Consider the following 111631-nt stretch of genomic DNA (forward strand, 5'->3'; position numbering starts at 1 on the left):
AGCCGCCGAGCTCGGCCATGCCGCCCACGCGGATGCGGTTGTCGAAGCGGGTGACGGCCACCTTGTAGGTCTCGTCGAGCACGGTCGATTGCGGCGCGAGCGATTCGTCGACGAGCGGCACCGTCAGCGAGTAGCCCTTGACCGGGTACACCGGGATGTCCAGGCCCAGCGAGGCGATGGCGGCGCGCGAGTAGCTGCCGAAGGCCATCACGTAGCGGTCGGCCGTGAGGATCTTGCCGGAGGTGGTGCGCACGCCGGTGATGCGGCCGCCGTCGGTCTCGAGCGCGGCGATGGTCTGGCCGAAGCGGAAGTCGACGCCCATGCCACGTGCGATCTCGGCGAGGTCGCGGGTAAAGAGGTGGCAGTCGCCCGTTTCGTCGTTGGGCAGGCGCAGGCCGCCGGTGAGGCGGTCGCGCGCGCCGGCCAGCGCGGGCTCGATGCGGGCGAGGCCGTCGCGGTCGAGCAGTTCATAAGGGACGCCGCATTCCTCGAGAACGGCGATGTCGCGTTCCACCGCGTCCAGCTGGGCCTGCGTACGGAAGAGCTGCAGCGTGCCGCCGGTGCGCTGCTCGTACTGCAGGCCGGTGTCGGCGCGCAGCTGTTGCAGGCAGCCGCGGCTGTATTCGGCCACACGCATCATGCGCTCCTTGTTCACCGCATAGGCCTCGGGCGAGCAGTTGCGCAGCATGGCGGCCATCCAGCGCAGCTGGAACAGCGTGCCGTCGGGGCGGATCGACAGCGGCGCGTGCTTCTTGAACATCCACTTGATCGCCTTCAGCGGGATGCCCGGTGCGGCCCAGGGCGTGGAGTAGCCGGGCGACACCTGGCCGGCGTTGCCGAAGCTGGTTTCCTCGGCGGGGCCCGCCTGCCGGTCGAGCAGGGTGACCTCGGCGCCCGAACGGGCGAGATAGTAGGCCGTGGTGGTGCCGATCACGCCGCCGCCGAGAACGATGACTTTCATGGTGTATTCGCCGATTCAAATGGAATGAATGGAATCTAAGGTCCTCAAGGCAGTGGATTCCACTGATTTATTCGATTCGGCAGTGGAATACACTGCCAAAAACCTTCCCATGCCGCCGCCGGAGTGAAATGCCCGAACTCGACCGCATAGACCGCAAGATCCTCGACGTCCTGCAGCGCCAGGGCCGCATGTCCATGACCGAACTGGCCGAGCACATCGGCCTGTCGGCCTCGCCGTGCGCCGAGCGCGTCAAGCGCATGGAGCGCGACGGCGTCATCACCGGCTACCACGCCCACGTCTCGCCCGAGGCGCTGGGCCGCACGCTGCTGGTGTTCGTGGAAATCAAGCTCTCGGCCAAGTCGGGCGACGTGTTCGACAAGGTCCGCAAGGAGCTGCTGCACATGCCCGAGGTGCTCGAATGCCATCTGGTGTCGGGCAGCTTCGACTACCTCGTGAAGGCGCGGCTGAGCGGCATGAGCGAATACCGGCACCTGCTGGGCGACATCCTCAAGAAGCTGCCGGTGGCGGCAGAGTCGCACAGCTACGTGGTGATGGAGGAAATCAAGGAAACGCTGATGCTGGCCGTGGACCGCTGAACCGATGAGCACCAACAACGACGTTCCCGACGTCACGATCCGGCCGTGGCGCCTCGAAGACTTCGACGCGGTGAAGGCCATCCTCGACGACACCTTCGCCGGCACCTGGCTGCCGCAGCTCACGCCGGATGCCGCAAAGGCCTACCGGGAGAGCGGCGCCCCCGTCGGCTACATCGACGAGAAGGGCCCGGACTTCTTCGTGGCCGAGATCGACGGCGAGGTGGTCGGCATGGTGCACTGGGAGCACGACTTCGTGCACGCCCTGCACGTACCGGCCAGACACCAGCGCAAGGGCATCGCGAGGGCGCTGATGGCCTTCGCGGAAGACGGCATGCGCGCCGATGGCGTGCAGCTCGCGCGGCTCGAGACCGACACCTTCAACATGCAGAGCCAGGGCTTCTACCTCGCGCTCGGCTACCGCGAGGCCGGCCGCTACCCCGACCTCGAATGGCACAGCGGCTTCACCACCATCCTTTACGTGAAGACGCTTTCTCCCCTCACCGCAACCACCTCCGCGAGGAAACACGCATGAGCATCACGATCCGCCGCGACGGCATCACCGGCACCCGCCACATCCTGAAGATCCGCAACCACGAGATCCCGGTCGATGCCTCGCCCGCCGGCGGCGGCAGCGACGCCGGTCCCGAGCCGCACGACCTGTACGACGCGTCGCTCGCAGCCTGCAAGGCGCTCACCGTGCTGATCTACGCGCGCCGCAAGGGCATCCCGGTGGAAGACATCGAGGTGGTGGTCGACCGTGACGACAGCGAGGAGCGCAAGGGCGTCTACCGCCTCAAGTCGGGCCTGCGCGTGAGCGGCAACCTGAGCGAGGCGCAGCGCGACGAACTTCTTCGCGTGGCCGGCAAGTGCCCGGTGCACAAGCTCATGACCGAGGTGAAGACCGAGATCGAGACCGGCTGGGCGGAGTGAGCCGGCTTCGGCCGGCCCATTACTTTGCGGACCCTGTCCGCGTGCGCGCGGCCTCCACGCGCTTCGCATGGCGGTCGCCCCAGTCGGCCAGCGGCGCGAGCGACGCACTGAGCGTGGCGCCCAGCTTCGTTTCCGAGTACTCCACGCGCGGCGGCACCTCGTGGAACACCTCGCGGTGGACGATGCCGTCGGTCTCCATCTCGCGCAGCTGCTGGATCAGCATCTTCTCGCTGATGTCGGGCAGCGCCCGCTTCAGCTCGCCGAAGCGCAGCGGCTGCACGTGCAGCTCCCAAAGGATGACGGCTTTCCACTTGCCGCCGATCACGTCGAAGGCGGCGCAGATGCCGCTTCCGTTGGTCTTCTTCGATTTCATCTCGATTCGCTGGTGAATGCTTTTGTTCGGGCAGGCGGGTGGCCGCGCGCCCGCCATCGATCACGGCTCAGGCCCATGTCATGAACTGGATGGCGCGAAGCACCTCGGCTTCGCGTTCCATGAGGAAGTCGCCGTGGCTGGCGTGGTCCAGGGTCAGGCGGTTCGGCGTGTCGAGCGCCGCCACGAGCTGGTTCGAATTCGTGATGGCCACGCGGCGGAAGATGCGCAGGTAGTCGGCAGCGTCTTTCTGTGTCTTCGCGTCGAGCGGCAGCTCCAGCCACGGGAACATGTCGCGGTTGTCGGCGGGCAGGGCGGTCACGACCAGCGATGGCGCGCGCACGGCCTTGTAGTCGGGTGAGAACGAATGTGCGGCTGTATCCACGGCGGTCTCCACTTCATCGGGGGTATTGAGGCGCACGCTCCCGTCGGTGCGTATGTCGATGGCGTCGCGCAGGTTCGCTTCCAGCGCAGGCCACCAGTTCTTCGAGTTGCGCCGGAAGAAGGCGATGGCGGCCTGCAGGGACCGGCCGTCGTCCGGCGTCGGCCTGGGTTCCTGGAGCAGGCGGTTGTCCGGCACGGTCTCGCCTTCGCTGTCGCCTTCGACGGTGTAGTCGAAGGTGGTGTCCAGGTAGACGAGGCCCTGCGTCCGTTCCGGATGCAGTCCCGCGAATCTGGTGAGCTCGTTGCCCGCGATCGAATGACCGGCCAGCACCGCGCGCTGCACTCCCAGCGCATCGAGCACCGCCTTCAGGTCCGCGACCAGCGTGTCGACCTCGTAGTACTGCGTGGCGGTCTTCACTGGCAGTGGCTTGTCCGAAAGCCCGTAGCCGCGCCGGCTGATGGCGACCACGCGTGATCTCGCCGCCAGTGCGGGCGCGAGGCTGTCGAAGTAGCGTGCATTGCCGCCCAGCCCGGCCAGCAGCACGATGACGGGACCGGTGCTCCCGGGCGGCTGCCAGTCGCGCACCTGCAGCGAGACCTCGGGCGAGGCAGAGACCTTGACCCGGCGATCGATGACGATGGGCGGGCCGCCGCCGTTGCCCGCCCCACCGACTTCGCCGGCCCGGACGCCGCCACGGTTGCCGCCGCCGCAGGCCGCAAGGCCCGCGGCGCCGGTCAGTGCCATGGCATGGAGGACGTCGCGTCGGCGCAGGCCGTAGTGATTGGTTCGGGCAGTACGTGCGTCGAGCGAGGGCAGGCCATTCACCGGGTTGTTCCGTTTCCGTTTGCAGGGATGGCGCCAGTGTCCCGGCCGCACCTGAAGACCTGCTTCGGTGTTCATGAAGATTTCCTGAAGTGCGCCCTGCGCGCTTGGCAGATACTTCCGCCACATTCCGGGGACGGAGTGTTCAGTTCACGTGGAGGCTCATGAATCTCTTGCTTGTTGAGGACGACCTTGACCTCGGCAACGGCGTGCGCATCGCGCTGGCCAATCAAGGCATGGACGTGGTGTGGGTGCGCAGGCTCGAGGACGCGCTGCGCACGCTCGAAGGCGGCACCTTCGACATGGTGCTGCTCGATCTCGGCCTGCCCGACGGCGACGGGCTCGACCTGCTGTTCCGCCTGCGCCGCGACCGCCAGATGCTGCCGGTGCTGGTGCTCAGCGCGCGCGATGCGCTCAACGACAGGCTGCGCAGCCTGGACGACGGGGCCGACGACTACCTGGTGAAGCCCTTCGCGCTGGCCGAGCTGCTGTCGCGTGTGCGTGCGCTCGCGCGCCGCAGCTACGGCTTCAACGACGAGACCATCCGCATGCGCGGCCTGGCGCTGCACGAGCCCACGCGCGGCGTGATCGTCGACGGCGAGCCCGTCGAGCTCTCGCGCTGCGAGTTCGACCTGCTCGCGCTCCTGCTCAAGCGCACCGGCCGCGTGGTCACGCGCCGCGTGATGGAAGAGCAGGTGCTGCCCGGCGGGCAGGCCAACGGCAGCAACTCGCTCGAGGTGCACATCTCCAACCTGCGCAAGAAGATCGGCCAGGGCTACATCCGCACGGTGCGCGGCATCGGCTACGTGATCGACGTGCAATCGCTGGCGCGGAGCACGCAGAAATGATCGAGGCGCTGGCGCGGCGCTGGAAGAACTGGAAACAACCTTCCCTGATGCGGCGCCTGCTGCTTGCGCAGATGGGCGTGGTCGCGCTGCTGTGGACCATGGCCATCGCGCTGCTGCTGTACGACTCCTACGAAGACCCCGAGCTGCTGAAGTTCGACAAGATCTTCCAGACGGTGATGGCCATCGCGAAGAACACGGCCGATCGGCCCGACAAGCAGCAGGAGACCATCGCGGCCTTCGATGCCGCGCTGCTGGAGGCCATCGGCGACGGCGACGGGAGCTCCGACGGTTCGCCGGTCCTGCAGGTCTGGCAGGCCGACAGGCTGGTCTATCGCTCGACGGCCGGTACGCCCGTCATCCTCAATACCCAGCCGAATCGCATCGAAACCGTGAAGGCAGGAGGCCGCGAATGGCGCGCACGCACGCTGGCCTCGCCTGAAGGCGATATCCGCGTCATGCTGGCCGAGCCCAGCGTCTGGCGGCTCACCGTGACGGTGGTGTCCCGCGGCTACTACCTGCTGCCGCTGGTCATCAGCCTGCCGTTCCTGGTGTTTCCGGCCTGGCTTTCGGTGCGTCTCGCGCTGCGGCCATGGCGGCGGGTAAGCCAGGAGACCGCCGAGCGCGGGCCGGCCGACCTCACGCCGCTGTCGTACATGCCGCCGCACAAGGAGCTGCAGCCGCTGGTGCAGAGCATCAACAGCCTGCTGCAGCGCGTGCGCGACAGCACCTCGCGCGAGCGCAGCCTGATCGCCGATGCCGCGCACGAGCTGCGCACGCCGCTGGCCGCGATGCGGGTGAACGTGGAGGCGCTGAAGGAGCAGAGCACCGACGAGCGCCAGCGCGAGCTCATGGGCAACCTGCTGCGCAGCAACGACCGCGCGGCGCGGCTGGTCGGGCAGCTGCTGCAGCTGATGCGCAGCGACGCGGTGTCCGACAGCGCGCTGCCCATCATGCTGTCGCTCGACGGACTGGTGCAGGACCGGCTGGCCATGATCGAGAGCCTGGCCAGTGCCCGCGGGATCGAGCTGGAACTCGAGTGCGAGGACCGCGTGCCGGTGCTCGGCGAGCGCGAGAGCCTGGTCTCGATGATTGACAACCTCATCAACAACGCGATCAAGTACAGCCCGCCCGGCGGCACGGTGGCCGTGCACGTGTCGCGCGACGGCACGCACGCCGTGCTGACCGTGGCGGACCAGGGCCCCGGCGTGCCGGCGGCGCTGCGCGAGCGGGTGTTCGACCGCTTCTTCCGCAACCCCGACCAGAGCCAGAGCGGCAGCGGGCTGGGGCTGGCCATCGTCAAGTCCGTGGTCGACCGGCATGGCGGGGAGGTGAGGCTCGGCGCGACCGCGAGCGGCGGCCTGCTGGCCACCGTGCGCCTGCCGCTGGCCGTGGCCGATGTGCCGCAGCCGATGCTGTGCAGCTGAGGAAACCTCGTCGGGCGCACGGCCAAAGGGCGAAATGGCCTGGTCAGGTCCGGATCGGGGCTACGAATTACACTATCCGGCGCTGTTTACAGGACTCTTTCCCATGAAGTGGGTCATTCTTGCCATCTTCGCGCTCAGCGCGCTCTACGTTCATTTCCGCGGCCAGGTTCGGCACCGTTTCTTCAGGCAGCTCTCGGATCACTCGACCTTCCTGGCGCCGCTGAACGTCTTCATGTACCTCTTCTCGAAGGTACCGAGCACGCCCTACCTGTCGCCTGCCGAGTTCCCCGAGATGCGCGTGCTCGAGGAAAACTGGGAAGTGATCCGCGAGGAAGCCCTGGCCATGCGCAACGGCGGCAGCATCAAGGCCTCCAGCCAGTTCAACGACGTGGGCTTCAACTCCTTCTTCAAGAGCGGCTGGAAGCGCTTCTACCTGAAGTGGTACGACGATGCGCATCCCTCGGCCGCCGTGCTGTGCCCGCGCACCACCGAGCTGCTGAAGGGCATCGGCACCATCAAGGCCGCGATGTTCGCCGAGCTGCCGCCGGGCAGCCGCCTCGTGCGCCACCGCGACCCCTTCGCCGGTTCGCTGCGCTACCACCTGGGTCTGTGGACGCCGGGCGTCGAGGGCTGCTACATCGACGTGGACGGCCAGCGCTACCACTGGCGCGACGGCGAGGCCGTGGTGTTCGACGAGACCTACATCCACTACGCCGAGAACACGACCGACCACGACCGCGTGATCCTGTTCTGCGACATCGAGCGCCCGCTGAAGTACCGCTGGGCCAGCGCTGTGAACCGCTGGTTCGCGAAGAACCTGCTGGCCGCGGCCGCATCGCCCAACGATGCCGGCGACAAGACCGGTGGCATCAACCGCGCCTTCAAGTACATCTACCAGATCCGCGTGGTCGGCAAGCGCCTCAAGGCCTGGGACAAGCGGGTGTACTACCTCGTGAAGTGGGCCATCTTCGGCGGCCTGGCGCTCTGGATCTTCTGGTAGCCGCCCGAAGAGCGGCGCGCCACGCCGCTGCCTTCAGCGCAGGCGCCCGGCGCTGTCGCCGACCATCTCCGCCAGCGCGTCGGCCACGGCCCTGACGCGCGGCGAGCGCCTCACGTCGGGGTGCACCACGCTCCACACCTCTCGCATCACGGGCCGGCCTTCGCCGGGCACTTCGACGAGCGCGGCGTCGCCGCGCGCCATGAAGTCCGGCAGCATCGCGAGGCCCAGCCCTCCACGGCAGGCGTTGTGCAAGGCAGCCAGGTCGTTGCTGCGCAGCACGAAGGGGCGTGCGCCGGCGATGTCCGCAAGCAGCTGCTGGTGCGGCACGTTGCCAGGCGGATCGCTGTAGCCGAGAAACCGCCAGTCGTCTTGGTGGCGTGCGAGCCACGCCGGCGCGGCATAGAGGCGAAAGGCCAGTTCGCCGAGCTTGCGGGCAGCAAGGCCCGGCTCGGTGGGGCGCATGAAGCGGATGGCGATGTCCGCGTCGCGCCTTTGCAGGTTGGCGCTGCGCAGTTCGCCGACGATGTTCAGCTCGATACCGGGCCATCGATGTGCGTTCGCAGTCCACAGCGGCACGATGAAGTGGCTCGCGAAGGCCGGTGGCGCCGATACGCGGACCGTTCCCTGGCTCGCGGTGTTCGCGGCGGCGGCGCGCGCGAAGGCCAGCACCTCCTGCTCCATCCGTTCGGCGGGCACGAGCAGCGCCTCGCCTTCGGGTGTCAGCGTCCAGCTTCGCGGCAGGCGGTCGAAAAGACGCACGCCGATGTGCGACTCCAGCGCGCCCACCCGTCTTGCGACCGTCGAGTGCTCCACGCGCAGCTGCCGCGCCGCACCCGAGAGACTGCCCTCGCGCGCGACGGCTACGAAGAAGCGGACGTCGTCCCAGGAGAGGGAAGCGTGCCCGCCGGGGCAGGGAGCTGGCGATTCATGCACAACGGATGCGAATTTCTGGGGAATGGGCAGGCATTCTGCCCGCCACTATCGTCCGGTGCATCGTTCATCACTTCAAGGAATTCGCACCATGAGCACCCCGTCGATCCCGCAGCAGCAACCCGTCATCGCCTACGGGCCACCCGTCTCGCTCGAAGTCGCGCGCCGCGTGGCGGCCGCCGCCGAGGCCGAGGCCCGGGCCCACGGCTGGCCGATGGTCATCGCGGTGATGGACAGCGCGGCCAACCTCGTGGTGCTGCACAAGATGGATGACGCGCAGACCGGCAGCGTCGAGATCGCGCAGGCCAAGGCGCGCAGCACCGTGCGCTTCAAGCGGCCGACACGCGTGTTCGAGGAAGCGCTGGCCGCGGGCGGCCTGAACCTGCGCCTGCTGGCCACCGAAGGCGCATGCCCGCTCGAGGGGGGCCTGCCGTTGATGCACGAGGGCCGCCTGGTCGGCGCCATCGGCGTATCGGGCATGCAGTCGACGCAGGACGCCCAGGTGGCTGCCGCTGGCGCGCAAGCCGCCTGACTCGACCCGTTGCCTCTCAGGCCTCGGCCAGCACCAGCCGTTCGCGCGTGCTGCGGGCCCAGCAGACGAGCGCCGCGAGCAGCGTGCCGCCGGCCACGTCGATCAGCACATGCTGTCGCGTGGCCAGCGTCGAATAGACGATGCCGAAGGCCCACAGCAGGTTGAGCATGCGCACCCATGCCGGGGCGCGCACCTCGCGCAACTGGCGCTCCATCAGCACGGCGGTGAAGACGGCGAACGCGACGTGCAGCGAGGGGAAGGCATTGCCGCCCGCGTCGGCGGTCTTCAGGAACTGCAGCGACGGGTACTGGCTCCAGTCGACCGCGAACGCGGGCACCGTCGTCGGGAAGAGCCAGAACACGGCGAGGCCTGCGCCTGCAATCAGAGCAGCATCGCGAGCGCAGGTCCACAGCTGCGCCTTGTCCTTCGCGAGGGCCGGCGCGAGCGAGATGTAGAACCACAGCGAGCCATAGAGCAGCATCGCGTCGTCGCTGACGCCCACCCAGTGGTCGAGCATCGTGAGCGGCATCACGGTCGGCTCCGAAGACGGGTTGTGCATCACCCAGAAGTAGATGGCGAAGAAGCCCGAGATGCCGACGGTGGTGCCGATCATCTTCACCACCCAGAGCGTGGCGATGCGCCGGCCCAAAGCCTGATACCAGGGAATGCAAGTTGCGGGGGAGGTAGTCGCCGTGCGGGAGTTCATTGGCGTCCCAGCTTATGCAACTGCATTGCGTGAACATTGCGACGCCCGCGAGGGGGCCTCTCCTAGAATGGCCGGCCTTGCTTTCCTCCGCACCCCCATGAGAATCCTGCTCGTCGAAGACGAAGTCGACCTCGCGCAAGCCCTGGCCTCGGCGCTGCGGCAGAACCAGGCGGTGGTCGACGTGGCGGGCTCGCTGCGCGAGGCCGAGGACGCGGCGCTGTCGGCGCAGCACGACGTGATCGTGCTCGACCGTGGCCTGCCCGACGGCGACGGCCTTTCGCTGGTGGCCTTCCTGCGCCAGAACGACATTCCCGCCGCGGTGCTGGTGCTCACCGCGATGACCGACGTGGCCGAGCGCGTGCTGAGCCTGGACGGCGGCGCGGACGACTATCTCGCCAAGCCCTTCTCCATGGACGAGCTCATGGCACGCGTGCGTGCGCTGGCACGGCGTCCCGCGGTGCGCGCGAACCTCGTCATGACGCTGGGGCAGCTGCGCTTCGACCATCACACGCGGCAGGTCCACGTGGGCGACGAGTGCCTCACGCTGCCGCGCCGCGAACTGCTGGTGCTGGAGACATTGCTCGAGCATCGCGGCCGCACCGTGCTGCGCGAGGCCATGCAGGACCGCGTCTACGGCCACGCGGACGACATCCAGTCGAACGCGCTCGACACGCACATCTCGCGGCTGCGCTCCAAGCTCGACAGGGCCGGCGCGCAGGTCGAAATCCACGCCATCCGCGGCGTGGGCTACCTGATCTGCGCGGCGCGTCCGGCAGCATGACGACCGCATGAAACAGGGCCGTCTCTCGCTGCTCTCGCTGCGCTGGCAACTGATCTGGAGCCTGATCCTGCTGCAGGTGGTGGTCGGTGCGCTGGTGATGGGCGGTTTTCTGGGCCTCGCCTGGGTGCTGGGGCGCGTGGTCGACGAGACCGGGCAGGAGACCATCAAGGCCATCCAGCGCGCACTGGTGCATGCGCCCGACGGCAAGCTGGCGATAGAGCCCACGCCGGAAGTGCAGCGCCTGCGCGAGGCCGACCCGCCGTTCTGGTTCGTCGCGCGTGACGCGAAGGGCTCCGAGGTGCGCAACGGCGAGGTGCCGGCCATCTACGCCAGGCTCTTCGATTCTCTCGACGGCATGGAGCGCATGGCCGTCGACCCCGAGAGCGACAACACGCGCCCCAAGGCCCGCTTCGAGCGCGTGGAGACGCGCGCGGGCATGGTGGCCGTGATGACGCAGACCGGCAGCCCGCTGACCGTGAAGAACACGCTCAAGGGTACCGCCATCGCCTTCCTGTTCCTGGTGGCGCCGATGGCGCTGGTGACCTGCCTCGGCGTGATCCTGGCCACGCCTTTCGTCGTCAAGCGCGGCCTCAAGGGCGTGGTGGCCACCGCCGAGCATGCCGAGAGCATCGACGTGCACGAGCGCACCACGCGGCTGCCGCTGGCCAACGTGGCCAGCGAGATCCGTCCGCTGGTCAACGCGGTGAACCGCGCCTTCGACCGGCTCAACGAAGGCTACGACCGGCAGGAGCGCTTCCTGGCCGATGCTGCGCACGAGCTGCGCACGCCCATCACCACGCTGCAGATCCATCTCGAGGGCCTGCAGGAGGGGCCGCTCAAGGTCAAGCTCATGCAGGCCTCGGCGCGCCTGGCCACGCTGGCCGAGCAGCTGCTCGACCTGCAGCGGCTGGACCACGTCGCGGTGCACGACCGGCAGCAGGTCGACCTGAAGGCGCTGTGCGAACGCGTGGCAGGCGACATCGCGCCGCTGGCCATCATGAACCGCTGCACGCTGTCGGTGGAGGCGCCCAAGCCGCTGTGGGTGCGCGGCGATGCGCCCTCGCTGGAGCGCGCGCTGAGCAACCTGATCCAGAACGCCATCGAGCACGGCGGGCAGGGCTGCGACATCCAGGTGCGGCTGTGGGAGCCGTCGGGCTTCGAGGTGCTCGACTCCGGCCCCGGCATTCCCGAGGCCGACCGCGAGCGCGTGGTGGCGCCGTTCCACCGGCTGGTGCCGCGCGGGCGCGGCGCTGGGCTGGGCCTGCATCTGGTGGCCGAAGTGGCGCGCCTGCATGGCGGCCAGCTCACCATCGGGTCGAGCGAGTCGGGCGGGGCGAAGATGCGGCTCGAACTGAACCTGCTGGCCTGACGACCTCTGCACCATGAACCCCATCGACCAGCTCCCGGAACCCTCCAACCTCGCCGGCGCGCAGGCGCTGATCGTGCGTGTGCAGGCCCTGCTCGACGCCCAAGGCCTCACGCTGCGCCGACCTCCGCCCGAGCCCACCACCTGCTGCGGCCGCGGCTGCAATGGCTGCGTGTGGGAGGGGTGGCTGGCGGCGGTGAACTACTGGCGCGACGAAGCGTCCCTGTTGCTCGACGACGGCGTGCCCGAAGCCGAGGCACGCCGCGCCGACTTGCGGTGAGCGAGCTCCGCCGCCTGAGCTCCGATCAGCCGCGCTCTTTCGTGCATCTGCGCCACGACGGTCTCGACCCGCGCATCGGGCAGGCGCTCGGTGATGGTCGCGATGGCCAACCCGGCCACGGTGCGGCCGTCGGCAAGGCGGACAGGCACCGCCACAGCGCGCGAGCCGGGCACCACGCCCACGGGCGCATAGGCATAACCGTCGCGGCTCACGCGTACGGCCCGCGCCAGCAGTTCCCCGGGGTCGATGCGCAGCGCTTCGAGTCGCCGCACGTTGCGTTCCACCACCTCGGCGGCCTCGGCGGGCGGCAGCGACGCGAGCAGCACGAGGCCACTCACACCCACGCCCAGCGGGCGCCGGGCGCCGATCTCGATCGACAGCACCTTCACCGGAAAGCTGCCTGCCCGCCGGTCGATGCACACCGAGTCGGTGCCGTTGCGGATGGTGAGGAAGGCCGTGTCGCCCAGGCTTTCGCTCAGGTGGCGAAGGTGTGGCTCGGCGATCGCGCGGATGGGAAAGCGGCTCGAGCGCGCCAGCCCCAGCAGCGAGACCTCGCCGCCGACCAGGTAGCGGCGCGTGGCGGGGTCCTGCTCGACCGCGCCTTCTTCCACCAGCACGCGCAGGATGCGGTGCACTGTCGGCCGGTTGAGGCCGGTGTGCGCCACCACGTCGGTCAGGCGCACGCCGCGCTCCTGGCCGGTAGCCAGCACGCGCAGCACCGCGAGCGCGCGGCGCACGCTCTGCGCGCCGGCCGTGCCGGCGTCGGTGCCGTCGATCAAGCTAGACGGTGCCGCCATCCATGACCGCCTTGGGCGTCTGCTGCATGCCGCGCAGCGTGACGATCTCGCCCAGCGTGGCGTAGTTCGGGCCGCCGATGCGGCACACCGGGTCGAGGGCGCGGGTGTCGACCTTGCCGTCGTGCAGCAGGCCGTCGCGGATGTGGAAGGCCGTGACCTCGCCGACGATGAACTCCGCGCCGGTCCGGCCGAAGGAGATCACCTGCTCCAGCCGGCATTCCATGCTGATGGGCGCATCGGCCAGGCGCGGCACCCGCACCGTGGCGCACGGCAGCGTGCCTAGGCCGAGCAGTTCGGTTTCGCTCACGTCGGGCGCGTGCTCCGCGCTGCTCTCGTGGATGGCGACCATCTGCGAGGCGTCTCCGATGTTCACCACGAACTCGCCCAGCGCGTGGATGTTGGCGCCGGTGTCCTTGCGTCGGCCGGCCTTGCGGCCGACGTTCACGCCCAGCATCGGCGGCTTGTTCGACACGAAGGTGAAGCATGAGAACGGTGCGAGGTTGACCACGCCGGCGTCCGACAGCGTGGTGATCCAGGCGATGGGACGCGGCACGACGATGCCGCTCATCAGGCGGTAGGTGGCTTCGGGCGACAGGTCGCCGGCATCGAGAAACATGAGGGAGGCCTTCCTTGGTGGCTGAGGCTGCATTGTCCGCAGCGCGTCGAAGCCGGCGGGCGCGGACTTCTCGAAAACGTCCATCATATGGAACAACGAGGACATATTGCATTGCAGCATCCGCACCCGGATTCTTAGAGTGCATGGGTGGCCGGTGCACAGCGCAACACACTTGCGGGGCCGGCACGCAAGCAGGAGACAAGACCTTGAAAGAACTCATCGCCACCGCAGCCGTGGCCGTGTGCGCGGCCTTCGCGCCCGCAATCGCATCGGCTCAGGCCGGCTGGCCCGACAAACCCGTGAAGCTGGTGTTGCCCTACCCGCCGGGAGGCAACGTCGATGGCGCCGCGCGCATCATCAGCGAGCAGCTGCAGGCTGCGTTCAAGCAGCCTTTCATCGTGGACAACCGCCCGGGTGCGGGCGGCATGATCGCCGCCGAGTACGTGGCCAAGTCCGCGCCCGACGGCTACACCTTCTTCATGGGCGCGAACGGCCCGATCCTGTTCTCGCCGACCATCTTCAAGCGCAACGCCTACGACTGGAAGAAGGATTTCACGCCGGTCAGCTCTGTGTCGTTCACGCCGCTGGTGCTGCAGGTGCATCCCTCGACCCCCTACAAGACGGTGGCCGATCTGGTCGCGGAAGGGAAGAAGCCCGGCAACACGCTGACCATGGCTTCGCCCGGCGCCGGCACGCAGAACCATCTGGTGAGCGAGTACCTGCAGCGCGAAAGCGGCGCGCACTGGACCACCGTGCACTACAAGGGCAATGCGCCCGCCACCACCGACCTGCTGGGTGGGCAGGTGCAGTTCAACTTCGACCAGATCTCGGTGGCCGGCCCGTTCATCCAGCAGGGCCGCACGCGCGCGCTCGCGGTGACGTCGCCCAAGCGGCTGCCGCAGCTGCCCGACGTGCCGACGCTGCAGGAGGCCGGCTTCAAGGACTTCAGCACCGAAACTTTTACCGGCGTTCTCGCGCCGCAGGGCACGCCGAAGGAGATCGTCGCGCGGCTGTCGGCCGCGCTGCAGAAGATCCTGGCCGACGAGGCCGTGCGCGCGCGCTTCCAGACGCTGGGCTCCGAGGCTCGCGGCAGTTCGCCCGAGCAGTTCGCGCGCTTCCTGGCCAAGGAAGACGCGCGCTGGATGCCGGTCATCAAGCAATCCAACATTTCCGCCGAATGAGCACGCCCAACTCACCCACTGCCGCCCTCGGGCGCGCCGCCCCCGCCGCGCGCACCAGCGTGTATGTCGACGGCTTCGGCCACAAGAACCCGATTCCCGCGGCCTGCCGCGTGGGGCCGCTGCTCGAGAGCGGCAGCATCCAGGGCAACGACCCGGCCACCGGCAAGCCCGCCGAGACCATCGAGGCGCAGTGCCGCTTCATGCTCGACAACGTGCGCCGCATCGTGGAGGCGGCCGGCGGCGGCACGCAGGACATCGTCAAGCTCACCGTGTGGATGAAGGACCGCAGCCAGCGGCCCGCACTCAACGTGCCCTGGCTCGAGATGTTCCCCGATGCCGCCTCGCGGCCGGCGCGCCACGCCATCGTCGCGCCCGAGCTCGACATGGGCAAGCTCATCGAATGCAGCTTCACCGCCTGGATCGCCTGAGCGCCTGCCTCTCCTGTTTCCACGCCCCGAAGAACCATGCCCGACTACCTCCCTTTCGACCCCCATCCACGCGCGCCCGTGCCGCTGCCGCCGCCGCTGGCATGCGACAGCCAGTTCCACGTCTTCGGCCCGCGCGAGCAATATCCGGTGCGGCCCAATGCCGCCTATGAAATGCCCACCGCCACCTGGCAGGTGGCGCAGCGGCTGCACGCCACGCTCGGCATCGCACGTGGCGTGATCGTGCAGGCCACCACCTATGGCGCCGACCACACGGTGGTGCTCGATGCGCTCGAGGGCCTCAACGCCGGCGGCCCGCGCCGCTACATGGGCTGTGCCAACGCGGCAGTGCTGACCGAGCGCGACGACGCCTACCTGCAGAAGCTGCACGACACCGGCGTGCGCGGCGCGCGCTTCACCCGCGGCGGCCTCGGCATCAGCCTGAGCGCGGCCGAGCAGGCGCGTGCCTTCGCCCGAGTCAAGGAGCTCGGCTGGTATGTCAAGGTGCAGCCCGAGCCCGACGGCATCGCGGCACAGCTCGCGACCTTCGAGGCGCTCGACGTGCCGGTGCTGCTCGACCACATGGGCCGCGCCGACCCTTCGCGCGGCGACGGCGACCCGAGCCTCGCGCGCATGCTCGAGCTTTTCGAGCGCGGCAACTTCTGGGTGATGCTGTCGCTGTCCGAGAAGATCTCCAAGACCGGCGCGCCCTGGGACGACGTGGTGCCGCTGGCGCGCCGCCTGATCGAGGCCGCGCCCGATCGCTGCGTCTGGGGCAGCGACTGGCCGCACCCCGTGTCGATGAAGCAGCCGCCCAACGAGGGCGCGCTGCTCGAGCTGCTCTACCGCTTCACGCCCGACGCCGCCACGCGGCAGAAGGTTCTTGTCGACAACCCCGCCCGCTTCTTCGGATTCGAGACCGCATGAAACTCATCAGCTATCTGCACGGCGGCTCTTCCCGCTGGGGCTGCGTCGTCGGCGACGGCGTGATCGACCTGGGCCGGCGCCTGCCGGCCTTCGCGTCGGTATCCGCGCTGCTGGCCGGCGGCGAAGCCGCGCTGGCCCAGGCCCGCGCCGCGGTCGAAGGAGCCATGGCCGACCACGCGCTGGCCGACGTGCGCTTCGAACTGCCCATCGCCCGGCCGCGCCGCGTGTTCTGCATCGGCGTGAACTACGCGCACCGCAACGCCGAATACAAGGACGGCAGCGACTTGCCGAAGTACCCCAGCATCTTCATGCGCGTGGCCGAATCCTTCGCGGGCCACGGCGAGCCGCTGCTGCAGCCGCTCGAATCGACGCAGCTCGACTACGAGGGCGAGATCGCCATCGTCATCGGCCGCCGCGCGCGCCGCGTGAACGGCGACGAGGCCCTCGCCTGCATCGCCGGTGTGACCTGCATGAACGAAGGCACCATCCGCGACTGGGTGCACCACGCCAAGTTCAACGTGACGCAAGGCAAGAACTTCAACGCCTCCGGCAGCATCGGCCCCTGGATCGTCACCGCCGACGAATTCCCGCAGGGCTTCGGCGCGCTGCGCGTGAGCACACGCGTCAACGGCGAGCAGCGCCAGGACGACACCACCGAGAACCTGATGTTCGACTTCGCCTACCTGGTGCACTACCTGTCGACCTTCACCACCCTGGAGCCCGGCGACATCATCGCCACCGGCACGCCGACCGGTGCGGGCATCCGCTTCGACCCACCCCGGTTCCTCAAGCCGGGCGACGTGGTCGAGGTCGAAGTCAGCGGCGTGGGCGTGCTGCGCAACGTGGTGCGCGCAGAGGAGGCGGTGCAATGAGCCTCGATGCCACCACCCTGTCTCAGGCCGCCGAGCGGCTGGAGCAGGCGCAACTCTCGCGCCGGGCTTGCCGCCAGTTCTCGCTCGACCACCCAGACATGACCATCGACGACGCCTACGCCATCCAGCACGCATGGATGCAGCTCAAGCTGCGCAATGGCCGCACGCTCAAGGGCCACAAGATCGGACTCACCTCCAAGGCCATGCAGCGCGCGGTGAACATCGCCGAGCCCGACTACGGCGCGCTGCTCGACGACATGTTCTACCGCGACGGCGCGGTGATCCCGACCGAGCGCTTCCTGCAGCTGAAGATCGAGGCCGAGCTGGCCTTCGTGCTGGCGCGTCCGCTGACGGGGCCCGACTGCACGCTGTTCGACGTGCTCGACGCCACGGCCTACGTGACGCCCGCCCTGGAGATCCTCGACGCGCGCATCCAGCGCGTCGACCCCGACACCGGGCGCACGCGCAACGTGCTCGACACCATTTCCGACAACGCCGCCAATGCCGCGCTGGTGCTGGGCGGGCGGCCGTTCAAGCCCGCGCTGGTCGATGCCGACATGCGGCGCATCGGCGCCATCGTGAGCCGCAATGGCGAGGTGGAGGAGACCGGCCTGGCCGCCGGCGTGCTCAACCATCCAGCCCACGGCGTCGCATGGCTGGCCAATCGGCTGCATCGCTTCGGCGTGTCGCTGGAAGCGGGCCAGGTGATCCTGGCGGGCTCTTTCATCCGGCCGATCGAGGTCGGCAAGGGCGATACGGTGGTGGCCGACTATGGCGAATTCGGCACCGTGTCGTGCCACTTCGGATGAACGCCATGCCGGTGCTTCCCAATCACTTCAAGCGCGCGCTCGCGGCCGGCGTGCCGCAGATCGGGCTGTGGTCCACGCTGCCCGACCCGTACGTATCGGAGATCGTCGCGGGCGCGGGCTTCGACTGGGTGCTGCTCGACACCGAGCACACGCCCACCGACGTGCCCCACATGCTGCACCAGCTGCAGGCGGTGAGCGCCGCGGTGCCGGCCGACGCCGCGCGGCGCACGTCGGCGGTGGTGCGGCCCGACTGGAACGACACCGTGCTCATCAAGCGCTACCTCGACATCGGCGCGCAGAGCCTGCTGCTGCCCTTCGTGCAGGACGCGGAGCAGGCGCGCTCGGCGGTGCGCGCCACGCGCTATGCCCCGGGCGGCGTGCGCGGCATGGGCGGCTCGACGCGGGCGTCGAACTTCGGGCGCATCGGCGACTATGTGAAGACCGCGCAGGACGAACTGTGCGTGCTGGTGCAGGTGGAAACCGGCGAGGCGCTCGATCAGTTGGACGCGATCCTCGAGGTCGAAGGCATCGACGGCGTCTTCATCGGGCCGGCCGACCTGTCGGCGAGCCTGGGCCACCCAGGCGACCCCGGCCATCCGACGGTGAAGCGCGCCATCGACGACGCGATCCGCCGCATCCGTGCCGCCGGCAAGGCGCCCGGCATCCTGATGCTCGACGACGCGCGGGCGCGCGAGTGCCTGGACCTGGGCGCGCTCTTCGTGGCGGTGGCTATGGACCTGCAGATCCTGGCGCGCGGCGCCGAAGCGGCGGCCGCGCGTTTCCGCGACGGCGCGCAGGCGGCACGCGCGGCGCGGCCGGCATACTGAAGGCGCGGCAGCACGGGGCCGCCCGCCGCTCACTGGTTCTGCGACCCGCGGTGCGCCCAGCCGGTGGTGTGCTTCTCGACCACGCTGAAGAGTTCATACATCAGCATCGCCATCGCGCCCACCACCATCAGGCCCGCGAAGGCCAGGCCCATCTGCATGGCCGAGCCGGCCGAGATCAGCAGGTAGCCGATGCCTTCGTTGGCCGCCGTCATCTCGCTGACCGTGGTGCCCACGAAGGCCAGCGTGATCGCCACCTTCAGCGAGCCGAAGAAGTAGGGCATGGAGCGCGGCAGGCCGATCTTCATGAGCACGTCCCAGCGCTTCGCGCCGAGCACGCGCAGCACGTCTTCGAGCTCGGGCTCGAGCGTGGCGAGGCCGGTCGCGATGTTGACCATGATCGGGAAGAAGCTGATCAGGAAGGCCGTGAGGATCGCCGGCCCGATGCCGATGCCGAACCAGACGACCAGGATCGGCACGAAGGCCGCCTTGGGCAGCGCGTTGAAGGCCGTCATCAGCGGGTAGATCGCCGCGTACGCGATGCGCGAGCTGCCGATCACGAAGCCCAGCAGCACACCCACCACGATCGCGAGGCCGAAGCCCGCCATGGTGACCCAGAAGGTGCGCCACGCGTGGCCCGCGATGACTTCCTTGAATTCCCAGAACTGGTTCCAGATGCGCCACGGGCTCGGGAAGATGAAGTCCGAGACCTCGAAGGCCGAGCAGATGATCTGCCACAGCAGGATCACCGCCACGAGCAGCAGCCAGGGCGACCAGCGTTCGATTTGCTTGGTGTTTCTCATGTGGTCCCGTGCGCCCTCAGTGGGAAGCAGCCGCGGCCGACTGGGCGGCGCTCGCGCCGGTGTTCCGGATCGCGCCGATGTGCCCGCGCAGCTCCAGCACGATGTCGGTGAACTCCTTCGTGTAGGTGAGTTCGAGCTCGCGCGGGCGCGGCAGGTCGATCTCGCGCTTGACCACGAAGCGACCCGGGCTCTTGCTCATCACGTACACCGTGTCGGCCAGGAAAACCGATTCGCGCAGGTCGTGCGTGACCAGGATCACGTTGAACTGCTGCTCGGTCCAGAGGTCGCGCAGGATGCACCACAGCTCCTCGCGCGTGAAGGCGTCGAGCGCGCCGAAGGGCTCGTCGAGCAGCAGCATCTTGGGCTCGTGGATGAGCGCGCGGCAGATGCTCGCGCGCTGCTGCATGCCGCCCGAGAGCTGCCACGGGAACTTGTCCTCGTAGCCGCCCAGGCCCACCTTCTGCAGCAGGCGGCGGGCGCGCTCCTCGTATTCCTTGCGCCTGGCCTTGAAGCTGGAACGGTAGGGCTCGACGATCTCCAGCGGCAGCAGCACGTTGTCGACCGTGGTGCGCCACGGCAGCAGCGAGGGCGCCTGGAAGGCCATGCCCGAGATCTTCAGCGGCCCCGTCACCGGCTGGCCATCGATGCGGATCTTGCCCATCGACGGCATCTTCAGCCCGGTGGTGAGCTTCATGAAGGTCGACTTGCCGCAGCCCGAAGGCCCGACGATGGCGATGAATTCGCCGCGCTTCACCTTGAGGTCGATGGCCTCGACCGCGAAGTGGTTGGCGCGCAGCAGCTCCTCGTTGTAGGCGAGCCAGACGTCCTGGAAGTCGACGAAGGGTGCGACGAAGGGAGCTGCGGCCGCGTCCTGCGATGCGGCTGCCATCACTTCTTCAGGATGTTCAGTTCGGCCGCGGGCGGCAGCAGCGCGGCGGTCCACACCGCGTCGGGGCTCACGCGCGTCTTGGTGTTGAAGGCGTCCGACACCTGCGAGGCCATCAGCGACATGCGGCCCGCGTTGACCGCGCCGAAGCCCTCGGCGCGCGCGTCGGCGCTGTTGATGACGGTGTCGATGGCAAGCTGCAGGCGGCGCGTCTCGAGCTTGCTGTCGATGATGCCGTCGCGCGCCTTCACCGACTCGATGGCCACCGCGGGGTTGGCGATGACTTCCTTCGCGCCCTTGGCGAAGGCCGAGAGGAATTTCTTCACCGCCTCGGGGTTCTCCTTGATGAGCTTGGGCGAGGCGATGATGACGTTGCCGTACAGCTTCACGCCGTAGTCGGGGTAGGGGAGGATCACCACGTCGGCCGTCTTGGCGCCGCGTGCTTCCAGGTTGAGCAGCGAGGTGAAGGTGAAGCCGGTGATGGCGTCGATGTCGCCGCGCATCAGCATGGTCTCGCGCAGCGTCGGGTCCATGGCGGTCCAGTTGACGGCGCCGATGTTGTTGGCCTTGGCGAAGATCGGGAAGGCGCGGCGGCCCGCGTCGAACACCGGCGCGCCGAGCTTCTTGCCGGTGAGGTCGGAAGGCTTGGTGATGCCGCTCTTCTTGAGCGTCATGACCGAGGCCGGCGTGTTGTTGTAGACCATCATCACCGCGACCGGCTTGTTGGGGCTGTCGGGGTTGTTGGCGTGGAACTCCATCAGCGCCGCGAGGTCGGCGAAGCCCATGTCGTAGGCGCCCGAGGCCACGCGCGTGACCGTGCCGCCCGAGCCGTTGCCCGCGTCGATGGTCACGTCGAGGCCCGCGGCCTTGAAGTAGCCCTTGGCGGCGGGATGCAGGAACAGCGCCGCCGGTCCCTCGAAGCGCCAGTCGAGCTGGAACTTGATCGGCGTCGGGCTCTGTGCAAAGGCCGGTGCGAGGCCGAAGCTGATGGCCGAGGCGGCGAGGAAGGACTGGAGCAGTTGGCGCTTGTTCATGCGGAGATCGATCCGTTGGATGAAAGGGGATTGAATGCTTCTGCATTCAAGCAAAAACGGTGCCCGCACGTGATTGGTGCGAACCCTTCCTCGTGGATCGAAGTAGTGCGCGGGCGGCGCGATCTGCACCCGCTCAATGCAAAAACGCGGCCTAGGCCGCGTTTTGAAGCACCGAAAGTGGGATTTCCTCCCGCTGGACTGCCTTCCTGCTTACTTGTCGACCGTCACCTTCGCCACCGCCAGCGCCGTCATGTTGATGATGCGGCGCACCGTCGACGAAGGCGTGAGCACGTGGGCCGAGCTCGCGGCGCCCAGCAGCACCGGGCCGACCGTGATGCCGTTGGCGCCGGTCATCTTCAGCACGTTGTAGAGGATGTGGGCCGAGTCGAGGTTCGGGCACACGAGCAGGTTGGCCTCGCCGCTGAGCGTGGTCTCGGGCAGGGCGGTGCGGCGGATTTCCTCCGACAGCGCCGCGTCGCCGTGCATCTCGCCGTCGCATTCGATGTCGGGCGCCATCTGCGCGAACAGGTCGCGCGCCAGCCGCATCTTGCGGGCCGACGAGCGGCTCGACGTGCCGTAGTTCGAGTGCGACAGGAAGGCCACCTTCGGCGGCAGGCCGAAGCGGCGCACTTCCTCGGCGGCCATCATCGCGATGCTGGCGAGCAGCTCGGCGCTGGGGTCTTCGTTGACGTTGGTGTCGGTGATGAACACCGTGCGCTTGTCGAGCGTGAGGGCGTTCAGCGTCGCGAAGCCCGGCGCGCCGCGCTTCAGGCCGATCAGGTTGCGGATGTGCTCCAGGTGCACGTCGAAGCGTCCGACCAGGCCGCAGATCATGGCGTCGGCGTCGCCCAGGTGCATCATGAGCGCGGCGATGGTGGTGTTCGAGCGGCGCACCATGGTCTTGGCGGCCTCCGGCGTCACGCCGCGGCGGCCCATGATCTTGTGGAAGCTCTCCCAGTAGGTGCGGAAGCGCGGATCGTCCTCGGGGTTGACGATCTCGAAGTCGACGCCTGCGCGGATGTGCAGGCCGGCCTTCTTGATGCGCGCCTCGATGACGGCGGGGCGGCCCACCAGGATCGGCTTGGCCAGGCCTTCGTCGACTGCCCATTGGGCGGCGCGCAGCACGCGCTCGTCCTCGCCCTCGGCGTACGCCACGCGCTTGGCGGTGGCGATCTTGGCGGCGCTGAACACCGGGCGCATGAACATGCCGGTCTGGTAGACGAAGCGCGTCAGGTGCTGGCGGTAGGCGTCCATGTCCTCGATCGGGCGCGTGGCCACGCCCGAGGCTGCGGCCGCCTTGGCCACGGCCGGCGCGATGCGCAGGATCAGGCGCGAGTCGAAGGGCTTGGGAATGATGTAGTCGGGGCCGAAGGCCAGCTCCTGGCCGGCGTAGGCGGTGGCAACCTCCTCGCTGATGTCGGCCTTGGTGAGCTCGGCGATCTCGCGCACGCAGGCCAGCTTCATTTCTTCGGTGATCTTGCTCGCGCCGCAGTCGAGCGCGCCGCGGAAGATGTACGGGAAGCACAGGACGTTGTTGACCTGGTTCGGGTAGTCCGAACGGCCGGTGGCGATGATGCAGTCGGGCCGCACGGCCTTGGCCAGCTCGGGGCGGATCTCGGGCTCGGGGTTGGCCAGCGCCAGGATGATGGGCTGGGCGGCCATGGTCTTGACCATCTCGGCGGTCATCACGCCCGGGGCCGAGCAGCCCAGGAACACATCGGCGTCCTTCACCACGTCGGCCAGGGTGCGGGCGCCGGTGTCTTTCTGGGCGTAGCGTGCCTTGGATTCGTCGAAACCGCCCGCGCGGCCCATGTAGATCAGGCCCTTGGAGTCGCAGGCGTGGATGTTGGCGGGCTTGGCGCCCAGGCCGACCATCACGTCGAGGCAGGCGATGGCTGCGGCACCCGCGCCCGAGACGGCGATCTTCACTTCCTCGATCTTCTTGCCCACCAGCTCCAGGCCGTTGATGAGCGCGGCGGCCGAGATGATGGCCGTGCCGTGCTGGTCGTCGTGGAACACGGGGATGTTCATGCGCTCGCGCAGCTTCTTCTCGATGTAGAAGCACTCGGGCGCCTTGATGTCCTCGAGGTTGATGCCGCCCAGCGTGGGCTCCAGCGCCGCGATGATGTCGACCAGCTTGTCGGGGTCGCGCTCTGCCAGCTCGATGTCGAACACGTCGATGCCGGCGAATTTCTTGAACAGGCAGCCCTTGCCTTCCATCACCGGCTTGGCGGCCAGCGGACCGATGTCGCCCAGGCCGAGCACGGCGGTGCCGTTGGTGACGACGCCCACGAGGTTGCCGCGGGCGGTGTATTCGGAGGCCGTCGCCGGGTCGGCGGCGATGTCGAGACAGGGATAGGCCACGCCGGGCGAGTAGGCCAGCGACAGGTCGCGCTGGTTCAGCAGGGGCTTGGTCGGGGTGATCGAGATCTTGCCCTTGACGGGCGATCGGTGGTATTCGCGCGCTGCCTCGCGAAGTGCTTCTTCTGCGGGGGAAAGGGGTGCAGCCATGAAGGTCTCCTTGTTTCTGACGGGCAATGAGGCTACCGCAAAAGCAGTGCCTCTTCTTACTGGGGAAATGCCGAAAACGCCTGAATCCATAGCTTCTGGCGGATATGGCGGGGTTCGGGCGGATGGGAGCGGGCTGGCGGGTTCGCTAAACTGCCGTTCGTTACCAACTGGTTAACAGGCCGGCCGTCCAGCCGGAATCCCGCCGGGGTAGCGCCGACAACGACAACACCGCGAAAAGAGGGGCAACACGCATGGCATCCGGACCTTTCAACAGCAACGAACCCGACGTCGTCGTCATCGGAGGCGGCCCCTCGGGCTCCACGGTGGCCGCGCTGCTCGCGGACAAGGGGCACGACGTGGTGCTGATCGAGAAGGCGCAGCACCCGCGCTTCCACATCGGGGAATCGCTGCTGCCGATGAACATGCCGCTGTTCGACCGCCTGGGCGTGCGCACCGAGGTCGAGGCCATCGGCATCCGCAAGCACGGGGCCGAGTTCGTCTCGCCCTGGCACGACCACTCCAGCCAGTTCCACTTCGCCGAGGCGATGGACAAGAGCTTTCCCTACGCGGTGCACGTGCGCCGCTCCGAATTCGACGAACTGCTCTTCCGCCATGCCGGCAAGCGCGGCGCGCGCACCTTCGAGGGGCAGCGCGTCACCGGCGTGGACATGGACGCCGGCAAGGGCACGCCCGACAACCGTCCGGCGGTGAAGGTCAAGGGCGACGACGGCACCGAGACCATCTGGCGTCCGCGCTTCGTGATCGACGCCAGCGGGCGCGACACCCTGCTGTCGAACCAGTTCGACGCCAAGCGCCGCAACCGCAAGCACGCCAGCGCGGCGCTGTTCGGCCACTTCGCCAACGCCGAGCGCAAGCCGGGCCGCTTCGAGGGCAACATCACGCTGTTCTGGTTCGACCACGGCTGGTTCTGGTACATCCCGCTGAAGGACGGCACGGTGAGCGTCGGCGCGGTGGCGTCCCCGGCCTACTTCAAGCGTCGCAAGGGTTCTCTGGAGGAGTTCCTCATGGAGACCATCGCGCTCGCGCCCAAGCTGGCCGCGCGGCTGAAGAACGCCACGCTGATGGAGGGCGCCACCTCCACCGGCAACTACGCCTACGACTCCAAGTTCTGCCGCGGCGACCGCTTCATGATGGTGGGCGACGCCTACGCCTTCGTCGACCCGATGTTCTCCTCTGGCGTGTACCTGGCGATGAACAGCGGCTTCGAGGCCGCCACCGCGGCCGACTTCTGGCTCAAGGGCGAGGCGAAGGAAGCCGAGAAGGCCTTCCGCCACTACGAGAAGGTGATGAAGCACGGGCCGAAGATGTTCTCGTGGTTCATCTACCGCATCACCTCGCCGGCCATCCGGCGCCTGTTCATGGCGCCGCGCAACATCTGGCGCATGCAGGAGGCGCTGCTGTCCATCCTGGCCGGCGACCTGTTCCGCAACACGCCCATCGGTCCGCGCTTCTGGGGCTTCAAGGTGACCTACTACGCCTCGTGCCTGGGCATCCTGCCGCAGGCCGTGAAGACCTGGGCCTGGCGCCGACGCAACCTGAAGGAATCGCTCGAGTCTGCGCAGTGAAGCGGGGGTGCAGGGGCGGGAACGAGAAGTCGGACGCAAAGTACGCGGAAGGCGCGAAGATTTCGCGCAGAGCGCAAGAGAACGGCCAGCAGGAATCTCCTGGCCCTTCTTTCGCGTCCTACGCGGAACCTGCGCGCCCTCAGCGTCCGGGAATCCGCCTTCGACGAACCTCAATCAGGCGTCACGGTGTGCTGCGCCAGCGCCTCCAGCGCGCGGACCAGCGCCGAGTGGTCGAGCTGGCCGTAGCCCAGCGCCGCGCAGGCGTTCATGAGCTGCGCCGCGCCGGCCGTCTGCGGCAGCGAGACGCCCAATGAGCGGGCGCTCTGCATCGCGAGGTTCAGGTCCTTCTGGTGCAGCCCGATGCGGAAGCCCGGCGCGAAGGTGCGCTTGATCATCCGCTCGCCGTGCACTTCGAGGATGCGCGAACTCGCGAAGCCGCCCATCAGCGCCTGGCGCACCTTGGCCGGATCGGCGCCGGCCTTCGATGCGAACACCAGCGCCTCGCCCACGGCCGCGATGTTCAGCGCCACGATGATCTGGTTGGCCACCTTGCAGACTTGGCCGTCGCCGGCGCCGCCCACGAGCGTGACGTTCTTGCCCATCCTGTCGAGCAGCGGCTTCACGCGCTCGAAGGTGCCTTCGTCGCCGCCGCACATGATCGTGAGGCTCGCGGCCTTGGCACCCACCTCGCCGCCGGAGACCGGCGCGTCGATGTAGCCGGCGCCCAGCGCGGTGATGCGGCGCGCGAAGTCCTTGGTGGCGATCGGGTCGATGGAGCTGCAGTCGACCACGATCTTGCCGCTGGAGCCCTTCAGGCCCGATGCCACGCCTTCGGCACCGGGCGCGCCGAAGAGCACCTTCTCCACGTCGGGCGTGTCCGGCACCATGATGAAGACCACGTCGGACTGGCGCGTCACTTCAGCCGCCGAGGCGCAGATGGTGGCCTTCGACAAGAAGGGCTCGGGCGTGTTGCCGTGCGTGTTCACGAAGAGCTGGTGGCCCGCTTCGAGCAGGTGGCCCGCCATGGGCGCGCCCATGATGCCGAGGCCGATGAATCCGATCTTTTGTTGGGTTGTCATGAGAAGTTCCTTGTTATCGATGAGTTGGCCGTGCGTTGCCGGCGAGCGCCGCGGAGTCGGCTTTGCCGGACCGCAGGCGGTGCCCCCTGCAAGGGGGTGATCGGCCACGCGAAGTGGGCAAGCCCGGGGGCTGGCCTATGGTCTCCATCCGAGGCCTTCGGCGGTCGTGGTGCGGGGCTTGTACTCGCAGCCGATCCAGCCGTCGTAGCCCAGCGAGTCGATGTGCCTGAAGAGCCAGGGGTAGTTGATCTCGCCTGTGCCCGGCTCGCCGCGCCCCGGGTTGTCGGCCAGCTGGATGTGGCCGATCTGCGCGAAGTGCTTCGTGAGCGTGTTGCCCAGCTCGCCTTCCATGCGCTGCGCGTGATAGATGTCGTACTGCACGCGCAGGTTGGACGAGCCGACCTCGTCGATCAGCGCCAGCGCCTGGTCCGTGCGCGTGAGGAAGAAGCCCGGGATGTCGAAGGTATTGATGGGCTCGATCAGCAGGCGCAGGCCCGCGGCCTCCAGTTCGCGCGCGGCCAGGCGCAGGTTGGCGACCACGGTCTTGTGGGCCGCATCCCTGTCGACGCCCGCGGGCACCTTGCCCACGAGGCAGTTGACCTGCGGGCAGCCGAGAGCCGTTGCGTAGTCGATCGCCATGCCGATGCCTTCGGCGAACTCGCCGGTGCGGTCGGGATGGCAGGCGATGCCGCGCTCGCCCTTGTCCCAGTCGCCGGCCGGCAGGTTGTGCAGCACCTGCTGCAGGCCGTTGGCGCGCAGCGCGGCAGCGAGCTCCTTCTTCTCGAAGGGGTAGGGGAAGAGGTATTCCACAGCCTCGAAGCCGGCCTTGGCGGCGGCCTCGAAGCGTTGCATGAAGGGCAGCTCGGTGAAGAGCATCGTGAGGTTGGCTGCGAACTTGGGCATGTCTTTTCTCTTCCTTCTTCTCAGTCGAGCAGGGCTGCCACGGCCGTGGGCGCGTCGGCCGGCGTCTCGGCCAGCGGTTCGAACTCGGTGATGTTGTCGATCTCGGTGCCCATCGCGATGTTGGTCACGCGCTCCAGCATCACCTCGATCACCACCGGCACGCTGAACTCGGCCATCAGGGCCTCGGCGCGGCGGATGGCCGGTGCGATCTCTTCCTGGCGGTTGACGCGCAGTGCCTTGCAGCCCAGGCCCTCGACCACCTTCATGTGGTCCACGCCGTAGCTGCTCTCGATGCCTGCGTCGGGCGCCGCGTTGATGTTGTCGAACGCGAGCTGCACGCAGTAGTCCATCTCGAAGCCGCGCTGCGCCTGGCGGATCAGGCCGAGGTAGGAGTTGTTGACCACGATGTGGATGTACGGCAGCTTGAACTGCGCGCCCACGGCCAGCTCCTCGATCATGAACTGGAAGTCGTAGTCGCCAGAGAGCGCGACGATCTTGCGCGCAGGGTCTGCGGCGCGCACGCCCAGGGCCGCGGGAATGGTCCAGCCCAGCGGCCCGGCCTGGCCGCAGTTGATCCAGTGGCGCGGGTTGTACACGTGCAGGAACTGCGCGGCCGCGATCTGCGAGAGGCCGATGGTGCTCACGTAGCAGGTGTCGTTGCCGAAGTTGTTGTTCATGCACTGGTACACGCGCTGCGGCTTCATCGGCACTTCGTCGAAGTTGGTCTTGCGCAGCATCGTCTTCTTGCGCTCGATGCAGGCCTTGGCCCAGTCGCGGCGATCGGGCAGGCGGCCCGCGGCCTTCATCTCCTCGGCCACCTCGACGAAGAGCTGCAACGCGGCCTTGGCGTCCGACACGATGCCGAAGTCGGGCGTGAACACGCGGCCGATCTGCGTGGGCTCGATGTCGACGTGCACGAAGGTGCGGCCCTTGGTGTAGACGTCGATGGAGCCCGTGTGGCGGTTGGCCCAGCGGTTGCCGATGCCCAGCACGAAGTCGCTCGCGAGCATCGTGGCGTTGCCGTAGCGGTGGCTGGTCTGCAGGCCGCACATGCCGGCCATCAGCGGATGGTTGTCGGGAATGGCGCCCCAGCCCATGAGCGTGGGAATCACCGGCACGCCGGTGGCTTCGGCAAAGCGCACCAGCAGCTCGGAGGCATCGGCGTTGATGATGCCGCCGCCGGCCACGATCAACGGGCGCTCGGCCGCGTTGAGCATGGCGATGGCCTTCTCGATCTGGGCGCGCGTGGCGGCCGGCTTGTAGGGCTTGAGCGGCTCGTAGCTGTCGATGTCGAACTCGATCTGCGCCATCTGCACGTCGAAGGGCAGGTCGATCAGCACCGGCCCCGGGCGGCCCGAGCGCATCAGGTGGAAGGCCTGCTGGAACACCTGCGGCACCTGGCCCGGCTCGCGCACCGTGACCGACCACTTGGTGACGGGCTTGGAGATCGACTCGATGTCCACCGCCTGGAAGTCTTCCTTGTAGAGCCGCGCGCGAGGTGCCTGGCCGGTGATGCAGAGGATCGGGATCGAATCGGCCCAGGCCGAGTAAAGGCCCGTGATCATGTCGGTGCCCGCCGGGCCCGAGGTGCCGATGCACACGCCGATGTTGCCGGCCACCGCGCGGGTGTAGCCCTCGGCCATGTGCGAGGCGCCTTCCACGTGCCGCGCGAGGATGTGCGCGATGCTGCCGCGCTGGCGCAGCGCCGAGTACATCGGGTTGATCGCCGCACCAGGCACGCCGAAGGCCTGCGTCACGCCTTCCTTCTCCATCACCAGAACCGCGGCCTGGACCGCTGTCATCTTTGCCATCTGAGTCTCCAGAAATGAATAAACCCCCAGGCTTCGCGCACTTCGTGTGGCTTCGCCAGCCCCCCTTGACGGGGGCGACACCAGAGGCCCGGCGGGGCCGGTTCCTCGGTGTTCTCGGATCGGTAGGCTGAATGTAGGAAGCGGGTCTGTTTCCAAGAAGACGGCTGCGGACCATAAAACCTATTCCGGGCTGGAATAAGTGACTACCATCCGGCCCATGGACAGATTGCTGGCAATGGAAATGTTCGTGCGCGTGGTCGAGACGGGCAGCTTCTCGAAGGCCGCGCGCGAGTTCAACACCACGCAGCCCACGGTGACCAAGCAGATCGCCGCCACCGAGGAGCGGCTGAAGGTGCGCCTGCTCAACCGCAACACGCGCGGCGTGAGCCTCACCGAGCCGGGCGCTCTCTACTACGAGAAGTGCAAGACCATCGTGCGCGAGGCCGAGGAGGCCGACAGCATCGTGCAGTTGCGGCAGAACCAGGCGCAGGGGCTGCTGCGCGTGGGCACATCGGTGGCCTTCGGGCGGCGCGTGGTGGTGCCGCTGGCGCTCGAGTACATGCGCAGGCATCCGCAGGTGCAGCTCGACCTGAGCTTCGAGGACCGCTACGTCGATCTCATCGCGCAGGGCATCGACGTGGCCATCCGCATGGGCAAGCTGGCCGATTCGTCACTGGGCGCGCGCTACCTGGGCGCCAACCCATGGGTCATGGTCGCCTCGCCCGCCTACCTGAAGAAGCACGGCACGCCGAAGCGCGCGCAGGACCTGAGCGCGCACGTGGCGCTGATCTACAGCAGCGTGGTGGGCGACGAGTTCTGGCGCATGCACACGCCGCGCGGCGAGCCGGTCACGGTGCCTGTGTCGGGCCGCTTCCGCTCGAACAACCTCTCGGCCGTGCTGGCGGCCGCGCGCGACGGCCTGGGCATCGCGCTCATGCCGCGATACGTGGCCAGCGACTCGCTGGCGGCCGGCAAGGTGCGCGAGGTGCTCGGCGACCACGCGCTGCCCGAGCAGGAGATCCACGCCGTCTTCCCGTCGCCCAAGCTGGTGCCGGGCAAGGTGTCGGGCTTCGTGGCCTTCCTGCAGGGGCGTTTCGACGAAGGCTGGTGGGAGGCCTGAACACGGCCCCCCGCCACGGCCTCAGGCCGGCACGAAGGCGCCGTGAAGGCCCAGCGGCAGGGCGTAGGGCAGCGTGGCCTGCGCGACCGGCCCCGCCGCGAGGTTGTCGGCCGCGAAGCACGTGAGCAGCGTCTTCTGCCGCCCGAAGTCCAGCACCGTGCCCAGCACCCATCCGGGCTTCGCGCCGTCGGGCACGAAGACGTGCTCCTCCACCATCGTCTGCTGGCCGTAGACGAAGCGCTGGCTGCGGCCGGTCTCGACGTCGGTGCGTGCGACCGCGCCGAAGCCCGGCAGGTCGCGCCGGATCTGCGTGGCGTGCACCACCTGCCGATGACGCATGCCCACGCGGCGCGGATCGATGCGCGGAAACTCCGCCTCCTGGGCGAGCGCAGTCTGCGTGGCCCGGCCGGAAGCGAGGTTCAGCGTGGCGACCGTCAGGTGCGGCTCGGTGGTCTTCACGCGGCGGGCACGCATCACTTCGCGGTTGCTGATGAACACCGAGTCGGCGTTGTCCGAGCGCACGTAGTCGATGTGGATCTGCGTGCCGCGCGGCGTGTCTTCCTCCCAGGCGTTGCCGACGTGGAACAGGAAGCCGGCCGGCAGCGCGAGCATCTGGCGCCGCTCCCAGTTCTGCTTGTCGATGACCAGCGCACGCATGCCGAGCTCGGGCCGCCAGACGTGCGCGTCGAGAAAGCTCTCTCCGGTGCCCTTGCGCCTGCCGTCGTAGACCAGCGGCGGCAGCAGGAACACCAGGTGCCGCTCGGTCACTGCGAAGTCGTGGACCATCGGCATGTCGGCCACCGGCACCACGCCCGCGCGCCGCAGCGTGCCTTCGGGTGCGATCTCGTACAGCGCGAGCAGCCCCTGGGTGGAGCCCACGCCGAAGTTCCACACCGTGCCGTCCGGGTCCACCTTGGGGTGGGCCGAGAAGGGCATGCCCGCGAGATCGGCTCGCCAGGTCTTCAGGCCCAGCGTGTCCAGCGTGCCCGCGTCGATGCGCGTGGCCGAGCCGCCTTCCCACAGCGCCAGCACCTCGCCCTGCAGCGGCAGCACGCTGGTGTTGGCGACATTGATGCTGTCGGCCGAAGTCGGCGGTTCGGCGCCCGGCGGCGTGGTCGCGAAGGTCTCGAAGAGGCGGCGGCCGGCCCTGGCCTCGGCCGTGCGCTTCGAGGTGGCCACATAGCGGCCCTGGTGCCGCACGTCGGCGCCTTCGATCACGAAGCGGTGCACCATGCCGTCGCCGTCGAACCAGTGGTGGTAGCGCTCGCCGCCCAGGTCGTGGCCGGCCGGGCCGATGCGGAACAGCGTGCCGGCCACCGCATCGGGAAAGCGTCCGCGCACCGCGGCGCGGGTCAGCGGGAAGTCGCCCGGCGGCGTGGCGAAGCCGATCTTCCAGGGGGCGCTCGAAGCCTCGAACTGGGCTTGCCAGTCGTCAGCCGTGCCGCCCGCCTGTGCCAGCGACGCCAGCGGTGCCAGCAGCGGCAGCGCGCCGGCCGAAGCCAGCAGGCGCAGGAGTTCGCGTCGTTCCATGGCGTCCTGCTCCTCAGCGCAAGTGGATGACGGTCTGCATGTCGGCTTCGAGGGTGATGGCCGCGGCCTCGAAGTCGGGTGCGGCGCGATTGCCCTTGGCGTCGTTGGAGAAGCCGTAGCGCTCGGTGGGCATGCCCATGAGGTTGGTGTCGAGCTTGCCGTTGCCGTTCTCGTCGGCGAACACGCGCAGCGCGTAGCGCCCGGGTGCCAGACCGGCGAACAGCAGGCGGGCCTTGCCCTCGCGCATCGGCGCGGTCTGCGAGGCCACGGGCTTGCCGCCGGCGTAGCTGGCGGCGTCGCCGTACACCGCGACGTAGAGGGTGGCGTCCGCAGCCGGGCCGTCGGCGACGCTCAGGCTCAGGTCGGCGGCGAGGGCGCCCAGCGGCGCGAGGATCGCTGCCGCGCACAGGGCGCGCACGGCCGGGCGGAACGGAAGAAGGCGGAGTTGCATGACGGGCCTCGTTGGTGATTGGAGGCCCGACGATCCCGCAGCCCGGGCGCGGCGCCCAGTGTCATGCGACGGAATGCAGGATTGCGCGCGCGAAATGCGCGCGCGGGGGTGCGGATGGCGTCGGTCTCAGGCCTTGTCTTCCGGGGCTCCGTGCTTGCCTTGCTGCGCGCCGTCGGCCCGGTCGTGCCCGGGGCCCACGTGGCCGGAGTCGGCAAAAAGGCTCCAGGCCGCCATGAACAGCGCCGCGATCACCGGCCCGATCACGAAGCCGTTGATGCCGAAGATCGCCATGCCGCCGATGGTCGACATCAGCACGATGTAGTCGGGCATCTGCGTGTCCTTGCCCACCAGCACGGGGCGCAGGATGTTGTCGACCAGGCCGATCACGAACACGCCCACGAAGATCAGCGTGCCGCCCTGCCAGAAATGCCCCGTGGCGAGGAAGTAGATGGCCACCGGCCCCCAGATCAGCGCCGCGCCCACGGCCGGCAGCAGCGACAGGAAGGCCATCAGCACCGCCCACAGCAGCGCGCCCTGCACGCCGAGGAACCAGAAGGCGAGCCCGCCGATCGAGCCCTGTGCGACCGCCACGGCCACGTTGCCCTTGACGGTGGCGCGGATCACGGTGGTGAACTTGTTCAGCAGGTAGTGGGTGTGCGGCTTGGCCAGCGGCAACGCGTCGCGCACCTTCTTCGAGAGATCGGAGCCGTCGCGCACCAGGAAGTAAAGCAGGTACAGCATCACGAAGAAGCTGACGATGAAATCGAAGGTGTTCTGCCCGATGGTCAGCGCCTGGCTCGCGATGATCTGGCTGGCCTGCCCGGCGGCGGCCGAGATGCGCGCCTGCCAGGCCGCCATGTCGCCGAGGTTGAAGCGCTCGACCAGGTTCAGCAGCCACTGCGGCGAGGCATCGAGGATCTGCTGGAAGTAGGCCGCGAAGTTGATCTGCCCCGACCGGATGTTCTGCGTGACCAGCGCGACTTCCTGCACCAGCGAAACCCCCACCATGGCCAGCGGCAGGATCACGATGAACAGGCAGATCGCCAGCGTGGACAGCGCCGCCGCATTGGGCTTGCCGCGCATCCTCCTCAGCAGCTTCTTGTAGAGCGGCGTGAACAGGATCGCCAGCGCCACGCCCCACAGCACCGCGCCGAAGAACGGCATCAGCACCCAGAGGAAGGCGGCAGTCACGGCGGCGAGAAGGGCGAGGAACACGCCGCGCTGGAGTTGGGGTGAGTTCATAAGTGTCTCGGACTGTAGCCGAGCGCGGCGACGGCAGGCCCCATCGGCCGGCTGCAATTCACGCGATCGATCCGGGGGCTGCTTTCTTGCATTGCGAATATCGAGATAAATCGCACCAAAGCCCGCTCGTTATTCCAGGGTGGCCGTATTTGCGCCGGCTCGCTTCCTAGAATTATTTGCAACAAACAAAAAGAGGGAGGTGGGCGTGAGCTCAATTTGCAATTGTTATTCGTGCGCGGCCATTGCTTGGCTGGCCGTGGATGTTTTGTGGTGCTTGCACGCATCGGTACATCACACGATCCGACGCACCCGAATTCGGGTCACGTCGGCAGAGGCGCCGTAATTCCGCAGGTCGGCAGCCCGGTTACATAGCCATAGCCACTTTCGCCGCCGGTACCGCAGCCGGTTCGGTGCGGCAGGCGCTGCCACGCCTCTTTCTTTCCCAATTCATTTTCGCCACGCAAACAGACGCAGTCAGGGAGACTGGACAATGGGAACAGGCACGCCCCAGCGGCCACCATCGGGCATACCTCAAGGCCATCCCGCATCGACATCGAATGCCGAGCGAGAACCTCAGACGGCCGTCGCCCCGCTGAACACCATCGCCAAGGAAGACATCGCCGCCGCGAGCAAGGTGGTGGACGGATGGCTGCGGTCCTTCACCGGCGGCTATGTCACGCTCGAGCGGCTGACCACGGTGCTGGGCAGCATCCCCATCGTGGGCAACATCATGGCGCTGGTGGATGTTTTTCTCGACATCGTCACCATCCTCGAGAAGAAGTCGACCGATGCCGCCACCAGGTTCCTGAACTGGGCCAGCCTGGGCATCAATCTCATCGGACTGATTCCCGCACCACCCACCATGGCCGCAGCGCGCATGAGCCTGCGACCCACGCTGCATCTGGTCAAGCAGGAGCTCCTGCATGGGGCCAGGAACCTCGGCGGGACCATCGTCACCATGCTCGTGGGGCACCTGAATGCATCCATCGTCGGTGAGCTGGAAACCTTCATCGATGGAGCCATCGCAAGGCTCTCGGGCATTCTGGAAGATTGCGCGAGGCTCTCAGACAGCATCCTGGACAACCTGATCGGCATCCTTCAGCGCGTGCTCGGCGGCCAGGACCTCTTCACCGTCGCCAGGCCGGGCGCGGCGGAAGCCAACGACTACGACCCCAAGACCCAAAGCACGTGGAGCGGCATGTGGCGCCGGGCGGTGAAGTATTCCGAAGGCACGGCCAAGCGCGCCGCCAACTACGCCGCCAGGAAGGCCGCCGCCTATCTGCCCGAAAGCGTCAGGGCCAGGGTCAACGAGGTGATCGATAGCCTGGGTGCCCTGAAGGCGGACTTCCGCAGGCAACTGGCGGACCTAGCCAACCAGGAACTGCAGGGCAGCATCATGTGGCTGCTGCGCCAGCTGCTGTCGGCCATGGCGCAGAAGAAGAGCCTGCGTGCGGCCATGGTGCCGCCCGGTGCAGGTGCCGAAGCAAGAAGAAGCAGGCCCGACACCCAGGTCGAGCACCTCCGCGTGCAGGCGCCCGTCAAGGGTGATCCTGGTTGCAAGAACTGTCCGCTTTCCGGCGCACAGGTTCCCTCTTCAAGCAAGTTCGCCATCAGCCTTGCGACCGGCTGCGAAAGCTTCACCCATGTCGACTTCGCGCTGGTTGCGCCGTTGCCCATCACCTGGGCGCGCACCTACCGCAGCAATCTTGGCGCTTTCGACGAGGGCAGCCTCGGCGCAAGATGGCTCACGCCCTACAGCACTCGCGTGGACATCGCCACGCCGGCTCAAGGTCTGCGGGCCGGCGAGCTCAGCCTGATCTACCACGGCGCAGACGGCCGCAGCCATGCCTACCCGCTGCTGGCCGTGGGTCAGAGCTACCGCGATGCCATCGAAGAAGCGACGCTCACGCGGCTGAGCGAGACACTGTTGAGCGTTGATTTCGGCAAGGCCGCACCGGCGGGGGAGGCCGGCGACTGGCGCGAGATCTACGAGTACGTCGACAGCAGGCAGCCTCACTTCAGGCTCGTCGCGCAGCAGGCCAAAGACGGCATGACCATCGGCCTGCGCTACGACCATGTGATCGCATCCACCGGCGAACAGGTCTTGAGCGACATCGTCAGCAAGCAGGGCGACGTCACGATGGCCCATGTGGGCACTCGTCCCGATGCGCGAAGCGGGTTGATCACCAGCCTGTGGGAGATCAAGGGCGGTCAGGTCGTGCGCCAGCTCGCCGCCTATGTGCACGACGCCGAAGGCGACCTCGTCTCGGCTCAGGACGAAAACGGCGAGACCTGGGACTACCGCTACAGCCATCACCTCGTGACCCGATACACCGACCGCACGGGCCGGGGCATGAACCTCGAATACGACGGCACCGGCGTCGATGCCAGGGCGGTGCGCGAACGGAGCGATGACGGGAGCTTCGCCCTCAGGCTGGAGTGGGACAGGAACATCCGCTTGACCTATGCGACCGACGCGCTCGGCGCAGAGACCTGGTACTACTACGACATCCTTGGCTACACCTACCGGATCATCCATCCCGACAAGCGCCAGGAGTGGCTCTTTCGCGATGAAGCGAAGAACATCACGCGGCATGTCCGTACCGACGGCAGCACCGACGACTTCAGCTACGACGCCGACGGCAACCTGCGGACACACACGCGGGCCGACGGCAGCCAGGTGCACTTTGCGCACGACAGTCGCGGACGCATGACGGGCCTGCGCGACGCCGAGGGTGGCGTCTGGACGCGCGACTACGACGCCGGCGGCAACCTCGTCGAAGAGATCGACCCGCTGGGACACAAGACCGCGTACGCCTACGACAAGGCCGGCCGGCCCGTGCGAATCACCGATGCGAAGGGCGGCATCAAGACGCTGACCTACAACCCTGCGGGCCAACTTGCCAGCCACACCGATTGCTCGGGCAAGACCACGCGGTGGGAATACGACGAGCAGGGACGCCTGGTCAAGGCGACCGATGCCATGGGCCACAGCACGCGCTATCGCTATACGAGCGCGAACGAGCAGGGGAAGGCGGCTGCCGCAGCGGACGCCAACCGTCCGGGTCGATTCGAGGAAATCATCCTGCCGGACAACAGCAGCGAGCATTTCGTGCACGATGCCGAAGGGCGCCTGCTCGCGCACACTGATGCGCTGGGGCGCAGGACGCGCTATGGCTACACGCGGTCCGGCCTCGTGTCCCAGCGCACCGACGCGGCAGGGCACACGCTCAAGTACCGCTGGGATCTTCTGGGACGTTTGAGCGAACTGCACAACGAGAACGGCAGCCGTTACGACTTCCGCTACGACCCTGTGGGGCGCTTGCTCGAAGAAGTGGGCTTCGACCGCAGGACCACAAGCTACATCTATGACGACTCCACTGGGGTGCTGACGGAAGTGGTCGACGGCGGTCAAACCACGCATCTGCAATTCGACCCGATCGGCCGTCTCATCGAGCGCAGCGCCGACGGTGCTGCCGAGAGCTTTGCCTACGACCGGAACGGCCGATTGGTCGAAGCCGGCAACAGCGACGCGAAGCTTCAATTGTTCTACGACCCCGCGGGCAACCTGACGCGCGAGCACCAGCACTACCTGGAGGGCGCCCGCACCGCGGTCTGGCAGCACGGCTACGACGAACTCAACCAGCGCGTCGCGACCATCCGCCCAGACGGTCATGTGACTCAGTGGCTCACCTATGGCTCGGGCCACGTGCACGGATTGCTCGTCGACGGTCAGGAGATCCTGGGCTTCGAGCGCGACGACCTTCACCGAGAGATTGCGCGCGAACAGGGCAACGGGCTCCTGCAAAAGCAGAGCTACGACCCTGCCGGCCGATTGCTGGAGCAGCAGATGTCCCAGACCAGGCGCGGCGCGCTTCAGCCCACCGGCATCCGCCGCAGCTACCAGTACGACAGGGCCGGCCAGTTGATCTCCATCGGCGACAGCCGGCGCGGCAACCTGAGCTACCGCTATGACCCCGTAGGGCGGCTGCTCGAAGCCAACAGCCGACTTGGACGGGAGACCTTCGCGTTCGATCCGGCGGGGAACATCGGCAACCCTTCTTCAGAAGCCGAAGGCACAGCGGAGCCGGCAGGCCGAATCACCCATCGCGTCCCCGTTCGCGCGGGCGCTGACGGTCGCGGCTCGGTCGGCAAGCTGATGGACAACCTCCTGAAGGACTACGCCGGCACCCGCTACAAGTGGGACGAGCGCGGCAACCTCGTCGAGCGCAGCCGCAAAGGCGAGAAGACCGTGTTCACCTGGGACGGCTACAACCGAATGCGCAGCGCCGAGACCTTCGGCGAAACCACGACCTTTAGCTACGACCCCCTGGGCCGGCGCATCGCCAAGCGCACGCGGCATGCCTGCACCTTGTTCGGCTGGGACGGCGACATGCTGGCGTTCGAGAGCACGCAGAGCACGCAGAGCACGCAGAGCACGCAGAGCACGGAGGGCTGGCGGGCGCATGCCTGGCAAGGCGACAGCGTCCACTACATCCATGAACCCGGGTCGTTCGTACCGCTGGTGCAAATTCGACAAGCCCAGGCGGTTGTATTGAGTCAGACGACGGATGTGAAGGCGCTGATGGCCGACAACGGCGGGCGCTACGACATCGAACTCGACCCGCTATGGAACGGCGAACAGAGTCGAACGCCTGCGCCATTCGCCAGGGAAGAAATCGGCTTCTACCAGTGCGACCATCTGGGCACGCCGCAGGAGCTGACGGATCATGCGGGGCGTGTGGCGTGGTCGGCGAGCTACAAGGCTTGGGGGGAGGCGCGGCAGGCGATCAGTGAGGCGGGGAGGAAAGCGGGGTTTCGGAATCCGATTCGGTTCCAGGGGCAGTATTGGGACGAAGAGACCGGGTTGCACTACAACCGGTATCGGTACTTTGATCCGCAAAGCGGCCGCTACATCAGCCATGACCCCATCCGTTTGGCTGGTGGGATCAATCTCCAAGAGTATGCATTTAATCCGCTGGAATGGATCGACCCACTGGGTTTGGCAAAAACCGGAAAGGCTGGGCGCTATCACGGACCAAAGCCTACATATACGAATCCGGGACACCATGACGCGACGTCGCCAGATTTTCGTGGAGGCAGAAAAACATCCCGACTTCCTTGCCACCATGAAGCTTTGGCGTCCCGTGCTGTGCCCGATGCTGAGGGACGGCACTGGTACGCAGTCGATAACGAAGGAGTCTTCCATCGATTTGGCAATGGCAACGATGGAACCATGCATTGGAATGGCGACTCGACTCAAAATGGTGGTTTTCCTGTGCCTCCTGGCGTAAAAAAGAGGTTGGACAGCATCTTCAAAGATGGAAAAGCGGTTGAATCAAATTGCTCACGATCATGAAAAGCGTTATTGATATCTGTACTCGAAAATCCAGTGACGGGCGGCGAATTTTCGTGGATCGAATGCTAATATCCATGGACGATGTAATTTTTGGAAGCGAGGATGCGACTTGCCTTTCAGATTTGTTGGTGGGTGAAATAGATCGGCTGATGTTAAATATCGAAAAACAAAAAGATAATATTGATTTTGCAAGAAGCATCTTTGGTCAAAAAATGCCCCCCGAATATTTTTTTCAACTTCTGCACGATGCGTGCTGGGTGGAGGGTGATTGGCCAGGAAGTTTAGGCGCAAGTGCGGTCGAGCCTTCCGTATACATCGGCCTCCCAGGTGGCAATGAAATATTTGATGCGGATGAGGCTTATTTTGTTGTTGTCGATTCGATGGACGGTATTTTGCTATGCCGCAAAAGAGGTGGCGGAGAATTGGTCATGTTGAAGGTTAATGTGCATGACTATGTCGATATTTGGAGGCGTGTGAAATCTGAAATCATTTCCTGAAATTTGGACAAAACGCCGCGCAAACGATCGTATGTCGAAGCCGGAATTGTCGATAGCATGACTCTGCGGCCAGCAGTTGATGATGTTAGAAAGGGAGGGTGATTGCCTGGCCTTTGTGCCGCTACAACAATCGATGGGTGGGAGCTGGGTAAGGACGCCGAGCTGGACGTAGTGGATGATAAGCCTGATGGGCTCGTCACTGTACAGTCAGCAAAGGATCAAAATGATGAAAAGCTCAAATCTTGGTCCGCCACTCGCAGTGTCGGCAAGCCGAACCTATATACCGACGTTCTGCTTGGGAGCATTCGATTAAGGATAAAAAATAATCTTTCGTGAAGAAGTTCTTGAGAAATGTCTTGAGGAAAGTGGGACTTTCCTCGTTGGCGTTGGTGCCGTAGTTGGAGGCGGAATCCGATTGTTCACGGGAGGGCGCATGGCTCATGAGCTATGAATATAAATTGGTTTTTGATGATCCATCGCTGATGCAGAGTGTGGTGCGTGCGTTGAAATCAAGCGACTCTTTAGTTGAAGATAAAGGGCGGGAGATTTTTCTAAAGGATCAGTTGCTGCAGTCGAGTGCTAAATATGATGTCAGACTGATTTTGGAAAACGATTCTTCCATATGGTTGGAAGTGAACTCCAAAGCGGTTGGTCTGTATGGATTAATGATGGGTGCCCTCGAAGGTGGCATTGTAAGATGCTATGAAGATGGGGATTTGCATGATCAAATGAGTTTGAAGGAGGCTTTTCGCATTAAGGCATGAAGACCGGCGGTCATTGCGATCGGGCTCTGCGCTTTTAAAAGTCGATCCCGGTTGGGCGCGAGATCAAAAAAATTGATTCCAGTAAGTTGACTGGCGACCTGCTGCATGAAATCAAAGGCAGCGGTGCGTCGTTTATTTAGCGAAATTAGCGACGCTAGGCAATATACGAGTCGCGAATTGAGGTCCTGGGCGACCTCTGGGTGGTCCGCTCACGGGAACCGACGAATCGCTCCGGGCGCATTGCTCGGTCGATCCCAGAACGGTCAGGATGCCGGCCGCACTCGTTGTCCAAGTGCACGTTCCCTATGCACTCACCGCCGCGCCCGCGGCAACGCCACCGGCGCCAGCGTAGCCCTCAGCCTGCTGGTCGCATCCGGCTCCGCTGCTGCATCCACCTCCAGGGCCCGCTCGACATTGCCGATGTGCTCCAGCATCAGCCGCCGCGCCCCGGCCGTGTCCCCGGCCTCTAGCGCCGCGACGATCGCGCCGTGCTCCGCGCAGGACTGCCCGGCCTCGTGCTTCGACTGGTAGAGCGTGGCCGCCAGCGTGGTCCGCGCGGTGAGGTCGCGCAGCACGTCGACGAGCAGCTGGTGCCCCATCTGCTCGGCCAGGCAGACGTGGAAATCGGCCAGCAGGAAGGCGCGGGTGGCGGCGTCGGCGCCTTCGATGGCGCGCTGTTCGTCGGCGATGTGGTCGCGCAGCTTGCGGATCACCTTCGCGAGCGGCCGGCCTTCGCTGGCCTCGAGGATGCCGGCCTCGACGATGCGCCGGGCCGAGAACGCGTCGCGCGCTTCCTCTGCGGAAGGCTCCACCACGTACCAGCCGCGGCGCGACTGCACCTCGACGAAGCCGCGTGCCTGCAACTGCATCAGCGCCTCGCGCACCATGGTGCGACTCACCGAGAAGTTCTCCGCAAGCGCCTGCTCGCCGAGCCGTTCGCCCGGCGCGAGCTTCTGCGCGAGGATGGCCTCGACGACGCGTTCGGCGATGACGGTGGGGCTGACGTCGGGGGCGGGCATGAGGCGGTCCGGTCTTTCCTGTGGTGGTCTCTTCAGTGGCTCGCGGTGTTTACCACGGTCCCGGCCTCGGCCAGCGGCTCGTCGTCGGGCGAGTAGTTGCCGTCGAGCACCGCATGGGCGCGTTCGCGGTCGATATCGCCTTCCCAGGCGGCGATGGCCACGGTCGCCACGCAGTTGCCGATCAGGTTGCCCAGCGCGCGGGCGATGCCCATGAACCAGTCGACCGACAGCACCAGCACCAGCCCAATGGCGGGAATCGCCGGAATGGCGTGCAGCGTGGCCGCCAGCACCACGATGGCCGAGCCCGGCACGCCGTGCGCGCCCTTGGAGGTGACCAGTGCGATCGCCAGGATCGTCAGCAGGTCGGCCATCGAGATCGGCGTGTTGGTGGCCTGCGCGATGAACACGGCCGCCAGCGTGATGTAGATCGAGAACGCGTCGAGGTTGAACGAGTAGCCGGTGGGAATGACAAGGCCCACCGTCGAATCGCGGATGCCCATGCGGCGCAGCTTGGCCATGACCTGCGGCAGCACGCTGTCGGAAGAGGTGGTGGCGAAGACGATGGTGAGCTCCTCGCGCAGGTAGCGCAGCAGCTTGATGAGGCTGAAGCCCGACATGCGCATCACCACGCCCAGCACCACGAACACGAAGACCAGCACCGCGCCGTAGAAGAGGGCGACCAGCATGCCCAGCTGCTTGAGCGAGCCGATGCCGTACTGGCCCACCGTGAACGCGATCGCGCCCAGCACGCCCAGCGGCGCCAGCTTGATGATGATGCCCATGATCTTGAAGAGCACCAGCGAGAGCGCATCCACCACCACGGCCACCGGCTTGCCGCGCTCGCCCAGCAGCGTGAGCGCGCAGCCGAAGAGCACCGCGAACAGCAGCACCTGCAGCACGTCGCCGGTGGCGAAGGCGTTCACCACCGTCGTGGGGATCAGCTTCATCAGGAACTCGACCGTGCCGCCGCTCGCGAGCTTGTCGGCGTTCGAGGCATAGGCGCTCATCGCGGCCGGGTCGAGCTTGGACGGGTCGACGTTCATGCCCGCGCCCGGCTGGAATACGAAGCCCAGCACCAGCCCCATGGCCAGCGCGATGGTGGTCAGCACCTCGAAGTAGATGAGCGACTTCACGCCCACCCGGCCCACGCGCTTCAGGTCTCCCGCGCCGGCGATGCCGTGCACCACCACGCAGAACACCAGCACGGGGATGATCATCTTGATCAGCTTGATGAAACCGTCACCGAGCGGCTTGAGCTTTGCGGCGAACTCGGGAGCGACCAGCCCCACGAGCACGCCGAGCACCAGCGCGATGACCACCTGACCGAAAAGCGATTTGGCGAAGCGGGGCATGAGGAAGATCTCCTGTCAGTCTGTCTTGTCGAGGTTTTGCATGCAAGGCTTGCCATTTCTTGCATGCAAGAAATGTAGGCAAGAAGACTTCGAGGCGATCAGAGGGTATTCCCGGGCATCGCCGGGAGCGCACTGCCGCGTTCGCCGAAAGATCGGGCGCACGCAGCGGCTCGTTCAGAAAGAGGGCTGAGGAGTCGCTTGGAGCCGCGCCATGGCAGCGCCTCGGCAGCGGTTTGGCGAGGCCGTGGCGGGTCAGGGCCGACGGCACGCCGGACAGCAAGCGGGCGCCAGACGAGCCCCGGCTCCCGGCTCAGGCGGCAACCGGCTGCGAAATGCCGCAGAGTGCGTCTGTCACCGGCCTGGTGCTTCGCTGCTTCACCGCCACGTCGGCGAGAGAGAGGATGCCCACGAGCCGCTTGTCGCGGTTGACGATCGGAAGGCGCCTGATCTGGTGGGCAGCCATGATCTGCGCCGCGTGGTCGAGGCGATCGTCTTCGTACGCCCAGCGGATGCCGGCGGACATCACGTCGCGCACCTTGGCCTTTGCGCCGCGGCCCTCCGCGATGCCGCGAACCGCGATGTCGCGGTCCGAGATCGCGCCCACCATGCGGTCGTTCTCGCCCACCGGCATCATTCCGAAGTCGCCGTCGCGCATGCGCTGTGCGGCTTCCTCGACGGTCGCATCGGGGCTGATGACCTCGACTTCGCGGGTCATCACTTCGTGGATCTTTCGCATCTGGGGGGCCCTTTCCTGAAAGTCATGGCTTGCGTGAGGCGGCGACTGCGTACAGACCGGGTCTATTCCGTTCCAGCGGCGAATGTGTAGGAGAAGCGCGGCAAGGTGGTGGTGTCGAGGGCGACGTGAAAAAGCTATCTGCTGCGAGGCGCACCCGGGGCCTGCTCGCCCGGTGGCAGGGGCGCCGTTGGCGTGGCGGGCAGTTCCACCGGCACTTCGAATCGCTTCTGCAGCACGTGGAAGTAGGCACCCGCCGCCAGCAGCGCGACCACTGCCGCCACGATGCCCCAGGCGAACACCCGGCGGTCTTCGCGCCGGGCACCTGCAGAGCCGCGCTCCTGCTGCATGTCGTGCATGTCGTTCACGTCGCTGGGCGCCTTCTCGTTCGCTCGTTGTTCTTCCATCGCATCACTTCGTCGTCGCCTGGAAGTCGGCCTTGCCCTTTTGCTCTTCGATGGCCTCGCATGAGCTCCAACCAGCCTTGCATTCGGAACCTGCAGCATCGCCCGAGGGCGTCGCCGGAACATTCATCTGCCCACGTATCGAAAGTGCCTTGGGGCAAGAAGCGGCAGCGTTACTGTGGTTGAGTTTCTTCATGTCGATCTTCTTGGGACGCCGGCTCTCGTTGCACTCAGAAGGGGAACCTAGGAACGGATCGGCTCCTCATTCGCCGCGATCGATCAGTTGGCGATCTGTTCGCGATCAGCTCGGCGCACGAAACCCAGGCTAGAAAGCACCAGGGGTGCGTCGATAGGACGTGCGGCGATGCAGCCGTCAGTCCACGCCGACGCACCGCCGCGCTGCCGGACGGGTCTCACGCCAAGCTGCTGCCGATTCCCACCGAAGCCACCCATACGCGGCGCAACATGGCTGCGCACGGGAAAGGAAGCTTTCATGCAGATGCTGCAGTTATCCAGCGAGCGGCGCGCACGCCTGCTGTCGCACGGCCTCCTGGCCATCAACGCGAGAAGCCAGGAGGTTCTTCAAGGGCTCACGTTCGAGGAGTCGCAGTTCCTGATCGATTTCGACGATGGCGGACATGGCGCGGGCGACGCCGCTTCGATGGAGCGCCGCGAAGAACTTGCGCTGCGGCACGAGCAGGCGCGGCTTCGCATCGCGAGGGCTGACGACGAGAGCAGTGCGGCCGAGGAGCCGCGGCCGAGCGTGGCTTCGAAGTTCTGAGGCGCTCAGGGCACGCGCTTGTTCGGCGATGCGCCGCCGGGGTTGGTGGGCGGGGCGGGCCGTTGATCCTGAATGACGGTGTCGTTGCCAGCGTAGTCCTTCTCGGCTTGTGCGCTGCATGCCGCTCGCGCCGCCGCGGCCTGAAGCTCGTCGCACTTCTTCAGGGCCGCGCGGTAGTCGGACTCTTTCCGAGCCTGCTGCGCTGCGTTGCGCGCGTTGCCTTCGCCCTTGGGCTTGCCCGGGCCGCTCGCGTCGATCTCGGCTGGCAGGGGCAAGGGCGCCTGCTGCGCTGCAGCCTGCGCCGCAGCCAGGCAGAGCGCGGCGATTGCGGCGAATATCCTGAGGTCGGGTCCGTCCATGGCGGCCTCCGCAAAGGAACCAATCTGGGCCGCGGTTGCGGGACGCCATGTCGGACGACTGCCCCTCGCACCGACGGAAGTGATGCGGGGCCCCGGGAACACGCTGGGCGCGCTAGCGCCGCACGAACACCTCGATCTCGACGCGGCGGTTCGGCGCGAGGCAGTCGATCAGCTCGGCACGCTTCGCGGGCTGCGTGCACTGCACCTTCGGTTCCGTCTCGCCCTTGCCCTGCACGTGGATGGCCTGCGCGGGGACGCCCGAGCGCACGAGGTAGTCGCGCACGGTCTCGGCACGCGCCAGCGAGAGCGCCTGGTTGTAGGCGGCGCTGCCGAGGCGGTCGGTGTGTCCGGTGATGCCGATCGACTCCACCGGGCCGGCGCTGCGGATGTCGCTTGCCAGCGCTTCGAGCCTGCGCCGGCCTTCTGGCAGCAGGTCGGACAGCGAGCGGCCGTCGAAGCGGAACAGGCCGTCGGCGCCGAGGGTGGTCCTCGTGGCCGGGGCCGCCGACGGAGTGGTGGCAACGGGCGCGGCCGCCACGCGCGGCGGCCGCAGCAGGTCGGCACAGCCGGGGCCCTTCCAGTACATGCCGTTCGTCAGCACGTCCGCGTTGAAGCGGACCATGTACTGGCAGGTGAAGTACTCGGGGCCGGCGCCCGTGCGGAAATGGAAGATGTAGTTCCACTCGCGCACGCCGCCCAGCCCCTCGCTGAAGTGCGGAAAGCCCAGCAGTTCGCGCACCTGGTCCTTGCCCATGCCGGTGCGCATGGCGCGCAGGGCCTCGAGATTCGGGAAGGCGCCTTGCTTCCACGTGGCCGAGCCCGGCGCGGGGAAGTCGTCGTCCCTCGGCGGTGCCGGGTTCTCCGCGGCGGCCCGGGCCTGCATCTCAGGGGTGATCGAGTAGCTGGCGCAGCCGCCGGCCAGCAGCGCGGCCATGCAGATCGCGGAAACGGTGAAAAGGGCCCTGGTGCGAAGAGGCTTGTTCATGATGGAGTTCGTCCGGTTCATCTGTGTCGCCTTCCCTTCAGTTGAAGACCCATTCCGCGCCGACGGTGGCGCCCACGCCGGCACGGCTGGTGGCCACGCCGCCGGTGATGCTCCAGGCGTTGTTGTCCGCGGTGCGGCGGAAGCTCACCCCCACTGCGCTCTGGCCCTTGAAGGAGCCCGCGCCGATGCGCATGACCGTCTTGCCCGGCACGTAGCTGCCGGGCATCTGCAGCGCCATCGCGGCGGCGACACCGGCGTAGGCGTTCTTCTCCACGCCGTCGAGTCGGTCGCCCAGGGCGTTGATGCGGTTGTTCAGGCCGGCGCTGGTCGCGTTGAGTTGGTTGACGTTGACGGCATCGGTGCCCGCCACGCCCGGTGCCACGTTGTGCACCGTCACCGGACCGGTGGCATTGCTGCCGCCCATGGTCACGCTGTTGTAGTTGGTCGAGCCGTCGGGGTTGGTGTCGTACTTGACCGTGGATTGGTCGATCACCGCCACCTGGCCCTGCACGCCCCGCAGCTGCGACACGTTGACGGCGTCGCTGTCGGCCGTGCCCGCGGCCACGCCGGTGATCTGGCGGAACTGGCCGCTGGCCGCATTGCCTACCGACACGGCCGCCAGCGTGCTGGTGGTCGCGCCGATGGCGATGCGCTGCGCGTCGGTCGCGGTGGGCGGAACGTAGCCGGCCACGCCCGCCGCGGTGGACGCCACCGAGCCTGCGCCCAGCGCCACGCCTCCGGCCTGCGTCACGCTGGTGCCCGCACCCAGCGCCACGCCCTGCACGGCGGCGGCGGACGACTGCGTGCCCAGCGCGATCGAGTCGGCCAGGTGCGAGGTCGAGCCCTGGCCGATCGCGATGCCGCCCGGCGCGCTCTGCTGCACCACCGCGCCGTTGCCGATGCCGATGCCGTTGTTGCCGTTGACCACCGTCTGCGGACCGACCGCCACCGACTCCGCGCCGATCGCCAGCGAATCCGCCGCCGTGGAGTTGGCGTGGAAGTACTGGATCGGCGTGACTGCGAAGGACTGCAGCGCGCCGCTGAGCTGGCGCAAGGTGACCGCGTCCTGCGCCTGCGTGCCGTCGGCGACGTTGGTGATCTGGCGGTAGGTGGTGGCGCTGCCCACGGAGAGGGCGCCCAGCAGCGTGCGGTCTGCAGTGTTGAACGGGATCAGCGAACTGCCCGCGGGGATGTTGCCGGTGCTGCCTGCGACCGCGCGGTCGGAGACGGAGCCGGAGCCGAGGGCGACCGAGCCGTCGATAGTGGCGCTGGCATCCTTGCCTGAGGCGATGGCGTCGGCACCTGTCGCGCCGTTGTTGTTCTCGTTGCCGCCACCGATCGAGTTGACGCTGTAGTACCTGATCTTGTTTGCAGTGACGGTGGTGCTCAGGTTCTCGATCGACTGGTTGGTGGCGAAGAGCTGCGAGCCGTTGATCGCATCGGTCGAGGAGCCGGAGATCCTGCCGGCGGCCACGTTGGTGATCGTGCGTTCGCCGCCGACCGTGCCGACGCTGACTGTGCCTACCGGCGCGATGCCCTGGAAGTTGTAGGCCTTGCCGTCGATCGTCGTGCTCGGCGTTGCCACCGCCGTAGCAGTGACCGAGCCCGCGCCCAGCGCCACGCTGTTGGCGGTGCCGGCCGTGGCGCCCAGACCCATGGCCACGCTCGAGGCACCTGCCGCCGTCGCGTTCTTGCCCGAGGCAATCGCGTCGGCGCCGGTCGCGCCGTCGTTCGCTTCGTTGCCCCCGCCGGTGGAGTTGACGTGGTAGTACCTGGTCTTGCTGCCGGCCACCGTGGAGGTTAGCTGGTCGATGTTCACGGCATCGGTACCAGCCACGCCGGGCGCCACATTTGTGATCACCTTGCTGCCGGCGTTGATGCCGGTCACCGTCACGTTCGGGCCGCCCACGATGGTCAGGCCGTTGTTGTCGATCTTCGTGTTGCCGGTGGTCACCGAATTGAAGGTCGGATCCGGCACCACATCGACCCTAATCTGGTTGCCTGTGCGCGTGACGGTCGTATTGCTGCCGTTGGCGAAATCCGCGGTCCCGCCCGGCGCAATGTTTTGCGGCGCCCCGCCGTTGGCGCTCAGGTTCCAGCCCTTGCCCGCCGTCGTTGCCACGTCGGCGATCGCTGAGTTCGTGGCGGCCAGCTGCGAACCGTTGATTGCATCGGTCGAGGTGCCAGATATCCTGCCAGCGGCCACGTTGGTGATCGTGCGTTCGCCGCCGGCCGTGCCGACACTGACCGTGCTCGTTGGCGTGGTGCCCTGGAAGATGTAAGGCGTGCCGTTGATCGTTATGCCCGGTGTTCCCACCGCCGTCGCCGTCACCGAGCCCGAGCCCAGTGCCACGTCGCCCGCGTTGTTCGCCACTGCCGTGTCGCCGAACGCGACCGCGCCTGCTGCCAGCGCCTTGCTCGTGCTGCCGATGGCGACGCTGCCCTGGCCGACCGCGGTGTTCTGGTAGCCGATGCCGACCGCGCCCTGCGCCGCCGTGCCGGGCACGCTCACGTCCTGGCCGCCGCCGCCGACCTTGTTGGTGTTGCCCATCGCCACGGAGCCGTTGCCGGTGGCGGTGTTGTCCAGGCCGTTCGCGATCGCGCCGTTGCCGGTGGCAGTGTTCGGATCACCGATGGCCACCGCGCCGCTGCCGTTGGCGACGTTGCCGGAGCCGATGGCGACCGCCTTGCCGCCGGTGGCCTTCGAGCTGTTGCCGATCGCTACTGCATCGGCCGAGTCGGCGACGGTGTTGTTGCCCATCGCGATTGCGTTGATCGCGGAGGCCTTGGCGCTGTTGCCGATGGCGACTGCCTGGTCGGCGGACGCAGTGGCAAGTGCGCCCAGGGCGGTGGCGTTCTGACCGCTCGCCGCCGAGCCAAACCCGATGGAGGTTGTGCGCGTGAGGGTTGCGGCGGCGTTGTTGCCCATCGCCACGGCCCCGTCGGCCGCAGCGCTGGCTCCCGACCCCGCCGCGACCGAGCCGATTCCGGCCGACACTGCCTGGTTGCCCATGGCCAGCGAGAAGTCCGCCGAAGCATTGGCGAGATTGCCGAGCGCCGCCGAACTGGTTCCCGCCGCGTTAGCCCTGGTGCCGATGGCCGCGGAGTCGGTGCCCCCTGCATTTACTCCCCAACCGCCGGCGAAGGCACGCGTGCCACTGGCCGTCGAACTCACGCCTACCGCCGTGGAGTTCCCGCCCGAAGCGCTGGCGAAGGTACCCAGGGCGCTGGCACCGGCTGCGGTAGCGGTGGCGGCAGCGCCAAGCGCGACCGCGTTGACGTCGCTTGCGACCGTGCCGGTCCCCAGTGCAATCGCCGAGGTTCCCGAGGCCGCCGCGTTCAGCCCGATCGACGTCGTTGCGTTGCTCGCGACACCTATACCAGCATTGGTGCCGATGGCCACGTTGTCGTTGCCGCTGACCAGGTTGCCTGCCGAGGCCTTCAGGGTGGCATCGTAGGCAACGGTGCTGTCGCCGACGCCCAAGGCGATGTTGCGCGTCCCCGTGACGCCCGAGCCCGCGCCTCGCATCACGCTTGCAATGCCACCGCCCATGGCAGTGTTCTGTGCGCCGGTGACCAGCGTGCCTGCAGCGATGCCCACTGCGGCCGAACCCGTGTTGGCGGCCGTCGAGCCCGCACCCGCGCCCTGGCCGACTGCGACCGTGCTGGCGCCGGTTGCCACCGCCTGGGCTCCGAGCGCCACCGAACTGTTCCCTTGTGCCCGGGCGCCGTTACCGAAGGCGGTGGCGGCTTTGTCGATCGCCGCTGCCTGGTTTCCCACGGCGACGGCTTGCTCTCCGGTCGCCTGGGATGAGGAACCCAGAGCAACGGTGTTGCCGCCGCTCGCGGTCACGTCCGTGCCGATCCCGATGGCGCCGTCGGCCAGAGCACCCGTGGTGGGCCCGGTGCGGGCGCCCAGATAGATGGAGTTGGCGCCCGAGGTAAAGGCCTGGAAGCCCAGGGAAATCGAGTTCTGCTCGGAGCTGAGGGCGTTGTAGCCTACTGCGAGCCCGCCCAATTGCTGGGCTTGCGCAAGCGAGCCCAGCGCGGTTGCGCCGATTCCCGAGGCCTTCGATTGGAACCCCATGCACGAGGCGGTGCCGTTGTACGCGTTGAAGGGCGAGGCCGAGCAGTCCACAGATTGCGCCTGTGCCAGGGAGGCCGCACCCATGCCCCCCAGTGTCAGCAGCGCGGTCATGAGTCCTGCACGCCATCCCCCCGACCGGGGAAGTGGGAGTGCGCTGCCTGCGGCAGCTTCCACGCGGGTTCCGCTGCGTTTTCCTCCGGCGGAAGTGATCTCGGACGCCGCCACCCAGGCGCCGAGGGATTCGTTCCACAACGAACGATAAGTCTTGTTCATGAGCCCCGTCCCATCCATTTAAAGGTCGTTGAATAGCCAAAAGCCATCCGGGCTCCCTGTGCAATTCGAATTATTTTTTGCAGGCAAATCTTATGAAATGAAATGGCGGCGGCCGTCTTTGCTGTCTCATTTTGGAGTCATTTTTTCGAAGTTATTCGAAAATTAAATCGATCTGAATATGCGGATAGTAGTATGAAGATACTCAATGAATTATTTTTTACAATCTTAATCATTTCGGATATTAGCTATAAGTTGTAATCAATATTTTTCAAAATGAACGATTTATGAATATATTGATTTTTCATTGAAATGTTGGTTCGCCACGGGGCAGCGCCTCGTCATGAGCACGAGTAGGCATCGAAGATTGGCTGGTTTTGGTGGGTCCCGTGGCATGCCGCGATAATCCTGGCCGTTCTGAAATGGCGATGCCTTTTCAGATCCTCACTACTTTTTTTGCTCTCTCGTCATGTCTTTCCACTCTGCATTTGGGGCATCCGCAGCTCTCGCATTCGGCCTGGCGCTGACCCTGCCCGCCATGGCTCAAATCAGTGCATTGGCGCCGCCTATGCAGTCCGACCTGAAAGACATCCGAATGAAAGCGATCACCAGCCTGCCCAAGGCCGGCGGCAGCGCCGGCGACCGCGACGGCTGCCCTTTGAGCGTGATCGAGCCCAGGTCGGCAGCGGCGAAGCTGGTGGCAGCGCAGGGCTGGGCCGTGATGGCAGACGTGCCGCTGGGCGCCTATCGCGCCGTCAGCTTTGCCGGCCGGATGAAGGCCGGCACGAGCGGCACCTGCAGCATCACCCAGGGCAACGTGGCCGTGTTCGACGGCGACAGGCTCCTTGCGCTGGCCTACGGCAAGTCGGACGAAGACACCGCCATCGGCAACCTGACGCCGCTCGAAGGCGGCAGAGTGCGCGTATGGAGCGGCGGCATCGTCGGCTCGCCCGTGGGCGACCTGCGCGTGGAGGCCGATGGCACCGTGCGGCTGCGCAGGGTGGCCGACGAGGAGTCCGTCTGCCGGGGCCGTGCCAGCGTGCCGAACGTCTACGGCATGCCGATCGACAAGGCCCGCAAGGCGCTGGCCGACAAGGGCTGGAAGCCCGTTCGCGTCAAGCCCGACGGCGAATCGCGGCAGGCCGGGTTGATCAGGCGTGGCATCGTCGAGGTCGAGTCCTGCGCGGGTACGGGCCTGGCCTATTGCAGCTTCAGATACACCGCCGCGGCGGGCACGCTGTCGCTCGTCACCGCAGGCGAAGAGGGCCTGCCGCACACCGTCGGCTACGACGTCAAGTGCCGCTGAACACGATGAAGAAGATGAACATGACCAAGACCCGGTGCTTCTCCCTGCACGCCGCGTGCGTCGCCCTGCTGCTTGCCGCCGCAGGCCCCGCCCACGCCATCGATTGCAGGAAGGCCGGCAACCGCGTCGAGCACATGATCTGCGCCGATGCCAGGCTCAAGGCCGCCGACGCGGAAATGGGCAAGGCCTATGCAGCCCTCGTGCAGCAGGCCGGCAACGACGCCGAACTGCGCGCGATGCTGGTGCGCAGCCAGAAGCGCTGGATCGAAGCGCGCGACACGCGTTTCGACTCGCCCATGGACTACCCCGGCGCGCCCGACGCCGCCGCCTTGCCCCGCAACCTTCTGCAGGAAATGCGCCGCCGCACCCGCACGTTGAGCGAGCCCGGCAAGACCGACCGCGCCGTGCCGCGCCTGCTCGAAGCCGCGCAGGCGCAGCGCAAGTTCCTCGCGCAGTTCACAGGCGGCCCCTTCGCTGGCTTCGCGACCTCGTGCGACTTCCTGCCCGGCGGCCAGCAACTGAGCTACGGCTGCTTCAGCGACCGCAGCTACCAGCACCACGAGCGCGTCTGCACGCTGCGTGACGACTGGGCCAGCGGCAGCTACTACCAGACGCGGCTCGTCGGCAATGTCGTTCAGGGCCGCCTGCAGACCGTCGCTGCATGCGGCGACGGATCCGAGGGCGGCAGCCCTTGCCCCGAGGCGGATGGCAACGGCAGGCCGGGCGCGCGCTGGAACCTCCAGCCGGGCATTGCGGCATCGACGCCGAAGCCTTCGCCCAAGCTCGATGCGGAAGCCGAACTCGAGGCCGACGACACCGCCTGGCTGCGGGCCTGCCTGACCGACGCACGCTATCCGCAGAGCGCGGCGCGCTGACGCCAGACGCCGCCAGCCGCCAGGCAGCGCGGCGTTTCGGGGCGGGCCTTGCCTGCGCACCTACATCGGCTGTCCTGCCGTTCCCACATCCAGCGCGATGGCAGCGCAAAAGCATGGGTTCCGGATCGACCACCGCCCCGGAGCGCAGCCTTGCCGACATCGTCCACCCGCACCAGCAACCGCAAGCGCTCGCCGGCGGCCAGCGGAGCGCGGGGCGACATCCGCATCGGAATCTCCGGCTGGCGCTATGCGCCCTGGCGCGGGCGCTTCTATCCGGCAGGGCTGACGCAGCGCAACGAGCTCGCCTTCGCCTCGCGCATGCTGTCCAGCATCGAGCTCAACGGCTCTTTCTATTCATTGCAGCGCCCCGAGTCGTACGAAGCTTGGCGCGACCAGACGCCCGACGGATTCGTGTTCGCGGTCAAGGGCTCGCGCTACATCACGCACATGCTGCAGCTCAAGGACGTGCGCGCGGCTCTCGCCAACTTCTTCGCCTCGGGCGTGCTCGCGTTGGGCGCCAAGCTCGGTCCCATCCTCTGGCAGCTGCCGCCGAGCATGCGCTACGACCCGGAGCGCATCGACGCATTCCTGTCGCTGCTGCCGCGCGACGCCAAGACCGCCGTCGCGCTTGCCCGAGAGCATGATGAGCGCATGGAGGGCCGGTCGTCGCTGAAGGCGCCGCGCAGCCTGCGCATCCGCCATGCGATCGAGGTGCGCCACCGCAGCTTCGCCGACCCCGATTTCATCGCCATGCTGCGCCGCCACGGCGTGGCCCTGGTGGTGGCCGACACGGCGGGGCGCTGGCCGCTGCTCGAAGACCTGACCGCGGATTTCGTCTACATCCGGCTGCATGGCGACAAGGAGCTCTACGCGAGCGGCTACGGCGATGCGGCGCTCGACCGCTGGGCGCAGCGCATCGAGGCATGGAGTCGGGGGCACCAGGTCGGCGACGCGCGGCTGGCTTCGGATGTCGCCGCGCGGCGGGGAAAACGCGATGTCTACTGCTACTTCGACAACGACATGAAGGTGCACGCGCCATACGACGCGGCGCATCTGGCGAAGCGGCTGGGGCTTGTGACGGGCTTCGGGCCCGACGACTCGTCCACCGATGAAGCCGCATCGGCCCTGCCGAAGAAGAAGGCCAGCCGCCGGGAATGAGAGGGAGGGAGAGAGCCGCGCGGCCGGCTCGCCGTGGGGCGCATTCTTCTTCAACTACATTGCCCGCATGACCGAATCCCTGCCGGGCGAAGCCCCCGTCTACCTCGAAGCCGCAGCGAGCGGCGAATTCATCGAACTGCACGAACACGACAATCGCCTGCGCGTGCGCGCCGGCGCGATCGGCCGGCCCTGTCTCGTGCTGCACGCCGGCTTCGAGTCGCCAGACAATGCACATGCCCATCGCCAGCGCCTGCTTGATGCCTGGCGCGCCCGCGGCTTCGTGGAGTGTCCGCCATTGGCGCAGGTGCTCGAAGGCAGCGTCGCCGAGGAGCTGCATTGCGACGGCCGCGTGCCTCATCCGCTGCTGGCCCCGTTCTTCCAGATCGACGGCGCCGACGAACTGCAGGGCCAGCCCCGGCGGCTCGCGCTGTTTCGCGACGGCCTGCGCTGGCATGGCGACTTCGACCTGGAACGCATCGCCGAACTCGGCCTGTACGCGGGCGTCATCGTGGCCGGCGATGTCGACGTGGACGGCGTGTTCAGCCAGCTCACCCACACCTATCCGCGCCACGTGCTCGTGGGTGGCGACGTCCGTGCCGCCAGCTTCGGCCACGGGGACAGCCACATGCGCGTGCTCGGCGACGTGCGCGTGCGCAACATCGTCTACGGCGAGTACAACGACGGCAGCCTGCGCATCGATGGCGCCGTACATGGCCGCGCGTTAATCTCCGCCGACCATGCGATGCACGCCAAGGCCGGCTGCCATGCACCGGTGTGCGACTGGAACAGCGGGCAGAACTGGTCCGACTGCCTCCATCCGGACCTGTTCGAGGCGGACGATCCGCAGGAGGCTGAGACCGGCGCCATGATTTCCCCCGACGCCATCCGCACCTTCATGCGCGAAGGCCGCGACCCGTTCCGTGATGGCACGCAGCCGGCGATGGACGAGTCGCCGCGGGCCACAGTGGAGCCTTCGCCGCTTCCACCGCCTTCATCGTCCTTTGCAGAGCGCCTGCGCGAGTGCGTCGAGGCCGGCGACACCGAAGCGATCACACAGCTGATCGAAACCTGGCCGCAGCGCGACGAGGAATGGCAGCAGGCCCTGACCGGCCGTCTTTTCGCGCCGAGCACCACGCCGCAGCAGCGTGTGCGGTTGAAGGCGATGCAAGGCCAGGTTGTCTCCCGCACATGATCTTCGACCGCGACACCTACCGCCGCTTCTTCGACGGCTACTTCATCCGAGACTGCACCATCGGCATCGAGGACGGCCGCCTCGGCTTCCTGCTGTTTGAGGAGCAGGAAGACAAGGACCATGACGAGCCGTTCAAGGTCCGGCTGCTCGCCGTCAAGCTGGCGAATCCGGTCGAGACGCGGTTCTTCGCGCTGACCACCCAGGCGCTGGGGCTGGGCTGCGATCTGTCTAGCGCCTGGGCGCCAGACCATTCGGAGTTCGTCTCGGTGGGCATCGGACGGGAGACGCTGGCCTACAAGCCGAAGGTCCACAAGGGGCAGGAGGCAAGCATTCCTTTTCATGGCGCAGGCGAGCCGCATCCGGTGTCAGGGCTCCAGTACGACAGCATCGTGCTGCGCACCGCACGCGCCGGCACCACGGTGTTCTCGGTCGGTGCGCCGTTCCGGGTGTACGAGCGGCTGGGCCCTGAACAGTGGCGCGAGCACATGGAGATCCCGCTGCCCGAAGGGCTTGGCAGCACGGAGCCTGATGTTGCGGACGACACCTTGTCGAACTCGAACTTCAATGATCTTGCCGGCCTTTCTGCGCAGGACCTGTACGTGGTCGGGTCGCGTGGCGCCGTCTGGCGACGGCATGAAGGGCTCTGGAAGCAGCTGCCCTTTCCCTCGACACTGGATCTGAAGACCGTGGCTGTCGCGCCCGACGGCACGGCCTATGTCACCGACGAACGCGGCCACGTATGGCAAGGGCGCGACGACAGCTGGCGTTGCCTGACTCCGAAGCCACACAGCGAAAGCTTTCTCGACAGCGCCTGGTTCGCCGGCCGGCTCTGGTGCACTGGCAGGACGGGCGGCTGCTACGTGCTCCAGGGCAGCAGGATGGTGCTGGCCATGGATGCGCGCCGGCAGCCGATGCCCCATGACTACTCGCTGGTATCGCAGCGGCTGGATGTGTCGCCGGATGGCCGCAGGATGCTGGTTGCCGGTTGGCACGGGGCACTGGAGTTCGATGGCGAGCATTGGACGGTGCTGTTCTACGGCGAGCCCTGAGCCCGGCTATCCACCGGCTGCTAGGCTCGCGTGCTCATCCCCGCGAGAAGCTTCTCACCCATGTCCAGCAACAAGTTCCAGATCGGCAAGTGCGCCTTCGAGTTCGCGCCGGATACCCAGATCCTGTTCGAAGACGGCGGCATGTCCTTCGAGCTGAAGGCGCGGCCGGTCGCCTTCTACAAGGCGCTGCATGCGCCACCCTTCGACCCCGAGGGTTCCGACAACCCGGCGCCGGGGCAGATCGCTCCTTCGTTCCGCTCCTCGACCTTTCACTTCTACGACAACCACGACACCCCGCAGCGGCGCGTGCGCTACCTGAAGGACCAGACGACGCACGGCTTCTACATGTGGGAGAAGGGCTTCGCGTACGGCACGCGCTTCTTCGGCGAGATCGACCTGCGGCCCGACCGGATCGCGATGCACGGCCTGCTGCGGCACGACTACGAGACGGACGAGGAGGGCGCTGCGGTGGATGTGGTGTGGCACTGCACGCCCGGAGAAGTGGAGTTGCGCCAGCACACCTACGGCAGCCTCGAGGAGGCGATGGCCGCGCCGCCCGAGCGCGTGCGCCGGCTGCTCGTCGGCGCATGGGACGCCCGCTGGCACGACGAGCTGCTTCGCTTCACGCAGCTCGAGTTCCTGTCGATGCAGGCGCTGTGGACCGGCGATGCGGAGAGTGCCGTCAGGGTCTTGCCGGAATCGCTCTGCACGCTCACGCGCCTGCGCGAGCTGCATCTGCGAAGCAGCAGCATCACCCGCCTTCCCGAGAACCTGGGTGCGCTCGAATCGCTGGAGGTGCTTTCGCTGCAGCATTGCCGGCTCGAAGCCTTGCCCGACGGCATCGGCAAGCTCGCGCGCCTGAAGAGGCTGCTGCTGGACGGCAACCAGCTCAAGACAATTCCCGAGTCGGTGGGCCATCTGCCGGCGCTCGAACTGCTGAGCATCGACGGCAACCCCTTCGAATCGCTGCCGGCTTCGCTGCAGAACATCGAGAAGGTCAGCATAGAGAAGAAGAACGAGGCGCTCTTCCGCGACATCCGCTATCGACCGGAGTTGGAGATCTCGGTTGATCGCGAGGCCTTCATGGCCCGCAGCAGCCCGCGGGCGGCGGCGCTGCTGGGCGACGCCCTCGCGCGACATGGGTTCTCGAACTACGCAGGGCCGCTGCGGCGCCATGCACGTCAGACGTTGCGTCTGCGCACCACCGAGCCGGAGGACTACGCGACGCCCGGCAGCACGCGCATCGGTGGCACGCCGGACCTGCCCCCCGGCCTCGACTACCCGAGCACCGACGGAAAGCTTTGGCGCTTCTTCGCGCAGATCGATCTCGCCGCGATCGCCGCCCTGCAATCGTGGCTGCCGCGCACCGGCCGGCTCTACTTCTTCTGCGAAGGGCAGGAGCATGGCGACCGCGTGCGCGTCCTGCATTCGGATGCGCCCGCCGCTGAACTGCGGCCCCATGTCTGGCCCGAAGGAGCGGAGTTCGCCGATGGCTTCGACGTGGGCGACGCGCACGAGGGCTACAAGGTCGAGATCGACTCCACGGTGTCGGTGCCGAATCTCTACAACGCAGGCGGAGGGCGCCTCATCGGCGAAGACGCCGTGCTGCTCGAGATCGAGGGGAATGATGAACTGCAGGAGGCCTGGTGGGCGCTCGAGGCCGAGCTCACCGGCGACGACGAGCGCAGGAACGGCGCGCACCTGATGAATGCCCATGTGTTCACGCAGCACGAGAACCCGCAGGAGCAGGCCTCGCGCGAGAAGGGCGGGCTGCCCGAGGAGTGGATCAACCTGCTGACGTTGCGGTCCGACGACAAGCCCGGCTTCTGCTTCTGGGACGCCGGCACCTTCACCTTCAGCATCCACGAGAAGGACCTGGCGCTCGGTGATTTCTCGCGCGTGCACGGGAGCCTGGAGAGCAGCTGAACCGGCCTTGCCGATGCGGACTAGAACTTTCGCAGTCCCGCCTGCGTTGTTCTTTCGCAATACCCGCATTTCGCCGCGCCAGATGGGACATCCGCGCGCATTCCGATACCTAGAATCGCGCCGGTCCGGGCGTCCGCCCGGCTCTGCCACTCCGGAGAAACCGCGATGTCCTTTTCGTTCGGTGCCGTCGTCGTCACGTACTTTCCCACCGACGGGCAACTGGCGAATCTCCATGCGCTTTCACGTATGTGCCCGCGCCTGTGCGTGGTCGACAACACGCCGCAGCCCGGCGACTGGCACGGCAAGATCGCCGAAGAACGGGTCACCGTGCTGCACAACGGCAACCGCGGCGGCATCGCGGGTGCCTTCAACTGCGGCATCGCCGCACTCGAAGCGCAGGGCGCGGAACTCTTCTTCCTTCTCGACCAGGACTCGGTGCTGCCCCCGGGCTACTTCGAGGCCATGTGCGAGGCGGCGGAGAAGGCACAGGGCATGGCTGAAGGCGAAGGCAAAGACGACGCCGCCTTCCTGATCGGCCCGCTCGTGCACGACACCAACCTCGATGCGCTGATCCCGCAGTTCGGCCTCCAGGGCAAGCGCGTCTACCAGTTCGACCTGCGCAAGCCCTTCACCGAGCCGCTGGCGCGCTGCGCCTTCATGATCTCCTCGGGCTCGCTGATCTCGCGCGGCGCATGGGCCAGGCTCGGCCGTTTCGACGAGCGCTATGTGATCGACCACGTCGACACCGACTACTGCATGCGCGCGATGCGCAGCGAGGTGCCGCTCTATCTCAACACGCAGGTGGTGCTGCACCACCGGATCGGCGAGCTCGAGGCGAAGTCGCTCTTCGGCTGGAAGATCTACGTCATCAACTACCCGGCCGTGCGGCGCTACTACATCACGCGCAATGCGCTCGACCTCTCGCTGGCGCACATGCGCGCCTTTCCGGCGATCCTGTTCATCAACGTCTACACGCTCAAGCAGATCCTGCCCATGCTGATCTTCGAGCGCGACCGCCTGAGGAAGAGCGTCGCGCTGCTGGTCGGCTGCTTCGACGGCCTCTTCGGCAGGCTGGGCGGCATTCGCGAAGCTCGCCCGCGCGTTGGCAGGTACCTGAGCCGCAGCGGGTGAGGGCGCAGCGATGAGTTCAGGCCCCCAGGCACTTCACGCGCCGCGCGTGCGCCGCGCAGCGCTCGCCTTCATCTTCGTGACGGTGCTGATCGACTTCCTGGCGTTCGGCCTGATCCTTCCCGGGCTGCCGCATCTCGTGGAGCGGCTGGCCGGCGGCAGCACCGCGGCGGCGGCCTACTGGATCGCGGTGTTCGGCACCGCGTTCGCGGCGATCCAGTTCGTGTGCTCGCCGCTCCTTGGCGCGCTGTCGGACCGCTTCGGCCGGCGGCCGGTGATCCTGCTGTCGTGCCTGGGGCTGGCGGTCGACTTCGCGTTCATGGCGCTGGCCGACAGCCTGCCGTGGCTCTTCGTCGGCCGCGTGGTGTCGGGCGTGTTCTCGGCCAGCCTCACCACCGCCAACGCGTACATCGCGGACGTGACGGCGCCGCAGGACCGCGCCAGGAGCTACGGCATCGTCGGCGCGGCCTTCGGGGTCGGGCTGGTGCTCGGGCCGGTGCTCGGAGGGCAACTGAGCCACGTCGATGCGCGCCTGCCTTTCTGGTTCGCGGCAGGCCTCACGATGCTCAACTTCTGCTACGGATGCTTCGTGCTGCCCGAATCGCTGCCGCCCGAGCGGCGCAGCCCGAGGCTCGACTGGTCGCACGCCAACCCGGTCGGCTCGCTGCTGCTGCTCAGGCGCCATCCGCAGGTCTTCGCGCTGGCAGCGGTGATCTTCCTGGTCAACCTCGCGCAGTACGTGTACCCGAGCGTGTTCGTGCTCTTCGCCGACTACCGCTTCCAGTGGAAGGAAGACACGGTGGGCTGGGTGCTCGGCCTGGTGGGCGTGCTCAGCGTGATCGTCAATGCATTGCTGGTCGGGCCGGGCGTGAAGCGCTTCGGCGAGCGGCTGGCACTGTTGTTCGGGCTGGGCTGCGGCGTGCTGGGCTTCGCCATCTGCGGCGCAGCCGATGCCGCCTGGGTCTTCATGCTCGCGCTGCCGTTCTGCACCTTGCTGGCCTTTGCGGGGCCGGCCGCGCAGGCGCTGGTCACTAGGCAGGTCGACGCGGCGGAGCAGGGGCGCATCCAGGGTGCGCTGACGAGCCTGGTGTCGGTGGCGGGCATCGTCGGGCCCGCGGCCTTCGCCGGCAGCTTCGGCTACTTCATCGGCGCGGATGCACCGGCGCGGGTGCCGGGCGCGCCGTTCTTCATTGCCGCTCTGTTCCTGTGCGTGAGCGTGCTGGTCGCGTGGCGCTGCACGCGACCCGTGATGGCGGCTGCAGGCGAAGCAGCGGTAGAGCCAACCTGACGCGGCCCCGGTTGCGCGCTGTCCTCGACAGCGTTTGACGGCGTCGAGGGTGCTGACGGCGTCCAGGTGAATTGGGGAAAACGATGAGTCGGCATGGCCTTGCCCCTTGCGGGTGGCCGCTGTCGTCGTGGCTGCAGTGCGATCACGGGTACTCGCCGGGCCACCCGTACGTAATTCCCCTTACGGCTGCGTCAGATTGCAATCAGTTTGACGCCAGAGCATGAAGGGGTCCGGATTTCCGCCCGGATGGAGACGATCAGCCCCGGTTTGCCGGTGCCGTGGTTTCGAAACCCATCGCACAAGAAGAGATGAAAAACAGAACCCTTGTCAGAGGCTTGTTCCTCATGGCGATAGCGTTGGCCTTCGGCCTGACCTCGCTTCGCTACCCCATCGGAGACTTGAGCCGCGCCGGCCCCGGTTTGTTCCCCGCCATGATCAGCGCGATGCTGTTGGTGATCGCGGTTTCCACCGTGATCCGCTCGTTCTTCGTGGAGAGCGTGAAGCTGGAGTTCAACTTCAAGAACATCTCGCTCATTCTCGGCAGCCTCTGCGGACTGGCCGTGATCTCCATGTACGTGAACATGATCGCCGGGATCATCTTCATGGTCTTCTGCTCGGGCTTCGCTGCATCGTCCTATTCGGTGATGCGCAACGTGAAGATCTCCGCCGGGCTGGTCATCATGGCGCTGGCCCTGCAGAAGCTGCTCGGCCTGAACCTGCCGCTGTATTGAGGAAAGACACGACACCATGGAAGTCCTCAACAATCTCGCGTTCGGGTTCTCGCATGCCCTGACCATGCAGAACCTGCTGTTCTGCGCCATCGGCTGCACGGTGGGCACGCTCGTCGGCCTGCTGCCCGGCCTCGGCCCGCTGGCCACCATCAGCCTGCTGCTGCCGCTGACCTACTCCATTCCCACCACCGGCGCGCTCATCATGCTGGCCGGCATCTACTACGGCGCCCAGTACGGCGACAGCGTCAGTGCCATCACGATGAAGATTCCGCATGCGAGCAGCATCGTGGCCTGCATCGACGGCTACGCGATGACGCTCAAGGGCCAGACGGGCCTCGCGCTCTTCACGGCCGGCTTCTCCAGCTTCATCGGTGGCACCGTGGCCATCATCGTGCTGTCGTTCCTTGCACCGGTGCTGGGCGAAGTGGCGTTCCTGTTCGGCCCCGCCGACTACGTCGCGATGATGCTCGTGGGCTTCGTGTGCGTGAGCTTCGTGACCACCGGCAGCCTGCTCAACGGCCTGGCGATGTGCATGATCGGCGTGCTGCTGGGCACCATCGGCACCGACGTGAACAGCGGCATGCAGCGCTTCACGCTCGACCTGCCGTTCCTGGTGGACGGCGTGGGCATCGTGAGCATCGCGCTGGGCTGCTTCGGCATCGCCGAGATCACCAAGAACCTCGACTCGCGCGAGGAGCGCTCGCCCTTCAACGGCAAGATCAACCTGATCCCGACCTGGGCCGAGTTCAAGCGGATCATCCCCAGCGCCCTGCGCGGCAGCGCGATCGGCTCCTTCCTGGGCATCCTGCCCGGCGGCGGCCCGACCATCGCCCAGTTCGCCGCCTACGCGATCGACAAGAAGGTCAGCAAGTACAAGCACGAGATCGGCACCGGCTGCATCGAGGGCGTGGCCGGCCAGGCCGCTGCCGACGAGGCCGCCGCGCGCACCAGCTTCATCCCGCTGATGAGCATCGGCATCCCCGAGAACGCGGTGATGGCGTTGATGCTGGCCGCCTTCATCATCAAGGGCATCCAGCCCGGCCCGAACATGATCGGCAGCCACCCCGAACTCTTCTGGGGCCTGGTGGCCAGCATGTGGATCGGCAACGTGTTCCTGCTGGTGCTGAACGTGCCGCTGGTGCGCTACTGGCTGTCGGTGTTCAAGATCCCGTACGCCGTGCTGTTCCCGTCGATCCTGTTCTTCTGCTGCATCGGCACTTACAGCGTGAACAACAGCCTGGAAGACATCTTCATCACCGCCGCCTTCGGCTTCATGGGCTACATGTTCATGCGGCTGGAGCTCGACGCGGCGCCGCTGATGCTGGGCTTCATCCTCGGCCCGATGCTGGAGGAGAACTTCCGCCGCGCGATGCTGCTGAGCCGCGGCAGCTTCGGCATCTTCGCCACCCGCCCGATCAGCGCCACGCTGCTGAGCCTGGTCGGTGTGTTCATCGTCTGGCAGGTGGTTTCGTTCCTGAACAACGTGCGCAAGAGCAAGGGCGCCGCGTTGCCGCCGCAGTCAGGCGCGGCGCTGGAGCCGCAGGAGTAAGCGGCCCGGCCGCCTTCCTGCAAGCGGACGAAACTGCATTCGCCGCGTTGCCCGATCCGGGTGACGCGGCGAATTGCTTTTCGGGGTGTGGTCGCCTGGCGTGCCTGCCTCGCCTCGCCTCGACCTGAATCAATGCATGTCAATGCATGCGTGCGAACTTCCCCGGTGGCTGACCCACGTGCCGGCTGAATGCCGTGCTGAAGGTGCTCGCCGATCCGTAGCCCACCCGCTGCGCCACTTCCGCGATCGCAAGCTCGTCGCCGCGCAGAAGCTGCTTGGCCAGGGCCATGCGCCATGAGAGCAGGTATTCCATCGGAGGCATGCCGACCGCTCGGTTGAAGCGATCGAAGAAGGCCGAGCGCGACAGGGCGCTCTTGCGCGCCAGCTGCTCCACCGTCCAGCTGCGTGCGGGGTCTCCATGCATGTGGCGGAAGGCGGCAGCCAGCCGCCTGTCGGCCAGGCCGCGCAGGAGCCCGGGCGAGGCCTGTTCGCCCGAGCTGCTGCGCAGCGCCTCCACGAGCAGCACTTCCACGAGCCGTGTGAGCACCAGTTCGCGGCCCGGCCTGCGTTCCAGCGATTCCTCGCGTACCAGCTGGGTCAGCAGCGGCAGCTTCTGCGAACCCTGCACATGCAGCACGGCGGGAAGCAGCGACACGAGCATGGCCGAATCGGGCGAGTCGAACTCGAAGTAGCCGCCCAGCATCCGTACGTCGGGACGGCCGCCGCGCGTGCCGTGGCGGATCTCGCTGCCGCTCGTATCCATGGCGGCCTTGCGCGCATCGATGCCCACCGGTGTGCCGGGTTCCAGGCTCGTCATCGTGAAGCCGGGCGTGGTGGGCAGCAGCACGAAGTCTCCAGCGGCAAGCGTCAGCGTTTCCTCTGCGTCGACCGACAGCAGGCAGCTGCCTTCGAGCAGCGCGCAGAAGCTCGGAAGGCCGAACTGCGTGTAGCGCACGCCCCAGCGCCCGGCTCCGCTGATCACCTTGGAGAACACCGCGCGGGGCTTGAGCAACGAGATCACCTGCGACAACGGATCGATGGCCATGGATGGACTCTCGCAAATGAATGATGGACTGATGATTGTAGATAGTCCGATCAAAGGCGCCTATCGTACGGGCTTCTTCCAACGCTCATTCACTCATCCACACAGAAGGACCCCATGAAGACTGTTCTGATCACCGGCTGCTCGTCCGGCTACGGCCTTGCCACCGCGCGCCACTTCCATGCCCAGGGCTGGAAAGTCATAGCGACCATGCGCAAGCCGCAGGAAGGCCTGTTCGAGGACTCGCCGCGCATGCGCGTGCTGGCGCTCGACGTGGCGCAGCCGGAGAGCATCGCCGCAGCGCTCGATGCGGCCGGGCCGGTCGACGTGCTGGTCAACAACGCCGGCGTCGGCCTGTTCGGCGCCTTCGAGGCCACGCCCATGGCGACGACGCGCGAGCTCTTCGAGATCAACACCTTCGGCGTGATGGCCATGACCCAGGCCGTGCTGCCCGGCTTCCGCGAGCGCCGCAAGGGCGTGATCGTCAACGTGACATCGAGCGCGACGCTCGCGCCCATGCCGCTGGTCGCTGTCTACACCGCCAGCAAGACCGCGATCGAGGGCTTCACCGCCTCGCTCGCCCACGAGCTGCAGGCGTTCGACGTCGCAGTGAAACTCGTCGAGCCTGGCTATGCACCCACGACACGCTTCGCGGACAACGGCCGCGAGCGCATGCAGGGCCTGATCACCGAGCCTTACGCGCCCCTTGCGCATTCGATCTTCGGCAAGCTGGCGCAGGCCACGCAACTGACGCAGGAGTCGGACGTCGCCGAGGCGGTCTGGCGAGCGGCGAACGACACGACGGGGCAACTGCGATTCCCGGCGGGCGCCGACGCGGTCGCGCTGGCGCAACGGGCCGCGGGTTGAAGCAGCCGGCCGGCGCTTTCGCCAGCCTCAGCCGGCCGAAGTCACTGCCGCGGTGGCTGGCTAAGAAGCCTCGGGCTCGCGCTGCAGCGCAGTGTCGGTATGGGGAATGGGCGCGGTGAGGATCTGCGCCAGCCAGTGATCGAGCGTGTCGCCCGATGGCCGTGCCGGGCGATGGCCGCCGGGCGAGGGTTGCGCGGCGCTTTCCGTGCGGCGCGTGATGGGCCCCACCTCGTCGGGAAACCATCTGAAGATGCTGAGCTGGCTCTTGTAGCCGTCACCCTGGCGCACGAATAGAAATCCCTGCTGCGCGTTGCCTTCCGCATCGACCGGGACACCGGCGGCACGCAGGGCCGTGACCCTTGCACCTGTGTCCATGTCGCGCGGCAGCTTCAAGGTGATGGTTGCGTTGTGGACCATTCGTCTCGCCATGTTCTTACCCTCATGCTTTCTTGTGGCTCGCTGACTCGAAAAGCTTTCCCAGGGGCCCGCGCTTTTTTTGATAGGGAGGCGCGGACCTCCCGGAACTTCATTGCGCTACCGCTTACTTGTCGTGGTGCAGGTAGCTCGCCTGCTTCGGCAGCAGCAGGCTCACGGTGAACGCGACGACCATCATGGCCGTCACGTACCAGTAGAAGTACGACTCGTGCCCGATCGACTTCAGGCCCAGCGCCACGTACTCGGCGCTGCCGCCGAAGATCGCGTTGCCCACCGCGTACGACAGGCCCACGCCGAGCGCGCGGATCTCGGGCGGGAACATCTCCGCCTTCACGATGCCGCTGATCGAGGTGTAGAAGCTCACCACCGCCAGCGCGAGGGTGATCAGCGCACCGGCCACCAGCGGGCTGCTGACGTTCTGCAGGTTGCTCAGCACCGGCACCGTCATCAGCGCGCCCAGGGCGCCGAACAGCAGCATGTTGCTGCGGCGGCCGATGCGGTCCGACAGCGCGCCGAACAGCGGCTGCATGCACATGTAGATGAACAGGCAGGCCGTCATCACGTTGCTGGCGGTCTTGATCGACATGCCGGCCGAGTTCACCAGGTACTTCTGCATGTACGTGGTGAAGGTGTAGAAGATCAGCGAGCCGCCGGCCGTGTAGCCCAGCACCACGAAGAAGGCGCGCTTGTGGTGCGTGAACAGCTCGCGCATCGTGCCCGCGCCCTTGGCGGCACGGGTCTTGGTGCTGGCGGTCTCGGTCAGCGTGCGGCGCAGCATGAGCGCCACCACGGCCGCGATGGCGCCGAGCACGAAAGGAATGCGCCAGCCCCAGGCCTTGAGCTCGGCCTCGTCGAGCACCTGCTGCAGCACCACCACGACCACCACCGCGAGCAGCTGGCCGCCGATCAGCGTGACGTACTGGAACGACGAGAAGAAGCCGCGCTGTCCGCGCATCGCCACTTCGCTCATGTAGGTGGCGGTGGTGCCGTATTCGCCACCCACCGACAGGCCCTGCAGCAGGCGCGCCAGCAGCAGCAGCGCGGGAGCGGCTGCGCCGATCTGCGCATAGGTCGGCAGGCAGGCGATGACCAGCGAGCCCACGCACATCATGACCACCGAGGTCACCATCGAGGTCTTGCGGCCCTTGCGGTCGGCCAGCCGGCCGAACAGCCACCCGCCGATCGGGCGCATCAGGAAGCCGGCGGCGAACACGCCGGCGGTGTTCAGCAGCTGAACGGTCGGGTCCGACTTCGGGAAGAAGGCCGGCGCGAAATAGATCGCGCAGAAGGCGTAGACGTAGAAGTCAAACCACTCCACCAGGTTGCCCGAAGAGGCGGCGAAGATGGCGAAGATGCGCTTGCGCTTTTCCTCGAAGGTATAGGGCGTGTTGTTGTTGGCGGAGGCGGTTGCCGCGTCGGGGCTCGATGCGCCGGCGGCCGCGCTTGCGATGGCGGTCATGGAAGGGGTCCTTGTCTCTGGCTGCGGCCCGCGGCGTAAGAAGAAAAGGCACGCGCGGGCCGTTGCGGCGAGTCTGTCCCGCTCGTGCGGCGCTGTCGTCCGTAGCTGGCCGTTGGCTGGCTACGTATCGGTACGCAAGGGTAAACCCTTAGATCGGGGCGCCCGGCAGCCTACAGCCCATGTTCCCGCAGAAACCGATCCAGCTGGTGGCTGTTCGCCAGCCCCAGCTTCGCGAACACATGCGCGCGGTGCGTTTCCACCGTGCGCTGTTCCAGCGGCGCCAGCTCCTGCGCGATCTGCTTGTTGGGCTTGCCCTCGGCCACGAGCCGGGCGACCTGCATCTCGCGCGGGGTGAGCTTGTCCCACAGGGCCTGCGCGGCCTGGCGGGCCTGGCGGCGGGTGGCGATCTCGCCGGCCTGCTGCAGGGCGCGGGCGATGGTGTCGAGCAGGCGCTCGTCGTTGCAGGGTTTCTCGAGCCAGCCGAAGGCGCCGTTCTGCACGGCCTCCACGGCCATGGGGATGTCGCCGTGGCCCGAGAGGAAGATGACCACCAGCGGGCTGTCCTGGCTGCGCAGCGCGTCGAACACCTGCAGGCCGCTCATGCCTTCCATGCGCAGGTCCAGGATCACGCAGCCGGCGCGCTGCAGGTCGGTGCCTTCGAGGAAAGCCTCGCCCGAGGCGAAGGTCTGCACCGCATAGCCGCGCGACAGCAGCAGCAGCCCGAGCGAGCGGCGCACGGCCTCGTCGTCGTCCACGATGCACAGGTTGTTGGCGGCAGCGGCGGTGTTGTTGGTCATGTCGGAGGCGATATTTCGAGCTCGAGGGTGAAGACGGTGCCACCGCCCGGACGGTCGGCGAAGGTGAGGCGGCCCCGGTGCGCCTCGACGATGGTGCGGCAGATGTTCAGGCCCAGCCCCAGTCCGCCGGTCTTGGTGGTGAAGAAGGGCGAGAACACCTGGTCGGCCACTGCTGAATCGATGCCCGGGCCGCGGTCGGCCACATGGATGTGCATGCGGCCTTCCTTCAGCTCCGCCTCGATCTCCACCAGCCGCTGCTCGAGCGGCACGGCCTGCATGGCGTGCAGGCTGTTCGACAGCAGGTTGAGCAGCACCTGCTCCAGCAGCACGCGGTCGCCGCGCACCTCGGGCAGGCCGTCGGGAATGCGAAGCTCCGCGCGCGCCTGGCGCATGCGGATCTCGCCCTGCATCAGCGCGATGGCGTTGCCGGCCAGCGCGGCCACCGAGCAGTCCTCGGTGCCCACGGTGCGCTGGCGCACGAAGCCCCGGATGCGCCGCACGATCTCGGCGCTGCGCTGGGCCTGCGTCACCGCCTCGTCGAGGCTGCTCACCAGCAACTGCTGGTTGCCCTGCTCGGCGAAGGCCTTGGCGGCGCTCGCGAAGTTGCTCAGGGCCATCAGCGGCTGGTTGAGTTCATGTGCCAGCGTCGAGGCCATCTCGCCCAGGCTCGCGAGGCGCTGGGCGTGCTGCAGCTGCTCGTCGTTCTGGCGCTGGCGCAACTCGGCGCGCTTCTGCTCGGTGATGTCCACCACCGAACTCATCCAGCCGGCGTGCTTGCCGTCGGCATCGATCAGCGCGGCGGTGTAGACCATGGTGATGACCTCGTGCCCGTCGCGGTGACGCAGGCGCGACTCGAAACCCGAGCGCGCGGGCTGTCCGCTCATCATGGCGTCGTAGTGGCGCCAGTGCTGCGTCACGTCGTTCGGGTGCCAGTAGGGGTAGGGCGGCAGCTTGCCCAGCAGCTCGTCGGCGCCATAGCCTGTCATCTCGCAGAAGGCCGGGTTCACGTAGATGATGCGGCCCTCCAGATCTCGCGCGCGCATGCCCACCAGCAGCGAGTCTTCCATCGCCTTGCGGAAGGCATGGGCTTCGTCGAGCTCGTGGGTGCGCTCGCGCACGCGCAGCTCCAGGTCGCGCCGTGCGTCGCGCTGCTCGGCGAAGCGGCGCTCGCGCAGCTGCCAGTAGAGGCCCGCCAGCAGCAGCACGACGGCGCACAGCAGCCCCAGCATCCAGGCACGCTCGCGCGCGTTGGCGACCTCGGCGTGGTCGGTCATCACGGTCAGCGTCCAGCCGAGGTCGGGCAGGCGCTCGTCCACCGCGAGGTACTGGCGCGGTCGTCCGCCGATGCTGGTGCGCACCAGGTAGCCGAGTTCGCCTTCCTCGCGCTCCACCTTCCACGGCAGCGCGCCAAAGGCGGTGTGCGTGCCGTACTGCTGCTCGCGCCGCATGCCTTCGAGCTCGGAGGCCTGCAGCGGTCGCGAGGCGCGGTACATCCACGCCGGCACCGAGCTCAGGAACACGACGCCGCGCGCGTCGCTCAGCAGGATGGGGTCACGCGCGAAGTTCCAGGTCTCCTGCACCTGGCGCAGGCTGACCTTGACCGTCACCACGCCCCTTATCTCGCCGCCTTCGCCGCGCACCGGTGATGAAATGAAGAGCCCCGGCTCGCCGGTCGTCTGGCCCACGCCGTAGAACAGGCCGTTGCGCCCCGAGCGCGCATCGATGAAGTAGGGCCGGTTGGCGTACGACTGCCCGACGAAGTTCTGCGGCGTGTCCCAGTTGCTGGCCGCCAGCGTGAGGCCCTGCATGTCGCTCAGGTATAGCGCGTCGGAGCCCGCCTGCCGGTTCACCTGCTCGATGTAGAGGTTGGCGCGCTGCTTGGCGGCCATGTCGTTGGGTCGCGCCAGCGCCGCCAGCACGTCGGGATGAAGGCCGGCGGTGAAGGGCAGGTAGCTGTACTTGCCGGCGGCATCGCGCAGGCCGAGCACGTGGACTTCCATGGCGCGGCGTATCGAATCGGCCAGGAAGTTCGATTCGCGCTTCGCCGCCCACTGCCCGGCCAGGCCGATCAGCAGCAGCGCCACCGCGCATGCGGCCACCCACGCGGCCACGGCGCGATGCCGGCGGCGCTGGCGGGCCGGGGAGGGCGTCGGCGCCATGTGCGTCGGGCCGGGAACGGGGGTGGACAGGGAGGTGGGCGGCATGGAGGGGCGGGGCCGACCGGCGGCGGGAGGAGGATTTTGCCCTGATCCTCCCGCGCTGGCCCGGCAGCCCCTCCGGCGCTCCTGCAGCTCAGGCCGCCACCGGCTGCACCTGCGCAGTCGTGTGCTGCCCGGCTCGCGGCGCCGGTCGCGCGTCGAGCTGCTTCGCGAGCGCCGCCCACCGCACCCGCGCCGACACCACGCTTTCTTCCTTCACATGCCCGAAGCCGCGGATCTGCTCCGGCAGCCGCGCGAGCGACAGGGCGGTGTCGAAGTCGACGGTGCCGAAGCGCGCGATCACGTCCTCGACCATCGCGCGGTAGTCCTCGATGAGCTGCCGCTCCATGCGCCGCTCGGCAGTGCGGCCGAAGATGTCGAAGGCGGTGCCGCGCAGGCCGCGCAAGCCGGCGAGGACGCGGAAGGCGCCCATCATCCACGGCCCGAAGCTGGTCTTGAGTGCGCGGCCCTCGGCGTCGCGTCGGCCCAGCACCGGCGGCGCCAGGTGGAAGCGCAGCACCGGCTTGCCCTCGAACTGCTCGCCCAGCTTTTCCATGAAGCCCTTGTCGGTGTACAGGCGCGCGACCTCGTATTCGTCCTTGTAGGCCATGAGCTTGAAGAGGCCCGAGGCGACCGCCTTCGCCAGCACGTCGCTGCCGCGCTCGCGCTGCTCGACCGCGCGCACGCGCTCCACCAGCTCGGCATAGCGCTGGGCATACGCGGCGTTCTGGTAAGCCGCGAGGAACTTGCTGCGGCTCTTCACCAGCGCCTCCAGGCCCTGCGGCCGCTGCAGCGCGACGACCTTCTGCGGCGAAGCTTCCCGCGTCACCGCCGCGAGGTCGAGCGCCGCCTTGCGGCCCCAGCGGAATGCCGCCTGGTTCGCCTTCACCGCCACGCCGTTGATCTCGATGGCCTTGTCCAGCGCCTCCGCCGACAGCGGCACATGGCCCTTCTGGAAGGCGAAGCCCAGCAGGAACAGGTTGGCCGCGATCGCGTCGCCCATGAGACGCGTGGCCAGCTGAGTCGCATCGACGAAGTCGGCGCGGCCTTCCACCGATTCCTCGATGAGCGCGCGCACCTGCGCCGCCGGGAACTGCCAGTCGGGCTGCTGCGCGAAATGGCCCGTGGGCTGCTCGAAGGTGTTGACCAGCGCATAGGTGCGGCCCGGCCGCATCCGCGCGATGGCGTCGGGCGCGCCGGCCGTGAGCATGTCGCAGCCCAGGATCAGGTCGGCCTCGCCGGTGGGAATGCGCTGTGCCTTCAGCTGCGCCGCATCTCGCGCGATGCGCACGTGCGAGGTCACCGAGCCGTTCTTCTGCGACATGCCCGTCATGTCGAGCACGCTCACGCCCTTGCCCTCGAGGTGCGCCGCCATGCCGATCAGCGCGCCGATGGTGATGACGCCCGTGCCGCCGATGCCGGTGATCAGGATGTTGTGCATGCCGTCGAGCGCAAGCTGCTTCGGCTGCGGCAGCGAGGCTTCTTCGGCCGCGGCCTTGGTGGCGACCGGCGCCTGCCTGCGCGGCTTCACGCCTTCGACCGTCACGAAGCTGGGGCAGAAGCCCTTGATGCACGACTCGTCGGCATTGCAGGCGCTCTGGTCCACCGCGCGCTTCAGGCCCAGCTCGGTCTGCCTGGGCAGCAAGGCGGTGCAGTTCGACTGCTCGCCGCAGTCGCCACAGCCTTCGCACACCGCCTCGTTGATGAACACGCGCCGCGCGGCCTGCGGGAACTCGCCCTTCTTGCGGCGGCGACGCTTCTCGGCGGCGCACACCTGGTCGTAGATCAGCACCGAGACGCCCTCGAACTCGCGCAGCTCGCGCTGCACCGCGTCCATGCTGTCGCGATGGTGCACGGTGAGCACGAAGCCATCCCGGTCGGGCGGCAGCACGCTGCGGTCGGCCCAGCGCGACGGGTCTTCGGCCACCAGCGCGAGGCGCTTCACGCCCTCGGCCGCCATCTGGTGCGCGATGCGCGGCACGGTGATGGGGCCGTCCACCGGCTGGCCGCCGGTCATCGCCACCGCGTCGTTGTAGAGGATCTTGTAGGTGATGTTCACGCCCGCCGCCACGGCCGCGCGAATGGCGAGCGAGCCCGAGTGGTAGTAGGTGCCGTCGCCCAGGTTCGCGAACACGTGCCTGCGCTTGGAGAACCAGGCCTGCCCCAGCCACGGCGCGCCTTCGCCGCCCATGTGCGTGGTCGTGCGGTTGTGCTCGGGGTAGATGGCGGTGGCCATCACGTGGCAGCCGATGCCCGCGAGCGCGAGGCTGCCTTCGGGCACCTTGGTCGAGGTGTTGTGCGGGCAGCCCGAGCAGTACCAGGCCGGTCGCGAGGGCGTGGCGACGGCCTTGCCCAGCACCACGTCCTTCGCGTCGAGGATGGCGAGCCGCATGCGGATGCGGTCGCTGGTGTGGAAGCGCGCCACGCGCCCCGCGATCACGCGCGCGATCTGCGCCACCGAGAAATCGGCCGTGGCCGGAAGCAGCCACTTGCCGCGCGGATGCGCTCCCCATTCGCCCTGCTCGTCGAACTTGCCGATCACGCGCGGGCGCACGTCCTCGCGCCAGTTGTAGAGATGCTCCTTGAGCTGGTACTCGACGATCTGGCGCTTCTCTTCCACCACCAGGATCTCTTCAAGACCGTCGGCGAACTCGCGGATCGAATCGGGCTCCAGCGGCCACGGCATCGACACCTTGAATAGCCTTATGCCGATGCGTGCCGCCTCGTCGGCGTCGATGCCCAATTCTTCCAGCGCTTCGAGCACGTCGCGGTACGACTTGCCCGAAGCCACGATGCCGAGGCGCGCCTTCGGCGAATCGATGGTCACGCGGTTGAGCCGGTTGGCGCGCGCATAGGCGATGGCGGCGTAGATCTTGTAGTCCTGCATCAGCGCTTCCTGCTTGCGCGCCTGCACGCCGAGCGTGTCGGTCGACAGGCGCGCATGCACGCCGCCGGGCGGGAAGACGAAGTCGGAAGGCAGCTGGGTGTGCACGTCGAGCACGCCGGCCGGAATGGAGCCCGAAGACTCCACCGTATCGGCCAGCGCCTTGAAGCCCACCGGCAGCCCGGCGAAGCGCGACATCGCGAAGCCGTGCAGGCCGAGCTCGATGTACTCCTCCACGCTTTGCGGATAGAGCATCGGGATCATCGACGCGGCGAACAGGTGGTCGCTCTGGTTCGGCAGCGTGGACGAAGACGCGCCATGGTCGTCGCCCGCCACCAGCAGCACACCCCCGTGGGGCGAGGTGCCCGCGTGGCTCATGTGCTTGAACACGTCGCCGCAGCGGTCCACGCCCGGCGCCTTGCCGTACCACATCGCGAAGACGCCATCGACGGCGGACTCGCCCGTCAGGTGCACCTGCTGCGTGCCCCAGACGGCGGTGGCGGCCAGCTCCTCGTTCACGCCGGGCAAGAACTTCACGGCGTTGGCTTCGAGCTGTGGCTGCGCCTTCCACAGCGCTTCGTCCAGGCCGCCCAGCGGCGAGCCGCGGTAGCCCGAGACGAAGCCCGCGGTGTTCAGCCCGGCCTTCTGGTCGCGCCATTTCTGCACGAGCATGAGGCGCACCAGTGCCTGGATGCCGCTGAGGTAGATCCGGCCTTCGGTGGCCGTGTATTTGTCGTCCAGCGCAACGCTGGCCAGTTCGTGGGATGCCATGACTGAAAAAGACTCCGGGTAGGACTCGTCGGAATGCGGGCATGGCCCCGGTAGAGGGCCGGCTCGCGGAACGCCCCGGCGGGGTAGACGCCGGGACAGCAACGATTCTTCCGCCTCGTCCACGGAAAGTGCTTCTTCGTTTTGGCAAAGAGCGATCCATTCCGGAAGATCTGTCTTCTGCAGGTGCAATCCTCCGAAAGTATTTCGGAGGAGGCTGCGGCTCCCGCCGGCCCGACAATGTCGGCCTTGCAGACCTCCCCCGCACCCCATGAGACCCGACCTCGATTCGCTGGCGCTCTTCCTTCGCGCCATTGAGCACGGCAGCCTGTCGAAGGCCGCAGCCGAGAGCCACATGGTGCTGTCGGCCGCCAGCCGCCGCCTCGCCATCCTCGAAGAGCAACTGGGCGTGGCGCTGCTCAACCGCAGCTCGAAGGGCGTGACGCCGACCGGCGCCGGCGAGTCGCTGGCCATGCATGCGCGGCAGATCCTGCGCGACGTCGACCGCATGCGCGCCGACCTCTCGGACTACGCGCAGGGCGCCACCGGCCGTGTGAGGCTGCATGCCAACGCATCGGCCATGGGCCAGTTCCTGCCCGACGACGTGGCGAGCTTCCGCCAGCGCTACCCGGAGATCCGCGTGAGCGTCGAAGAGCACCGCAGCGTATACATCGTGCAGGCCATCCGCGACCGGCAGGCCGACGTCGGCGTCATCACCAGCGAGGCGGCCGACCCGGCGCTGCACTTCATTCCCTACCGCACCGATCGACTCGTGGCCATCGTGCGGCAGAAACATCCGTGGCGCGGCCGCGAGGTGTCGTTCGAGGAACTGCTCGACTACGACTTCGTCGGCCTGGAAGACGACTCCGCCATCTCCCGCACCATGGAAGACGCCGCGATGAGCGCACGCAAGGTGCTGCGCCTGCGCGTGCGCGTGAAGAGCTTCGAGGCCGTGTGCCGGATGATCGAAGCGGGCATGGGCGTGGGCATCCTGCCCGAAGGCGCTGCAGTGGCCTATCGCAAGGAGATGAAGCTGCGCTTCATCAATCTCACCGACGCGTGGGCCTCGCGCCGGATGTACCTGTGCACGCGGCAGGAGGCGTTGAGCTTTCCGCAGCGGAGGCTGGTGGATCACCTGCTGGCGCGCGGGATGTCGTGAGGCTCTGGCTCGGCTTCGGGGGCGTTCAGGGCGACGCTCACGCCGACGGGGTACCTTGCTCCGCGAATGTCCTCCGCCCTTCGGGCTCCCCCTTTATTTCGCTGCGCAAGGCACCCCATCGGCGTGGGCGTTTTGGAGCCGCTTCGGGCTGATATGGCTCGGGGCTTGCGAGGTCTGCCACGGGGTGTCGCGGAAGCTGCATTTGTTGGCAGTCTGTGCGACTTCGTGCTGCAGCAGCGGCTGCTTTGCCGGGTTCTTCTCTAGAGTGAATGCCCCTGTCACTCGATACCCCAACAAGGGGAGCAGAAAGGCCCACACACCAAGCCACCACCGAGATGTTCGAAGGCTGCTTGCCTCGCGGCAGGTCGTCGGTGCGAAAGCACTGATGCAGATGCGAGGTATCAAAAGGCGACGGCCAGGGTGTCACTAGCACCCCGGCCGTCTAACCAAGTTCGTGCAACTACCTTGGAGGAAACGCACAAAAATGGCTACCAAGACTATAGCCCGGCCAACTACGCCGGTAGCTTCCGCAGAAACCGCCCAACAAGATCCGGCGGATCTTCTCGAAAACACCCTCACTCAGCTCGAAGCTCTCCTGTGGGTCTGCCACGGTGAAGAGATCGACTGGTGCAGCGGGGATGGACCTCGGCAACTCAACAATCTGCTTTGGCTTGCGGCCGAGATGGCGCGCAAGGCTGGAGATCTGTTCCAGATGAACGAGAAGGGGCGGCGTGGGGCGCCTGGATCTGGCGGTTGATTGCTGGTCTGCGGGCTGCGGGTTCGCGGCCCGACAGGAGCCAACTATCTATAGCTAGCTCCCTTTGCGATAAAGCCTCAGAATACGCCGCGCCGGTCTGGTCCCTCAAAGTGGAGTTCCGATATGAAGAATCGCTTCGCGCTCGTGCTCGCGCTGTTGACTTCCATGCTCTGCATTGCGAATGCGGCAGCACAGCCGACCTTCCCGAGTAGCTTCAAGACCCGGACCGTCACCACTGCGGATGGCGCAAGCATCTTCGTCCGCTCCGGCGGTGCTGGTCCCGCCGTGGTGCTCATTCATGGATTCGGCGACACGGGCGACATGTGGGCCCCGCTGGCGCAAGAGCTGGCAAAGACGCACCTGGTGATCGTCCCAGACCTCCGCGGTATGGGGAAATCGTCAAAGGCCGCCAGTGGCTACGACAAGAAATCGCAGGCTTTAGACATCCGCGCGGTCGTGACTGCACTGAAGCAGGACAACACCGCTGTCGTCGGCCATGACATCGGCACGATGGTCGCGTATGCGTATGCGGCCAGCTACCCCGACAAAGTCGACAAGCTCGTCGTGATGGACGCACCCGTGCCCGGCATCGCTCCATGGGACCAGATCATCCTGTGGCCGGCGCTATGGCACTTCAATGCCGGTGGCCGCGATTTCGAGCGACTGGTGGCCGGCAGGGAGCGCATCTATCTCGACCGGTTCTGGAACGAGTTCGCCGGCACGCCCTCGAAAATCGACGAGGCAACGCGGCGCCACTACACCAAGCTCTACGCGCAGCCGGGCGCGATGCGCGCCGCCTTCGCTCAGTTCAATACCATCGCCAAGAGCGACGTCGCCGACAACATCGCGTTCTCCAAGACCAAGCTCCCCATGCCGGTGCTCGCCATCGGCGGAGAGAAATCCTTCGGCGAGAACATGGCGATCGTCATGCGCAATGCGGCAACCAATGTGCGCGGGGAAGTCGTACCAGGCGCAGGGCATTGGTTGATGGAGGAGAGCACCGGTGCCACGGTCGGGTTGATCGAAAAATTTCTGGCCGCTTCGCAGTAGGCTGTCGGCGCACATCTGTTGGCGAACGTCGGCTTCAGAGAAGCGCGAGGGAACGCAACAGGCCCGTTGCTCCAACGATCTGCTTGGCTGCGGCTGGCCAAGACCAGACCTTCGTGGTCGGGGCAGAATGTGCTTAAAAGCAGCCGTTCCCGGGGCACGAGATGAAATTTCGCATCGAACACATCTTTCACCAGCAGCGTCCTGTGTCGCTCTTTGCGCGACAGCTCGAACCGGGTGAGTTCGCTGTCTCTGAGAGGTCTCGCTTGGGTGGGGTGCCCATCAAGCCTTACCTATCCCAACCTCGGGCGCTGACCACGGACGGGCAGCCGGACATTACGGTCTTCACGTTCGTGCTCGCCACTGCCAACGATTTGCCGAGACTTCAGGTAGGCCAAGATGCTGAACTCGAAGATGCGTGACGCGTCTCGGCCAGATGCAGTCGCTCTTCAGCAGAGTTCAGTTCTTTGATTCAACAAAGGGGCGTGAAAAATGCAGACTCCGAAGAGTCAGTCGATGTGGGGAAGACTTATCAAACGCCTCAAACTGGCGCTACTTCGGAGCGGGGCGAAGACTGACTGAGCCCGGCCAAAAACAGACATCTAGACAAGATTTCCCATGTCTTCAGCACTTGCCTTCTACGACCACATTTGCTGGGGGACTAACGCCGCGGTCCACGACATCCTCGGGAGGGCGGCATCGATTGCAGCTGAGCGCTATGGGGTCGCCGATCCGGTATCACAGCTACTTGCACGCGAGCTAGCAGAGTACTGGGGAGGCAAGGTCGTAAACCTGAGTGAAGCCGATCTGCCTGTCGATCAGCTTTTTGAGGTTCTCACTGCCGCCCGCGAACAAGCTTGTGCGAGCGATGAGTTCACTACGATGGGTCGGAGTTGGCTCACTGACGCAATGGCGACGTTCTGCAAGGAAGTGGAAACGGCAACTAAGCCGCCAAGACGAACTGTGCCTAAGTAGCACGGTGCAGTGTGGCTCCGCGTGCACATTCTCACATCCACAGACATGGCAAGATTTGGCCAGGAGCGGAAGTTCGTGCACGACGGCTTTCAGGTAGGCTATCCAGAAGACCACCTTACCAATCGTGAAGGCTGCCCATGGAATCCTATTCAACGCGCTGCCTGTTCGAGTGGGAACCTCGAGACGGACAGAAGAAGGCTCATCTATACGAGGAGCGCATCACGTTGTGGCAAGCCGAGTCCGCAGACGAGGCCATAGAGATGGCGGAACGCGAGGCGAAAGCCTATGCAGGGGAAGACTCGACCTTCCTTGACGTTTGCCAGTCCTATTGGCTCGTTGATCCCGTTGCGGCGTCGGGCGTCGAGGTCTTCTCTCTGTTGCGCGAGAGCGACCTTGAGCCGGATGCGTACATCAACGCGTTCTTCGAGACTGGCGACGAGCACCAGCGTAACGACTAGGCCTGCGGGGGCATCCCTGCAAGCTCTCTCTCGATTTTTGTCTGCTCCAGGACAGCAAATTCACGCGCTCCAATTTCTGCTGTGGGCCGAGGCTGTGTGAAAACGTGCGGCGCTCGTGTTTTCGTGGGTGGTCAAACCATTCCTTAAGCCTCAATCGTCGATCGTGGCGCGATCTGAGAGGTCGACTTTCAAGAGATCAGCATGACGGCAGCGTTTTTACACAGCCTCGGCCCGAAGCTGCCAGTCGCCAAATCCGAAGGAGGACATTCAAGTAAAGTCGTTCGCCCGCGAGCATCAGCGAACTGCCATGCCTACGACATTACCCCGAACCATCAGCCTCGTGACTTGCAGCACGCGCGAGATGACAGTGCGGCATTCCTTCGGGAATCGCTTGGCCTTTGCGAACGCAGCAAGGACGTGACAAACCGTCCGGATGCCCCGAGCCGCCGGCGGCCGTGGCTACAGTCGATGGTGGCTCTCGCCGTCGCGACATTCATCGGCTGGGGGTGCTTTATGGGCGCGAGCGAGGTGGTGGAAAGCCTGCGCACCGGGGTGCTCAACAACCGCAAAGGACCTGACATCCTTGCAGCAGAGCAGCCCGTCATTTACTGGGCCCTGATCGGCTTCTACACGGCGGCAACTCTGACTGCCGCCGGTTTGGGGCTTTTGGTGCTGGCCATTGCCGTGCGCGATCTGATCGGTGCAAGAGGTCCGGATCGATGAATGCGTCGTCCACACGCTTGGTGAACCGCGTGCCGGCGGTGACCAGCCTGTTGTCGGTTGTCCGTCCGGCGCAGTTCTCCCGGCCGACTGTGGCCAGGCTCTAGCCATTCACGCGCCCCGCGAAGAAATCGCGCTGACAATGCAAACTCCTCTGCGGGAGCCCCGGACGATCGCCTGCATCTGATCGGCCCTCAGGTCGTCAAGCCTCCATCCTCGTTCAAGCTTGAAGCAGGCTCCATTGCTCAGAAAAAGTTTCGAGGCTGATCGGCTTCGCATGAGGGTCCTCCTCCCTGAACAATCCGCGGCCAAAACCGAGGTCCTGCACCGCGTCGCGAAAGCCTCCCATCGAGCCTGATGCGATGCCCCAGGCTCGACGTTTGCAAACCGCGAGGGGACTTTGGAGCAGCGTCGCGATGGCGGTCATTGCTGACCGGAGGTCGTCTCTGCGCGCAACGGGAGCGCCAGCTGTCAGCGCGACCACCAACACGGAACCGAACAGAGGCTCAATTCCATGTTGTACGTGAGGCGCCCGAAGCAGATGGAAGTAGAAGTCCGGCGCCTCGTGCTCTTTCACGCACACCGTCCACGATGGTGTCCATGCTTCCATTCCAAGGAACCTCCGAAGACTTGGCTCAAGGGCACCGGAGGGTGACCCGTGCGTCCAACGCAAATGCGACTTCGAGTCCCAGCCCATCTTTCCGAAAGCGATCGATCTAGATTCCTTTCCCACACCTGAGATCTGGCTTGACCGGACTGTCGGCTTTCCTCGGTCGGAAGAGACAAATGGCGCGAGCAACGGCTCGATCTTCATCCATACCTCCCATTGCCAGGGGAGCAAGTTTGGCGCACCAAGCAATGCATACACATCGTAGTTCTTGGCGTAGTACGGATTTGAGCTGTTCACGAGGAGTGCGTCTTTATTCAACTGAATGTACGCCCTGATGCGCGCCACGGGCTTGTCATGGGTGCGTATGTCTGCGCCGGGCGCGGAAGAGGCCCTGTGACCTCAGGCACCGACTGGCGAACAAAGCTCCACCAGCGCCCCATCCGGACAGCGCACATACGACACTATTTGCCCCCAAGGCTTGGCACGAGGCGGTGCCAGCTCCGCGGCGCCGGCAGCCAGTGCCCGCGAATGCGCAGCTGCAACGTCGTCGGTGACAAGACCCAGTTCCATCCCCAGCGGCTTCTCCGATTCCGACGCGGCAACGTGACCGCCATTGAAGTTCATCGATGCAAGCTCGTGTGCCGCGAACGCGAGCGTGGTCTCGCCGCTTTCCAGCTCGCCATACGTTCCCGATTCATGCAGGAAGCGCCTAGAGAAGCCGAATGCCTGCTCGAAGAACCGCAGCGAGTCTTCGACACTGGGGACGTAGATGATGGTGTAGCCGAGCTTCATTGATGCTTTCCGGTTGATTCGCCTGCTGGATCGATGCGGCGGCGTGTGAATCGATCTTGCCATGTGGCGATCGGCTGCTTGCCTTCGAAACCGCACAGTCCATGGGAGAACCGATGAAGATGAAGACTGGCCCCCGCGGCGATCGGACAAGGACGTCATACGCCATGCGATGAGGCGTCCATAAGACGTATGCCATCCTGTCTATTCCCTCGAGCTTGCGAGGTATTCGAGCTCGATGGAGCGAGTACTACGCAGCCAGGCGCTTCATTCGAAGATGCAATGTAGAAGGGCATCGAAAGCGCTCGACATCCAGCTTCGTATGGATGCTTGAATCTTCGGTCGAGGACATCACCGCCTTGCAAAACAGCTGCCTCCTCATGACTTTGGTCATTTCGGGATCGCAATCACGAGCACTAAGATGCCCGCACCATGGTCAATGCCGCACCACTGCCACTGCATGTTGCGCCGTCGCGCAGCGAGGCCGGCGTGACCATACCGGCACGGGGCATCCTGGTGGTCGACGACCATGAGCTGGTGCGGCTGGGCCTGCGGGCGCTGTTGCTTGCGGAGACTGCGAGCGTGCCGGTGCATGAGGCGCGCAGCCTGGCGGACGCGTTGAGGCTGTACGAGTTCTATCTTTCTTCGCATCTGCTGGTGCTGCTCGATCTCGATCTTCCCGACTCCCAGGGGCTCGATACGCTGGTCCGTTTCAGGCGCGCGTTTCCTGCATCGCGTGTGGTGGTGCTCTCTGGCAAGGACAGCCAGGCGTTGATGCAGGGAGTGACGGCGCTCGGGGCGCAGGCCTTCCTGCCCAAGACGGGGCACCTGGGCGAGGTGTTGCGCTACGTGCGTGACAACGATCTGGTCGCGCAGCCGGGCTTGTCGACCGCTTCACCGGTTGCTGCACCTCACGCCGTGCCCGCGATGGCCGAGCCGCAGCCGCAGCTCAATGCGCGCCAGGTCGAGATCCTCGACTGGGTGCTGTCCGGCAAGTCGAACAAGGAGATCGCGCAGCTCTCGCACCTGACCGAGGGAACGGTCAAGAATCACGTGTCCACGCTGTTGCTGCTGTTCGGCATGCGCTCGCGCGCGCAGCTCATCAGCAGCCTGCGGTAAGGGACGCGATCGAATCGCGTGATGCGGCTCTCTGGATGGCTGTCCGCATGCCGGCGATGAATGACCCTCAATCGCCAGAACTCGCCCAGCGCGTGCTGCGCGAGCAGGTGGCCTCGGTCCATGCCAATGCGCCGGGGGCCTATCTGGCGGACCTTCTCACGGCGCAGTCGCTGGGCATCGCGTTGTTCCTGTCCACGTGGCGCTGGCAGGTGCTGCTTTGGATGGCGCTGCACCTGGCGTTGACGCTGCGGCGTGCGTACCGGCGCTATCGGCGCAGTCCCGACGCGGCCGATCACCCCGAGTACTGGGCGCGCTTCAATGCGCGCAATGTGCTGCTGCGCTCCTGCGTCTGGGGACTCGCTCCGTGGCTGTGCGTGCCGCCGGGGCGCCACCTGGGTCTGTGGGTCATGGTGATCGTGATGATGATGGGCGGCTGTGCGGGCGGTGCGCTGTCGCTCGCCGTGCTCAAGCGGAACATTCCGCGCTTCATCGTGCCGAGCATGGCAAGCCTCACTCTGGCACTGGCCTGGCGCGGAGACAGCACGCATCTGTTCCTGGCAAGCGGCTGCCTGCTCTACATGTGCGTGATGATCATGTTCGCGCTGCAGCACCACAGGCTGCTGACCGCTTCGTTGACCATGCGCTTCGAGAAGGAGGCGCTGGCCGAGCAGCTCAGCCTCCAGATCGCCGCCACGCAGCGCGCCAGCGAGGAGAAGACGCGCTTTCTCGCTGCGGCGAGCCACGACCTGCGCCAGCCCATGCACGCGATCGCGCTGTTCGGCGCGGTCATCGAGAAGAAGCTTCGCGGCAGCGAGGACTGGGATCACGCCGCGCGGCTGATGGATGCGGTCGGAACGCTCGGCGATTCGCTCGACACGCTCCTCGACATCTCGCGGCTGGATGCCGGCGAGGTGGCACCGCAGATACGGCCGGTGGAACTCAACCCGTTGTTCCTCGCGCTCAACAATGTGTTCGCGGCGCAGGCGGCCGACAGGGAGCTGCAGCTTCGGCTGCGCGCCACGCCTTGCTGGGTGCTGAGCGATCCACAGCTGCTGCAGCGGCTGTTGTCCAACTTGGTGGACAACGCGCTCAAGTACACGCAGCGCGGCGGCGTGGTGGTGGCCGCGCGTGCACGCGGGCCTCTGGTGTGGATCGACGTGCGCGACACCGGCATCGGCATTGCCGATGAGCACCTCGGCAGCATCTTCGACGAGTTCTATCAGATCGGTAACCCGGGGCGCGATCGGGCGAGAGGCCTTGGCATCGGGCTGTCGATCGTGCAGCGGCTCTCGCGTCTTTTGGGGCATCCGCTGCAGGTGCGTTCGCGCTCGGGGCGGGGCAGTTGCTTTCGGCTGGTGCTTCCCGCGGTGTCGGCCCTGGGCGTCGTGCAGGCGACGGCTCGCCCGGGTACCGCCTTGCCGCTGCCTCGGCGTGTGCTGCTCCTCGACGACGAGGCCGCGATACGACAGGCCGTCTCGGGGCTGCTGCATGCCCATGGCGTCGCCATCGACGCGGTGTCCGGCGAAGCAGAGGCCGAGGCCGTGCTGGCGCACGCCGCGGAAGGGAGCTCGCCCGTCGAGGTGCTGCTTTGCGATGTGCGGCTGGCAGAAGGCGCCGACGGATTGGCCGCGGCGCAGCGTCTGCGCGCACGCTTCGGACCCGGTCTGCACGTGATGCTGATCACCGGCGAAACCGCGCCGCAGCGGCAGCAGCAGATGCGCGACTCCGGGCTGCAGGTCCTGCTCAAGCCGGTGGCTGCCGACAGGCTGCTGCAGGCCCTCGCATCGATGGCACAGCTCGACAAGGCACCCGCCGGCATGCGCTCGTGAGCGTGAATTTTTTGCTGCGTTGCGATGACCTTCGACACTGGATCGGGGGTGTTGCCTTCCATACCGTGGAGCCTTCTCGTTCACTCCACTTTGAAAAAAGGAAGGCCCATCATGAATTCCACACGTACCGCTTCCCGCGCATGGCGTGCACCCGTTGCACTTCTCATGACGAATCTCCTGCTGGCCGCCTGCGGCGGCGGTGGGGGAGGCGGCGGCGGCTTCCCCGGGTTCGCCGTCGCTCCTGCGCCGGCCCCTGCGCCTGCGTCGCAGGGAACGCCGCCACCCGCACCTGCACCAGCGCCGGAAGAAACCGCGGTCGCCATCACCGCGCAGCCATCGGATATCACCATCGGCCAGGGCGTGGCCGCCACGTTGAAGGTGCAGGCGGTGCGCGCGACGGCCTACCAATGGCAGCGCAGCGTCGATGGCGGCAGCAGCTGGACCGATGTTTCCGGCGCCACGAGCGACAGCTTCACCACTGCAGCCAATCAGCTCGCCGACAGCGGTCAGAAGCTTCGCGTGCGCGTGAGCGGCACCGATAGCAGCGTGACCAGCCAGGCTGCGACACTTACGGTCAAGCCCTGGGTCGCGACCGTGCTGGCGACCACGGGCGTGACCTACAGCAGTCCCTATCAGATGGTGCTGGACTCCAGCGGCGCGAATCTCTACGTGGCCATGGGCGGCAACGGTGCGGTCTACAGGATCGACACGGCCAGCGGCAACGGTGCCGAAGTTGTACCTGTCTCGAGCATGAATGCGCCGTTCGGCCTGGCTCTCGCGGCCGATGGAACCTTGTATGTGAGCGAGCGGCATCGCATCAACAAGATCGCTCCCAACGCGACCACGTTCACGACCTGGGTGGGCTCCGGCAGCAGCGGTTATGCAGACAGTCCTTCGGCGCCGTTGTTCAACACCCCCGCCAGCATCGCGCTGGACGGCGCAGGCAACCTGTTCGTGGCGGACCTCGAGAACAAGCGCGTGCGCAAGGTGGCAGCTGACGGCACCACCACGACGCTCGCCGGTGACGGCACGCAGGCCTATCTCGACGGAGTCGGCACCGCCGCACAGTTCGCCCGCCCGCAGGGCCTGGCGATCAGCCGCGACGGACGCACGCTCTACGACACGGACACCGACAGCCTGTGCCTGCGCAAGATCGACGTGGCCACCGCCGAAGTGAGCACGCTGCTGGGCGATTGCACCAACGCCACCTCCGGCCTTGCCGACGGAACGGCAGCCACGCCGGCCAAGATCGGCTACACCTACGGCGTGACGGTGGACGCGAGCAACAACGTCTTCCTGACCCACGCCTGGGACGGCGTGGCGCGAGTGGTCGCGCCCTCTGGCGAGATCAGCACGCTGCGCGACAGCACCGGCGCGGCACTGAGCTTCAACTTCCCCATCGGCGTGGCGGTGGCCGGCGATGGCACCGTGTACGTGGGGGCCTCGCACGGCAACAAGATCTTCAAGCTCACGCCGGCGCCTTGAAGTGCATCGGAAAGTCCGGCTTGCACGTGCGGGCTGGACTTGGGGCGTACGGATGCAGCGCTTGGCTTCGCTTGCGAAGAAGTCTTGCGTCGAGTATGCGTCTCGCAGGAGATGAGTGGCTCGCCTGAACGGCGAGCGTCTCTCAGCCCAACTGCTCGGCCAGCCCGACGATGATGCCCTCGGGACCGCGAATGTAGGCGAGCCGGTACGACTGCCCGTACTGCATCTGGCCGATGAGTTCGGCGCCATGCGCCTGCATGCGCGCGAGGACGGCGTCGAGGCCGTCGACGGCGAACATGATGCGGCGCAGGCCGAGCGTGTTCACCGGCGCATCCACCGGTCCGAACCTGATCGCGTCGGGCGTATGGAACTTGTCGAGCTCGATGCCCTGACCATCGGGCGTGCGCAGCATGGCCAGGGTGGCGCGCACGTCCGCGAGCCCGATGAGGCTTCCGACGGAGGGCCCCTCGACCGTGGTCTGGCCCTCGAGCTCGAGGCCGAGTTCGAGGAAGAAAGCCTTCACTGCCTCGAGGTCGTCGACCACGATGAGGACGTTGTCCATTCGCTTGATCGTCATGTCCTTCGATCTCCCTTCTTTCGATTGCCGGTGATCAGGCAGGAGCGGCGAGCAAGGCCTTTGCCCGTGCCAACAACTCCTTGACCGCCTTCTTGGACGGCCGTCGATCCGCGATCCTTGCGGCGAGCCGCTCGACGATGGGGCGGTGACCGATGCCGATGGCGATCTCCAGGAGTTCCTCCTGGTGCGGATGGATAGCCGTGTAGTCCCTGCCGATCTCGGCGCACCGCGCCACGGCTTCATCGAAGAGCTGCGCGAAGCGCTCGGGTTCGCCGCGGGCGTTCAGCAGCAGTTGGAAGAAGCCCCATTCCACCATGTGGCTGTCCTGCGCCAGCCCGTGGCCGGCCCAGTCGAAGGCGATGGCCTGGCGCAGCAAGGGTTCCGCGGTCTCGGCCTGCGCCGCGCGATTGAATGCGATGCCTGCGCGCACCAGATGGTTCATCGCCTGGTTGGGCTTGGACTGATCCGCGCGGTGCTCGGCCTCGGCCCTTTCGGTCGCGAGGCAGAAGAGCATGGCGGCCTCCGCGTGGAGTTTCCTGTCCTGGCGCTGATGCGCGCGGCTGGCGACATCGAAGGCGGAGAAAGGTGCGTCGGCTTTTTCCTTGATCAGGGCGCGCGCCGCGTCTCGGTCGTAGGTCGGCAGTTTCATGCTGAGGAGAGGCGGAGGTGGTGTGTGTCGGTGTGTCAGGCATCCACGCTGCGGCCGCAGCCGGCGGTGGCGCTACATGACGTGGATGTCGTTCAGCCGCACCGTGAGCCCGTCGGCGCCCTGTTCGACGTGGAAGGTCGCGGTGATGTCGGAGGCATGGCCGTCGATGTTCAGGTCGTACCAGATCTCGCCGATGCCGCTGCTGCCGTCTTCGTGCCAGCGGCTCACTTCCTTGCGCTGGGAGATGTCGGTGGGCTTGCCGTGCAGTGTGACCTTCTGGCTGGCGCTGCATTCGCCGTACGACTTGATGACCTCGCGTATCAGTTCCGGCGTCCATCTCATCGATGGCTCGTGCGCAGTGAACGCGAAGGCCGCCGCGTAGTCTTCCGCCTCCAGCAGGCTGGCCCATTCGTCTGCGAAATGGATCAGGTCCTCGTCGGATGCGGAGGCTGGGAGGTGGGCCATGGTGGCTGATGCGAAGGAAGAATGGACGCTGCGCGCACGGGCCTCGTGCAGGCGAAGCCCGGGTCTTTCAACATGCTTTCAATGGGCTTTCAAACCCCTTCGATGATCCGCAGGTCGCGCTCGGCGCCATCGCCCAGTGCGTCGAGCGCGGCCTTGTATTCGGGGCTGTCGTGCGTGGCGGTGGCCTTCTCGAGGCTGTCGAACTCGATCAGCACGGTGCGTTCGGACAGGCCGAACTCGTAGACCTTGGCAGGCAGGCCGCGCGCGAGGAAGCGTCCGCCTCCTGCCGTGATCGCCGGACCTGCCAGCTTTGCGTAGGCTGCGAGCTTGTCCGCATCCTTGATGGCGCGATAGGCGCTGACCCAATAGGCTTTTGCCATGTTGGCTTCTCTCTCGTTGTTGGACCAGCGGGCAATATAGCCTGCCTGTCCGAGAAGCCCCTGGCCTCAGCAGGTTGCGGGAATCTCCGCGCGAGCCACGGCCACCTGCGCATCCTCGTCGCGCCACATCAGCAGGCCCCTTTGCATCGCCTCCCGCACGGCCTGCGTGCGCGAGCGCACGCCGAGCTTGCGGTACATGCTCTTCACCTGCGCCTCGATGGTGTTGATCGAGCGGTGGGTCGCATCGGCGATCTCGCGATTGGTGGAGCCGCCGGCGATCATGCACAGCACCTTGAGCTCTCGCGACGACAGCGGCGAGGTGAGTGCATCGGGCGCCGGCTTGCAGCCCGCTGCGGAAGACGCGATGGCGCCGAGGATGCCCTGCGCCGCACGTGCTGCGGCCGGCGCGTCGCCCGTCTCGATGGAGCGCAGCAGGAACGCGAGCTGCACTTCGCTGGCCTGGGTGAACAACTCGCACAGGGCACCGGCCACCGCCATCGCATGAGCGGAGCGGCCGGCGTGCACGGGCATGGAGAAATCCTCTGGAGCGTGAACGGACTGCATCATGGAAAGTGGAAGGGAAGGCTGTATGGGCCCGACGGCTTCCGGACCGTTGTCCTTGGCGCTACCGAGCGAAGTCGATGGTATTAATCGCCTCGCTCCGGCGCACTCGCTATATCGGCCCGGATGTGCTGTGGATCACATTCCGGTGCAAAGAGTCCGAAGCTCGTGGATCGGCTCCAGCGGTACCGCGTTCGAATGCAGTCTGGCCGATCACGACCCCTGGAAAGCCCCGCGGACGCGGTCCGTACTGCTCAACTCGGATGTACGAAGAAGTGATTAATCTGGCAATATCGCGCCCCAGACGCCGACGGCCATGCTGAACTTCACCACAGACGACATCCGACCCCAGGACCGCTTCGACCACTGGTGCGAGGTGCGTGGGCGGCATTTGTTCGGCGTGACCATCGAACTCGACCGCGCGCGGCGCGACAAGTTCGAGGGCCGTTTCGCCGCGGCGGCGGTCGGCACGGCCACCGTGTCGGAGCTGCGCGCGTCCTCCTACCGCGTGAGCCGCACACCTTCCGACATCGCGCGTGTCGCGGGGCGCAGCCTGTGCATCGGGCTGCAGGTGCGCGGCCCGGGGTGGATCGGCGTGGGCCGTGCGCCGCCGCAGCGCGTGCGCGAGGGCGACCTGCTCGTCAATCATTCCGACCTGCCTTATGCCGGCGTGCCGGAGCGCTCCGACGGCTTCGATTTCCGCACCCTGCGCATCCCGCTCACGCACGAACTGCTGCTGGGTGCCGAGGCCGAAGACCTGTTCGCCACGCCGCTCGACAGGAGCCTGCCGGTCGCGCGACCGTTGATGGCGCTCTTCCATGCGCTGACCACGAGACCGGCCGACATTCCCGATCCGCACGCCGAAGTGGCGCACATCGTGCGATTGGCCCTGGTGTCTCGCGGCCGGCTCGCACCGGGCCTGCCGGAGAGCCGCGCTGCGCTTCGCAGCGGCCTGCTGCATGCGGCACGGGGCATCCTTGCGCGCGACCTTCGGCAGCCGGGACTGTCGCCTGGTGCAGTGGCGCGCGAGCTGGGCATCTCGCTGCGGCAGGTGCATGTGCTGTTCGAGCCGACGGGGCAATCCTTCGCGCGCACGCTCACTGCGATGCGGCTGGCCGATGCATCGCGCATGCTGGTGGCGCAGCCGGCGCGTTCGGTCACCGACATCGCCTACCGTTGCGGCTTCGACAGCATCGCGACCTTCTATCGCGCGTTCCGTGCGGCCTACGGCATGACGCCCAACGATGCACGGGAGAAAGGCCGCCACACGGATCGCTGAGCAACTGGCACGGCAGCATGGGGCGCCTGCGCGCATTGAGAAGACGCGGCGCGCGCCTTCGCGAATCATGCGCGTCCATGTATCTGCATCCCCTGACAGCCAGCCTGCCGGCGGCGGAGCGTGCGTCGTTCGCCCAGCTGTGCCGGCTGTCGCATTTCAAGCGCAACCAGACCGTGCTCGAAGCCGGCGCATCGACCGACCAGCTCTACTGCGTGGCGACAGGGCTGCTGCGCGTGGTCACGCCCGAGTGCGGCGACAGGCCCGAGGTCACGAGCGAGTTCATCCGGCCCGAGGGCTTCTTCGATCTGCCGGTTCGCGAAGACCGCTACCGCGCAGAGCAGTCGCTGGTGGCGGTCCTGCCTTCGTCGGTGTACCTCGTGCCGGTGGTGGCCATGCGGGAGCTGTGCGCGCGCCATCCCGAAGTCGCGATGGCGCTGCTGGGCCTCGTCGTCAGCCGCATGGGCATGCTGAGCGGGCAGATGCGGCGCGTGTCCACGCTGCCTTCGGAAGAGCGGGTCCATCGCGTGCTCCACCAGCTCACCCAGCTGGCACCGGTGCGCGAGGGCGGCTACGACAAGCGCATCTCGCAATCGATGATCGCCTCCTACTCGGGCCTGTCGCGCGAGGTGGTCAACAAGACCATGCGCGACATCGAGCAGCGCGGCCTGCTGCGGCGCGACGCGCATGCGGTGCATGTCATGCATACATTTGCGCGTGCCGCCTGAGCGCATCGCATGTGCGGCCTCCCATGTTTGTGTGTTCCCTCGAAGCGGCCTTGGGAAGCACCATTCGATGATGTACCTACATCCCCTGATGGCGAGTCTGCCGCTGGCGGAGCGCACCAAGCTCGGCGAATCCACCCGCCTGCATTCCTACAAGCGCAATGAAGTCGTGCTTGCGGCCGGCGATTCAACCGACCAGATCTACTGCGTGGCGAGCGGCCTGCTGCGCGTGGTCTCGTTGAATCAGCGAGGCGACGCGGAAATGACCACGGAGTTCATCGGTCCCAACGACTTCTTTTTCCATCTGTCGATGCAGGAAGACAGCTACTGCTCGAAGAAGACCTTGATTGCCGCACTGCCCTCGTCGGTGTATCTGATACCGATCGGGGAGATGCGCAGCCTCTGCACCAGGCATCCGGAAGTGGCGCTCGGCCTGCTGGGGCTCGCGATGAAGCGCATGAGCACCTTGCGCGGCCAGTTCCATCGCATCTCCGTGCTGACGGCGGAAGACTCCGTGCTTCGCGTACTGCAGCAGCTCACGCGGCTCGCGCCCGCAGGCGAGCAAGGCTATGACAAGCGCATCACGCAATCGGTGATCGCCTCGTACGCCGGGCTGTCGCGCGAGGTGGTCAACAAGACCATGCGCGACTTCGAGCTGCGCGGCGTGGTGCGCCGTGACGACGACGGCGTGTACGTCGTCGACGATTTCGCGACGACCGACTTCGCCTGATCCGCTCGAGGTAGGGCAGGGGGCAGGCAGGCCGCAGCCGGCCGGCCGGATTCAATCTTCCTGCGATTCGCCGCTTCGGCCCGCGTGCCGCATGTCGAAGAACTCCGGCGGAAGCATCGGGTCGTGCTGGTAGGGCTCGACCGCCGACAGGCTCTGCTCGATGGGCAGCAACCCGCCGAAGTCCGTGGCGGCGAAGTCGGGCTGCACATGGATTCCATCCTCGTCGCGCCGCACGAGGCCGCGGTTCTCCATGTCGCGCATGGTCTTGTTGACCACCTCGCGCGAGAGGCCCGAGTAGGAGGCGATCACCGATTGCGTGATGCGCTTGTCGTAGCCGCCCGAGCCCGCGGGCGCCAGCAGCGTGAGCTGGTGCAGCACGCGGCCCACCAGGTCTTCGGCCGACAGCGCCGAGATGCGGCGCAGCTGGCTGCGGATGACGCTCATGCGCTTCATCGCAAGGGTCAGCAGGCCGATGGCCACTTCGGGATATGCGCCGCACAGCCGGCGGATGGCGGCCACGGGCACCAGGTAGACGGCCGAAGGCAGCGCGGCGACCAGCGTCTGCATGGCCTGGTAGCGGTCTTCGGCGAAAGAGGGGCTCAGGAAGAAGTCGTCCTGGCGGATGAAGTCGGTGGTGACGTCGCTGGCCTGCGCGCTGCCCTTGCCGTGGGCGACCACACGCAGCAGCCCGCTGGCCACGCAGTAGATGCGGTCGGTCCAGGTGTCGGCCTCCAGCACGATTTCGTTGCGCCTGAATGAGCGCAGCTCGCAGCTCTGGACGAGCGCTGCTCGCTCCGCTGGCGGCACGTTGGCGATGAGTGGATGCAGGTACATGGTTCGCGCGAATGCCCGGCCCGGAGGCGGGCGGAAAAAGCCCCGGCAGGGCGCGCAGCGCACCGGCCGGGGCAGGGGACGATGCTCAGCGGGCCGAGGCGATCGTCGACACGGCGGAGTTGCCCACCGCGGTCGCCGTCACCTGGTTGCCTGCGGCGCGCAGCGTGCTGCCTGCGGCCGCACCGGTGACGCCCACGCCGTAGTTCACGGCGGTGGCGGTCGCGGTGATGGCGCCGCTGTTGGTCTGGTAGTTGCCCACCGCGACCGTCGGACGGTTGGCCGCCGTGGCAGCCACGGTCACCGCGTTGGTGGCGGTGTTGCCGTAGGCCTGCGCGGCGACGGTGTTGCCCGTCAGCGCGGCGGTGCCGTTCGTGATGCCGGGGGCGGTGCCCGCGGTCACGCCGTTGAGCGCGACCTGGTACGTGCCGCTCGCACTGGCCGACACGTTGCCGCTGTTGCCCTGCGTGTTGAGCAGTGCCGCCGTGGCCTGCGTGGCGCCGCCGGCCGAGCTGCCCGCGACCGGCGATGCCGCGGCATAGCCGCTGCCAGCCGATACGTTCAGCACGTTGCTGGCTGCGTTGCCGCGTGCCAGCGCCGTGGTGCTGTTGCCGTCGATGGTGATGCCGCTGTTCAGCGCCGCAGCCGTGGCCGGCGAGGTGCCTTCGAGCTTGAACGTCGCCGAGGTCGACGCGTTGGCCGTGACGGCCGCGCTGCTCGACTGGCTGTTGTTCAGGCCGGCGCTCGCGCCCAGCACCGCCGCGCCGTTGAGCGCCACGCTGTTGTCGGCACGGTTGGCCGAGGCTTCGGCGGTCGTGGCGTTGCCGCTGATGGTTGCCGTGCCGTTGGCCAGGCCCGTCGTGGCCGAGGCCGTCTGGTCCTGGTTGTACAGGCGCGTGGTCGCGTTGCTGCTCACCGAGGTGGTGGCCGTCTGCGCGTTGTTCAGCACGTGGTCGCCGTTGGCGGTGCCGGCCGTCAGCTGTGCGTTGATGGCGGCGCCTGCCGGCGTCACGTTGGAGGCCGTCACGCTCAGCGAGTTGGTGACATCGTTGATCACGCCCAGAGACACGTTCTTGTTGCGCGACAGGTCCACCGACGACGCAGAGACCGCGCCAGGCGCATACAGCTCGAGGTCGGAAGCCGCCGATACGGCCGCGTTGCCCGACTGCGCCGACGACAGCGCCGAGGTGCTCGCCACGTTGGTGCCGGTCACGCTCAGGCTGTTGGTGGCCGTGTTCGCCACCGCGCTGCCGCGCTGGCTGCTGTCGGACACGCTCAGCGTCGAGCCGGAGATGACCGCGCCGGCCGCCGCGTCGATGGCATAGGTGCCGTAGACGCTGGTCGACAGCGCCGCGCCGCCCGTGACCTGCTGCACGTTGGAGACCGTGTGGTCGGCCTGTGCGCCGGTCGCGCCGAGCGCGAGGCTGCCTGCGCTGGCCGTGGTCGCACCGCCCGAGGCGATCGCGTTGCCCGTGACCGAGGCGCTGTTGGTCGCGCTGTTGCCGGTGACGGCCGCGCTGCTTCCGTTGCCCTTGACGGCGAGTTGCGAGGCGGTGACGTTGCCGCCCACGGCGACGGTGACGCCGCCCTGGTTGGGGATGGCGGCGACGGCCGACGTGCCGGGGATGGTGGCGCCGAACGCGACCGACTGCGCGTTGCGCAGGTTGTCGTACGTGGTGGTCGTCACCGTGCCCAGGATGCTCGCCGGTGCCGTGAGCAGGCCACTGTTCACGCCAGTACCGACCGTCCAGCCGTGCGAGGTCAGGTAGGCGATCTCCTGCGAGGTCAGGCTCGACTGCTGCACGCCCAGCGTGCCGCTGGTGATGGTCGTGTTGCCGCCGAGCGTGCTGCCGCCCAGGGCATCCGGGTCCAGCACGTGGGCGTTGTACGTGAACGGCGTCGCAGGCGACGCGGGCGTGCCCGGCGTGCCGGCCTGGCCGGCGAGTGCCTGCACCGATGCGCTGCTGCCCTGCACGTTCTGCACCGCGCTGGAGGTCGAGAGGCTGTTGCCCGCGAGCGTCAGGCCGTTGGTGGCGCTGTTGGCCGTGGCGGCTGCGCTGGCGCTGTTGCCGTTCGACACCACGCTGGAGCCGGTCACGTCGCCGCCGATCTGGGTGCGGATCTGCGAAGCGGTCGCGCCCGGGGCGTCGCCGGAGCGCAGCGAGGCGGTGAGGCTGCCCGAGGCGGTCTGCGCGCTCTGCACGCTGAAGGCGGCATCGGTCGTGGCGGTGCCGCCGGCGATCACGGCGCGCGGCTGCGCGGTGAGGGTCGCCAGCGTGTTGCCCGAGACGTCGAGCGTGTTGCCGCTCGCGCGGTTGCCGTAGGCCAGCGCCTGCAGCTGGTTGCCGGAGGTCGCGACCGTGGAGGCGGCGACGTCGTCCTCGATGGCCGTGGCCACCACGTTGGCGCCCGAAGCGGTCGCGGTGATGGTCGAGCCGGCGGCGTTCTGCACGCTGGTGACGTTGCCCACCGGTGCCGCGCCGGCCAGGGTGGCGCCCGTGCCCAGTGCCAGCTTGGCGGCGTTGGTCGCATCGTTGCCGTAGGCGGCGGCGACGAAGGCATTGCCCTGGTTCGACACGCTGCCGCGGGTGACGTTGCCTTCGATCAGCACGGTTTGCGCGCCGATGGGCAGGATGCCTGCGCCGTCGGCCACCGCGCTCACTGCGCCGGCGGCCGTCTGGTTGCTCAGCACGCCATAGGCCGCGGTGACGGTGGCGGTGCCCAGCGCCGGCGTCGCGACCGATGCGGGCGAGTCGATGGCGGCCACGGTGGCGCTGTTGGCGGTCACGTTCAGGCTGTTCGCTGCCGAGTTGGCGTAGGCCACGGCGCGCTGCAGGTTGTTGGTGAGCGCGACGGTGCTGTCGGTGGCGTGCGTGCCCAGGTAGGCCGCGGCGGTGGAACCCGAGAGCAGGGCGCCGACCGGCGAGCCGCCGTCGGTCACCTGCACGCTGGATACGCCTGCGCCCGAGCCCACGGTGGTGCCGGTCAGCGACAGCGCGTTGCTTGCGCTGTTGCTCACGCCCACGGCTTCCTGCGTGTTGCCGCCCACGGTGAAGCTGCTGGCGTGGATGGTGTCGCCGCCGGTGCCGCGCGAATCGGCCAGCACCCCGACGACGGAGCCCACCGTCTGCGCCGAGACCGGCGCCGAGTAGTTGCTCTGCAGGTTGGTGACCGTGGCCGCGCCGAACGCGTTGACGTTGCCGTCCGGCAGGCTGCCGCCTGCGAGCACGGCCGTGTTGCCCGACAACGGCAGCGCGTTGGCTTCGAGCGCGAGGCTCTGGCTGGCGTTGTTGCCGTAGGCGGTGGCGGCCGAGCGGTTGCCGGTGACCGAGACGGCTGCAGCGTTGTTGGTGCCGTTCTCGGTGCCGGTGGCGGCACCGATGACGGTCGGGCCCGAGACGGCGCTCACGCCGCCGTTGTAGTTGCTCTGCTGGTTGGCCAGGGCGGCGGTCGCGGTGAACGCGGCGGCATCCTTGCCGCTGAGGATCGCGTTCGACGCGGCATTGCCGGTGGCCGAGGCGGTGGCCGCGTTGTTCGCGACCGTGACCGCGCCACCGTCCACCGACTGCGCGAAGGCGAGCGCGCCCGAGCCCTGCGTTGCGGCGGAGAGCGACACGCCCACGTTGCCCTGGCTGTTCGACACGGCCAGGTCGGCCATCAGCGCGCTCGACAGGTTGCCGGCGCTGTACGAGCCGTTATTGATCGCCGGGCCGCCGGAGCCGGAGACCGACACGCCGTCGGCCAGCACGATGCGGTTGCCGGCCGTGCCGGCGGTGGCGCCGAGCGCTTCGTTGCCGGTGGCGGTGCTGGAGATGGTGTTGCCCTGCACCGAGAGCGAGCCGGTCAGCGTATTGGTGTCGCCGGCGGCATTGCCGCCGATGGAGGCGATCACGCCGTTGCCGGTGGCCGAGGCCGTGTGCGTGACGGGAGCGATCGACTGGTTCAGCTGCTGGTTCGATACCACGGCCGAGCCGGTGAAGGCCGGCGCGCCGCCCGACTGGACGCTGATGGTGCTGTTGGCGGTGTTGCCCTTGAGCGTGGCCGAGACCGTGTTGCCGTCGAGCGCGGGCGCGGCGGCGACGCTGTTCTCGCCATCGGCCGTCAGCGTGAGCGACACCGTGTTGCCGCTGGCGGCGGCGGTGGAGGCCGCGCCTGCGCCTTGCTGCACCGAGGTCGAGACCAGGCTGCCGCGCACGGCGCTGCTCGCGCCCACGGGCGAGTAGTTCAGCATGACCGAGCCGGGGGTGGTCGATGCGTAGTCCACCGGCACCGTGCCGGAGATGGTCGAGGAGCCGCTGTTGAGCGTGGTGTTCGCAGAGATGGTGTTGGCGGTGTTGGCCGCGCCGCCGCTGGAGAAGCCGTCGAGCTCGACCTTCACCGTGTTGCCGGTGGCGGCGCTGGAGATCACGCCGCTGTTGGTCTGCACGCCCAGCGAGGCCGCGCCTTCGGCGGGCACCGGGCCGGTGCCGCCTGCGAGCGACAGGTCGATGGCGTTGGTGAAGGTATTGGCCGTGGCGCTCGCCTTCACGCTGTTCTGCGTGACGGTGTTGTTGCCGCCGGTCTGGCCGCCGTTGGTCGTGACGTCGATGACGCTGCCGGCGGCGGTGGCCGTCACGGGCTGCGACTTGTCCTGCACCGACTGCACGCTCTGGTAGGCCGTGGTGTTGACCGCCACCGCGGGGATGGTGGAGACGGTCGTGTCGGCTGCCTGCGCGCCGCCGGCCACGAGCGTGGCCAGCACGGCCAGGCCGATGCTGCTGAGCGGTGCGCCGTTGGCGCGGCCGCGCGGATTCCTGCTGCGGTTCTTCTGCATGGTTCTTCCTTTGATGGATCTGGAAAAAAGACTGGTTCGATGAAAAAAAGCGGGACGACGGACGTCGCGTCGTCCTGTGGTGAAGACTTGCTGGTGCCTTTCGGTTGCTTACTTCCCTCCGGTTGCGTTCTCCTCACGGACCGGACGGGCCGGCCCACCCCTTCCCGCGCCCTGGACGCGGAGCTTGGCGATCTCCTGCAGGCCGGGCCCGTCGCGGTGGATCGACGTGTCTGCCTTGTCCGGCCGCCATGTGACGCTGATGCCCCCGGGCGCGATGCCGCGCGAGGCGAGTGCGGTGGTGACCACGCCGATGCGCTGGTCGATGAGCAGGTCGCGCTTGCCCGCGTCCCAGTTCTCGGTGTCGCGAGCGACCAGCACCACCTCGGTGGGGGCCTTGGCAGCAGCCGCCGCGATCTGGTCGATGAGGTTGAGCGTCCCGCCGGTGAGCGCTGCCGCGCCGAACTCGAAGGGAATCTGCAGGCTGGTGCCCGTGAGGCTTGCGCCCGTCTGGCTGGCCGCGTTGACGGCCTCGCCCTGCTGCACCGGCATGCCCGAGGCGTCGACCAGCGGGTTGGGCACCGTGCGCATCTGCTCGGCGGGCTTGAGGCTGAGCTCGCCCGTCATGCGCATGCCCAGGCACGGGTTCGGGTCGACCTTGGACACCGCAGCCACCAGGCGCACCACGCCCTCTTCGAGCGCGGCGCGCACGCCCATCTGCACCGGCTCCTGGCCCTTGGCGCCGACGTCGATGTCGTAGAGCTTGCTGCCGAAGAAGCGGAAGACGTTGAAGCCGACCTCGTAGCCGTTGAACTGCTTCGTCAGGCTGATGGTCTTCACGATCATCAGCGTCTTGGTGTCGACGATGCGCAGGTCGATGCCCACCGACTGGCTGAAGGTGCGTGCCTTCACGCCCACCTGGTTCACGCCGATCTCGGCGCCGCCCGAATTGATGTTGTAGTTGAGCTCGGTGATGCCGCCGACGATGAAGTAGTCGGACTTGTTGATCGAGCCGCCGAAGTAGGGCAGCCACGGCACCGTCTGGCCGCCGTTGGGCCCTGCGAGCTGGTGGGTGCGGCCGTCGCCGAGCTGGCGCCGGTCGGCGTAGCCGAGTTCGCGCTCGGCGATCACCGGGTCGAAGCGCTCGGCCACCTGCACCGCGCCGCCGAGCTTGCCCAGCGCCGAATACACCATCAGCGCGCCGCCCTGCGTGATGGCGTTGCCTTCGTTGATGCTGTACTTGCCGGTGTAGTCCTTCACGTCGCCCACGGTGATGACGATCGGCGGGCGCTGCGTGGCAGCCACGTGGTCGCCAAAGCAGGCGAGCACGGCTTCCATGGGCGTGACGTTCTCGCGCACGGCCGGGCCGAGCACCACGGGCGCTTCCTTGGGCGCCATCTGCTGCTGCGGCGCGACGACGCAGCCGGCCAGGCTCGTGACGGCCGCTGCGGCGGCGAGCGCGCGCGATGCGGCTTTTCCGCGCGGCAGCGCGCGGATCGACTTGAATGGGGTCATTCCTTTTTCTTCCCTGTCGGTTGGGTGGTCAGTTGAGTGCGCCGAATGCGCAGGCCGAGCTGCCGCTGATGCTTGCGCTCTGGCTGCCGGTGTTGGTCTGGTTGGAGTTCAGTGCCTGGCTCGACCAGCCCTGCACGTTGCTGGTGGTGGAGCCGATCACGGCCGAGCCCACGGCGCCGCTGTTGGCCTGGCCGGTGCTCACCGTGCCGCCGCCGCTCATGCCGGTGTTCGAGTTGCCGGTGGAGTTGGCCGACGCGCCGCTGGTGCCGGGCGAGTTGGCCGTGGTGCTGTTGGTGCCCTGGTTGCCCTGCGCGGTCGAGGTGACGTCGCAGTTGTACTGGCGGCCGATGTAGTTGTTGGTGGTGTAGTTGGCCGCGCCGTACGAGCCGGCCTTCTTGCGCTGGATCATGTCCTGCACGGCGGCCTGGTTGGCCTTGTCGGCGGCGGTCTGGAACTGCCAGGCGCTGTTCTCGCCGACGTTGTTGGCCGACGCGCATGCGCAGGCCGCGGTGAGCAGCAGGCACAGTGCGGTGCGCGCGGCTGCTGCCGAAGAGGAGACGGTGGACGGCCGCCGCGCGCGCGCTGCACGCACGTTGCCGGAGACCTGGTCGAGTTGGATGGGCATGGAAGTCCTGCGAAGGGAAATGGAAAACATGGAGACCGGGCGAGCGCTCGCGCGCTCAGGCGCGCATCGCCCGCTGCACGGGAGGAGGAAAGCCGGGCCAGGCGAGCAGCTCGCCGCCCTCGCTGCGCTGCGAGCCCGGACCCGAGCCCGGGTGCCTCGGTGCATGCAGCGCGGCTTCGAGCGCGCGGTACTGCGCTGCGGCGATGAGGTCCTGCTCGCTGGCGCCGGGGTCGCGCGGGCCGCATTCCTGCATGAGCTCCAGCACGGCGCGTTGCATCTGCAGCAGGTCGGTGCTCAGCCGCGCGAGGCGCAACTGCATGTCGGCGGGGATGCTCATGGCTTGCCCCCCTCGCGGCCGATGCCGTAGCCCTGCAGCCACTGGGCGCCCGCGTCGGCTGCGATGTGCACGTCGTCGTCGCGCTCCACGCCGTCGACGACGACGTGCGGCGCGAAGTGCGCGCTCGTCGCCAGCATTCCGCGCAGGCACTCGCGGCCGAACTCGCTGTCGCGCGCGCGGCGCAGCAGGGCCGCGTCGAGCTTCACGATGTCGGGCTTGCAGGCCTGCACGGCCGCGACGTTGTCCGCGCCGCCGCCGAAGTCGCGGACGGCGATGCGGCAGCCGCGCATCTGCAGCTGCACGCAGAAGTCGTGCGCGGCCTCGAGGTCGGGCAGCGAGGCGCTGCCCGCGATCTCGATCACCAGGCGGGAGGCCAGCGCGGGCTCCCTTTCGAGAACCGCGAGCAGAGAAGCCCACCAGTGGTCGATCTGGATGCTCTGCGCCGAGATGCTCACGCCGATGTGCGCCGAAGGCTGCAGCCGCAGCGCGGCCACGGCCCGCCGCATCGCGGTGCGGTCGAAGGCGCGCGTGAGGCCCAGCCGCTGCAGGCAGGGCATGAACACTTCGGGCGCGAGCGAGGCCGCATCGCCGCGACTGGGTGCGATGCGAGCGCGGCCCGATCGGTACAGCGTGGTCGCGACGCTGCCGGGATGCACCACCGGCTGCCACGAGAACGAGAGCTCGTCGGCGCGCAGCGCTTCGCTCACGCGCACCGCGACGTCCATGTCGGCGCGATAGAGCTGGCGCCATCCGTCGGCGCGGCTCTCGCGCGAATCGGGAAAGGGCTGCGCGGTCCACAGCGTGAGTTCGATCTCGGAGGCGCCCATCTGCTGCGGCGAGCGCACGTCGATCCAGTCGGCATGCAGCTGCACCAGCGCGGCGATGCCGCCGGAGCGCACCGGCTCCGCACCGAGCACCGCGAGCAGCGTCTCGACCGGGTGGCTCGCTCGCCGCGAGGCGCCCGATGCCTTGCCCGCTTCGTGGATGCCGAAGGGGCCGCATTCGAAGGCCTCGTTGGCCCACACCAGGAAGCAGTCGTCGCGCAGCCGCGCCATGTCGGACGAGGGCAGCGAGGTGAAGCCGGCGCACAGCCTGCGCTGCACCTCGAGGCTCGCGGCGGATGCGAAGTCCTGCCCGTAGGCTTCGGCCAGGTGCGGCAGGTTCGCGATGAACACGAAGGCGCAGGCCCTGCGTGCGGCGGCGCGCTCCACGGATGCGCCGGAGGCCCTGGACGTGGGGTCGGCTAGCGGCCCATGGGCGTCATGCGTGCCTTGCGTGCCTTGCGTGCCTTGTGCGCCATGTGAACCATGTGCGCGGTTGGCCGCGGACGTACGCTGCGCCCATGCGGCGGGCCGGTGCGTGCCTGCAGGCCAGGCGGTCGGTGATGAGAGAGCGGCCATTTGCGTCCTCGATCGAATTTCTTTTCTCGAACCCGGTGAAGGGAGAAGGGGCCGCGTTTCTCGCGGCAACACTTCTCCATTCCGCGCGGTGGTGCGGAATCAAGACGGAAAGCAGGAAATCACCGGACGTGCGAATCCCTCACGCAGTACGGCGCTCCTCGGCGGAGTGCCGGCGATCGGCTATCGGGTCACAGGTGGGAAAAGGGGGCGCTTCGCCAACGGCGTCGCGCGGTACGCGGCGGCTAGGTGTACGGCATGGATGTGGCCTTCGGCTCGGCGGGGCCACGCGTTCGTGCGGCGGCCCCATGAACCGCATCGAGCGGCTCGTACGTTCGGTGGAACGAGGGTCTGCAGGCCATCACGTGCAAGCTCCGTAGGACAGTTGTGAAACAAAATGAATACTACGGATTGCAGTAGGACCCCGCATTCGCTTTCGGACCGCGAATGTGTGCCAGTTCACATTTGTCAACACTGACCAGGACAAATCGCGGTTTCCGGGTCGAAGGCGGGTTCGCAGCCCGGCCCGAGCGGCTTCGCGGCGCCCTGCCTTGTTCGTGCATGCAGAATGCCGGGCACCGATTTCTCAGCACTCTTCGCCATCGCCGCGGCCTCCCCGCGGACCATGGCGGGAGTGGCACCGCACCGAGGGAGTCCATGCTGTTGTATCTGTTCGATCTCGCGGGCGTCGCCGTGTTCGCGATCAGCGGCGTGCTGGCCGCCGGACATGCGGGGCTCGACTGGCTGGGCGTTCTCGTGATCGCCTCCGTCACTGCCGTGGGCGGCGGCACCCTGCGCGACCTGCTGCTCGACCGCCATCCGGTGTTCTGGATACGAGACGTGCGCTATGTCTACGTGATCCTCGCGGCGACGGCGGCGGGCATCGCATGGGTGCACTTCATGCCACTGCCCGAGCATGCGCCGGCCTTGGCCGATGCGCTGGGGCTGGGGCTCTTCGCCATCACCGGGGCTCAGATCGCCGAGGAGCGGCGGCTGCCCGTGGTCATCGTGACGCTGGTCGGCACCATGACCGGCGCGGCCGGCGGGCTGGTGCGCGACGTGCTCACCGCGCATGTCCCGCTGCTGCTGAGCAGCGGCATCTACGGCTCGGCCGCCATCGCGGGCATCGCCGCCTACCTGCTGCTCCAGGCGGCCGGCGTCGGCAGGCGCTGGGCCTTCCATGCGGGCGTGCTGGTGATCGTGGCGCTGCGCCTGGGCGGCATCTATGGCGGCTGGCATCTGCCGCTGCTGCGGCTGCCGGCCTAGATCGATGACTCCTTCCTGCTTGTTCCGGCGGCACGGCCGTGGTGGCCGAGCCGCTTCGCTCAGGCCGCGGCGGCCCTTCCGGGGCTCCTGAGCAGGCTCACCACGCTCCCCGCGAAAGCGGTCGATGCCGCCAGCGCGAGTCCCAGGTGGACGGCCGTGTGCGACGGCAGCAGCCCGAACAACAGGCTCATCGCGAGGCTTCCGAGCGTCAGCCCGGTGAGTCGCGCCGTTCCTTGCGCGCCGCCGGCCGCGCCGCTGCGTTCCTTGGGTGCGGACAGCAGCATGTTCTGGTTGTTGGGCGTCTGGAAGAGCCCGAAACCGAAGCCGGCGAGGCTGGTGAAGAGTGCGATCGGCAGTGCCGGGTTGCTGTGGATGGGCCACAGCGCGCACAGCGCCAGCCCGGTCGCGAGGAACGCGCTGCCCGCCGCGCAGAGCCATGCGGTGGGCACGCGTTGCGCGAGTCGCGCCGACAGCGGCGCTGCCAGCATCACCGCAAGGGGCCAGGGCGTCATCAGCAGGCCGGTGGCCGCGGTGCTCTGGCCGAGCTCGTGCTGGATGTAGAAGGGAAGTGCCACGTAGCTGGCCATCTGGCCGGTGAAGCAGCAGACCGAAGCGATGATCGAGATGCGGAAGGAGTGCACGCGCAGCAAGTCGAGCGGCACCAGCGGCGCCTTCCTGCTCGTCTCGCGTCGCACCAGCAGGACCATGGAAACCACCGCCACGCCGAGCAGTGCGCCGCCGTGCGTCAGGCTCGACGGCAGCCGGTCGCTTCCGAGCACGAAGGTGGCGAACATCACCGCGTTGAGCGCGATGCTCCAGAGATCGATGCGGTCGCTCGTCGATGCCGGGCGCGGCAGCTTCGTGCATGCGAGCAGCACGAGGATGCCGATCGGCAGGTTCACCGCGAAGAGCCACGGCCAGCTGGCGGTCGAGAGGATGAAGGCGCCGATGGAAGGCCCCGCCGCGGTGGCGCCCGCGATCGAGAGCGCGTTCCAGCCGATGGCGCGCGCCAGCAGCCGGCGCGGATAGGTGAAGCGCAGCAGCGCCAGGCCGAGCGGCATCACCGCGGCGGCGCCCAGACCCTGCAGGCAACGCGCGGCCACCAGCCACGGCAATGACGGAGAAAGCGCGCACAGCACCGACGCGGCGGTGAACAGCGCGATGCCGCCCGCGAACACGCGGTGATAGCCCAGCCGCGCGCCGATGGCCGAGGCAGGCAGCAGGAACATGACGACCGCGAGCTGATAGGCCGTGATGATCCAGACCGCATCGGCAGCCGTCGCGTTCAACTGCCCGGAGATGGTCGGCAGCGCGACGTTGGCGATCGCGCCGTCGAGCACCACGAGGGCGCCCGCGCCGAGGATCGCGGCGGCGGCTGCGATGCGCCGAGGCATCGGCAGGCCATCGGCATCGTTCGCTGCCTCGGGCGCAGCGGCGCGGGGGCCGGGGGCAGACGAGTCGGAGGAGGAAGTAGGGGAATGGATCGGGGGTGAAAGCAGCATGGGAGTGGCCTTGTGGAGTGAAGACGCTCGATTGCGTGAATCCAGAATAGGACGCGGCGCAGCACCGGCCCAGAGCGCGGGACGCAGGTTGTTCCTGCATGCGGCGCCTGTTCCCGCACGCGGCGGCTGTGCTAGCGTCCGGTCATGCCGGACGCCGACCTCAACCTGCTGACCGCGCTCGACGCGCTGCTTTCCGAAGGCAATGTGGCGAAGGCCGCCGAGCGCATGGGGCTGAGCGAATCGGCCATGAGCCGCACGCTGGCGCGGCTGCGCGAGGCCACGGGCGACCAGCTCCTGGTGCGCGCAGGACGCGGCATGGTGCCGACGCCGCACGCCCTGGCACTGCGCGAGCGCGTGAGGGACCTGGTGCAGGACTCGCACGCGGTGCTCCAGCCCGCCGATGCGGCCATGGACCCGCGCACGCTCCAGCGCCTTTTCACCATACGGGCCAACGACGGATTCATCGAAGCCTTCGCGCACGTGCTCGTGGCCCGTGTCGCGAAGGAGGCGCCCGGCGTCCGCCTGCGCTTCGCGCCCAAGCCCGACAAGGACGTGCGTCCGCTGCGCGAAGGACTGATCGATCTGGATGTGGGCGTGCTGAGCGATTCGGCGGGGCCGGAAGTGCGCGTGCAGGCGCTCTACCGGGACCGGTTCGTCGCCGCGGTGCGCGAGGGCCATCCGCTGCTGGCCGAAGCCGCGATCACGCCCGAGCGCTACGCCGCATGCGACCACGTGATCACTTCACGCCATGGCCGCAAGGAAGGACCGGCGGACGTGGCTCTGGCGGCGATGGGATTGAAGCGCAACGTCGCCGTCACGGTGCCCAGCTTCGGTTCTGCCCTGTCGATCGCGGCTGCGACCGATCTCGTGGCGCTGATACCGGCCTCGTACTTCGAACGCCTGAGGGCGCAGAGCACGCTGCGCTCTTTTCCGCTGCCCATGCCCACCGACCGGATCACCATCTCGCAGATGTGGCATCCGCGCATGGATCGCGATCCCGCGCACAGGTGGCTGCGCGGCATGGTGCTGGAGCTGTGCCGGAATCTGACGGGGGACGAGGGCCCGCCCGCTCGCTGACAGGAGCTGGCGAATGGTTTCTTCGTATCTTTCCTGATGTTTCGCTGACTCCGTAACCGTCGGGTAAAGGTCGCAGAGTGGCGCCTGGGGCGGGCGCTTCGCCGTCAAAATATCGTGTATGCAATCTCTGATCGAACAACTCTCCGACTCGGTGGCTTCGGCCAGGACGCTGGAAGACCTGACGCGTCCGATGCTCGAGATGCTCGGCGCGGTGACCGGGCTGGAATCGACCTATCTCACCACCATCGACCTCGACAAGGGCCAGCAGCACATCCTCTTCTCGCGCAACGCGAGGCAGCTGAGCATTCCCGAGGGGCTCACCGTGCCCTGGGCCGACACGCTGTGCAAGCGGGCCATGGAAGAAGGGCGCACCTACACCGGCGACGTCGCCAGCTGCTGGGGCGATTCCGGTGCGGCCAGGGAGCTCGGCATCCAGACGTACGTGAGCACGCCGGTCAAGACCGAGAGCGGCGACCTGTTCGGCACGTTGTGCGCCGCGAGCTCCGAGCAGCAGTCCCTGCCGCCGCATGCCGAGCCCGTGCTGCAGCTGTTCGCGCGTCTCATCGGACAGCAGGTGGAGCGCGAGCTGCTCTACAGGAAGCTCGAGAAGGCGCACGCAGAGGTCGTCACGCTGGCTTCCACCGACGCGCTCACCGGCCTGCCGAACCGCCGAACGCTCATCGACGGGCTGCGCCGGATGATGGCCCAGGGCGAGCGCGACGGCACCAGCGTGCTGGTCGGCTTCATCGACATGGACGGGTTCAAGAAGATCAACGACACGCACGGCCACGACGTAGGCGACGAGTTCCTCGTCGCCATGGCCGCTCGTCTGTCGGCGTCGATGCGCGCAGGCGACATGCTGGCGCGCAACGGCGGCGACGAGTTCGTGGCGATCGGTGCCGGCCCTGCCTTCGGAGAGTCGCCCGATGCGGCGGCTCGCTCGCTCGCCGACCGGTTGAGCGAAAGCACCATCGGCGAGCTGCGGCTTCCGGGCGCCGTGCTCGACTATCGCGGCGCGAGCGTCGGCGTGGTGGCCGTCGATCCGCGCAGCACCTCGGCCGCGGATGCGTTGCGGCTGGCCGACGAGGCCATGTACGCCGTCAAGCGGAAGCGCTACGCGGTCGCCGGCGCGGGCAGCCGCGAAATGGCCGCGGCCTGAGCGGCTGCGCGCTCCGGCTCATCGAGCGCCGCGGTCCCGCAGCACCGTCTTCCCGGTGCGGGGATCGGTCAGCGTCACGTTCTCCAGCGCCTTGATCCTCCACGCGCCGGCCTGGCGCGTCAGCACGGCAAGGATCAGCGTATCGACGACGTGCGGCCCTGCCGGATGCGCCGCGCCGGCGGCGAGGCGGCTCCAGAAGTGCGTGACCGCCGCGTCTTCGCCCAGGGCCACGACGTCGATCAACTCGTTCTCCAGCGTCGAATCGCTGTAGATGCTCGCGTGGATGGGGGCGTGCATGGCGACGATCTCCTCGACGCCGCGCACGTAGTGCCCGAAGCGGTTCACGAAGGTCGCGTCCGCGTGGAACAGCGCGCCGAGGGCCTGCATGTCGTGGGCGTTCCATGCAGCCTGGAAGGCGCCGGGAATGTCTTCGGGAAGGCTTGGATGGGGCATGGTGATCTCGTCTTCCTCGTGCAGCTTGCGCCGCGATCTACAGCGATCGACAGCGGCTTCGCAACGACCCCTGCCGCCGTTGCGGTCGAACCTGGCCGATAGCGGCCGATAGCGGCCTTTCATGCTGTGCGGACGTTGGGACGAATCAGGCCCTGAACCAGATCCTGAGCGTCACATACAGCGCGTACACCAGCGCCGCCAACATCCACGCAATGAAGAACACGTTGGCCCAGAACTCGCCGGGGTTGGCCGCGAGCGTGTAGATCTGTCCCGAGCAGGCCTTGCCCACGCATGGCACTTCGCGGCGGACCAGTGCGCGCAGCATGTAGAAGAGGAGGTAGCAGGAGATGCCGCCCGCCATCAGGAAGCCCACAGGGCCGACGATTCCCTTGGTGAGCTCGTCGTTCTCGTCGCGCGGCCCCTTGCGCAGCAGCTTCTGCCCGAACCTGTACCAGGCGAATCCGAGAAGCAGCATCAGCGAGTAGTAGAGGAAGTCGCGCATGTCTTGCGGGCAGAGGAGGGATGCGGCCGGTCGAGGCGCCGGGTGGTGGCCGACTTTAGCTCAGGCGGGCATGATCCAAAAGCCGGGCCGGCGCGTATCGCAAGCGATGGGAGCGCGCCATCCGGCGCATGCCCGACGAGGAAAAAAGAAACGCATATGCCGAAGGACATCGCATCCGCCCACGACATGGTCCGCCAGCGCGCCCGTGGGTTGCGTCAGGGCCGCAGCGCCGAGCGGCGGCAGGATCTGGCCGACTGCATCGAGGCGTCGGACCGCGCATGACCGGCAGCCTCACCACCGTCGCGCTCGCGGGCCTTGCCTGGACCGCCTCGCTCGCGCTTGCCACCTGGGCCGTGAGCCTCGTGCGGCACGATGCGAGCCTCGTCGACCGCGTATGGGCGATCCTGATCGCAGGCGCGGGGCTCGTGTACCTCGCGCTGCTGCCGGCGCCGCAGACCGCGCGCGGGTTGTGCATGGCGCTGATCGGCAGCGCGTGGGCGCTTCGGCTTTGCATCTACATCACCTGGCGCAACTGGGGGCACGGCGAAGACCGCCGCTACCAGGCGATCCGCGCGCGCAACCAGCCCAACTTCGGTTTCAAGAGCCTGTACCTGGTGTTCGCGCTGCAGGCGGTGCTCGCCTGGATCGTGTCGGCGCCTTTCCTGCCGGGCATGGCGGCCGAACGGCCGCTGGGCCTGCTCGATGCGCTCGGTGCTGCGCTGGGGCTGTTCGGCTTCGTCTTCGAAGCCTTGGGCGACGCGCAGATGGCGCGCTTCAAGGCCGACCCCGCGAACCGGGGCCAGGTGATGGACCGCGGCCTGTGGCGCTACACGCGGCACCCCAACTACTTCGGCGAGGCCTGCGTGTGGTGGGGCATCTGGCTCATGGCCATCGGCGGCGCGGGGTGGAGCGGGGCGTGGAGCATCGTGTCGCCGCTGCTCATGACCTGGCTGCTGCTGAAGGTCTCGGGCGTGCGCATGCTCGAAAGCGACATCGGCGAGCGCCGCCCGGCCTATCGCGACTACATCGAGCGCACCAATGCCTTCGTGCCGGGACCGGTGCGCGCCGCTCGGCTGAAGCCCTAGCCGGTGGCCCTGGCGGCCCGGCGGTGGCACGATTGCCGCGGTGAAGCCTTCGTCCAACAGATCTTCCGCGGCAGCGATGCGTATCGTCCTCTGGAGCACGGCATTCCTCGCGCTGGTCGTCCTTGCGGGCGTGGCGTACGAGCAGCTCGGCCGCTACCGGGCGCAGCGCGACTTTCCCGCGCCGGGAACGATGGTCGACGTCGGCGGCGGGCGCCGGATCCAGCTCGACTGCCGCGGCTCCGGCTCGCCCACCGTCGTGTTCGAGGCCGGGCTGAGCGTCGATGGCTCGCTGAGCTGGTCGGCGGTGCAGCCGGCCGTGGCGGCGCGCACGCGCGCGTGCGCCTACAGCCGCGCCGGGCTGATGTGGAGCGATCCGTCGAATGCGCCGATCAGCGCGAGGCAGGTGGCGAGCGATCTGCACGAGGCGCTCACCCGTGCGGGCGAGCGCGGGCCCTTCGTGCTCGTGGGCCAGTCGCTCGGCGGCCTCTTCGCGACGACCTTCGCGCATCGCTTCGGCAATGAGGTGGCGGGGCTGGTGCTCGTGGACCCGTCGCACCCCGACCAGGTGGCGCGCGTCGCGGCCTACATGAAGGAGACCCGCTCGCTGCGCTCGCGCATCGCGGTGTCGCTTTCCTGGAGCGGCCTGCTGAGGGCGATGGCGCCGAGGCTGCTGCCCAGGGCGCCGAACCAGAGCGAGCACGATGCGCAGGCGATACGGGCCTACGCACCGAAATCCATGGTCACCCAGATGGCGGAGGGCGACGCGACCGACGCGATGCTCGCCGAGGCCGGCGCCTTCCGCGACCTGGGCAGCCGTCCGCTGGTGGTGCTCACCGCGATGGCGCCGTACACGCAAGAAGAGCTTCGCGGAATGAAGATCACGCCCGAGCAGGGCCGCGAGGTGCTCGCCATCTGGCAGCAGCTTCACGTCGAGGAGGCGGCGTGGTCTTCGCGCGGCAGGCACCTGTCGCTGCCGAAGTCCAGCCACGACATCCAGTTCGACGATCCGGCCGCGGTGACCGAGGCGGTGCTTTCGGTGGTCGACACGGTCCGCGCGGAAGGCGGCAGGCGCTAGCTGGCAGCCTCGCTTGGTGGCAGCCGTCACCAGCGGATCTTCACGCCCACGCTCCCTTCGATGCCGTTGCTCCTCGTGCGCACGGCGCCGCCCGAGGCCCAGGTCTTGCCGAGCTCTGCATACAGGCTCGCGTTCTGCGTGAGCTGCAGCGTGGCGCCCGCCGCCAGCTCCGTGCTCGTGCCGCCGGTGCGCGTGGCGATGTCGGTGTATGCCGCCGGGCCGACGAAGCGGCTGATGTCGGTGCCGCTGCCGCTGCGGTAGACGTTGAAGCGCACATAGGGCTGCAGCAGGCCGGCGGAGGTGGCGATCTCGCCCTTCACCCGCACGCCCGCGCGTGCGAGCCAGCCGCTGTGGCTGTGCTGCTGCACCAGTGCGGCGGCGATGCCGGTGTCGTCCAGGCTGATGCGCTGGTGCACCAGCTGCAGCTGCGGCTCGATGGTCCAGCCCGGTGCGATGGCGAACGCCTGGCCCACCTCGATGGAGGCCAGCAGGCTGCTGCCCTTGCCCGTGCTGGAGAAGCCCAGCGTGGGCGACGCCGTATAGCGGTGGCGTCCGGCCTGCAGCACGCCGTCGACGTACAGGCCGCTGTCGTTCTTCCAGGTGGCATAGGCGCCCAGGTACTGGCTGCGCAGGTCGTTGGTGCCGGCCGCGTAGTTGACGATGCCGCGTGCGAAGCCGCTCACGCTCATGTCGCCGTTGAGCTCGCCGACGTAGACGCCCGCGCGCCAGTGGGCGTCGGCCCAGAGGTCGGTGCCGGCCTGGAAGCCCGAGAGGCGCCCCTTGCTGGTGGGGCTCACGGTGCCGCCCTGGCTGATGCTGCGGTCGGTGCTGATGATGCGCGCCCAGGCCTGGCGGTAGCCCTGGTCGGGCATGGCGGGACCGGCATCGTTGCCGGGCGGCGGGCCGTCGTCGCCCAGCCGCTGGCGCATGCTGCCGAGCATCGTCAGGTTGGCCTGGCGGAACTGCTCGGGCAGCGCGGCGTACAGCGGTACTTCGGCGCGGTAGGTGGGGACGGAGATGCCGCCGCCGCCTCCTGTGCTGCCGCCGCTGCTGCCAGCGCCGCCATTGCCTCCACTGCTTCCACTGCCTCCGCTACCGCTTCCGCCGCCGTTGGCCGGCGGCGTGACGACCGCGCTGGAGCGCAGGTACCAGTTCTCGCCCGCGCCGCTCGCGTCGGCTGCGTAGAGCCGGTATTCGTAGGCGCCGGCATCGACGTGGCCTCCTGCCAGCGCGAAGGCGCTCTTCGTGGTCTGCGCGGTGGTGGTGGCCCCGTTGATCGCGCTGACGACCTCGATGCCGTTGCCGGTGGTCAGCGCCCCCAGGCCGCCGAGGTTGGTGATCTGCACGTTGGTCGTGCCGCTGGCGATGGCGGTGCTGCCGCTGAGCACGAGCCTGTCGGTCGCGCTGCTGCTGTTGCCGAGGGCCGTGCCCAGGCGCAGCGTGCCGCCATTGCCGACCCAGGGGCCGGTGACGGTCAGCGTGGTGCCCGGTGCGGAGCCGACCAGCGACACGGTGCCGCTGTTGGACATCGACGCGACGGTCTGGCTGTTGCCGGCGAGGTCGAGCGTGGCGCCGGAGCCCACGGTGAATGCGCTGGCGCTGCTGAGCGCACCGGCCGTGCCGGCGCGCAGCGTGCCGGCGTTGATGCTGGTGGGACCGGTGTAGACGTTGGCGCCCGACAGCGTCAGCGTGCCCGCGCCGCTCTTCACCAGGCCGGCAGCTCCGGAGATGGGGCCCGACCAGCCCATGTCGTGGCCGTTGGTGTCGATGGTGCCGGTGCCGCCCAGCAGCAGCGGGCTGCTCAGGCTCAGGCCGTTGGCGCCCGCGACGATGCTGGCGGTAGCGCCGCTGTCGATGGCGACGGCGCCCGTCAGCGCTGCACCGGCGTTCAGCGTCAGGCTGTTGCTGCCGCCGGTGAACTCCACCGCGGCCGCGCGGGTGACGCCGTCGCCGCCCAGGCCGCCGGTGATGCTGCCGCTGTTGACGATGCCGAGGTTGGCGCCCAGCACGCCCACCCCGCCCGCGCCGTTGGCGCCGCGCGCGCCGCCGTTGCTGTTGGTACCGCCGACGCCGCCGTTGCCGCCGGCGATGGAACCGCTGTTGCCGAGCGTGGTGCTGCCCGACGCGCGCAGGCCGATGCCGCCGTCGCCGCCCGCGCCGGGTGCACCAGTGCCGCCGACCCCGCCGCCGCCGGCACCGCCCGCGCCCCCTGCGCCGCCGGTGACTGCGCCCGAATTGGTCACAGTCAGCGCGCTGCCCGTCAGCGTGATGCCGATGCCGCCCGCACCGCCGCCGCCGCCCGACGCATTGCTGCGGGCCGGCAGCAGCTCGGAGCCGCCCGCGCCGCCGGCGCCGCCGCTGATGGCGCCGGTGTTGGTGAAGCCGAGGCCCGGCGTGGTCGCGTTCAGGAGGAAGCCGCCGCCACCGCCGCCGCCGCCACCGCCTTGGGAGAAGGCGTCGCCGCCCTTGCCGCCCGCGCCGCCGGTCGAACTGCCGGTGGCCGTGTAGCTGCCCGTGGGCCCGAGCAGGATGGAGCCGTAGCCCCCCGCGCCGCCGCCGCCTGCCGCCCAGTAGCCGTTGCCGCCCGCGCCGCCGGCGCCGCCCGTGTAGCTGTTGGAAGAAGAGCCGACGCCGCTGCCGATGGTCGCGCCCTGGAAGCCGCCGCCGCCACCACCGCCGTAGCCGTTGCCGTTGCTCATGTCGCCCGTCTGCGACTGGCCGGCCGCGCCGTTGTCACCCTGCAGAACGCCGGGGCTGACGGTGTTGCTGCCGGCTCCAGCCGCGCCGCCCGTGCCGGCGGTGGCGCCGGCGAAGGTGCCGGTGCTGGCGGCGGAGCCGGCCGTCGGGCCCGCGCTGGTCGACGATCCGCCGGCGCCTCCGTTCGCGTTCACCGTGGTGTCGTTGAGTCCGCCGCTGCCGCCGCTGCCGTCGGCGCCGCCCGATCCGGCGTGCAGCGAGGTGTCGTTGGTGGGCTGGCCGCCGGCGCCGCCTGCGGCCAGTGCCGGGCCCGCACCCAGCATCAGCGCCGCGAGGGCAGGCGCCAGGGCGAGGTGGCAGGTTCGCGGCTCAGCCGATCTGGCGGAGCGCGCGTGGCCGCGCGAGGTTTCGGGTGCGGCGACCCAGGTGCCGCGGGCTGGATTCCAAAGGGTCCGAAAAACCTTGTTCATGGCTTACCAATTTGTTCGTTCGTTCCTCGCCTGAACGGGCAGGCTCCCGCGTGCGGGCGCGTGTCTGTCCACCGCCTGCACATGCCGTCGTTTTCGATTTGCAAGTCAAAAATGTAAGTACGCGTTGCGACGGGCGATATGCCCGGAAGCGGGTACCTAGGCGGGCCCTGCCGGATGCCCGAAGCGCGATAACGCTGCGTGGCCGCAGCGGCGGTTGCGGCCCAGCGGGCTACGGGCGATAAGCCGCGTGGCGCGGATATCCCCTGAACTGCGTCAAGAGGTAAGCAATGTTTCGCGCGAAATACAAAGGAGCTAGCGGCTCGCCGGGCGGCGAGGGCGCTTTCCGGCCTGCCCGCGCTTCTGCTGCGGCTGCAGCGCTTGCTCCTGCCCGTGCCCGAGGCTGCGGAGGTAGGCGCAGAACATGTCGGCCATGGCGTCCGAATACGCGGCGATCTCGGCGTCGGTGCGCGGACTCTCCGAGAACTGCTTGCCGACCGCGCTGAACGTGGTCGTGATCAGGTCGGCGGCGATTGCGCGCGTGGCCTCGACGGCGTGGGGCAGGGCTTCGCGCATGAAGGCCTTCATGACGCGGTCGCCGGCGGCGCGTGCCTCGTGCGCCTCGGGGGCGTCCCGGTAGAGCGGGGCGGCGTCGTTGAGCGCCACGCGCATTCCGGCTTCCTCGCACTCCGAGCGCACGAAGGCATGCACCAGCATGCGCAGCCGCTCCAGCGGCGGGCGCTGCGTGTCCTCGAGGATGCCGCCGAGCATCTCGCTCGTCTGCTTCCACTCGTCGCTCTGCAGCCGGAAGAGGATCGACGCCTTGTTCGGGAAGTACTGGTAGACCGATCCGACGCTCACGCCGGCCCGCTCGGCCACGCGCGTGGTGGTGAAGCGCTGCGCGCCTTCCTTCTCCAGAACCTGAAGGGCCGCCTCCAGGATGGCCGCGACGAGGTCGTTCGAGCGGGCCTGCTTGGGCTTTCTTCTAGAGGAGATCGGCGAGCTTTTGCGGTCGGCCATGGGCGTGGTTCGCAACGCGAATAGGAAATGTGAATGTTCCTTCATATTATGAGCGCACCTTCACTCCAACACGAAGAACCCTGTGACAACCCTCACCGACAAGCCCTTGGCGCCCCTGCTGGAGCGCCTGTTCCAGGAGGCCGCCGAGGCATCGCCCGCGACGAGCGCTGCTATCGCCGGCCTCTCCGACGAAGAACGCGCGCAGTTGATGCGCAGCAAGACCGGCTACCTCGATCTCTACGCGCGGCTCAAGGACGTTGCTCTGCCCGTCTCGCGCGAGACCGGCCTGCTGCTCTACATGCTCGCGCGCAGCGGCGGCGCCCGGAACATCGTCGAGTTCGGCACCTCCTTCGGCATCTCGACGCTGCACCTCGCCGCGGCCCTGCGCGACAACGGCGGCGGCCGGGTCGTCACCACCGAGTTCGAGCCCTCCAAGGTGGCGCGCGCCCGCCGCAACCTCGAGGCCGGCGGACTGGCCGACCTGGTCGAGATCCGCGAGGGCGACGCGCTGCAGACGCTCGCTGCCGGCCTGCCCGACTCGATCGACCTGCTGCTGCTCGACGGTGCGAAGGCGCTCTACCCCGACATCCTCGCGCTGGTCGAAAGCCGCCTGCGGCCGGGCGCCTTCGTCGTCGCCGACAACGCCGACCACAGCCCCGAGTACCTGGCGCACGTGCGCTCGCCCGCCTCGGGCTACCTGTCCACGCCCTTCGGCGAGGACGTCGAGCTGTCGATGCGCCTCGGATGAGCCCGCCCGCGCATTGAACCCCACGCGGACGCCGCAGCGTCCGCAGTGCCAGTCGCACTGGCCGTAAGCGTCTGACGTCAACCAACGCACTCCACGATCCTTGCCGGTCTGGGTGCGTCCGCATGCGCGCTCCGACCGGCCGGGAGAACACATC

The 111631-nt window shown here is 67.5% G+C and carries 101 protein-coding genes and 1 pseudogene (1 of these 102 only partly in view); 53 read left to right on the top strand and 49 right to left on the bottom strand.

Annotation, left to right across the window (positions count from 1 at the left end):
- A protein-coding gene (locus G369_RS0125950) for a D-amino acid dehydrogenase (protein WP_019656973.1) crosses the window boundary here: on the bottom strand, window positions 1–961 show its 5' portion. It extends 341 nt beyond the left edge of the window; the window shows 961 of its 1302 coding nt (coding positions 1–961); it begins with the start codon at window positions 959–961; its stop codon lies beyond the left edge, outside the window.
- A gap of 128 nt (window positions 962–1089) precedes the next feature.
- On the opposite strand from G369_RS0125950, the gene G369_RS0125955 reads away from it, so the two are divergent.
- From G369_RS0125955 to G369_RS0125965, 3 genes are read left to right on the top strand one after another with little or no spacing between them, the layout of a single operon-like run.
- Entirely contained in the window at window positions 1090–1557 is a 468-nt protein-coding gene (locus tag G369_RS0125955) for an Lrp/AsnC ligand binding domain-containing protein (RefSeq protein ID WP_019656974.1), read from the top strand.
- A gap of 4 nt (window positions 1558–1561) precedes the next feature.
- Window positions 1562–2089 carry a GNAT family N-acetyltransferase gene (locus G369_RS0125960; protein WP_019656975.1) on the top strand — a complete coding sequence of 176 codons (528 nt, stop codon included), beginning with the start codon at window positions 1562–1564 and terminating at the stop codon, window positions 2087–2089.
- Window positions 2086–2487, top strand: a complete 402-nt coding sequence (locus G369_RS0125965; protein ID WP_019656976.1) for an OsmC family protein — start codon at window positions 2086–2088, stop codon at window positions 2485–2487. Before G369_RS0125960 ends, G369_RS0125965 begins: the two co-directional genes overlap by 4 nt.
- A 19-nt stretch (window positions 2488–2506) precedes the next feature.
- On the opposite strand, the gene G369_RS0125970 is transcribed toward G369_RS0125965, so the two are convergent.
- Window positions 2507–2860, bottom strand: a complete 354-nt coding sequence (locus G369_RS0125970) for a winged helix-turn-helix transcriptional regulator (protein ID WP_019656977.1) — start codon at window positions 2858–2860, stop codon at window positions 2507–2509.
- 67 nt (window positions 2861–2927) lie between these two features.
- A complete protein-coding gene (locus G369_RS37225) occupies window positions 2928–4067 on the bottom strand; it encodes an alpha/beta hydrolase (RefSeq protein WP_019656978.1) in 1140 nt (379 codons plus the stop codon).
- Between the two features lie 161 nt (window positions 4068–4228).
- On the opposite strand from G369_RS37225, the gene G369_RS0125980 reads away from it, so the two are divergent.
- From G369_RS0125980 to lpxO, 3 genes are all read left to right on the top strand, one after another.
- A complete protein-coding gene (locus tag G369_RS0125980) occupies window positions 4229–4912 on the top strand; it encodes a response regulator (RefSeq protein ID WP_019656979.1) in 684 nt (227 codons plus the stop codon).
- On the top strand, window positions 4909–6336 hold the full coding sequence (locus G369_RS0125985; protein ID WP_019656980.1) for a sensor histidine kinase: 1428 nt from the start codon (window positions 4909–4911) through the stop codon (window positions 6334–6336). The genes G369_RS0125980 and G369_RS0125985 overlap by 4 nt, the downstream gene beginning before the upstream one ends.
- A gap of 103 nt (window positions 6337–6439) precedes the next feature.
- A complete protein-coding gene (gene lpxO, locus G369_RS0125990; RefSeq protein ID WP_019656981.1) occupies window positions 6440–7336 on the top strand; it encodes a lipid A hydroxylase LpxO in 897 nt (298 codons plus the stop codon).
- A gap of 33 nt (window positions 7337–7369) precedes the next feature.
- Here the strand turns inward: lpxO and G369_RS0125995 are convergent, their stop codons facing one another.
- Complete coding sequence (locus tag G369_RS0125995; RefSeq protein ID WP_051127648.1) at window positions 7370–8269, bottom strand: LysR family transcriptional regulator; 900 nt, start codon at window positions 8267–8269, stop codon at window positions 7370–7372.
- An 88-nt stretch (window positions 8270–8357) separates the two neighbouring features.
- Here G369_RS0125995 and G369_RS0126000 point away from each other — a divergent pair, with 88 nt between their 5' ends.
- On the top strand, window positions 8358–8798 hold the full coding sequence (locus G369_RS0126000) for a GlcG/HbpS family heme-binding protein (RefSeq protein ID WP_019656983.1): 441 nt from the start codon (window positions 8358–8360) through the stop codon (window positions 8796–8798).
- Between the two features lie 16 nt (window positions 8799–8814).
- Here the strand turns inward: G369_RS0126000 and G369_RS0126005 are convergent, their stop codons facing one another.
- A complete protein-coding gene (locus G369_RS0126005; RefSeq protein ID WP_026346634.1) occupies window positions 8815–9504 on the bottom strand; it encodes a phosphatase PAP2 family protein in 690 nt (229 codons plus the stop codon).
- A 97-nt stretch (window positions 9505–9601) separates the two neighbouring features.
- Here G369_RS0126005 and G369_RS0126010 point away from each other — a divergent pair, with 97 nt between their 5' ends.
- Genes G369_RS0126010 through G369_RS0126020 form a run of 3 tightly spaced genes read left to right on the top strand, consistent with a single transcriptional unit; the run spans window position 9602 to window position 11931 of the window.
- Window positions 9602–10285: a response regulator gene (locus G369_RS0126010; RefSeq protein ID WP_019656985.1), complete on the top strand. Its 684-nt coding sequence runs from the start codon at window positions 9602–9604 to the stop codon at window positions 10283–10285.
- Window positions 10286–10292: 7 nt separating this feature from the next.
- Complete coding sequence (locus G369_RS0126015; protein WP_019656986.1) at window positions 10293–11654, top strand: sensor histidine kinase; 1362 nt, start codon at window positions 10293–10295, stop codon at window positions 11652–11654.
- Between the two features lie 13 nt (window positions 11655–11667).
- Window positions 11668–11931 (top strand): oxidoreductase-like domain-containing protein, encoded by a 264-nt coding sequence (locus G369_RS0126020; RefSeq protein WP_019656987.1) that lies wholly within the window; start codon window positions 11668–11670, stop codon window positions 11929–11931.
- Here G369_RS0126020 and G369_RS0126025 read toward each other — a convergent pair.
- Window positions 11853–12728, bottom strand: coding sequence for an IclR family transcriptional regulator (locus tag G369_RS0126025; RefSeq protein ID WP_051127649.1), 876 nt, complete (start codon window positions 12726–12728; stop codon window positions 11853–11855). The genes G369_RS0126020 and G369_RS0126025 overlap by 79 nt on opposite strands.
- Window positions 12712–13344, bottom strand: coding sequence for a flavin reductase family protein (locus G369_RS0126030; RefSeq protein ID WP_020723269.1), 633 nt, complete (start codon window positions 13342–13344; stop codon window positions 12712–12714). The genes G369_RS0126025 and G369_RS0126030 overlap by 17 nt, the downstream gene beginning before the upstream one ends.
- A gap of 206 nt (window positions 13345–13550) precedes the next feature.
- On the opposite strand from G369_RS0126030, the gene G369_RS0126035 reads away from it, so the two are divergent.
- From G369_RS0126035 to G369_RS0126060, 6 genes are read left to right on the top strand one after another with little or no spacing between them, the layout of a single operon-like run.
- On the top strand, window positions 13551–14525 hold the full coding sequence (locus G369_RS0126035) for a Bug family tripartite tricarboxylate transporter substrate binding protein (RefSeq protein ID WP_019656990.1): 975 nt from the start codon (window positions 13551–13553) through the stop codon (window positions 14523–14525).
- Window positions 14522–14953 carry a RidA family protein gene (locus G369_RS0126040; RefSeq protein ID WP_019656991.1) on the top strand — a complete coding sequence of 144 codons (432 nt, stop codon included), beginning with the start codon at window positions 14522–14524 and terminating at the stop codon, window positions 14951–14953. The genes G369_RS0126035 and G369_RS0126040 overlap by 4 nt, the downstream gene beginning before the upstream one ends.
- A 36-nt stretch (window positions 14954–14989) precedes the next feature.
- Window positions 14990–15877, top strand: a complete 888-nt coding sequence (locus G369_RS0126045) for an amidohydrolase family protein (RefSeq protein ID WP_019656992.1) — start codon at window positions 14990–14992, stop codon at window positions 15875–15877.
- Window positions 15874–16749 carry a fumarylacetoacetate hydrolase family protein gene (locus tag G369_RS0126050; protein WP_019656993.1) on the top strand — a complete coding sequence of 292 codons (876 nt, stop codon included), beginning with the start codon at window positions 15874–15876 and terminating at the stop codon, window positions 16747–16749. The genes G369_RS0126045 and G369_RS0126050 overlap by 4 nt, the downstream gene beginning before the upstream one ends.
- Window positions 16746–17558 (top strand): 2-oxo-hept-4-ene-1,7-dioate hydratase, encoded by an 813-nt coding sequence (gene hpaH, locus G369_RS0126055; RefSeq protein WP_019656994.1) that lies wholly within the window; start codon window positions 16746–16748, stop codon window positions 17556–17558. The genes G369_RS0126050 and hpaH overlap by 4 nt, the downstream gene beginning before the upstream one ends.
- Before the next feature lie 5 nt (window positions 17559–17563).
- Window positions 17564–18385, top strand: coding sequence for an HpcH/HpaI aldolase family protein (locus tag G369_RS0126060; protein WP_026346636.1), 822 nt, complete (start codon window positions 17564–17566; stop codon window positions 18383–18385).
- Between the two features lie 29 nt (window positions 18386–18414).
- Here G369_RS0126060 and G369_RS0126065 read toward each other — a convergent pair whose 3' ends face one another.
- The 4 genes from G369_RS0126065 to G369_RS0126080 form a co-directional block, all read right to left on the bottom strand.
- Window positions 18415–19185, bottom strand: coding sequence for an ABC transporter permease (locus G369_RS0126065; protein ID WP_019656996.1), 771 nt, complete (start codon window positions 19183–19185; stop codon window positions 18415–18417).
- A gap of 16 nt (window positions 19186–19201) precedes the next feature.
- Window positions 19202–20074, bottom strand: a complete 873-nt coding sequence (locus G369_RS0126070) for an ABC transporter ATP-binding protein (protein WP_019656997.1) — start codon at window positions 20072–20074, stop codon at window positions 19202–19204.
- Entirely contained in the window at window positions 20074–21105 is a 1032-nt protein-coding gene (locus tag G369_RS0126075; protein ID WP_019656998.1) for an ABC transporter substrate-binding protein, read from the bottom strand. Before G369_RS0126075 ends, G369_RS0126070 begins: the two co-directional genes overlap by 1 nt.
- A gap of 210 nt (window positions 21106–21315) precedes the next feature.
- The gene (locus tag G369_RS0126080) at window positions 21316–23616 is read right to left on the bottom strand and encodes an NADP-dependent malic enzyme (protein WP_019656999.1); all 2301 of its coding nucleotides are present in this window, start codon (window positions 23614–23616) and stop codon (window positions 21316–21318) included.
- 251 nt (window positions 23617–23867) lie between these two features.
- On the opposite strand from G369_RS0126080, the gene G369_RS0126085 reads away from it, so the two are divergent.
- The gene (locus G369_RS0126085; RefSeq protein ID WP_019657000.1) at window positions 23868–25202 is read left to right on the top strand and encodes an NAD(P)/FAD-dependent oxidoreductase; all 1335 of its coding nucleotides are present in this window, start codon (window positions 23868–23870) and stop codon (window positions 25200–25202) included.
- 170 nt (window positions 25203–25372) lie between these two features.
- On the opposite strand, the gene G369_RS0126090 is transcribed toward G369_RS0126085, so the two are convergent.
- The 3 genes from G369_RS0126090 to gcl form a co-directional block, all read right to left on the bottom strand.
- The gene (locus G369_RS0126090; RefSeq protein ID WP_019657001.1) at window positions 25373–26281 is read right to left on the bottom strand and encodes a 2-hydroxy-3-oxopropionate reductase; all 909 of its coding nucleotides are present in this window, start codon (window positions 26279–26281) and stop codon (window positions 25373–25375) included.
- A 135-nt stretch (window positions 26282–26416) separates the two neighbouring features.
- Window positions 26417–27184: a hydroxypyruvate isomerase gene (gene hyi, locus G369_RS0126095; protein ID WP_019657002.1), complete on the bottom strand. Its 768-nt coding sequence runs from the start codon at window positions 27182–27184 to the stop codon at window positions 26417–26419.
- A gap of 20 nt (window positions 27185–27204) precedes the next feature.
- A complete protein-coding gene (gcl, locus tag G369_RS0126100; protein WP_019657003.1) occupies window positions 27205–28995 on the bottom strand; it encodes a glyoxylate carboligase in 1791 nt (596 codons plus the stop codon).
- A 217-nt stretch (window positions 28996–29212) separates the two neighbouring features.
- Here gcl and G369_RS0126105 point away from each other — a divergent pair, with 217 nt between their 5' ends.
- Window positions 29213–30115, top strand: a complete 903-nt coding sequence (locus G369_RS0126105) for a LysR family transcriptional regulator (protein ID WP_019657004.1) — start codon at window positions 29213–29215, stop codon at window positions 30113–30115.
- Between the two features lie 21 nt (window positions 30116–30136).
- On the opposite strand, the gene G369_RS0126110 is transcribed toward G369_RS0126105, so the two are convergent.
- From G369_RS0126110 to G369_RS0126120, 3 genes are all read right to left on the bottom strand, one after another.
- Window positions 30137–31645 carry a carotenoid oxygenase family protein gene (locus G369_RS0126110; protein WP_019657005.1) on the bottom strand — a complete coding sequence of 503 codons (1509 nt, stop codon included), beginning with the start codon at window positions 31643–31645 and terminating at the stop codon, window positions 30137–30139.
- A 13-nt stretch (window positions 31646–31658) separates the two neighbouring features.
- The gene (locus G369_RS0126115) at window positions 31659–32096 is read right to left on the bottom strand and encodes a DUF2141 domain-containing protein (RefSeq protein WP_019657006.1); all 438 of its coding nucleotides are present in this window, start codon (window positions 32094–32096) and stop codon (window positions 31659–31661) included.
- Between the two features lie 126 nt (window positions 32097–32222).
- Window positions 32223–33338, bottom strand: a complete 1116-nt coding sequence (locus G369_RS0126120) for an AI-2E family transporter (protein ID WP_019657007.1) — start codon at window positions 33336–33338, stop codon at window positions 32223–32225.
- Window positions 33339–33828: 490 nt separating this feature from the next.
- Here G369_RS0126120 and G369_RS0126125 point away from each other — a divergent pair, with 490 nt between their 5' ends.
- From G369_RS0126125 to G369_RS37785, 3 genes are all read left to right on the top strand, one after another.
- Window positions 33829–38697, top strand: a complete 4869-nt coding sequence (locus G369_RS0126125; protein ID WP_019657008.1) for an RHS repeat-associated core domain-containing protein — start codon at window positions 33829–33831, stop codon at window positions 38695–38697.
- The gene (locus G369_RS38725) at window positions 38694–39194 is read left to right on the top strand and encodes a hypothetical protein (RefSeq protein WP_208604405.1); all 501 of its coding nucleotides are present in this window, start codon (window positions 38694–38696) and stop codon (window positions 39192–39194) included. The genes G369_RS0126125 and G369_RS38725 overlap by 4 nt, the downstream gene beginning before the upstream one ends.
- A gap of 440 nt (window positions 39195–39634) precedes the next feature.
- A complete protein-coding gene (locus G369_RS37785; RefSeq protein WP_080647905.1) occupies window positions 39635–39958 on the top strand; it encodes a hypothetical protein in 324 nt (107 codons plus the stop codon).
- 311 nt (window positions 39959–40269) lie between these two features.
- Here G369_RS37785 and G369_RS0126130 read toward each other — a convergent pair whose 3' ends face one another.
- From G369_RS0126130 to G369_RS38730, 5 genes are all read right to left on the bottom strand, one after another.
- Window positions 40270–40977 (bottom strand): GntR family transcriptional regulator, encoded by a 708-nt coding sequence (locus G369_RS0126130; RefSeq protein WP_019657009.1) that lies wholly within the window; start codon window positions 40975–40977, stop codon window positions 40270–40272.
- Between the two features lie 32 nt (window positions 40978–41009).
- Complete coding sequence (locus tag G369_RS0126135) at window positions 41010–42329, bottom strand: C4-dicarboxylate transporter DctA (RefSeq protein WP_019657010.1); 1320 nt, start codon at window positions 42327–42329, stop codon at window positions 41010–41012.
- 310 nt (window positions 42330–42639) lie between these two features.
- The gene (locus G369_RS0126140) at window positions 42640–43065 is read right to left on the bottom strand and encodes a CBS domain-containing protein (protein WP_019657011.1); all 426 of its coding nucleotides are present in this window, start codon (window positions 43063–43065) and stop codon (window positions 42640–42642) included.
- 134 nt (window positions 43066–43199) lie between these two features.
- Window positions 43200–43469, bottom strand: coding sequence for a hypothetical protein (locus tag G369_RS0126145; RefSeq protein ID WP_019657012.1), 270 nt, complete (start codon window positions 43467–43469; stop codon window positions 43200–43202).
- Window positions 43470–43473: 4 nt separating this feature from the next.
- Complete coding sequence (locus G369_RS38730; RefSeq protein ID WP_157773784.1) at window positions 43474–43662, bottom strand: hypothetical protein; 189 nt, start codon at window positions 43660–43662, stop codon at window positions 43474–43476.
- 297 nt (window positions 43663–43959) lie between these two features.
- On the opposite strand from G369_RS38730, the gene G369_RS0126155 reads away from it, so the two are divergent.
- Entirely contained in the window at window positions 43960–44247 is a 288-nt protein-coding gene (locus G369_RS0126155) for a hypothetical protein (protein WP_019657014.1), read from the top strand.
- Window positions 44248–44252: 5 nt separating this feature from the next.
- Here the strand turns inward: G369_RS0126155 and G369_RS0126160 are convergent, their stop codons facing one another.
- From G369_RS0126160 to G369_RS0126170, 3 genes and pseudogenes are all read right to left on the bottom strand, one after another.
- Window positions 44253–44606, bottom strand: coding sequence for a hypothetical protein (locus G369_RS0126160; protein ID WP_019657015.1), 354 nt, complete (start codon window positions 44604–44606; stop codon window positions 44253–44255).
- A 112-nt stretch (window positions 44607–44718) separates the two neighbouring features.
- Window positions 44719–45591: an OmpA family protein gene (locus G369_RS0126165; RefSeq protein ID WP_244164382.1), complete on the bottom strand. Its 873-nt coding sequence runs from the start codon at window positions 45589–45591 to the stop codon at window positions 44719–44721.
- A gap of 37 nt (window positions 45592–45628) precedes the next feature.
- Window positions 45629–49951 (bottom strand): annotated as a pseudogene (locus G369_RS0126170) (ESPR-type extended signal peptide-containing protein); the annotation flags it as partial.
- A 592-nt stretch (window positions 49952–50543) separates the two neighbouring features.
- On the opposite strand from G369_RS0126170, the gene G369_RS38310 reads away from it, so the two are divergent.
- The 10 genes from G369_RS38310 (at window position 50544) to G369_RS0126220 (ending at window position 62150) form a co-directional block, all read left to right on the top strand.
- A complete protein-coding gene (locus G369_RS38310) occupies window positions 50544–51254 on the top strand; it encodes a PASTA domain-containing protein (RefSeq protein WP_051127651.1) in 711 nt (236 codons plus the stop codon).
- Window positions 51255–51274: 20 nt separating this feature from the next.
- Window positions 51275–52129 carry a lysozyme inhibitor LprI family protein gene (locus G369_RS0126180; protein ID WP_063827424.1) on the top strand — a complete coding sequence of 285 codons (855 nt, stop codon included), beginning with the start codon at window positions 51275–51277 and terminating at the stop codon, window positions 52127–52129.
- 150 nt (window positions 52130–52279) lie between these two features.
- Entirely contained in the window at window positions 52280–53287 is a 1008-nt protein-coding gene (locus G369_RS0126185) for a DUF72 domain-containing protein (RefSeq protein WP_019657020.1), read from the top strand.
- A 67-nt stretch (window positions 53288–53354) separates the two neighbouring features.
- Window positions 53355–54479, top strand: coding sequence for a hypothetical protein (locus tag G369_RS0126190; RefSeq protein WP_019657021.1), 1125 nt, complete (start codon window positions 53355–53357; stop codon window positions 54477–54479).
- Window positions 54476–55528 (top strand): beta propeller repeat protein, encoded by a 1053-nt coding sequence (locus G369_RS0126195; protein ID WP_019657022.1) that lies wholly within the window; start codon window positions 54476–54478, stop codon window positions 55526–55528. The genes G369_RS0126190 and G369_RS0126195 overlap by 4 nt, the downstream gene beginning before the upstream one ends.
- 60 nt (window positions 55529–55588) lie before the next feature.
- On the top strand, window positions 55589–57454 hold the full coding sequence (locus G369_RS37230) for a DUF1963 domain-containing protein (protein WP_019657023.1): 1866 nt from the start codon (window positions 55589–55591) through the stop codon (window positions 57452–57454).
- A gap of 165 nt (window positions 57455–57619) precedes the next feature.
- Entirely contained in the window at window positions 57620–58585 is a 966-nt protein-coding gene (locus G369_RS0126205) for a glycosyltransferase family 2 protein (protein WP_026346641.1), read from the top strand.
- A 10-nt stretch (window positions 58586–58595) separates the two neighbouring features.
- Window positions 58596–59870: a TCR/Tet family MFS transporter gene (locus tag G369_RS0126210; protein WP_026346642.1), complete on the top strand. Its 1275-nt coding sequence runs from the start codon at window positions 58596–58598 to the stop codon at window positions 59868–59870.
- A 308-nt stretch (window positions 59871–60178) separates the two neighbouring features.
- Window positions 60179–60601, top strand: coding sequence for a tripartite tricarboxylate transporter TctB family protein (locus tag G369_RS0126215; RefSeq protein ID WP_026346643.1), 423 nt, complete (start codon window positions 60179–60181; stop codon window positions 60599–60601).
- 16 nt (window positions 60602–60617) lie between these two features.
- Entirely contained in the window at window positions 60618–62150 is a 1533-nt protein-coding gene (locus tag G369_RS0126220) for a tripartite tricarboxylate transporter permease (RefSeq protein WP_019657027.1), read from the top strand.
- Between the two features lie 139 nt (window positions 62151–62289).
- Here G369_RS0126220 and G369_RS0126225 read toward each other — a convergent pair whose 3' ends face one another.
- Window positions 62290–63195, bottom strand: a complete 906-nt coding sequence (locus tag G369_RS0126225) for an AraC family transcriptional regulator (protein ID WP_019657028.1) — start codon at window positions 63193–63195, stop codon at window positions 62290–62292.
- A 114-nt stretch (window positions 63196–63309) separates the two neighbouring features.
- Here G369_RS0126225 and G369_RS0126230 point away from each other — a divergent pair, with 114 nt between their 5' ends.
- On the top strand, window positions 63310–64059 hold the full coding sequence (locus G369_RS0126230; RefSeq protein WP_019657029.1) for an SDR family oxidoreductase: 750 nt from the start codon (window positions 63310–63312) through the stop codon (window positions 64057–64059).
- Between the two features lie 60 nt (window positions 64060–64119).
- On the opposite strand, the gene G369_RS39265 is transcribed toward G369_RS0126230, so the two are convergent.
- The 5 genes from G369_RS39265 to G369_RS0126255 form a co-directional block, all read right to left on the bottom strand.
- Complete coding sequence (locus G369_RS39265; protein ID WP_019657030.1) at window positions 64120–64476, bottom strand: hypothetical protein; 357 nt, start codon at window positions 64474–64476, stop codon at window positions 64120–64122.
- Between the two features lie 124 nt (window positions 64477–64600).
- Window positions 64601–65953, bottom strand: a complete 1353-nt coding sequence (locus G369_RS0126240; protein ID WP_019657031.1) for an MFS family transporter — start codon at window positions 65951–65953, stop codon at window positions 64601–64603.
- A gap of 170 nt (window positions 65954–66123) precedes the next feature.
- Window positions 66124–66750: a response regulator transcription factor gene (locus G369_RS0126245; protein ID WP_019657032.1), complete on the bottom strand. Its 627-nt coding sequence runs from the start codon at window positions 66748–66750 to the stop codon at window positions 66124–66126.
- Complete coding sequence (locus G369_RS0126250) at window positions 66747–68909, bottom strand: ATP-binding protein (RefSeq protein ID WP_019657033.1); 2163 nt, start codon at window positions 68907–68909, stop codon at window positions 66747–66749. Before G369_RS0126250 ends, G369_RS0126245 begins: the two co-directional genes overlap by 4 nt.
- A gap of 133 nt (window positions 68910–69042) precedes the next feature.
- Window positions 69043–72603 (bottom strand): indolepyruvate ferredoxin oxidoreductase family protein, encoded by a 3561-nt coding sequence (locus tag G369_RS0126255; protein WP_019657034.1) that lies wholly within the window; start codon window positions 72601–72603, stop codon window positions 69043–69045.
- A 268-nt stretch (window positions 72604–72871) separates the two neighbouring features.
- On the opposite strand from G369_RS0126255, the gene G369_RS0126260 reads away from it, so the two are divergent.
- The 7 genes from G369_RS0126260 (at window position 72872) to G369_RS38740 (ending at window position 77719) form a co-directional block, all read left to right on the top strand.
- Window positions 72872–73759, top strand: coding sequence for a LysR family transcriptional regulator (locus G369_RS0126260; RefSeq protein WP_019657035.1), 888 nt, complete (start codon window positions 72872–72874; stop codon window positions 73757–73759).
- A gap of 484 nt (window positions 73760–74243) precedes the next feature.
- On the top strand, window positions 74244–74516 hold the full coding sequence (locus tag G369_RS37795) for a hypothetical protein (RefSeq protein ID WP_080647907.1): 273 nt from the start codon (window positions 74244–74246) through the stop codon (window positions 74514–74516).
- Between the two features lie 123 nt (window positions 74517–74639).
- A complete protein-coding gene (locus G369_RS0126265) occupies window positions 74640–75566 on the top strand; it encodes an alpha/beta fold hydrolase (RefSeq protein ID WP_019657036.1) in 927 nt (308 codons plus the stop codon).
- A 161-nt stretch (window positions 75567–75727) separates the two neighbouring features.
- Complete coding sequence (locus tag G369_RS0126270) at window positions 75728–75985, top strand: hypothetical protein (RefSeq protein WP_019657037.1); 258 nt, start codon at window positions 75728–75730, stop codon at window positions 75983–75985.
- Between the two features lie 196 nt (window positions 75986–76181).
- On the top strand, window positions 76182–76538 hold the full coding sequence (locus tag G369_RS38735; protein ID WP_157773785.1) for a hypothetical protein: 357 nt from the start codon (window positions 76182–76184) through the stop codon (window positions 76536–76538).
- 137 nt (window positions 76539–76675) lie between these two features.
- Window positions 76676–76996, top strand: coding sequence for a hypothetical protein (locus tag G369_RS0126275; RefSeq protein ID WP_019657039.1), 321 nt, complete (start codon window positions 76676–76678; stop codon window positions 76994–76996).
- A 201-nt stretch (window positions 76997–77197) separates the two neighbouring features.
- Window positions 77198–77719, top strand: coding sequence for a hypothetical protein (locus G369_RS38740; RefSeq protein ID WP_157773786.1), 522 nt, complete (start codon window positions 77198–77200; stop codon window positions 77717–77719).
- 217 nt (window positions 77720–77936) lie between these two features.
- Here the strand turns inward: G369_RS38740 and G369_RS39565 are convergent, their stop codons facing one another.
- Together G369_RS39565 and G369_RS0126290 are read right to left on the bottom strand one after the other, a co-directional pair.
- Window positions 77937–78671 carry a hypothetical protein gene (locus G369_RS39565; protein ID WP_244164383.1) on the bottom strand — a complete coding sequence of 245 codons (735 nt, stop codon included), beginning with the start codon at window positions 78669–78671 and terminating at the stop codon, window positions 77937–77939.
- A 54-nt stretch (window positions 78672–78725) separates the two neighbouring features.
- Window positions 78726–79118 (bottom strand): VOC family protein, encoded by a 393-nt coding sequence (locus G369_RS0126290; RefSeq protein WP_019657042.1) that lies wholly within the window; start codon window positions 79116–79118, stop codon window positions 78726–78728.
- Between the two features lie 429 nt (window positions 79119–79547).
- Here G369_RS0126290 and G369_RS0126295 point away from each other — a divergent pair, with 429 nt between their 5' ends.
- The 3 genes from G369_RS0126295 (at window position 79548) to G369_RS37235 (ending at window position 83548) form a co-directional block, all read left to right on the top strand.
- Window positions 79548–80234 (top strand): response regulator transcription factor, encoded by a 687-nt coding sequence (locus G369_RS0126295; RefSeq protein WP_019657043.1) that lies wholly within the window; start codon window positions 79548–79550, stop codon window positions 80232–80234.
- A 56-nt stretch (window positions 80235–80290) separates the two neighbouring features.
- Complete coding sequence (locus tag G369_RS0126300; RefSeq protein ID WP_038115874.1) at window positions 80291–82063, top strand: ATP-binding response regulator; 1773 nt, start codon at window positions 80291–80293, stop codon at window positions 82061–82063.
- A 111-nt stretch (window positions 82064–82174) separates the two neighbouring features.
- Window positions 82175–83548: an SMP-30/gluconolactonase/LRE family protein gene (locus G369_RS37235; RefSeq protein ID WP_157773787.1), complete on the top strand. Its 1374-nt coding sequence runs from the start codon at window positions 82175–82177 to the stop codon at window positions 83546–83548.
- A 142-nt stretch (window positions 83549–83690) separates the two neighbouring features.
- On the opposite strand, the gene G369_RS0126310 is transcribed toward G369_RS37235, so the two are convergent.
- The 5 genes from G369_RS0126310 to G369_RS36330 form a co-directional block, all read right to left on the bottom strand.
- A complete protein-coding gene (locus G369_RS0126310; RefSeq protein ID WP_019657046.1) occupies window positions 83691–84125 on the bottom strand; it encodes a VOC family protein in 435 nt (144 codons plus the stop codon).
- Between the two features lie 34 nt (window positions 84126–84159).
- Window positions 84160–84774: a hypothetical protein gene (locus tag G369_RS0126315; protein WP_019657047.1), complete on the bottom strand. Its 615-nt coding sequence runs from the start codon at window positions 84772–84774 to the stop codon at window positions 84160–84162.
- A gap of 72 nt (window positions 84775–84846) precedes the next feature.
- Window positions 84847–85239 (bottom strand): DUF7668 domain-containing protein, encoded by a 393-nt coding sequence (locus G369_RS0126320; RefSeq protein WP_019657048.1) that lies wholly within the window; start codon window positions 85237–85239, stop codon window positions 84847–84849.
- An 89-nt stretch (window positions 85240–85328) separates the two neighbouring features.
- The gene (locus G369_RS0126325) at window positions 85329–85619 is read right to left on the bottom strand and encodes a DUF1330 domain-containing protein (protein ID WP_019657049.1); all 291 of its coding nucleotides are present in this window, start codon (window positions 85617–85619) and stop codon (window positions 85329–85331) included.
- Window positions 85620–85685: 66 nt separating this feature from the next.
- Window positions 85686–86150 (bottom strand): response regulator transcription factor, encoded by a 465-nt coding sequence (locus G369_RS36330; RefSeq protein WP_019657050.1) that lies wholly within the window; start codon window positions 86148–86150, stop codon window positions 85686–85688.
- A gap of 346 nt (window positions 86151–86496) precedes the next feature.
- Here G369_RS36330 and G369_RS0126335 point away from each other — a divergent pair, with 346 nt between their 5' ends.
- The 3 genes from G369_RS0126335 to G369_RS0126345 all read left to right on the top strand — a co-directional run bounded on the left by G369_RS0126335 (window position 86497) and on the right by G369_RS0126345 (window position 88911).
- A complete protein-coding gene (locus tag G369_RS0126335) occupies window positions 86497–87459 on the top strand; it encodes a helix-turn-helix transcriptional regulator (RefSeq protein WP_019657051.1) in 963 nt (320 codons plus the stop codon).
- Between the two features lie 77 nt (window positions 87460–87536).
- Window positions 87537–88184, top strand: coding sequence for a Crp/Fnr family transcriptional regulator (locus G369_RS0126340; protein WP_019657052.1), 648 nt, complete (start codon window positions 87537–87539; stop codon window positions 88182–88184).
- Between the two features lie 70 nt (window positions 88185–88254).
- Window positions 88255–88911, top strand: coding sequence for a Crp/Fnr family transcriptional regulator (locus tag G369_RS0126345; protein ID WP_026346646.1), 657 nt, complete (start codon window positions 88255–88257; stop codon window positions 88909–88911).
- Window positions 88912–88962: 51 nt separating this feature from the next.
- On the opposite strand, the gene G369_RS0126350 is transcribed toward G369_RS0126345, so the two are convergent.
- The 6 genes from G369_RS0126350 to G369_RS0126375 all read right to left on the bottom strand — a co-directional run bounded on the left by G369_RS0126350 (window position 88963) and on the right by G369_RS0126375 (window position 98429).
- Window positions 88963–89745, bottom strand: coding sequence for a Crp/Fnr family transcriptional regulator (locus tag G369_RS0126350; protein ID WP_019657054.1), 783 nt, complete (start codon window positions 89743–89745; stop codon window positions 88963–88965).
- A gap of 85 nt (window positions 89746–89830) precedes the next feature.
- Window positions 89831–94555, bottom strand: coding sequence for a beta strand repeat-containing protein (locus G369_RS0126355; RefSeq protein WP_019657055.1), 4725 nt, complete (start codon window positions 94553–94555; stop codon window positions 89831–89833).
- Window positions 94556–94663: 108 nt separating this feature from the next.
- Window positions 94664–96067 carry a CsgG/HfaB family protein gene (locus G369_RS0126360; RefSeq protein ID WP_026346647.1) on the bottom strand — a complete coding sequence of 468 codons (1404 nt, stop codon included), beginning with the start codon at window positions 96065–96067 and terminating at the stop codon, window positions 94664–94666.
- 28 nt (window positions 96068–96095) lie between these two features.
- Window positions 96096–96692, bottom strand: coding sequence for a hypothetical protein (locus G369_RS0126365; protein ID WP_019657056.1), 597 nt, complete (start codon window positions 96690–96692; stop codon window positions 96096–96098).
- A gap of 55 nt (window positions 96693–96747) precedes the next feature.
- Window positions 96748–97029: a hypothetical protein gene (locus G369_RS0126370; protein WP_019657057.1), complete on the bottom strand. Its 282-nt coding sequence runs from the start codon at window positions 97027–97029 to the stop codon at window positions 96748–96750.
- Window positions 97026–98429: an EAL domain-containing protein gene (locus G369_RS0126375; RefSeq protein ID WP_099047492.1), complete on the bottom strand. Its 1404-nt coding sequence runs from the start codon at window positions 98427–98429 to the stop codon at window positions 97026–97028. The genes G369_RS0126370 and G369_RS0126375 overlap by 4 nt, the downstream gene beginning before the upstream one ends.
- A gap of 654 nt (window positions 98430–99083) precedes the next feature.
- Here G369_RS0126375 and G369_RS0126380 point away from each other — a divergent pair.
- Window positions 99084–99692, top strand: coding sequence for a trimeric intracellular cation channel family protein (locus tag G369_RS0126380; RefSeq protein WP_019657059.1), 609 nt, complete (start codon window positions 99084–99086; stop codon window positions 99690–99692).
- Between the two features lie 59 nt (window positions 99693–99751).
- Here the strand turns inward: G369_RS0126380 and G369_RS0126385 are convergent, their stop codons facing one another.
- Entirely contained in the window at window positions 99752–101194 is a 1443-nt protein-coding gene (locus G369_RS0126385; RefSeq protein ID WP_019657060.1) for an MFS transporter, read from the bottom strand.
- A gap of 144 nt (window positions 101195–101338) precedes the next feature.
- Between G369_RS0126385 and G369_RS0126390 the strand changes: the two genes are divergently transcribed.
- The gene (locus G369_RS0126390) at window positions 101339–102271 is read left to right on the top strand and encodes a LysR family transcriptional regulator (protein WP_019657061.1); all 933 of its coding nucleotides are present in this window, start codon (window positions 101339–101341) and stop codon (window positions 102269–102271) included.
- 118 nt (window positions 102272–102389) lie between these two features.
- Entirely contained in the window at window positions 102390–103430 is a 1041-nt protein-coding gene (locus G369_RS0126395; RefSeq protein ID WP_019657062.1) for a sensor domain-containing diguanylate cyclase, read from the top strand.
- An 18-nt stretch (window positions 103431–103448) separates the two neighbouring features.
- Here the strand turns inward: G369_RS0126395 and G369_RS0126400 are convergent, their stop codons facing one another.
- Both G369_RS0126400 and G369_RS0126405 read right to left on the bottom strand, forming a co-directional pair.
- Window positions 103449–103883, bottom strand: a complete 435-nt coding sequence (locus G369_RS0126400; RefSeq protein WP_020723271.1) for an SgcJ/EcaC family oxidoreductase — start codon at window positions 103881–103883, stop codon at window positions 103449–103451.
- 145 nt (window positions 103884–104028) lie between these two features.
- Window positions 104029–104385, bottom strand: a complete 357-nt coding sequence (locus G369_RS0126405) for a hypothetical protein (RefSeq protein WP_019657064.1) — start codon at window positions 104383–104385, stop codon at window positions 104029–104031.
- Window positions 104386–104541: 156 nt separating this feature from the next.
- Between G369_RS0126405 and G369_RS39730 the strand changes: the two genes are divergently transcribed.
- The 3 genes from G369_RS39730 to G369_RS0126420 all read left to right on the top strand — a co-directional run bounded on the left by G369_RS39730 (window position 104542) and on the right by G369_RS0126420 (window position 106545).
- Window positions 104542–104667 carry a hypothetical protein gene (locus tag G369_RS39730; RefSeq protein WP_019657065.1) on the top strand — a complete coding sequence of 42 codons (126 nt, stop codon included), beginning with the start codon at window positions 104542–104544 and terminating at the stop codon, window positions 104665–104667.
- Window positions 104664–105470 carry a DUF1295 domain-containing protein gene (locus G369_RS0126415; RefSeq protein ID WP_019657066.1) on the top strand — a complete coding sequence of 269 codons (807 nt, stop codon included), beginning with the start codon at window positions 104664–104666 and terminating at the stop codon, window positions 105468–105470. Before G369_RS39730 ends, G369_RS0126415 begins: the two co-directional genes overlap by 4 nt.
- Before the next feature lie 76 nt (window positions 105471–105546).
- On the top strand, window positions 105547–106545 hold the full coding sequence (locus G369_RS0126420; RefSeq protein ID WP_019657067.1) for an alpha/beta fold hydrolase: 999 nt from the start codon (window positions 105547–105549) through the stop codon (window positions 106543–106545).
- A 26-nt stretch (window positions 106546–106571) separates the two neighbouring features.
- Here the strand turns inward: G369_RS0126420 and G369_RS0126425 are convergent, their stop codons facing one another.
- Both G369_RS0126425 and G369_RS36335 read right to left on the bottom strand, forming a co-directional pair.
- Window positions 106572–109712, bottom strand: a complete 3141-nt coding sequence (locus G369_RS0126425; protein ID WP_019657068.1) for an autotransporter outer membrane beta-barrel domain-containing protein — start codon at window positions 109710–109712, stop codon at window positions 106572–106574.
- Window positions 109713–110024: 312 nt separating this feature from the next.
- Entirely contained in the window at window positions 110025–110729 is a 705-nt protein-coding gene (locus tag G369_RS36335) for a TetR/AcrR family transcriptional regulator (protein ID WP_019657069.1), read from the bottom strand.
- 82 nt (window positions 110730–110811) lie between these two features.
- Here G369_RS36335 and G369_RS0126435 point away from each other — a divergent pair, with 82 nt between their 5' ends.
- Window positions 110812–111477 (top strand): O-methyltransferase, encoded by a 666-nt coding sequence (locus G369_RS0126435; RefSeq protein WP_019657070.1) that lies wholly within the window; start codon window positions 110812–110814, stop codon window positions 111475–111477.
- Window positions 111478–111631 lie beyond the last annotated feature (154 nt).

This window comes from Variovorax atrisoli 110B (genome assembly GCF_000382045.1).
GTDB classification, from domain to species: domain Bacteria; phylum Pseudomonadota; class Gammaproteobacteria; order Burkholderiales; family Burkholderiaceae_C; genus Variovorax; species Variovorax atrisoli.

Excerpts from the sequence above, each read along its gene's own strand:
- G369_RS38740 (WP_157773786.1), top strand. The coding sequence starts at position 77,198 with ATGACGGCAGCGTTTTTACACAGCCTCGGCCCGAAGCTGCCAGTCGCC.
- G369_RS0126360 (WP_026346647.1), bottom strand. The coding sequence starts at position 96,067 with ATGACCCCATTCAAGTCGATCCGCGCGCTGCCGCGCGGAAAAGCCGCA.
- G369_RS0125980 (WP_019656979.1), top strand. The coding sequence starts at position 4,229 with ATGAATCTCTTGCTTGTTGAGGACGACCTTGACCTCGGCAACGGCGTG.
- G369_RS0126295 (WP_019657043.1), top strand. The coding sequence starts at position 79,548 with ATGGTCAATGCCGCACCACTGCCACTGCATGTTGCGCCGTCGCGCAGC.
- G369_RS0126405 (WP_019657064.1), bottom strand. The coding sequence starts at position 104,385 with ATGCGCGACTTCCTCTACTACTCGCTGATGCTGCTTCTCGGATTCGCC.
- G369_RS0126310 (WP_019657046.1), bottom strand. The coding sequence starts at position 84,125 with ATGACGATCAAGCGAATGGACAACGTCCTCATCGTGGTCGACGACCTC.
- G369_RS0126020 (WP_019656987.1), top strand. The coding sequence starts at position 11,668 with ATGAACCCCATCGACCAGCTCCCGGAACCCTCCAACCTCGCCGGCGCG.
- G369_RS0126155 (WP_019657014.1), top strand. The coding sequence starts at position 43,960 with ATGCAGATGCTGCAGTTATCCAGCGAGCGGCGCGCACGCCTGCTGTCG.
- G369_RS0126090 (WP_019657001.1), bottom strand. The coding sequence starts at position 26,281 with ATGACAACCCAACAAAAGATCGGATTCATCGGCCTCGGCATCATGGGC.
- G369_RS38725 (WP_208604405.1), top strand. The coding sequence starts at position 38,694 with ATGAAAAGCGTTATTGATATCTGTACTCGAAAATCCAGTGACGGGCGG.
- G369_RS0126065 (WP_019656996.1), bottom strand. The coding sequence starts at position 19,185 with ATGAGAAACACCAAGCAAATCGAACGCTGGTCGCCCTGGCTGCTGCTC.
- G369_RS37795 (WP_080647907.1), top strand. The coding sequence starts at position 74,244 with ATGGCTACCAAGACTATAGCCCGGCCAACTACGCCGGTAGCTTCCGCA.
- G369_RS0126120 (WP_019657007.1), bottom strand. The coding sequence starts at position 33,338 with ATGAACTCACCCCAACTCCAGCGCGGCGTGTTCCTCGCCCTTCTCGCC.
- G369_RS0126160 (WP_019657015.1), bottom strand. The coding sequence starts at position 44,606 with ATGGACGGACCCGACCTCAGGATATTCGCCGCAATCGCCGCGCTCTGC.
- G369_RS0126390 (WP_019657061.1), top strand. The coding sequence starts at position 101,339 with ATGCCGGACGCCGACCTCAACCTGCTGACCGCGCTCGACGCGCTGCTT.
- G369_RS0126215 (WP_026346643.1), top strand. The coding sequence starts at position 60,179 with ATGAAAAACAGAACCCTTGTCAGAGGCTTGTTCCTCATGGCGATAGCG.
- G369_RS0126245 (WP_019657032.1), bottom strand. The coding sequence starts at position 66,750 with ATGACCAACAACACCGCCGCTGCCGCCAACAACCTGTGCATCGTGGAC.
- G369_RS0126135 (WP_019657010.1), bottom strand. The coding sequence starts at position 42,329 with ATGCCCCGCTTCGCCAAATCGCTTTTCGGTCAGGTGGTCATCGCGCTG.
- G369_RS0126250 (WP_019657033.1), bottom strand. The coding sequence starts at position 68,909 with ATGGCGCCGACGCCCTCCCCGGCCCGCCAGCGCCGCCGGCATCGCGCC.
- G369_RS0126340 (WP_019657052.1), top strand. The coding sequence starts at position 87,537 with ATGTATCTGCATCCCCTGACAGCCAGCCTGCCGGCGGCGGAGCGTGCG.
- G369_RS0126275 (WP_019657039.1), top strand. The coding sequence starts at position 76,676 with ATGGAATCCTATTCAACGCGCTGCCTGTTCGAGTGGGAACCTCGAGAC.
- G369_RS0126300 (WP_038115874.1), top strand. The coding sequence starts at position 80,291 with ATGAATGACCCTCAATCGCCAGAACTCGCCCAGCGCGTGCTGCGCGAG.
- G369_RS0126355 (WP_019657055.1), bottom strand. The coding sequence starts at position 94,555 with ATGCAGAAGAACCGCAGCAGGAATCCGCGCGGCCGCGCCAACGGCGCA.
- G369_RS0126165 (WP_244164382.1), bottom strand. The coding sequence starts at position 45,591 with ATGAACAAGCCTCTTCGCACCAGGGCCCTTTTCACCGTTTCCGCGATC.
- G369_RS0126385 (WP_019657060.1), bottom strand. The coding sequence starts at position 101,194 with ATGCTGCTTTCACCCCCGATCCATTCCCCTACTTCCTCCTCCGACTCG.
- G369_RS0126380 (WP_019657059.1), top strand. The coding sequence starts at position 99,084 with ATGCTGTTGTATCTGTTCGATCTCGCGGGCGTCGCCGTGTTCGCGATC.
- G369_RS0126050 (WP_019656993.1), top strand. The coding sequence starts at position 15,874 with ATGAAACTCATCAGCTATCTGCACGGCGGCTCTTCCCGCTGGGGCTGC.
- G369_RS36330 (WP_019657050.1), bottom strand. The coding sequence starts at position 86,150 with ATGCCCGTGCACGCCGGCCGCTCCGCTCATGCGATGGCGGTGGCCGGT.
- G369_RS0126040 (WP_019656991.1), top strand. The coding sequence starts at position 14,522 with ATGAGCACGCCCAACTCACCCACTGCCGCCCTCGGGCGCGCCGCCCCC.
- G369_RS38730 (WP_157773784.1), bottom strand. The coding sequence starts at position 43,662 with ATGAAGAAACTCAACCACAGTAACGCTGCCGCTTCTTGCCCCAAGGCA.
- G369_RS0126060 (WP_026346636.1), top strand. The coding sequence starts at position 17,564 with ATGCCGGTGCTTCCCAATCACTTCAAGCGCGCGCTCGCGGCCGGCGTG.
- G369_RS0126110 (WP_019657005.1), bottom strand. The coding sequence starts at position 31,645 with ATGGAACGACGCGAACTCCTGCGCCTGCTGGCTTCGGCCGGCGCGCTG.
- G369_RS0126005 (WP_026346634.1), bottom strand. The coding sequence starts at position 9,504 with ATGAACTCCCGCACGGCGACTACCTCCCCCGCAACTTGCATTCCCTGG.
- G369_RS0126085 (WP_019657000.1), top strand. The coding sequence starts at position 23,868 with ATGGCATCCGGACCTTTCAACAGCAACGAACCCGACGTCGTCGTCATC.
- G369_RS0126195 (WP_019657022.1), top strand. The coding sequence starts at position 54,476 with ATGATCTTCGACCGCGACACCTACCGCCGCTTCTTCGACGGCTACTTC.
- gcl (WP_019657003.1), bottom strand. The coding sequence starts at position 28,995 with ATGGCAAAGATGACAGCGGTCCAGGCCGCGGTTCTGGTGATGGAGAAG.
- G369_RS0126415 (WP_019657066.1), top strand. The coding sequence starts at position 104,664 with ATGACCGGCAGCCTCACCACCGTCGCGCTCGCGGGCCTTGCCTGGACC.
- lpxO (WP_019656981.1), top strand. The coding sequence starts at position 6,440 with ATGAAGTGGGTCATTCTTGCCATCTTCGCGCTCAGCGCGCTCTACGTT.
- G369_RS0126425 (WP_019657068.1), bottom strand. The coding sequence starts at position 109,712 with ATGAACAAGGTTTTTCGGACCCTTTGGAATCCAGCCCGCGGCACCTGG.
- G369_RS0126335 (WP_019657051.1), top strand. The coding sequence starts at position 86,497 with ATGCTGAACTTCACCACAGACGACATCCGACCCCAGGACCGCTTCGAC.
- G369_RS0126270 (WP_019657037.1), top strand. The coding sequence starts at position 75,728 with ATGAAATTTCGCATCGAACACATCTTTCACCAGCAGCGTCCTGTGTCG.
- G369_RS0126145 (WP_019657012.1), bottom strand. The coding sequence starts at position 43,469 with ATGGAAGAACAACGAGCGAACGAGAAGGCGCCCAGCGACGTGAACGAC.
- G369_RS0126325 (WP_019657049.1), bottom strand. The coding sequence starts at position 85,619 with ATGGCAAAAGCCTATTGGGTCAGCGCCTATCGCGCCATCAAGGATGCG.
- G369_RS0126015 (WP_019656986.1), top strand. The coding sequence starts at position 10,293 with ATGAAACAGGGCCGTCTCTCGCTGCTCTCGCTGCGCTGGCAACTGATC.
- G369_RS0126260 (WP_019657035.1), top strand. The coding sequence starts at position 72,872 with ATGAGACCCGACCTCGATTCGCTGGCGCTCTTCCTTCGCGCCATTGAG.
- G369_RS0126420 (WP_019657067.1), top strand. The coding sequence starts at position 105,547 with ATGCGTATCGTCCTCTGGAGCACGGCATTCCTCGCGCTGGTCGTCCTT.
- G369_RS0126220 (WP_019657027.1), top strand. The coding sequence starts at position 60,618 with ATGGAAGTCCTCAACAATCTCGCGTTCGGGTTCTCGCATGCCCTGACC.
- G369_RS0126350 (WP_019657054.1), bottom strand. The coding sequence starts at position 89,745 with ATGTACCTGCATCCACTCATCGCCAACGTGCCGCCAGCGGAGCGAGCA.
- G369_RS0126075 (WP_019656998.1), bottom strand. The coding sequence starts at position 21,105 with ATGAACAAGCGCCAACTGCTCCAGTCCTTCCTCGCCGCCTCGGCCATC.
- G369_RS0126045 (WP_019656992.1), top strand. The coding sequence starts at position 14,990 with ATGCCCGACTACCTCCCTTTCGACCCCCATCCACGCGCGCCCGTGCCG.
- G369_RS0126290 (WP_019657042.1), bottom strand. The coding sequence starts at position 79,118 with ATGAAGCTCGGCTACACCATCATCTACGTCCCCAGTGTCGAAGACTCG.
- G369_RS0126190 (WP_019657021.1), top strand. The coding sequence starts at position 53,355 with ATGACCGAATCCCTGCCGGGCGAAGCCCCCGTCTACCTCGAAGCCGCA.
- G369_RS0126030 (WP_020723269.1), bottom strand. The coding sequence starts at position 13,344 with ATGTTTCTCGATGCCGGCGACCTGTCGCCCGAAGCCACCTACCGCCTG.
- G369_RS0126365 (WP_019657056.1), bottom strand. The coding sequence starts at position 96,692 with ATGCCCATCCAACTCGACCAGGTCTCCGGCAACGTGCGTGCAGCGCGC.
- G369_RS0126210 (WP_026346642.1), top strand. The coding sequence starts at position 58,596 with ATGAGTTCAGGCCCCCAGGCACTTCACGCGCCGCGCGTGCGCCGCGCA.
- G369_RS38310 (WP_051127651.1), top strand. The coding sequence starts at position 50,544 with ATGAAAGCGATCACCAGCCTGCCCAAGGCCGGCGGCAGCGCCGGCGAC.
- G369_RS0126205 (WP_026346641.1), top strand. The coding sequence starts at position 57,620 with ATGTCCTTTTCGTTCGGTGCCGTCGTCGTCACGTACTTTCCCACCGAC.
- G369_RS0126025 (WP_051127649.1), bottom strand. The coding sequence starts at position 12,728 with ATGGCGGCACCGTCTAGCTTGATCGACGGCACCGACGCCGGCACGGCC.
- G369_RS0126140 (WP_019657011.1), bottom strand. The coding sequence starts at position 43,065 with ATGCGAAAGATCCACGAAGTGATGACCCGCGAAGTCGAGGTCATCAGC.
- hpaH (WP_019656994.1), top strand. The coding sequence starts at position 16,746 with ATGAGCCTCGATGCCACCACCCTGTCTCAGGCCGCCGAGCGGCTGGAG.
- G369_RS0126265 (WP_019657036.1), top strand. The coding sequence starts at position 74,640 with ATGAAGAATCGCTTCGCGCTCGTGCTCGCGCTGTTGACTTCCATGCTC.
- G369_RS0126225 (WP_019657028.1), bottom strand. The coding sequence starts at position 63,195 with ATGGCCATCGATCCGTTGTCGCAGGTGATCTCGTTGCTCAAGCCCCGC.
- G369_RS0126130 (WP_019657009.1), bottom strand. The coding sequence starts at position 40,977 with ATGCCCGCCCCCGACGTCAGCCCCACCGTCATCGCCGAACGCGTCGTC.
- G369_RS37235 (WP_157773787.1), top strand. The coding sequence starts at position 82,175 with ATGAATTCCACACGTACCGCTTCCCGCGCATGGCGTGCACCCGTTGCA.
- G369_RS0126400 (WP_020723271.1), bottom strand. The coding sequence starts at position 103,883 with ATGCCCCATCCAAGCCTTCCCGAAGACATTCCCGGCGCCTTCCAGGCT.
- G369_RS0126315 (WP_019657047.1), bottom strand. The coding sequence starts at position 84,774 with ATGAAACTGCCGACCTACGACCGAGACGCGGCGCGCGCCCTGATCAAG.
- G369_RS0125970 (WP_019656977.1), bottom strand. The coding sequence starts at position 2,860 with ATGAAATCGAAGAAGACCAACGGAAGCGGCATCTGCGCCGCCTTCGAC.
- G369_RS39730 (WP_019657065.1), top strand. The coding sequence starts at position 104,542 with ATGCCGAAGGACATCGCATCCGCCCACGACATGGTCCGCCAGCGCGCC.
- G369_RS0126010 (WP_019656985.1), top strand. The coding sequence starts at position 9,602 with ATGAGAATCCTGCTCGTCGAAGACGAAGTCGACCTCGCGCAAGCCCTG.
- G369_RS0126370 (WP_019657057.1), bottom strand. The coding sequence starts at position 97,029 with ATGAGCATCCCCGCCGACATGCAGTTGCGCCTCGCGCGGCTGAGCACC.
- G369_RS0125960 (WP_019656975.1), top strand. The coding sequence starts at position 1,562 with ATGAGCACCAACAACGACGTTCCCGACGTCACGATCCGGCCGTGGCGC.
- G369_RS0125965 (WP_019656976.1), top strand. The coding sequence starts at position 2,086 with ATGAGCATCACGATCCGCCGCGACGGCATCACCGGCACCCGCCACATC.
- G369_RS0126375 (WP_099047492.1), bottom strand. The coding sequence starts at position 98,429 with ATGGCCGCTCTCTCATCACCGACCGCCTGGCCTGCAGGCACGCACCGG.
- G369_RS36335 (WP_019657069.1), bottom strand. The coding sequence starts at position 110,729 with ATGGCCGACCGCAAAAGCTCGCCGATCTCCTCTAGAAGAAAGCCCAAG.
- G369_RS37230 (WP_019657023.1), top strand. The coding sequence starts at position 55,589 with ATGTCCAGCAACAAGTTCCAGATCGGCAAGTGCGCCTTCGAGTTCGCG.
- G369_RS37785 (WP_080647905.1), top strand. The coding sequence starts at position 39,635 with ATGAGCTATGAATATAAATTGGTTTTTGATGATCCATCGCTGATGCAG.
- G369_RS0126000 (WP_019656983.1), top strand. The coding sequence starts at position 8,358 with ATGAGCACCCCGTCGATCCCGCAGCAGCAACCCGTCATCGCCTACGGG.
- G369_RS0126395 (WP_019657062.1), top strand. The coding sequence starts at position 102,390 with ATGCAATCTCTGATCGAACAACTCTCCGACTCGGTGGCTTCGGCCAGG.
- G369_RS0126115 (WP_019657006.1), bottom strand. The coding sequence starts at position 32,096 with ATGCAACTCCGCCTTCTTCCGTTCCGCCCGGCCGTGCGCGCCCTGTGC.
- hyi (WP_019657002.1), bottom strand. The coding sequence starts at position 27,184 with ATGCCCAAGTTCGCAGCCAACCTCACGATGCTCTTCACCGAGCTGCCC.
- G369_RS0126080 (WP_019656999.1), bottom strand. The coding sequence starts at position 23,616 with ATGGCTGCACCCCTTTCCCCCGCAGAAGAAGCACTTCGCGAGGCAGCG.
- G369_RS0126255 (WP_019657034.1), bottom strand. The coding sequence starts at position 72,603 with ATGGCATCCCACGAACTGGCCAGCGTTGCGCTGGACGACAAATACACG.
- G369_RS38735 (WP_157773785.1), top strand. The coding sequence starts at position 76,182 with ATGTCTTCAGCACTTGCCTTCTACGACCACATTTGCTGGGGGACTAAC.
- G369_RS0126105 (WP_019657004.1), top strand. The coding sequence starts at position 29,213 with ATGGACAGATTGCTGGCAATGGAAATGTTCGTGCGCGTGGTCGAGACG.
- G369_RS0126125 (WP_019657008.1), top strand. The coding sequence starts at position 33,829 with ATGGGAACAGGCACGCCCCAGCGGCCACCATCGGGCATACCTCAAGGC.
- G369_RS0126230 (WP_019657029.1), top strand. The coding sequence starts at position 63,310 with ATGAAGACTGTTCTGATCACCGGCTGCTCGTCCGGCTACGGCCTTGCC.
- G369_RS0126320 (WP_019657048.1), bottom strand. The coding sequence starts at position 85,239 with ATGGCCCACCTCCCAGCCTCCGCATCCGACGAGGACCTGATCCATTTC.
- G369_RS0126345 (WP_026346646.1), top strand. The coding sequence starts at position 88,255 with ATGTACCTACATCCCCTGATGGCGAGTCTGCCGCTGGCGGAGCGCACC.
- G369_RS0126070 (WP_019656997.1), bottom strand. The coding sequence starts at position 20,074 with ATGGCAGCCGCATCGCAGGACGCGGCCGCAGCTCCCTTCGTCGCACCC.
- G369_RS0126240 (WP_019657031.1), bottom strand. The coding sequence starts at position 65,953 with ATGACCGCCATCGCAAGCGCGGCCGCCGGCGCATCGAGCCCCGACGCG.
- G369_RS39265 (WP_019657030.1), bottom strand. The coding sequence starts at position 64,476 with ATGGTCCACAACGCAACCATCACCTTGAAGCTGCCGCGCGACATGGAC.
- G369_RS0125955 (WP_019656974.1), top strand. The coding sequence starts at position 1,090 with ATGCCCGAACTCGACCGCATAGACCGCAAGATCCTCGACGTCCTGCAG.
- G369_RS0125985 (WP_019656980.1), top strand. The coding sequence starts at position 4,909 with ATGATCGAGGCGCTGGCGCGGCGCTGGAAGAACTGGAAACAACCTTCC.
- G369_RS0126180 (WP_063827424.1), top strand. The coding sequence starts at position 51,275 with ATGACCAAGACCCGGTGCTTCTCCCTGCACGCCGCGTGCGTCGCCCTG.